General features: G+C 75.6%; 61 protein-coding genes. 20 read left to right on the forward strand and 41 right to left on the reverse strand.

The window, feature by feature from the left end; all coding sequences use genetic code 11:
* The 9 genes from ABZ495_RS22005 to ABZ495_RS22045 form a co-directional block, all read right to left on the reverse strand.
* Positions 1–15,008 (reverse strand): SDR family NAD(P)-dependent oxidoreductase (locus ABZ495_RS22005; RefSeq protein ID WP_359837595.1); only part of this gene is annotated, 15,008 nt, incomplete at its 3' end.
* Positions 15,009–15,129: 121 nt separating this feature from the next.
* The gene (locus ABZ495_RS22010; RefSeq protein WP_359837598.1) at positions 15,130–32,181 is read right to left on the reverse strand and encodes a type I polyketide synthase; all 17,052 of its coding nucleotides are present in this window, start codon (positions 32,179–32,181) and stop codon (positions 15,130–15,132) included.
* Between the two features lie 32 nt (positions 32,182–32,213).
* Entirely contained in the window at positions 32,214–33,407 is a 1,194-nt protein-coding gene (locus ABZ495_RS22015; RefSeq protein ID WP_359837600.1) for a cytochrome P450, read from the reverse strand.
* Between the two features lie 200 nt (positions 33,408–33,607).
* Positions 33,608–34,240, reverse strand: coding sequence for an NAD(P)H-dependent oxidoreductase (locus tag ABZ495_RS22020; RefSeq protein WP_329491259.1), 633 nt, complete (start codon positions 34,238–34,240; stop codon positions 33,608–33,610).
* 244 nt (positions 34,241–34,484) lie between these two features.
* Positions 34,485–35,705, reverse strand: a complete 1,221-nt coding sequence (locus ABZ495_RS22025; RefSeq protein WP_359837602.1) for a LuxR C-terminal-related transcriptional regulator — start codon at positions 35,703–35,705, stop codon at positions 34,485–34,487.
* 1,234 nt (positions 35,706–36,939) lie between these two features.
* A complete protein-coding gene (locus ABZ495_RS22030; protein WP_359810782.1) occupies positions 36,940–37,251 on the reverse strand; it encodes a hypothetical protein in 312 nt (103 codons plus the stop codon).
* Positions 37,252–37,616: 365 nt separating this feature from the next.
* Positions 37,617–38,633 carry a UDP-glucose 4-epimerase GalE gene (gene galE / locus ABZ495_RS22035; RefSeq protein ID WP_359810779.1) on the reverse strand — a complete coding sequence of 339 codons (1,017 nt, stop codon included), beginning with the start codon at positions 38,631–38,633 and terminating at the stop codon, positions 37,617–37,619.
* A 112-nt stretch (positions 38,634–38,745) separates the two neighbouring features.
* Positions 38,746–39,456, reverse strand: coding sequence for a hypothetical protein (locus tag ABZ495_RS22040; RefSeq protein ID WP_359837604.1), 711 nt, complete (start codon positions 39,454–39,456; stop codon positions 38,746–38,748).
* A 141-nt stretch (positions 39,457–39,597) separates the two neighbouring features.
* Positions 39,598–41,865 (reverse strand): RICIN domain-containing protein, encoded by a 2,268-nt coding sequence (locus tag ABZ495_RS22045; RefSeq protein ID WP_359837606.1) that lies wholly within the window; start codon positions 41,863–41,865, stop codon positions 39,598–39,600.
* 870 nt (positions 41,866–42,735) lie between these two features.
* Between ABZ495_RS22045 and ABZ495_RS22050 the strand changes: the two genes are divergently transcribed.
* A complete protein-coding gene (locus ABZ495_RS22050) occupies positions 42,736–44,121 on the forward strand; it encodes an FAD-dependent monooxygenase (RefSeq protein ID WP_359837608.1) in 1,386 nt (461 codons plus the stop codon).
* Positions 44,122–44,416: 295 nt separating this feature from the next.
* Here ABZ495_RS22050 and ABZ495_RS22055 read toward each other — a convergent pair whose 3' ends face one another.
* The 3 genes from ABZ495_RS22055 to ABZ495_RS22065 form a co-directional block, all read right to left on the reverse strand.
* The gene (locus ABZ495_RS22055; RefSeq protein WP_359837610.1) at positions 44,417–44,983 is read right to left on the reverse strand and encodes an SMI1/KNR4 family protein; all 567 of its coding nucleotides are present in this window, start codon (positions 44,981–44,983) and stop codon (positions 44,417–44,419) included.
* A gap of 128 nt (positions 44,984–45,111) precedes the next feature.
* Positions 45,112–45,534: a hypothetical protein gene (locus ABZ495_RS22060; RefSeq protein WP_329491251.1), complete on the reverse strand. Its 423-nt coding sequence runs from the start codon at positions 45,532–45,534 to the stop codon at positions 45,112–45,114.
* 248 nt (positions 45,535–45,782) lie between these two features.
* Positions 45,783–46,562: a sigma 54 modulation/S30EA ribosomal C-terminal domain-containing protein gene (locus ABZ495_RS22065; RefSeq protein ID WP_359837612.1), complete on the reverse strand. Its 780-nt coding sequence runs from the start codon at positions 46,560–46,562 to the stop codon at positions 45,783–45,785.
* Between the two features lie 431 nt (positions 46,563–46,993).
* On the opposite strand from ABZ495_RS22065, the gene ABZ495_RS22070 reads away from it, so the two are divergent.
* Positions 46,994–49,528 carry a cytochrome P450 gene (locus ABZ495_RS22070; protein WP_359837613.1) on the forward strand — a complete coding sequence of 845 codons (2,535 nt, stop codon included), beginning with the start codon at positions 46,994–46,996 and terminating at the stop codon, positions 49,526–49,528.
* Here ABZ495_RS22070 and ABZ495_RS22075 read toward each other — a convergent pair.
* From ABZ495_RS22075 to ABZ495_RS22085, 3 genes are all read right to left on the reverse strand, one after another.
* Positions 49,506–49,637 (reverse strand): DUF6126 family protein, encoded by a 132-nt coding sequence (locus tag ABZ495_RS22075; protein WP_329491248.1) that lies wholly within the window; start codon positions 49,635–49,637, stop codon positions 49,506–49,508. The genes ABZ495_RS22070 and ABZ495_RS22075 overlap by 23 nt on opposite strands.
* 74 nt (positions 49,638–49,711) lie before the next feature.
* Positions 49,712–50,086, reverse strand: coding sequence for a metalloregulator ArsR/SmtB family transcription factor (locus ABZ495_RS22080; RefSeq protein ID WP_359837615.1), 375 nt, complete (start codon positions 50,084–50,086; stop codon positions 49,712–49,714).
* Between the two features lie 244 nt (positions 50,087–50,330).
* On the reverse strand, positions 50,331–50,786 hold the full coding sequence (locus ABZ495_RS22085) for a hypothetical protein (RefSeq protein ID WP_329491246.1): 456 nt from the start codon (positions 50,784–50,786) through the stop codon (positions 50,331–50,333).
* 288 nt (positions 50,787–51,074) lie between these two features.
* Here ABZ495_RS22085 and ABZ495_RS22090 point away from each other — a divergent pair, with 288 nt between their 5' ends.
* The gene (locus tag ABZ495_RS22090; protein WP_359810035.1) at positions 51,075–51,791 is read left to right on the forward strand and encodes a polysaccharide deacetylase family protein; all 717 of its coding nucleotides are present in this window, start codon (positions 51,075–51,077) and stop codon (positions 51,789–51,791) included.
* A 22-nt stretch (positions 51,792–51,813) separates the two neighbouring features.
* On the opposite strand, the gene ABZ495_RS22095 is transcribed toward ABZ495_RS22090, so the two are convergent.
* Both ABZ495_RS22095 and ABZ495_RS22100 read right to left on the reverse strand, forming a co-directional pair.
* Entirely contained in the window at positions 51,814–53,025 is a 1,212-nt protein-coding gene (locus ABZ495_RS22095) for a glycoside hydrolase family 3 N-terminal domain-containing protein (protein ID WP_359837616.1), read from the reverse strand.
* 163 nt (positions 53,026–53,188) lie between these two features.
* Positions 53,189–54,682, reverse strand: coding sequence for a PLP-dependent aminotransferase family protein (locus ABZ495_RS22100; protein ID WP_359837618.1), 1,494 nt, complete (start codon positions 54,680–54,682; stop codon positions 53,189–53,191).
* 29 nt (positions 54,683–54,711) lie between these two features.
* Between ABZ495_RS22100 and ABZ495_RS22105 the strand changes: the two genes are divergently transcribed.
* The gene (locus ABZ495_RS22105; RefSeq protein ID WP_359837620.1) at positions 54,712–55,641 is read left to right on the forward strand and encodes a methyltransferase domain-containing protein; all 930 of its coding nucleotides are present in this window, start codon (positions 54,712–54,714) and stop codon (positions 55,639–55,641) included.
* 81 nt (positions 55,642–55,722) lie between these two features.
* Here ABZ495_RS22105 and ABZ495_RS22110 read toward each other — a convergent pair whose 3' ends face one another.
* On the reverse strand, positions 55,723–56,220 hold the full coding sequence (locus tag ABZ495_RS22110) for a MarR family transcriptional regulator (RefSeq protein ID WP_329491241.1): 498 nt from the start codon (positions 56,218–56,220) through the stop codon (positions 55,723–55,725).
* A gap of 98 nt (positions 56,221–56,318) precedes the next feature.
* On the opposite strand from ABZ495_RS22110, the gene ABZ495_RS22115 reads away from it, so the two are divergent.
* Both ABZ495_RS22115 and ABZ495_RS22120 read left to right on the forward strand, forming a co-directional pair.
* The gene (locus ABZ495_RS22115) at positions 56,319–57,311 is read left to right on the forward strand and encodes an EamA family transporter (protein ID WP_359837622.1); all 993 of its coding nucleotides are present in this window, start codon (positions 56,319–56,321) and stop codon (positions 57,309–57,311) included.
* 78 nt (positions 57,312–57,389) lie between these two features.
* Positions 57,390–58,028: an NAD(P)H-binding protein gene (locus ABZ495_RS22120; RefSeq protein ID WP_359837624.1), complete on the forward strand. Its 639-nt coding sequence runs from the start codon at positions 57,390–57,392 to the stop codon at positions 58,026–58,028.
* Positions 58,029–58,132: 104 nt separating this feature from the next.
* Here the strand turns inward: ABZ495_RS22120 and ABZ495_RS22125 are convergent, their stop codons facing one another.
* Together ABZ495_RS22125 and ABZ495_RS22130 are read right to left on the reverse strand one after the other, a co-directional pair.
* Positions 58,133–59,233, reverse strand: a complete 1,101-nt coding sequence (locus ABZ495_RS22125) for a M20 family metallopeptidase (RefSeq protein ID WP_359837626.1) — start codon at positions 59,231–59,233, stop codon at positions 58,133–58,135.
* Positions 59,234–59,347: 114 nt separating this feature from the next.
* Positions 59,348–59,956: a helix-turn-helix domain-containing protein gene (locus ABZ495_RS22130; RefSeq protein WP_359837628.1), complete on the reverse strand. Its 609-nt coding sequence runs from the start codon at positions 59,954–59,956 to the stop codon at positions 59,348–59,350.
* Between the two features lie 105 nt (positions 59,957–60,061).
* On the opposite strand from ABZ495_RS22130, the gene ABZ495_RS22135 reads away from it, so the two are divergent.
* Entirely contained in the window at positions 60,062–60,754 is a 693-nt protein-coding gene (locus tag ABZ495_RS22135) for a nitroreductase (RefSeq protein ID WP_359837631.1), read from the forward strand.
* Here the strand turns inward: ABZ495_RS22135 and ABZ495_RS22140 are convergent.
* Positions 60,751–62,286: a hypothetical protein gene (locus tag ABZ495_RS22140; RefSeq protein WP_359837632.1), complete on the reverse strand. Its 1,536-nt coding sequence runs from the start codon at positions 62,284–62,286 to the stop codon at positions 60,751–60,753. The genes ABZ495_RS22135 and ABZ495_RS22140 overlap by 4 nt on opposite strands.
* A gap of 300 nt (positions 62,287–62,586) precedes the next feature.
* Here ABZ495_RS22140 and ABZ495_RS22145 point away from each other — a divergent pair, with 300 nt between their 5' ends.
* Positions 62,587–64,131, forward strand: a complete 1,545-nt coding sequence (locus tag ABZ495_RS22145) for an alpha/beta hydrolase (protein WP_359837634.1) — start codon at positions 62,587–62,589, stop codon at positions 64,129–64,131.
* Positions 64,132–64,263: 132 nt separating this feature from the next.
* Here ABZ495_RS22145 and ABZ495_RS22150 read toward each other — a convergent pair whose 3' ends face one another.
* From ABZ495_RS22150 to ABZ495_RS22160, 3 genes are all read right to left on the reverse strand, one after another.
* Positions 64,264–64,626 carry a hypothetical protein gene (locus ABZ495_RS22150; RefSeq protein WP_359810005.1) on the reverse strand — a complete coding sequence of 121 codons (363 nt, stop codon included), beginning with the start codon at positions 64,624–64,626 and terminating at the stop codon, positions 64,264–64,266.
* 204 nt (positions 64,627–64,830) lie between these two features.
* Complete coding sequence (locus ABZ495_RS22155) at positions 64,831–65,727, reverse strand: neutral zinc metallopeptidase (protein ID WP_359837636.1); 897 nt, start codon at positions 65,725–65,727, stop codon at positions 64,831–64,833.
* A gap of 144 nt (positions 65,728–65,871) precedes the next feature.
* Positions 65,872–66,852, reverse strand: a complete 981-nt coding sequence (locus ABZ495_RS22160) for an EamA family transporter (protein WP_359809999.1) — start codon at positions 66,850–66,852, stop codon at positions 65,872–65,874.
* 46 nt (positions 66,853–66,898) lie between these two features.
* On the opposite strand from ABZ495_RS22160, the gene ABZ495_RS22165 reads away from it, so the two are divergent.
* The gene (locus ABZ495_RS22165) at positions 66,899–67,447 is read left to right on the forward strand and encodes a MarR family transcriptional regulator (protein WP_359809996.1); all 549 of its coding nucleotides are present in this window, start codon (positions 66,899–66,901) and stop codon (positions 67,445–67,447) included.
* Between the two features lie 100 nt (positions 67,448–67,547).
* Here the strand turns inward: ABZ495_RS22165 and ABZ495_RS22170 are convergent, their stop codons facing one another.
* On the reverse strand, positions 67,548–68,090 hold the full coding sequence (locus ABZ495_RS22170; protein WP_359809993.1) for an AAA family ATPase: 543 nt from the start codon (positions 68,088–68,090) through the stop codon (positions 67,548–67,550).
* Positions 68,091–68,221: 131 nt separating this feature from the next.
* Here ABZ495_RS22170 and ABZ495_RS22175 point away from each other — a divergent pair, with 131 nt between their 5' ends.
* Positions 68,222–68,878 (forward strand): AAA family ATPase, encoded by a 657-nt coding sequence (locus ABZ495_RS22175; RefSeq protein WP_359809990.1) that lies wholly within the window; start codon positions 68,222–68,224, stop codon positions 68,876–68,878.
* On the opposite strand, the gene ABZ495_RS22180 is transcribed toward ABZ495_RS22175, so the two are convergent.
* Complete coding sequence (locus tag ABZ495_RS22180; protein ID WP_359809987.1) at positions 68,839–69,258, reverse strand: helix-turn-helix domain-containing protein; 420 nt, start codon at positions 69,256–69,258, stop codon at positions 68,839–68,841. The two genes, ABZ495_RS22175 and ABZ495_RS22180, sit on opposite strands and share 40 nt — an antisense overlap.
* 141 nt (positions 69,259–69,399) lie before the next feature.
* Between ABZ495_RS22180 and ABZ495_RS22185 the strand changes: the two genes are divergently transcribed.
* Positions 69,400–70,335, forward strand: coding sequence for an NADP-dependent oxidoreductase (locus ABZ495_RS22185; protein ID WP_359809984.1), 936 nt, complete (start codon positions 69,400–69,402; stop codon positions 70,333–70,335).
* Between the two features lie 274 nt (positions 70,336–70,609).
* On the opposite strand, the gene ABZ495_RS22190 is transcribed toward ABZ495_RS22185, so the two are convergent.
* Both ABZ495_RS22190 and ABZ495_RS22195 read right to left on the reverse strand, forming a co-directional pair.
* On the reverse strand, positions 70,610–70,873 hold the full coding sequence (locus ABZ495_RS22190; RefSeq protein ID WP_359837639.1) for a hypothetical protein: 264 nt from the start codon (positions 70,871–70,873) through the stop codon (positions 70,610–70,612).
* A 20-nt stretch (positions 70,874–70,893) separates the two neighbouring features.
* Positions 70,894–71,274 carry a hypothetical protein gene (locus tag ABZ495_RS22195; RefSeq protein ID WP_329491226.1) on the reverse strand — a complete coding sequence of 127 codons (381 nt, stop codon included), beginning with the start codon at positions 71,272–71,274 and terminating at the stop codon, positions 70,894–70,896.
* Positions 71,275–71,694: 420 nt separating this feature from the next.
* On the opposite strand from ABZ495_RS22195, the gene ABZ495_RS22200 reads away from it, so the two are divergent.
* The 7 genes from ABZ495_RS22200 (at position 71,695) to ABZ495_RS22230 (ending at position 79,327) form a co-directional block, all read left to right on the forward strand.
* Positions 71,695–72,342 (forward strand): hypothetical protein, encoded by a 648-nt coding sequence (locus ABZ495_RS22200; protein WP_359837641.1) that lies wholly within the window; start codon positions 71,695–71,697, stop codon positions 72,340–72,342.
* A gap of 285 nt (positions 72,343–72,627) precedes the next feature.
* Entirely contained in the window at positions 72,628–74,196 is a 1,569-nt protein-coding gene (locus tag ABZ495_RS22205) for a PQQ-binding-like beta-propeller repeat protein (RefSeq protein ID WP_359837643.1), read from the forward strand.
* A gap of 278 nt (positions 74,197–74,474) precedes the next feature.
* The gene (gene pqqA / locus ABZ495_RS22210) at positions 74,475–74,642 is read left to right on the forward strand and encodes a pyrroloquinoline quinone precursor peptide PqqA (protein ID WP_359809974.1); all 168 of its coding nucleotides are present in this window, start codon (positions 74,475–74,477) and stop codon (positions 74,640–74,642) included.
* The gene (locus ABZ495_RS22215; protein WP_359837644.1) at positions 74,627–75,376 is read left to right on the forward strand and encodes a pyrroloquinoline quinone biosynthesis protein C; all 750 of its coding nucleotides are present in this window, start codon (positions 74,627–74,629) and stop codon (positions 75,374–75,376) included. Before pqqA ends, ABZ495_RS22215 begins: the two co-directional genes overlap by 16 nt.
* On the forward strand, positions 75,373–76,782 hold the full coding sequence (pqqE, locus tag ABZ495_RS22220) for a pyrroloquinoline quinone biosynthesis protein PqqE (protein WP_359837646.1): 1,410 nt from the start codon (positions 75,373–75,375) through the stop codon (positions 76,780–76,782). Before ABZ495_RS22215 ends, pqqE begins: the two co-directional genes overlap by 4 nt.
* A 35-nt stretch (positions 76,783–76,817) precedes the next feature.
* Positions 76,818–77,687 carry an MBL fold metallo-hydrolase gene (locus ABZ495_RS22225; protein WP_359837671.1) on the forward strand — a complete coding sequence of 290 codons (870 nt, stop codon included), beginning with the start codon at positions 76,818–76,820 and terminating at the stop codon, positions 77,685–77,687.
* Positions 77,688–77,911: 224 nt separating this feature from the next.
* Positions 77,912–79,327, forward strand: a complete 1,416-nt coding sequence (locus tag ABZ495_RS22230) for a lytic murein transglycosylase (RefSeq protein WP_359837649.1) — start codon at positions 77,912–77,914, stop codon at positions 79,325–79,327.
* 102 nt (positions 79,328–79,429) lie between these two features.
* Here ABZ495_RS22230 and ABZ495_RS22235 read toward each other — a convergent pair whose 3' ends face one another.
* The 3 genes from ABZ495_RS22235 to ABZ495_RS22245 all read right to left on the reverse strand — a co-directional run bounded on the left by ABZ495_RS22235 (position 79,430) and on the right by ABZ495_RS22245 (position 82,169).
* Positions 79,430–80,473, reverse strand: coding sequence for a DUF5954 family protein (locus ABZ495_RS22235; RefSeq protein WP_359837652.1), 1,044 nt, complete (start codon positions 80,471–80,473; stop codon positions 79,430–79,432).
* Between the two features lie 230 nt (positions 80,474–80,703).
* Complete coding sequence (locus tag ABZ495_RS22240) at positions 80,704–81,288, reverse strand: TerD family protein (protein ID WP_329491221.1); 585 nt, start codon at positions 81,286–81,288, stop codon at positions 80,704–80,706.
* Between the two features lie 230 nt (positions 81,289–81,518).
* The gene (locus ABZ495_RS22245) at positions 81,519–82,169 is read right to left on the reverse strand and encodes a class I SAM-dependent methyltransferase (RefSeq protein WP_359837654.1); all 651 of its coding nucleotides are present in this window, start codon (positions 82,167–82,169) and stop codon (positions 81,519–81,521) included.
* Between the two features lie 275 nt (positions 82,170–82,444).
* Here ABZ495_RS22245 and ABZ495_RS22250 point away from each other — a divergent pair, with 275 nt between their 5' ends.
* Positions 82,445–84,808, forward strand: a complete 2,364-nt coding sequence (locus ABZ495_RS22250) for a glycosyl hydrolase family 18 protein (protein WP_359837657.1) — start codon at positions 82,445–82,447, stop codon at positions 84,806–84,808.
* Positions 84,809–84,883: 75 nt separating this feature from the next.
* On the opposite strand, the gene yidD is transcribed toward ABZ495_RS22250, so the two are convergent.
* The 9 genes from yidD to ABZ495_RS22295 form a co-directional block, all read right to left on the reverse strand.
* Positions 84,884–85,420 (reverse strand): membrane protein insertion efficiency factor YidD, encoded by a 537-nt coding sequence (gene yidD, locus ABZ495_RS22255; RefSeq protein ID WP_329491218.1) that lies wholly within the window; start codon positions 85,418–85,420, stop codon positions 84,884–84,886.
* An 86-nt stretch (positions 85,421–85,506) separates the two neighbouring features.
* A complete protein-coding gene (locus ABZ495_RS22260; protein ID WP_359812038.1) occupies positions 85,507–86,277 on the reverse strand; it encodes a hypothetical protein in 771 nt (256 codons plus the stop codon).
* Positions 86,278–86,395: 118 nt separating this feature from the next.
* The gene (locus ABZ495_RS22265) at positions 86,396–87,226 is read right to left on the reverse strand and encodes a hypothetical protein (protein WP_359837660.1); all 831 of its coding nucleotides are present in this window, start codon (positions 87,224–87,226) and stop codon (positions 86,396–86,398) included.
* A gap of 254 nt (positions 87,227–87,480) precedes the next feature.
* Positions 87,481–88,890 (reverse strand): family 2B encapsulin nanocompartment shell protein, encoded by a 1,410-nt coding sequence (locus tag ABZ495_RS22270; protein ID WP_352290942.1) that lies wholly within the window; start codon positions 88,888–88,890, stop codon positions 87,481–87,483.
* 429 nt (positions 88,891–89,319) lie between these two features.
* Positions 89,320–90,285, reverse strand: coding sequence for a hypothetical protein (locus tag ABZ495_RS22275; RefSeq protein ID WP_359812032.1), 966 nt, complete (start codon positions 90,283–90,285; stop codon positions 89,320–89,322).
* Positions 90,286–90,422: 137 nt separating this feature from the next.
* Positions 90,423–91,319 (reverse strand): YwqG family protein, encoded by an 897-nt coding sequence (locus ABZ495_RS22280; RefSeq protein ID WP_359837663.1) that lies wholly within the window; start codon positions 91,317–91,319, stop codon positions 90,423–90,425.
* Between the two features lie 130 nt (positions 91,320–91,449).
* Positions 91,450–91,959 (reverse strand): hypothetical protein, encoded by a 510-nt coding sequence (locus ABZ495_RS22285; RefSeq protein ID WP_359837665.1) that lies wholly within the window; start codon positions 91,957–91,959, stop codon positions 91,450–91,452.
* Positions 91,960–92,163: 204 nt separating this feature from the next.
* Complete coding sequence (locus tag ABZ495_RS22290) at positions 92,164–93,597, reverse strand: PLP-dependent aminotransferase family protein (RefSeq protein ID WP_359837668.1); 1,434 nt, start codon at positions 93,595–93,597, stop codon at positions 92,164–92,166.
* Positions 93,598–93,810: 213 nt separating this feature from the next.
* On the reverse strand, positions 93,811–94,098 hold the full coding sequence (locus tag ABZ495_RS22295; protein ID WP_352290892.1) for a hypothetical protein: 288 nt from the start codon (positions 94,096–94,098) through the stop codon (positions 93,811–93,813).
* Between the two features lie 334 nt (positions 94,099–94,432).
* On the opposite strand from ABZ495_RS22295, the gene ABZ495_RS22300 reads away from it, so the two are divergent.
* Positions 94,433–94,708, forward strand: coding sequence for a chaplin family protein (locus ABZ495_RS22300; protein ID WP_329491210.1), 276 nt, complete (start codon positions 94,433–94,435; stop codon positions 94,706–94,708).
* Positions 94,709–94,808: 100 nt separating this feature from the next.
* Here the strand turns inward: ABZ495_RS22300 and ABZ495_RS22305 are convergent, their stop codons facing one another.
* Positions 94,809–95,321, reverse strand: coding sequence for a universal stress protein (locus ABZ495_RS22305; RefSeq protein WP_329491209.1), 513 nt, complete (start codon positions 95,319–95,321; stop codon positions 94,809–94,811).
* Between the last annotated feature and the right edge of the window lie 257 nt (positions 95,322–95,578).

Consider the following 95,578-nt stretch of genomic DNA (forward strand, 5'->3'; position numbering starts at 1 on the left):
TCGGGCGTCAGCGCGCCGATCACGCCGTCGTCCAGCACACCGGCGGTGTGCACGACGCCGGTCAGCGGGTGCTCGGCCGGGACGGCGGCCAGCAGCGCGGCCACCGCCTCCCGGTCGGTCACGTCGCAGGCGGCGACCGTCACCGCCGCGCCCAGCCCGTCCAGTTCGGCCACCAGCTCCGGCGCGCCCTCGGCCCCGAGACCGCTCCGGCTGGCCAGCACCAGGTGCCGGACGCCGTGCTCGGTGACCAGGTGCCGGGCCACCAGCGCGCCCAGCGAGCCGGTACCACCGGTGACCAGGACGGTCCCGTCCGGGCGGAACGCCTCGGGTGCCTCCGTCGCGGGCCGGGCCTGCGCCCGGACCAGGCGCGGCACGGAGAGTGCCGCCGCCCGGACGGCGACCTGCGGCTCGTCGGCGGCCAGGACGGCGCCGAGCACGGTGGTGAAGGAGCCGTCGGTGTCCGGGTCGAGGTCGAGCAGGACGATCCGGTCCGGGTTCTCGGCCTGCGCGGTGCGCAGCAGGCCCCAGACCGCCGCGCCCGCCGGGTCGGTGACGTCGGCGTCGGTGCCGGCCGGCACCGCGCCCCGGGTGACCACCACGAGCCGCGCGTCCTCGAAGGCCGCGTCGGCCAGCCAGGCCTGGACGACCTCCAGGGCCTGCGCGGTCAGGGCGAGCACCTGGTCGGCGTCCTCGCCGCCGTGGGCCTCCAGGACGGCGACGGCAGGGGCCTCGGCGGCCAGCGCGGCCACCTCCTCGCCGGTGGCGACCGGCACCCAGGACGGCGCCGCCGCGGCCGCGGCCGCCGGCAGTGTGCTCCACTCCAGGCGGAACAGTGCGTCGCGGCCCTCGTCCGTGGCGGCCGCGGTGTCCAACTGCTCGACGTCCACCGGCCGGAAGGTCACCGAGTCGACCGTCAGGACGGCGCCGCCGGCCTCGTCGACGGCGGTCAGCGCGAGCTTGTCCGGCCCCTGCGGGGCGATCCGGACCCGGACGGCGCCCGCGCCGGCGGCGTGCAGCACCAGCCCGTTCCAGGCGAACGGCAGGACGTTGTGGCCTTCCTCGGGCTGGGCGAACGCCTGGGTGTGCAGGGCCGCGTCGAGCAGCGCCGGGTGGATGCCGAAGCGGGCGGCCTCGTCGCGCCGCTCGTCCGGCAGGGCGACCTCGGCGAAGAGCTCCTCACCGCGCCGCCAGACGCCCTGGAGGCCCTGGAACGCCGGGCCGTAGGCGTAGCCGTGCCGGGCGAGGTCCTCGTAGAAGCCGGCGACGTCGAGCTCCACGGGCTCCGCGCCGGCCGGCGGCCAGGCGGTGGTGTCGAAGCCGGGCGCCGCCGGGCGGTCGGCCGGGGCCGCCGTCAGGGTGCCGGCCGCGTGCCGGGTCCAGGCGTCCGGGCCGATCTCGCCGGCCGCGTCCTCGCGGGCCGAGTAGACGGCGACGGTCCGCGCGCCGTCCTCGTCGGGGCCGCCGACGGCGACCTGGATCCGGACTCCGCCGTGCTCGGGCACCACCAGCGGTGCCTCGATGACCAGTTCGTCGAGCCCGCCGGCGGCGACCACGTCGCCGGCCCGGACGGCCAGCTCCACCAGGCCGGTGCCGGGGACCAGCACGACCCCGCCGACGGCGTGGTCGGCGAGCCAGGCGTGCGTGCGCAGCGACAGCCGGGACGTGCAGAGCACCCCGCCCGTCTCGGGCACCTCCACCACCGCGCCGAGCAGCGGGTGGTCGGCCGTGACCTGGCCGAGCGAGACCGCGTCGGTGGCGGCGGTGGTCTGCAGCCAGTAGTGCCGGTGGTCGAAGGCGTAGGTCGGCAGCTCCAGGTGGCCCGGGTCGGCGGGCAGGAGGCCGGTCCAGTCCACCGCGACGCCACGGACGAAGAGTTCGGCCACCGCGGCCAGCACGGTGTGCGCCTCGGGGCGGCCGTCGCGCAGGGCGGCGACGCAGACCGCGTCCTCCCCGGCGGACTCCGCCACCGCGCTGCTGAGCGCGGCGCCGGGGCCGAGCTCGACGAAGAGCGCCCCACCCGCTCCGGCCGCCGTGGCGATGCCGTCGGCGAACCGGACCGGGCGGCGGACATGGTCCACCCAGTAGGCGGGGTCGGCCAGCTGACCGGGCTCGGCCACCTGACCGGTGACGTTGGAGATCACCGCGAGCTCGGGCTCGCCCCACGACACGTTGGCCAGGGCGGTGGCGAACTCCGCCAGCATCGGCTCCATCAGCGCCGAGTGGAAGGCGTGCGAGACGGTCAGCTGCTTGACCTTGCGGCCCTGCTCCCGCAGTTGCTCCGCGGCCTTCAGCACGGCCGCCTCCTCACCGGAGAGCACCACCGACGAAGGCCCGTTCACCGCCGCCAGATCCACGCCGTCCGTGAAGATTTCGGCAACCTCGGCCTCGGTGGCTGCCACCGCCACCATCGCGCCGCCGGACGGCAGCGCCTGCATCAGCCGACCGCGTGCGGCGACCACCGCCGCCGCGTCCCCGAGCGAGAGCACCCCGGCCACGTGCGCGGCCGTGATCTCCCCGATCGAGTGGCCCATGACGGCGTCCGGCCGGACGCCCCAGGACTCGATCAGCCGGAACAACGCCGTCTCCACGGCGAACAGACCCGCCTGGGTGTACACGGTCTGGTCGAGGGATCCGGCCGTGCCGAGCACCACGTCCTTGACCGGGTGGTCGGTCCACCCCGCCAACTGCGCGTCCAGCGCCTCGCAGGCCGCGTCGAAGGCCTCGGCGAACACCGGGTACCGCTCGGCCAGCTCCCGGCCCATCCCGACCCGCTGCGAGCCCTGCCCCGGGAACACCAGCACCGTCCGGTCGGTGTCGGACACCGTGCCGGTCACCAGGACGGGGCTGCTCTCACCCCGCGCCAGGGCGCTCAGCCCGGCCAGTGCCTCCTCCGGCGAACCCGCCAGCACCACCGCGCGCTCCGACAGCAGCGCCCGCTGGGCCAGCAGGGCGGCGGCGATCTCCGCCGTCCCCGCCCCGGAGGTCTCGACGAAGGGCGCCAGCCGGTCGGCCTGCCCGGCCAGCGAGCCCGCGCTCTTCGCCGACAGCACCAGCGGCGCCGTACCGGCCGGCGCGTTCTCGACCGTGACGGCCTGCGCCTCGGCCTCGACCGGGGCCTGCTCCAGGATCAGGTGCGCGTTCGTCCCGCTGACGCCGAAGGCGGAGACCCCGCCACGCCGCGGTCGGCCGGTCTCCGGCCAGTCCCGCGCCTCGGTCAGCAGCTCGACCGCGCCGGCCTGCCAGTCCACCTCGGTCGAGGGCTCCTCGACGTGCAGGGTGGGCGGCAGGACGCCGTGGCGCAGCGCCTCCACCATCTTGATCACACCGGCCACCCCGGCGGCCGCCTGCGCGTGCCCCAGGTTGGACTTCACGGACCCGAGCCAGAGCGGCCGCCCCGGCTCCCGGTCCTGGCCGTAGGTGGCCAGTAGCGCCTGCGCCTCGATCGGGTCACCGAGCACCGTGCCGGTGCCGTGCGCCTCGACCGCGTCCACCTCGACGGTGGACAGGCCCGCGTTGGCCAGCGCCTTGCGGATCACCCGCTGCTGGGAGGGCCCGTTCGGCGCGGTCAGACCGTTCGACGCGCCGTCCTGGTTCACCGCGCTGCCGCGGACCACCGCGAGCACCCGGTGCCCCTTGCGCCGCGCCTCGGAGAGGCGCTCCAGCACCACCACACCCGCGCCCTCGGCCCAGCCGGTGCCGTCCGCCGTCGAGGAGAAGGCCTTGCAGCGGCCGTCGGGCGAGAGCGCCTGCTGGCGGGAGAACTCCACGAAGGTGTGCGGGTTGGCCAGCACCGTCGCGCCGCCGGCCAGCGCCATCGAGCACTCGCCCTGGCGCAGCGCCTGGGCGGCCAGGTGGATCGCCACCAGCGACGACGAGCAGGCGGTGTCCACGGTGACCGCCGGGCCCTCGAAGCCGAACACGTAGGACACCCGGCCCGAGGCCACGCTGCCGGCGGAACCCGTCGCGGTGAAGCCGCTCAGCTCCGGCGGCACCTCGCCGCCGAACCCGTAGCCCTGGCTCATGACGCCGGAGAAGACGCCGACGTCGGTGCCCTTCAGCGCCGCCGGGTCGATGCCCGCCCGCTCCAGCGCCTCCCAGGACGCCTCCAGCAGCAGCCGCTGCTGCGGGTCCATCGCGAGTGCCTCGCGCGGCGAGATCCCGAAGAACCCGGCGTCGAACAGGCCGGCCTCGTGCAGGAAGCCGCCCCGGTCGACGTAGGAGGTGCCGATCCGGCCGGGGTCGGCGTCGAACAGGCCGTCCAGGTCCCAGCCGCGGTCCTCCGGGAACGGGGAGAGGGCCTCCCGGCCGTCGGCGACCAGCCGCCAGAGGTCCTCCGGGCTCGCCACGCCGCCGGGCAGCCGGCAGGCCATGCCGACGATCGCGATCGGCTCGTCGGGGTCGGCGGCCAGGACGGCCGGCGCCGCCGGCCCGGCCGCGGCGGCCACGTGGCCGAACGCGCCGTGCAGGTGGCGGGCCAGGGCGAGCGGGGTCGGATAGTCGAAGACCACGGTGGTGGGCAGGTTGAGGCCGGTCGCCTCACGGACCCGGTTGCGCAGTTCGACGGAGGTCAGCGAGTCGAAGCCGGCGTCCTTGAAGGCCTTCTCCGCCTTGACGCTGTCCGCCCCGGCGTGGCCGAGGACGGTCGCCACCTGGCCGCGGACCAGGTCGAGCAGCAGGGCCTCCTGCTCGGTGGCCGACAGCCCGGCCAGCCGGTCCGCCAGCCCGCCGCCGCTGCGCTGGGCGGCCGCCGCCCGGACGGCCTGCCGGCCGGCCCGGACCAGGCCCCGCATCAGCGGCTGGACGGCGCCGCCGGAGGCCGCGTCGGCGCGGGCCGCCCGCAGGTCGAGCTTGATCGGCACGACCAGGGCCCGGTCGGCGTGCAGGGCCGCGTCGAACAGGGCCAGGCCCTCGGCCGGGGTCAGCGCCAGGACGCCGCCGCGGCTCATCCGGGCCTGGTCCAGCTCGCTCAGGTGCGCGGTCAGGCCGGTGCTCTGCTCCCACAGACCCCAGGCCAGCGAGACACCGGGCAGCCCGTCGGCCCGCCGGCGGGCCATCAGGGCGTCCAGGTAGGCGTTGGCGGCCGCGTAGTTGCCCTGGCCGGCCGAGCCGAACAGGCCGGCGGCGGAGGAGAACACCGCGAAGGCCGTCAGGCCCAGGTCACGGGTCAGCTCGTGCAGGTGCTGTACGGCGGTCACCTTGGGCGCGAAGACCCCGGCGATCCGCTCGGGCGTCAGCGCGCCGATCACGCCGTCGTCCAGCACACCGGCGGTGTGCACGACGCCGGTCAGCGGGTGCTCGGCCGGGACGGCGGCCAGCAGGGCGGCCACCGCCTCCCGGTCGGCGACGTCGCAGGCGGCGACCGTCACCGCCGCGCCCAGCCCGTCCAGTTCGGCCACCAGCTCCGGCGCGCCCTCGGCCCCGAGACCGCTCCGGCTGGCCAGCACCAGGTGCCGGACGCCGTGCTCGGTGACCAGGTGCCGGGCCAGCAGCGCGCCCAGCGAGCCGGTGCCACCGGTGACCAGGACGGTCCCGTCCGGGCGGAAGGCCGGTTCGGCGCCGGTCGCGTCGCCACCGGCCGCGCGGACCAGCCGCGGTGCGGAGAGCACCCCGGCCCGGACCGCGACCTGCGGCTCGCCGGAGCCCAGCACGGCGGTGAGCAGCGGCTCGACGTCGGTGCCGGAGGTGAGGTCGGTGGCGGTTTCGGTGTCGATCAGGACGAGCCGGTCCGGGTTCTCCGCCTGGGCGGCGCGGATCAGGCCCCAGACGGCGGCGCCCGCCGGATCGGTCACCGCGGCGTCGCCGCCGGCCGGCACCGCGCCCCGGGTCACCAGCACCAGCCGGGAGTCCTCCAGGCTCGGTGCGGACAGCCAGGTCTGGACGAGGTCCAGGATCCGGCCGGTCAGGGCCAGGGCGTCGCCGCGCCGGTCGGTCGCCTCCACCAGCGCGACCACCGGGGAGGTGACGTTGTCGGCGAGGATCTGCACCTCGTCCGCGTGGAACAGCGGCACCCACGGCGGCAGCGTCTCGCCGCCGGCGGGGGTCTCGGGCAGGTCGGTCCAGTCCACCCGGAAGAGGGCGTCCGGGCCGGCGTCCGCCGCGGCGGACGAGAGCTGCTCGGCGGAGACCGGCAGGAAGGCGAGCGCCTCCAGGGTCAGGACCGGGCCGCCGGTCTCGTCGGCGGCCTCCAGCGAGAGCCCGTTCCGGTCGGACGGCGCGAGCCGCACCCGCAGCGCCGAGGCGCCGGCGGCGTGCAGCGTCAGGCCGGTCCACTCGGCCGGCTGCCAGAGCCGCGGTCCGCCCGCGGTCCCGTCGGCCACGGCGGCGTGCCGCAGGCCGGACTGGAGGGCGGCGTCCAGCAGCGCCGGGTGGATGCCGAAGCGGCCGGCGTCGGCGCGCTGGTCCTCGGGCAGCACGACCTCGGCGAAGACCTCCTCGCCGCGCCGCCAGAGCCCGCGGACGCCCTGGAAGGCCGGGCCGAGGGCGTAGCCGAGGCGGAGCAGGTCGTCGTAGAGCTCGTCGGCACTCGCCTGCCGGGCGCCGGTGGGCGGCCAGACGACGAGGTCGGCGTGCGCCTCGGTGCGGGCCGCCGCCGGGGCGAGCCGGCCGGTGGCGTGCCTGGTCCAGGCGCCGGTGTCGTCGTCGGCGTCCTCGCGGGCGGCGTAGACGTCGACGCTGCGGGCACCGCTCTCGTCGGGGCCGCCGACGGTGACCTGGACCCGGACGCCGCCGTGCTCGGGCAGCACCAGCGGGGCCTCGATCACCAGCTCGTCGAGGGTGCCGCAACCGACCTCGTCACCGGCGCGGACGGCCAGCTCCACCAGCGCGGCGGCGGGGACGGGGACGACCCCGCCGACGCCGTGGTCGGCCAGCCAGGGGTGGGTGCGCAGCGACAGCCGGGAGGTGAACGCCAGCCCGTCCGACTGCGGCAGCCGGACGACGGCGCCGATCAGCGGGTGGTCGACGGTGGCCTGGCCGAGCGAGGCCGCGTCGGTGGCCGGGGCGGTCTGCAGCCAGTAGTGCCGGTGGTCGAAGGCGTAGGTCGGCAGCTCGACGCGGGCGGTGCCGATCGGCAGCACGCCCGTCCAGTCCACGGCCACGCCGCGGACGAAGAGTTCGGCCATCGAGGCGAACAGGCGGCGCGGACCGCCCTCGTCCCGTCGAAGCGAGCCGGTGACCAGGGCGTCGACCGCGGTCTCGTCGACGATCTCGTTGATCGGCTGGACCAGCACCGGGTGGGCGCTGGACTCGACGAACACCGTGTGGCCCGCTTCGAGCAGCGCGGCGACGGCGGGGCCGAAGCGGACCTGGCCGCGCAGGTTGCGGTACCAGTACCCGCCGTCCAGCACGCCCGCCTCGTCGATCCACTCGCCCGTGACGGTGGAGAGGAACGGCACCACCGGGGCCTGGCTACGAATGTCCGCGAAGGCCTCGCCGAGGGTCTCCTCGATCGCCTCGACATGACGGGTGTGCGAGGCGTAGTCCACCGCCACCCGGCGCACCCGCACCCCGTCGGCCGCCAGCACCTCCAACGCCTCGTCCAGCGCCTCGGCGTCACCGGCGACCACGACCGAGGCCGGGCCGTTGACGGCCGCGACCTCGACGCGGTCCGCCCAGCGCTCCAGGCGAGTCAGCGCCTCGCTCTCGGGGAGCGCGACCGACGCCATGCCACCGCGACCGGCCAGCTGACCGGCGATCACCTGGCTGCGCACCGCGACGATCCGGGCGGCGTCCTCCAGGGACAGCGCACCGGCCACGCAGGCCGCCGCGATCTCGCCCTGGGAGTGGCCCAGCACGGCGTCCGGCAGCACGCCCACGGACGCCCAGACGGCGGCCAGGCCGACCATCACCGCGAAGCTGGCCGGCTGGAGCACGTCCACCCGGTCGAGCAGCTCGGCCGGGGCCTCGCCGCGCAGCACCTCCACCAGCGACCAGTCCACCCAGCGCTCCAGCGCCGCCGCGCACTCCGCGATCCGCTCGGCGAACACCGGGGAGGTGTCCAGCAGTTCACGGCCCATGCCGGCCCACTGCGAGCCCTGCCCCGGGAACACCAGGACCGTCCGGCCCGCACCGGCCGAGCCGAGCGAACCGCCGGTCACCAGGGCCGGGGCCGACTCGCCCCGGGCCAGCGCGCCCAGCCCGGCCAGCGCCTCCTCCGTCGAACCGGCCACCAGCACCGCACGCTCGGAGAGCAGCGCGCGCCGGGACAGCAGCGCGTTCGCCGTGGCGGCGAGCGAGGGCCGGTCCGCCGTGTCGAGGAAGGCCGCCAGGCGCGCGGCCTGACCGGCCAGCGAGCCGGTCGAGGCGGCCGACACCACCAGCGGCACCGTGTCGGCGCCCGGCAGCACGTCGCCCGCCGCCGGCTCGACGGCCGGCACCTCGGCGGACTCCTCCAGGATCAGGTGCGCGTTGGTGCCGCTGATCCCGAAGGAGGAGATCCCGGCCCGGCGCGGCCGGCCGCCGGCGGCCCAGTCGCGCGCCTCGGTCAGCAGCTCGACCGCCCCGGCGGACCAGTCCACCTCCGGGGTCGGCGCGCTGACGTTCAGTGTGGAGGGCAGCACGCCGTGCCGCAGCGCCTGCACCATCTTGATGACGGCCGCGACACCGGCCGCGGCCTGGGTGTGGCCGATGTTGGACTTCAGCGAGCCGAGCCAGAGCGGACGCTCCGGGTCGCGGTCCCGGCCGTAGGTGGCCAGCAGGGCCTGCGCCTCGATCGGGTCGCCCAGCGCCGTTCCGGTGCCGTGCGCCTCCACCGCGTCGATGTCCGAGGCGGCCAGGCCCGCGTTGGCCAGCGCCTTGCGGATCACCCGCTGCTGCGAGGGGCCGTTGGGCGCGGTCAGGCCGTTGGAGGCGCCGTCCTGGTTCACCGCGCTGCCGCGCAGCACCGCGAGCACCTGGTGCCCGTTGCGCCGCGCCTCGGAGAGCCGCTCCAGGACCACGATGCCGACGCCCTCGGAGAGGATGGTGCCGTCGGCGCCCGCCGAGAACGCCTTGACCCGGCCGTCGGCGGCGAGGCCGCGCTGGCGCGACATGCCGAGGACGCCGACCGGCGAGCCCATCACGGCGACGCCGCCGGCCAGCGCCAGCGAGCACTCGCCGGACCGCAGCGCCTGCGCGGCCAGGTGGATCGCCACCAGCGAGGAGGAGCAGGCCGTGTCCACGGTGACCGCCGGGCCCTCGAAGCCGAACACGTAGGAGACCCGGCCGGAGGCCACACTGCCCGCGGTCGCGGTGGTGACGAAGCCTTCGAGCTCGGCGGGCATGCTGGTCAGCGACTCGACGTAGTCGTGGATGGAGACACCGGAGAAGACGCCGATGTTGCCGCCCCGCGCCGTGCCGGGGTTGATGCCGGCCCGCTCCAGCGCCTCCCACGAGGCCTCCAGCAGCAGCCGCTGCTGCGGGTCCATCGCCAGCGCCTCCCGCGGCGAGATCCCGAAGAACTCGGCGTCGAACTCCCCGGCGTCGCGCAGGAAGCCGCCCTTGTGGACGTAGGAGGTGCCGGGCTTCGCGGCGTCGTCGTCGAAGAGCTCGTCGAGGTTCCAGCCGCGGTTGTCCGGGAAGCCCACCATGCCGTCGCGGCCCTCGTGCACCAGGCGCCACAGGCCCTCGGGGTCGACCACGCCGCCGGGCAGCCGGCAGGCCATGCCGACGATGGCGATCGGCTCGTCCGGGTCGGCCGCGACCACGGTGGGGGCGGCGGCGGCACCGGCCGCGGTGTCGCCGAGCTCCTCGCGCAGGAAGCGGGCGAGCGCCACCGGCGTGGGGTAGTCGAAGATCAGGGTGGCGGGCAGCTTGACCCCGGTCGCGGCGCTCAGCCGGTTGCGGAGCTCGACCGCGGTGAGCGAGTCGAAGCCGATGTCGCTGAAGCCCCGGGTGCCCTGGGCCAGTTCGTGGCCGTTGAAGCCGAGCACCGCGGTGGCCTCGGCCTGGACGATACCCAGCAGGATGCTCTCCTGCTCGGCCTCGGACTTCCCCGCCAGGCGGCGGACCAGCCCGCTGCCGTCCCCGGCGGCGGTCCGTGCCACCCGGCGCCCGCTCCGCACCAGGCTGCGCAGCATGTGCGGGACGGCGCCGCCGGACGCGGTGTCCGAGCGCAGCGCCCGCAGGTCGAGCTTGATCGGGACGAGCAGCGCCTGCTCGGCCCGCAGGCCGGTGTCGAAGTGGGCCAGGCCCTCGGCCGGGGTCAGCGCCAGGACGCCGCCGCGGCTCATCCGGGCCTGGTCGACCTCGCTCAGGTGGGCGGTCAGGCCGGTGCTCTGCTCCCAGAGGCCCCAGGCCAGCGAGAGACCGGGCAGTCCGCCGGCCCGACGGCGGGTCATCAGGGCGTCGAGGTAGGCGTTGGCGGCGGCGTAGCTGCCCTGGCCGGCCGAGCCGAGCAGCGCGGCGGCGGACGAGAAGACCACGAACGTCCGCAGCTGCGGGGCGAGTTCGCGGGTCAGCTCGTCCAGGTGGCGCACCGCGGTCGTCTTGGGCGCGAAGACCCCGGCGATCCGCTCCGGCGTCAGCGCGCCGATCACCCCGTCGTCCAGGATGCCGGCCAGGTGGACGAGGCCGGTCAGCGGGTGTTCGGCCGGGACGGCGGTCAGCAGCGCGGCGACCGCCTCCCGGTCGGCGACGTCGCTCGCGACCACCGACACCGTGGCGCCGAGTCCGGCGAGTTCGTCGGCCAGTTCGTCGGCGCCCTCGGCGGCGGGGCCCCGGCGGCCGGCCAGCACCAGGTGCCGGACACCGTGCTCGGTGACCAGGTGGCGGGCGACCACGGCGCCGAGCGAGCCGGTTCCGCCGGTGACCAGGACGGTGCCGTCCGGGTCGAAGGCGGTGGCAGGGGCCTCCTCCGGGGCGGCGTCGGCACGCACCAGGCGGGAGGCGGAGAGCGCCGTGCCGCGCACCGCGACCTGCGGCTCGCCGGAGGCCAGCACCGCCCCGAGGACGGCTCCCGCCCCGGCCGCGGCGGCGGGGTCGAGGTCGACCAGGACGATCCGGTCCGGGTTCTCCGCCTGGGCGGCGCGGACCAGGCCCCAGACGGCGGCGCCGGCCGGGTCGGTCACCGCGGCCTCGCCGCCGGCCGGGACGGCGCCCCGGGTGGCGACCACCAGGCGGGCCTCGGCCAGGCCCGGCGCGGCCGTCCACGCCTGGATCGCGGCCAGCACCCGGCAGGTGAGCTCCAGCGGGTCGGCCTCGGCGTCGGCCGCGGTCGCGTCCAGCACGGCGACCGCCGGCACGTTCTCGCGGGCGGCCAGCGCGGCCACGTCCTCCGGTCCGGACAGCGGGGCCCAGACCGGCGCGGCCGTGGCGCCCTCGGGCGCGGGCAGCCCGGTCCACTCGACCCGGAACAGCGAGTCCCGGCCGTCCTGGCCGGCCGCGCTGCCCAACTGCTCGGCGGAGACCGGCAGCGAGACCAGCGAGTCCATCGTCAGGACCAGCTCGCCGGCCTCGTCGGCGGCCTGGAAGGACAGCGCGTCGGTGCCCCGGGGGGCGACTCGCACCCGCAGCGCGGAGGCGCCCAGCGCGTGCAGCACCAGCCCGTTCCAGGCGAACGGCAGCACGTTGCGGCCGTCCTCCGGGTTGGTGAACGCGTTGGTGTGCAGGGCGGCGTCCAGCAGGGCGGGGTGGATCCCGAACCGGTCGGCGTGCTCCCGCTGCTCCGGCGGCAGCACGGCCTCGGCGAAGAGCTCCTCGCCGCGCCGCCAGACCGCCCGCAGGCCCTGGAACGCCGGGCCGTAGGAGTAGCCGCGGACGACCAGGTCGGTGTAGAAGTCCTCGATCTCCACGGGCTCGGCGCCGGCCGGCGGCCAGGCGGCGAAGTCCACGGCGGGCGTGGTGCTGCCGCTCGGGGCGGCGGACGAGAGCAGACCGGTCGCGTGCCTGGTCCACTCGCCGTCGCCGTCCTCGCCGGCGGCGTCCTCGCGCAGGGAGTAGACGTCCACCGTGCGGGAGCCGGTCGGGCCGGGGCCGCCGACGGCGACCTGGACCCGCACGCCGCCCTGCTCGGGCAGCACCAGCGGGGCCTCGATGACCAGCTCTTCGAGGATGCCGCAGCCGAACTCGTCGCCCGCGCGCACCGCCAGGTCGACGTAGACGGTGCCGGGGACGATCACCACGCCCTGCATGGCGTGGTCGGCGAGCCAGGGGTGGGTGCGCAGCGACAGCCGGGAGGTGAAGACCAGCCCGTCCGACTGCGGCAGCCGCACCACCGCCCCGAGCAGCGGGTGGTCGGTGCCGGTGAGGCCCAGCGAGGCGGCGTCGGTGGCGGATCCGGTCAGCTGGAGCCAGTAGTGCTGGTGGTCGAAGGCGTAGGTCGGCAGGTCGACCAGGGCGGTGTCGGCCCCGGCCGGCAGCTGGCCGGTCCAGTCCACGGCGACGCCCCGGACGAAGAGTTCGGCCATCGAGGTCAGCAGGCGGCGCGGGCCGCCCTCGTCCCGCCGCAGCGAGCCGGTGACCACGGCCGAGGCGTCGGCGGCGTCCACCAGCTCGCTGATCGGCTGGACCAGTACCGGGTGGGCGCTGGACTCGACGAAGACGGTGTGGCCCGCGCCGAGCAGCGCGGTGATAGCCGGGCCGAAGCGGACCTGGCCGCGCAGGTTGCGGTACCAGTAGCCGCCGTCCAGCACGCCCGCCCCGTCGATCCACTCGCCGGTGACGGTGGAGAGGAACGGGACCAGCGGGGCCTGGCTGCGGATGTCCGCGAAGGCCTCGCCGAGGGTCTCCTGGATCGCCTCGACGTGCCGGGAGTGGGAGGCGTAGTCCACCGCGATCCGCCGCACCCGCACGCCCTGGTCCTCCAGCGCGTCGAGGGCCTCGTCGAGGGCCTCGGCGTCACCGGCGACCACCACGGACGCCGGGCCGTTGACGGCGGCGACCTCGACGCGGTCCGCCCAGCGCTCCAGCCGCTCGACGGCGTCGGTCTCGGAGAGCGCCACCGAGGCCATCCCGCCGCGCCCGGCGAGGCTGCCCGCGATCACCTGGCTGCGCACCGCCACGATCCGCGCCGCATCCTCCAGCGACAGCGCACCGGCCACGCAGGCCGCCGCGATCTCGCCCTGGGAGTGCCCGACCACCGCATCCGGCAGCACGCCCACGGACGCCCAGACGGCGGCCAGACCGACCATCACCGCGAAGCTGGCCGGCTGGAGCACGTCGACGCGGTCCAGCAGCTCGGCCGGGGCCTCGCCGCGCAGCACGTCCTCCAGCGACCAGTCCACCCAGCGCTCCAGCGCCGCCGCGCACTCCGCGACGCGCGCGGCGAACACCGGGGAGGAGTCCAGCAGTTCACGGCCCATGCCGACCCACTGCGAACCCTGCCCCGGGAAGACCAGGACGAGCTTGCCCGCCCCGGTCGCGCTCCCCGTCACCAGCCCGGCGGCGGATTCGCCGCGGGCCAGCGCGGCCAGCCCGGCCAGCGCCTCGTCCCGCGAACCGGCCACCAGCACCGCCCGCTCGCCGAGCACCGCGCGCCGGGTGGCCAGCGTCCCCGCCACACCGGCGAGGGAGACCCCCTCCGCGGCGTCGAGGAAGGAGACCAGCCGCTCGGCCTGGCCCGTCAGGGACCCCTCGGAGGCCGCCGAGACCACCAGCGGCACCACGGCGTCGGGCGCGGCCCCGGCCTGGGCGGGCTCCTCCTCGGGCACCTGCTCCAGGATCAGGTGCGCGTTGGTGCCGCTGGCGCCGAAGGAGGAGACCCCGGCCCGGCGCGGCCGCCCGGTCTCCGGCCAGGGCCGGGTCTCGGTCAGCAGCTCGACGGCGCCCGCCGTCCAGTCCACCTGCGGGGTGGGCGCGTCGACGTGCCGGGTGGCCGGCATCACGCCGTGCCGCAGCGCCTGCACCATGTTGATCACACCGGCGACCCCGGACGCCGCCTGGGTGTGGCCGATCACCGACTTGACCGAGCCGAGCCGCAGCGGTTCCCGGCCGTCCACGCGGTCCTGCCCGTACGTGGCCAGCAGCGCCTGCGCCTCGATCGGGTCGCCGAGGACGGTGCCGGTGCCGTGGCCCTCGACCATGTCGATGTCGCCCGTGGACAGGTTGGCGCTGTCCAGCGCCTTGCGGATGACCCGCTGCTGGGCGGGGCCGTTGGGCGCGGTCAGACCGTTGGAGGCGCCGTCCTGGTTGAGCGCGGAGCCCCGGACCACCGCCAGCACGCGGTGGCCGAGCTCCCTGGCCCGGGAGAGCTTCTCCAGCAGGATGACACCGGCGCCCTCGGCCCAGCTGGAGCCGTCGGCGCAGGCCGCGTAGGACTTGCAGCGGCCGTCGAAGGCCAGGCCGCGCTGGCGGGCGAAGCCCACGAAGCCGCCCGGGGTGGACATCACGGTCGCACCGCCGGCCAGCGCCATCGAGCACTCGCCGCGGCGCAGCGCCTGGGCGGCCAGGTGGATGGCGACCAGCGACGAGGAGCACATGGTGTCGACGGTGACCGCCGGGCCCTCCAGCCCGAGCGAGTAGGCGACCCGGCCGGAGGCGACACCGCCGGCGGTGCCCAGGGCCCGCTCCAGGCTGAGGAAGCCCTCGTAGCCGCTGAGGTCCGGGGCGTAGTCCTGGTGCACGATGCCGGCGAACACGCCGATGTCGGTGCCCCGGACGGAGTGCGGGGCGATGCCGGCCCGCTCCAGGGCCTCCCAGGACACCTCCAGCAGCTGCCGCTGCTGCGGGTCCATGGCGAGCGCCTCGCGCGGCGAGATGCCGAAGAACCCGGCGTCGAACTGGCCGGCGTCGTGCAGGAACGCGCCCTCGCGGACGTAGGTGGTGCCGGGGTTGTCCGGGTCCGGGTGGTAGAGGCCTTCGAGGTCCCAGCCCCGGTCCTCGGGGAACGCGGTGTACACGTCGGTGCCGTCGGTGACGACCCGCCAGAGGTCCTCGGGGGTGCGGATCCCGCCCGCGTACCGGCAGGCCATCGACACGATGGCGATGGGCTCGGCGGGGGCCTCCAGGAGCTTCTGGTTCTCCTGCTGGAGCCGCGCGTTCTCCTTCAGCGAGGCACGAAGTGCGTTGACGATCTGCTCGTCCGGCGTCGTCATGTTCCTACGTCCTCCGTGTCAGTCCGCTGTCAGTGGTCAGCTGGTCGTACCGGGTCATCGGGGCGGTTCAGGGCAGTTCAGGGCGGTTCGGGGTGGAACCGGTGGTCGCCGGGCGTCCGGGTCAGTTCCGGCCGAGGGCGCGCTGCACCAGGTCGGCGACGTCCATGGCATCGATCAGGTCGGCGTCGTCCTCGGCCGGTTCGGCCGCCGCGTCGGGCGCGGGGGCGTCCTCGGTCTCGACGAGGGCGAGCAGGGTGTCCAGGAGGCCGGCCTCCTTGAAGCGGGCGAACGGGACGTCCGCGAGCGCGCGCCGCAGGTCGTCCTCCCGCCCGTCGAGGTCGTCGCCGGTGTCCCGCAGGAGTTCGGCGCGCAGGTAGCCGACGAGGGCGTCCGGGGTGGGGTAGTCGAAGATCAGGGTCGCGGGCAGCCGCAGGCCGGTGGCGACGTGCAGGCTGTTGCGCAGGTTGACGGCGGCCAGCGAGTCGAAGCCGACCTCCTGGAAGGCCTGCAGCGGGCCGATGCTCTCGGCGCCGCTGTGGCCGAGGACGGTCGCGGCGTGGCCGCAGACCAGCTTCAGCAGGATCCGGCCCTGCTCCGCCTCCGGGACGGCCCGCAGCGAGTCCACCAGCGAGGAGGTGGTGTCGCTGTTCCCGCTGTCCGGCTGGGAGGCCCGCAGCGCGGCGTCGGCCTCGGGGAGGTCGGCGAAGAGCGGGCTGGCCCGGACGGAGGTGAACGCCGGGATGAAGGCGTCCCAGTCCATGTCGGCCACCGTGACGAACTTCTCGTGCGCCCGCACCGCCTGTTCGAAGGCGGTCATCGCGACCTGCGGAGCCATCGGCAGGACACCCCGGCGGCGCAGCTGGGCGAGGGTCGCCTCGTCCATCCCGGCGCCGACCTGGTCGAGGGCGCCCCAGGCGATCGAGGTCGCCCGCAGGCCGCGTCCGCGACGCCACTCGACCAGCGCGTCCAGCACGGTGTTGGCCGCGCCGGAGACGCCCTGCCCGCCGCCGCCCCAGACGCTGGCGATCGAGGAGAAGACGACGAACGCGTCGAGCGGGGTGTCGGCGAACAGCTCGTCGAGCCAGAAGGCGGTGTCCACCTTGGCGGCGAAGACCTCGGCGAGGTCCGCCGCGCCGGTGTCGGTGACGGAGCCGGTCCAGGCCATGTCGGCCGCGTGCAGCACGGCGGTGAGCGGCTGGTCCGCGGGCGCCTCGGCGACCAGCCGGGCGAGTGCGTCCCGGTCGGCGTCGGCGCAGGCCACCACGGTGGTGCCGGTGCCCAGTGCGGCGAGTTCCGCCCGCAGCCCGGCCAGGTCCTCCTCGGCCGTCCGGGGGCCGGTGGTGACGATCAGCCGGCTCGCGCCGGACTCCGCCAGCCAGAGCGAGGCGTTGCGGCCGAGCCCCTCGGCGCCGCCGGTCACCAGCACGGTGCCGCTCGGCTGCCAGCCGCCCGTGGTGGGCTCCGGCGCGGCCTTGCGGACCAGCCGGCGGCTGTAGACACCGGAGCGGCGGACGGCGAGCTGGTCGTCGCCGGCGGCGCCGTTCAGCGCGCCGAGCAGGTACTGCGCCGTCCGGGCGTCGTGCGCGGCGGGCAGGTCGATCAGACCGCCCCAGCGGTCGGGGAACTCCAGCGCGGCGGCCCGGCCCAGGCCCCACAGCGCGGCCTGCGCCGGTGCGGTGAGGGTGTCCTGGATCCCGATGTTCACGGCGCCCCGGGTGAGGCACCAGAGCGGGCGGCCGGGCGCGGCGTCGCCGAGCGCCTGGATCAGCGCGAGGGTGGCCACCGTGGCGCTCACGTCCGGCCCGGTGGTCCCCGGGTCGAGCGCGAGCAGCGAGAGCACGCCGGTCACGTCCTGCTCGGCCAGCACGGCGGTCAGCCGTTCGGTGAGGCGGGCACGGGTGGTCTCCTCGGCCGCGACCTCCAGGGTGACGAGGTCGAGCCCCTGCGCGGCCAGCGCGGCCGGCAGGCCGTCGACGGGTGCGTCCGCCGGTCGCCCGGACGGGACGACCACCAGCCACCGCCCGCCCGGCACACCGACGGCCTCGCGTTCGAGCGGCCGCCAGGTGACGTTGTAGCGCAGCTTCTCGGCGCTGGACCGGCGCCGCCGCCGGCCCCGCCAGTCGGCCAGGACGGGGGTCAGCGTGCGCAGCGCCTCGCGCTGGTCGGCCGCGGCCAGGTCGAGCAGCCGGGCGAGCGAGTCGGGGTCGGTCTGCTCCACGGCCGCCCAGAAGTCGGCGTCCGCGCCCTCGGCCGCCGAGGCGGCGTCGTCGTCGGGCGTCCCGCCCTCCTGGAGCCAGAAGTGCCGGCGGTCGAAGGCGTAGGTCGGCAGCTCCGCCAGCGGGGCGTCGGCCCCGGCGGGCAGGATGCCGGTCCAGTCCACGGCGACGCCCCGGACGAAGAGTTCGGCCATCGAGGCCAGCAGCCGGCGCGGCCCGCCCTCCTCGCGGCGGAGCGTGCCGCCGACGACGGCGCGCAGCCGGACGCTGTCGTCCTCGGCGGTGTCGAAGATCTCGTTGACCGGCTGGACCAGTACGGGGTGCGCGCTGGCCTCGACGAAGACGGTGTGGCCCTGGCCGAGCAGGGCGGCGACGGCGGGGCCGAAGCGGACCTGGCCGCGCAGGTTGCGGTACCAGTAGCCGCCGTCCAGTACGCCGGCCTCGTCGATCCACTCGCCCGTGACGGTGGAGAAGAACGGGACCAGCGGGGCCTGGCTGCGGATGTCCGCGAAGGCCTTCGCCAGGGTGTCCTCGATCGCCTCGACGTGGCGGGTGTGGGAGGCGTAGTCCACCGCGACCCGGCGCACCCGGACCCCGTCGGCCGCCAGGACCTCCAGCGCCTCGTCCAGCGCCTCGGCGTCACCGGCCACCACCACGGACGTCGGACTGTTGACCGCGGCGACCTCCACCCGGTCCGCCCACGGCGCCAGCCGGACCAGCGCGTCGGCCTCGGAGAGGGCCGCCGAGGCCATCCCGCCGCGCCCGGCGAGGCTGCCGGCGATCACCTGGCTGCGCACCGCGACGATCCGCGCGGCGTCCTCCAGGGAGAGCGCACCGGCCACGCAGGCCGCCGCGATCTCGCCCTGCGAGTGGCCCAGCACGGCGTCCGGCAGCACGCCGACCGAGGCCCAGACGGCGGCCAGGCCGACCATCACGGCGAAGCTCGCCGGCTGGAGCACGTCCACCCGGTCCAGCAGCTCGGCCGGCGCGTCCCCGCGCAGCACGTCCACCAGCGACCAGTCGACGAACGGGTCCAGCGCCCGGGCGCACGCCGCCACCCGCTCGGCGAACACCGGGGAGGCGTCCAGCAGTTCACGCCCCATCCCGACCCACTGCGAACCCTGTCCCGGGAAGACCAGCACGGTGCGGCCCGGTCCGCCGGAGGACGCGGCGGTCCCGGTCACCACGGCGGGGCTGCGCTCGCCCCGGGCCAGCGCGGCCAGCCCGGCCAGCGCCTCGGACCGCGAACCGGCCACCACCACCGCGCGCTCGGCGAGCACCGCCCGCCGCGCGATCAGTGCCCCGGCGACTCCGGTGAGCGGCGCGGCCTGCGCCGACTCCACGAAGGCCACCAGCCGGCCGGCCTGGCCCGCCAGCGAGGCGGCGCTCCGCGCCGACACCACCAGCGGCACCACCGCGTCCGGCGCGGGCCCGTCGGCCGGCCCCGCCGGGACCGGCTCGGGGCCCTCCTCCAGGATCACGTGCGCGTTGGTCCCGCTCGCACCGAACGACGAGACCGCCGCGCGGCGCGGCCGGCCGTCGCGCGGCCACTCCCGCGCCTCGGTGAGCAGCTCGACGGCGCCCGCCGCCCAGTCCACCTGCGGGGTCGGCTCGGTGACGTGCAGGGTCGCGGGCATCACGCCGTGCCGCATCGCCTCCACCATCTTGATCACGCCGGAGACACCCGCCGCCGCCTGGGTGTGGCCGATGTTGGACTTCAGCGAGCCGAGCCGCAGCGGCCGGTCGGCGGGCCGGTCCTGGCCGTAGGTGGCCAGCAGGGCCTGGACCTCGATCGGGTCGCCCAGCGAGGTGCCGGTGCCGTGGCCCTCGACCACGTCCACCTCGGCGGCGCTCAGGCCCGCGTTCGCCAGCGCCCGGCGGATCACCCGCTGCTGCGAGGGGCCGTTGGGCGCGGTCAGGCCGTTCGACGCGCCGTCCTGGTTCACCGCGCTGCCGCGCAGTACGGCCAGGATCCGGTGCCCGTTGCGCCGCGCCTCGGAGAGCCGCTCCAGCACCACGACGCCCACACCCTCGGCCCAGCCGGTGCCGTCGGCCGTCGCCGAGTAGGCCTTGCAGCGCCCGTCGGCGGAGAGGCCGCGCTGGCGCGAGAACTCCAGGAAGGCGTCCGGGCTGGACATCACGGTCGCCCCGCCGGCCAGTGCCATCGAGCACTCGCCGCGCCGCAGCGCCTGCGCGGCCAGGTGCATCGCCACCAGCGACGACGAGCAGGCCGTGTCCACGGTGACCGCCGGGCCCTCGAAGCCGAACACGTAGGACACCCGGCCCGAGGCGACGCTGGAGGACGTCCCGGTCATCACGTAGCCCTGCACGTCGTCGGGCACCTGCCGCAGCCGGGTCACGTAGTCGTGGTGGACGATGCCGGTGAAGACGCCGATGTCGCGGCCCCGGGTGGAGAGCGGGTCGATCCCGGCCCGCTCCAGCGCCTCCCAGGAGGTCTCCAGCAGCAGCCGCTGCTGCGGGTCCATGGCGAGTGCCTCACGCGGCGAGATGCCGAACAGCCCGGCGTCGAACTGGGCCGCGTCGTGCAGGAATCCGCCGACCCGGGTGTAGCTGGTGCCCGGGTGGGCCGGGTCCGGGTGGTACAGCTTGTCGACGTCCCAGTCCCGGTCGGTGGGGAAGGCGGAGAGCCCGTCCCGCCCCTCCGCGACCATGGTCCAGAGCTCCTCGGGGGTGTTCACGCCGCCCGGCAGCCGGGTGCTCATGGCGATGATGGCGATCGGCTCGTCCGGGTCGGTGGCGGCCGCCGTGGCCGCCTGCCCGTCCGCCGGCCGCTCGCCGAGCAGTTCGCCGCGCAGGTGGTCCGCCAGTGCGGCCGGGGTCGGGTAGTCGAAGACCAGGCTGGTCGGCAGGGACAGGCCGGTGAAGTCCTGCAGCCGGTTGCGGAGTTTGACGGCGCTGAGCGAGTCGAAGCCGAGCTCGCGGAACGGCTGGCCGGCGTCGAAGGAGTCGGCGCCCTGGTGGCCCAGGACGGCGGCGGCGCTCTCCTGCACCAGCGCCATCAGCCGGCGGTGCTGTTCCGCCGGGGCGAGGTCGGCGAGGCGGGCGGCCGTCGAACCACCGGCCGCCGCACCGCGCCGCACCACGCGCCGGGCCAGCGGGGCGTCCGCCGGGGCCGCCGGAACGGCGTCGGCACGGGTGGCCCCGTCGGTGCCCGCCGACGTCAACGGCCCGATGGTGGCGACCGGTTCGCCCTCCGCGTCGGCCAGCTCCAGCAGGTGGCGGCCGCCCTCGGCCGGGGTGATCCGCAGCCGCAGGGTGGCGGCGCCCTCCGCGTACACGGCGAGTTCGGCGCAGGCGGCCGGCTCGCGGTCGCGCCCGTCGGCGTCGCCTCCGGTGTGCGCGGCGAGGACCTTCAGCGCGGTGTCGAAGAGTGCCGGGTGGAGCGTGAACGCCTGCGCCTCGGCCAGGAGTTCGGCGGGCAGCTCGATGTCGGCGAGGAGCCCGCCGTCGCGCTGCCAGAGCCTGCGGACGCCGGCCACCTTCGCGGCGGGGGACGCGGTGTCCGCGGCCTCGGCGGTGTCCGCCGCCTCGCCGGTGTCCGCCGCGTCCTCGGCGGACGGCCAGTCCCGCAGGTCGAAGCCGGGCTGCGGCAGCCCGGGGGCCAGCAGGGCGCGGGCATGGCAGACCCACGGGCCCTGCTCCGGGCCGGCCGGCCGGGAGTGCACCCCGGCGCGGCGCAGGCCGTCCGTGCCCGGGGCCTCCACCGAGACCCGCAGCTGGAGGTCCCCGTGGCCGGGCAGGACCAGCGGCGTCGCCACGGTGAGCTGCCGGACGGCGCCGCTGGCGGCCTCGCTGCCGGCCAGGACGAGCAGGTCCAGCAGCACGGCCGCCGGGACGGCGGTGTCACCGGCGCCGGCCGGGTCGACCAGCAGGCCCCGGCTGCGCCGGGTCAGCCGCCCGGTGAGCACGACGCCGGTGCCGCCGTCCTCGCCGGGGACGTCGACGACGGTGCCGAGCAGCGGGTGCCCGGTGCTGCGGGCACCGAGTGCCTCGGCGTCCGCGGCGGCGCCGCTCTCGACCCAGTACCGCTCGTGCTGGAAGGCGTAGGTGGGCAGTTCGGCGCCGACCGCCGTGACCGGCCGGCCGAGGACGGCGGGCCAGTCCACGTCCACGCCGCGCACGTGCAGTTCGGCGAGCGCGGTGAGGACGGCGGTGTCGTCGGGGGTGTCGCCGCGCAGGGTGGCGACGCAGCCGCCGGCCGGCCGCTCGCCGAGCGTGCCGAGCGCCATCGCGGTGAGCACCCCGCCCGGGCCGAGTTCGAGGTAGGTCGCGGCGCCCTGGTCGCGCAGCGCGGTGACCGCGTCGCCGAACCGGACGGCGTCGCGCACCTGGTCGACCCAGTACGCCGCCGTCCCGAAGTGCCCCTCCTCGGCGAGCCGGCCGGTGACGGTGGAGACCACGGGGATGCTGCCCGGCCGGTACCTCAGCTTGGCCGCGACCGCCTCGAACTCCGCCAGCATCGGCTCCATCAGGGCCGAGTGGAAGGCGTGGCTGACGGTGAGCCGCCGGGTCTTGTGACCGGTCCGGGCCAGCTCGGCCGCGACGGCGAGCACCGCGTCCTCGGCGCCGGAGAGCACCAGCGAGTCGGGGCCGTTGACCGCCGCGACACCGACCACGCCCGCCGCGCCGGCCAGCAGCGGCGCGACGTCGGCCTCGGTCGCCCGCACCGCGACCATCGCGCCGCCGGCCGGCAGTGCCTGCATCAACCGCCCTCGGGCGGCGACCAGTTCGCCCGCCGAGGCGAGGTCGAGGATGCCGGCGGCGTGGGCGGCGGCGAGCTCGCCGATCGAGTGCCCTGCCAGCAGGTCGGGCCGTACGCCCCAGGAGGTGAAGAGCCGGAACAGCGCCGTCTCCAGGGCGAAGAGACCGGCCTGGGTGTACAGGGTCTCGTCGAGCAGCGCGGCCTCCGCCGTACCGGGGTCGGCGAAGACGATCTCGTGCAGCGGGCGCGTCGACGCGCCGTCCAGGTGCCGCTCGACGGCGGCGCAGGCGGCGGCGAAGGCGTCCCGGAAGACCGGGAAGGCCTCGGCGAGGCGGCGGCCCATCCCGGCCCACTGGCTGCCCTGCCCGGTGAAGAGGAAGGCCAGCCTGCCGTCGGCGGCGGCGGCGTTGCCGACCACGGTCGTGGCGTCGGGCGTGCCCGCTTCGAGGGCGCGCAGGGCGTCGGCCAGCTGCCGGCGGTCACCCGCCAGCAGCACCGCGCGGTGGTCGAGCCCGGCCCGGGCGGTGGCGAGCGCGTGGGCCGTCCCGGCCGGCGGGACGTCGGACCGGTCGTCGACGAAGCGGGCGAGCCGGCCCGCCTGGCCGCGCAGCGCGGCCGCCGACCTGGCCGAGACCGGCACCGGGACGAGCACGGGCGGCGCCTGGGCGGCGTCGGTCGGGTCCTGCGGCGGCGCGGGCTCCGGCACGGCGGCGGCGTCGGCCGGCGCCTGCTGCACCAGGACGTGCGCGTTGGTCCCGCCGATGCCGAAGGAGGACACCCCCGCGCGGCGCGGGCGGCCGGTCTCCGGCCAGTCCCGGGCCTCGGTCAGCAGCTCGACCGCGCCCACCGACCAGTCCACATGGGTCGAGGGCCGGTCCACGTGCAGCGTCCGGGGCAGGACGCCGTGCCGGATGGCCATCACCATCTTGATCACCCCGGCCACCCCGGCCGCGGCCTGGGTGTGGCCGATGTTCGACTTGACCGAGCCGAGCCAGAGCGGCTCCTGCCCGTCCACACGGTCCTGCCCGTACGTGGCCAGCAGCGCCTGCGCCTCGATCGGGTCGCCGAGGACCGTGCCGGTGCCGTGCGCCTCGACCGCGTCCACCTCGGCCGGCGAGAGGCCCGCGTTCGCCAGCGCCGTGCGGATCACCCGCTGCTGGGAGAGCCCGTTCGGCGCGGTCAGACCGTTGGACGCGCCGTCCTGGTTGACCGCGCTGCCGCTGATCACCGCCAGGACCTGGTGGCCGCGCCGGCGCGCCTCGGAGAGCCGCTCGACGAGCAGCACGCCGACGCCCTCGGCCCAGCCGGTGCCGTCCGCGCCGTCCGCGAAGGCCTTGCAGCGGCCGTCCGGGGCCAGCCCGCGCTGCCGGGAGAACTCCACGAAGGTCTCCAGGTTGCCCATCACCATCACGCCGCCGGCCAGCGCCATCGAGCACTCGCCCCGGCGCAGCGCCTGGGCCGCGAGGTGCAGGGCGACCAGTGAGGAGGAGCAGGCGGTGTCGACCGTGACGGCCGGGCCCTCGAAGCCGAACTGGTAGGCGACGCGGCCCGACAGGACGCTGCCGGAGCCGCCGGTGAGCCGGAAGCCCTCGACGCCGGCCGCCTGGTGCATCCGCACGGTGTAGTCGTGGCTGTTGACGCCGACGAAGACGCCGATGTCCTGGCCGCCCAGGCCGGTGGGGTCGATCGCGGCGCGTTCGAAGGCCTCCCAGGAGGTCTCCAGCAGCAGCCGCTGCTGCGGGTCCATCGCCAGCGCCTCGTTCGGCGAGATGCCGAAGAAGCCGGCGTCGAACCCGGTGGCGTCGTCGAGGAAGGCGGCGTGGCGGACGTAGGTCTTGCCCGCGCTGTCCGGGTCGGCGTCGTAGTGCCGCTCGATGTCCCAGCCGCGGTCCTCGGGGAACTCGGTGACGGCGTCGACCCCGTCGGCCACCAGCCGCCAGAGGTCCTCGGGGCTGTGCACCCCGCCCGGGAAGCGGCAGGACATCGCCACGATCGCGATCGGCTCGTCGGGGTCGACGGCCGCGGCGCTCGCTCGGCCCGTCCCGGCGCCGTCCGGGGCGGTGCTGCCGAACAGCCTGACGCGCAGGTGCTCGGCGAGGGCGACCGGCTTCGGGTAGTCGAAGACGATGGTCGAGGAGAGCGTGAGTTCGCTCGCGGAGGCCAGCCGGTTCCGCAGCTCCACGGCGGTCAGCGAGTCGAAACCGGCCTCCTTGAAGGCCCGGTCGGCCCGGACGGCGTCGGGGGCGGCGTGGCCGAGCACCTCGGCGGCGTGCCGGCGCACCAGGGCCACCAGTTGCTCGGTCCGCTCGGCCTCGCCCAGCCGGGCGAGCCGGTCCCGCAGGGAGCCGGTGTCGGGGCCGGCGGCGGCGCGGACGGTCCGCCGTCCGGCCGGTGCCAGGCCGCGCAGCAGCGGTGCCACGGGGCCGCTGCGGGCGGCCGCGCGCAGGGCGGGCAGGTCGAACCTGGCGGCCACCAGGGCGGCGGGCGTCCCGGCGCCGGCGCGCAGGGCGGCGTCCAGCAGGGCCATCCCCTCGGCGTCGGACAGCCCGGCCATGCCCAGCCGCCTGGTGCGCCGGAGGTCGGCGGTGCCGAGGTGGCGGGTCATGCCGCTGGCCTGGCTCCAGTAGCCCCAGGCGAGCGAGACGCCGGGCAGGCCGAGCCCGCGGCGCAGCTCGGCCAGGGCGTCCAGGCAGGCGTTGGCCGCCGCGTAGTTGCCCTGGCCGGGGTTGCCCAGGACGCCGGCGGCCGAGGAGAACAGCACGAAGGCGGCGAGGTCCAGGCCCCGGGTGAGCTCGTGCAGGTGGAGCGCGGCGTCCAGCTTGGGCCGCAGCACGGTGTCGACCCGGTCCGGGGTCAGCGCGGTGACCACGCCGTCGTCCAGGACGCCGGCGGTGTGCACGACGGCGGTCAGCGGGTGCTCGGCCGGTACCGCCGCGAGGAGCGCGGCGAGCTGGGCGCGGTCGGCGGTGTCGCAGGCGGCGACGGTGACGGTGGCGCCCAGCGCGGCGAGTTCCTCGCGCAGCGCCTGCGCGCCCTCGGCGGCGGGGCCGCGGCGGCTGACCAGCAGCAGGTGGCGGGCGGCGTGCGCGGTGACCAGGTGCCGGGCGACCAGGGCGCCGAGCGTCCCGGTCCCGCCGGTGACCAGGACGGTCCCGGCGGGGTCGAGGCCCGCGGCGGTCCCGGCTCCGGGCGCCTCGGCTCCGGGCGTCCCGGCTTCGGCGGTCCCGGCTCCGGGCGTCCCCGTGGTGCGCTCCGGGACGGTGGCCCGGACCAGCCGGGGCACCTCGGCCAGACCCGCCCGGACCCGCACCCGCGGTTCGCCACTGGCCAGCACGGCCGGCAGCAACACGGCGGCGGAGTCGTCGAGTTCGGCGATCACGATGCGGTCCGGGTGCTCGGACTGCGCCGAGCGCAGCAGACCGGACACGGCGGCGGTCGCGAGGTCGGTCACGTCCCCGCCGACCGAGACGACCAGCCGGGACTGCGCCAGCGCGGGGGCGGACAGCCAGGCCTGGAGGACGGCCAGCGCGGCGGCCACGGCGGCCCGGGGGTCACCCCCCGGGTGCTCCACGGCGTACCGCAGCACCTCCGGGGCCGGACCGTCGGACGCGGCGAGGGTCTCGACGTCCCCGGCGGTCGCGATCGTCGCGGTACCGGGGGCGGCCTCTGCCACGGCGGGCAGCGGCAGTTCGGACCACTCCAGCCGGAACAGCGCGTCCTGCGTCAACTCCCCTGCGAAACCGTTCTGTTCCGGCGCGTAGGGCCGGGCGAGGACGGCATCGGCGATCAGCACCGGCGCACCGGTCGGGTCGCTCAGCTCCAGCCGGGCCCCCTCGTCCGTCGTCCCGGAGGTGCGGACCAGCAGCTCGGTGGCGCCCGAGGCCAGCAGGGTCACCCCGCGCCACTCGGCGGCGAACGCGCCCTCCGGGAGGGCGGTGCGCACGGCGGCGTCCAGCAGCGCCGGGTGCAGGCCGAAACGGTCGGCGGGGCCGGCCGCGTCGTCCAGCGAGACCTCGGCCACCGGGCCGTCGGCGGGCCGGGCGGTCCGGGTGTCCGCCGGGGCGGGTGCCAGGGTGCCGTGGGCGTGGCGCGTCCACTCCGCGTCCAGCGGCGCGTCGTCCGCGCGGGAGTACACCCCGACAGCGCGCCGCCCGGTGTCGTCGGCCGCTCCGACGGTCATCTGGACGGCGCGCCCCCCGCGCAGCGGGAGCACCACCGGCCGGTCGACGGTCAGTTCCGCGACGGTCGGGGTGCCGACCTCGTCGCCGAACCGGACGGCCAGCTCGACCAGCGCCGCGCTGGGTACCGGGACGGTGTCGCCGACCACGTGCTCGGAGAGCCACGGGTGCGCACCGAGCGACCACCGCGAGGTGGTCATGAAGCCGCCCGAGCCGGGCACACCGACGATCGCGCCGATCAGCGGGTGGTCGGCGGCGGCCTGGCCGAGCGAGGCCGCGTCGGTGGCCCGGGTGGTCCGCAGCCAGTAGTGCCGGTGGTCGAAGGCGTAGGTCGGCAGCTCGACGCGGGCGGTGCCGGTGGGCAGCACGCCCGTCCAGTCCACGGCCACGCCGCGGACGAAGAGTTCGGCCATCGAGGCGAACAGGCGGCGCAGGCCGCCCTCGTCCCGCCGCAGCGTCCCGGTGACCAGGGCCTCGCCCCCGGCCTCGTCCACGATCTCACTGACCGGCTGGACCAGCACCGGGTGCGCGCTCGACTCCACGAACACCGTGTGACCCTGGTCCAACAGCGCGGCGATCGCCGGGCCGAACCGGACCTGACCGCGCAGGTTGCGGTACCAGTACCCACCGTCCAGCACGCCCGCCTCGTCGATCCACTCGCCCGTGACGGTGGAGAGGAACGGCACCAGCGGGGCCTGGCTGCGAATGTCCGCGAAGGCCTCCGCCAGGGTCTCCTCGATCGCCTCCACATGACGGGTGTGCGAGGCGTAGTCCACTGCCACCCGACGCACCCGCACCCCGTCGGCCGCCAGGACCTCCAGCGCCTCGTCCAGCGCCTCGGCGTCACCCGCGATGACCACCGAGGCCGGGCCGTTGACGGCCGCGACCTCGACGCGGTCCGCCCAGCGCACCAGCCGCTCGACAGCCTCGCTCTCGGAGAGCGCCACCGACGCCATCCCACCGCGCCCGGCCAGGCTCCCGGCGATCACCTGGCTGCGGACCGCCACGATCCGCGCGGCGTCCTCCAACGACAGCGCACCGGCCACGCAGGCCGCCGCGATCTCACCCTGCGAGTGCCCGACCACCGCGTCCGGCACCACACCCACCGACGCCCAGACGGCGGCCAGACCGACCATCACCGCGAAACTCGCCGGCTGGAGCACGTCCACCCGGTCCAGCAGCTCGGCCGGAGCCTCGCCGCGCAGCACCTCCGCCAGCGACCAGTCGACGAACGACTCCAGCGCCCGGGCGCACTCCGCGACGCGCTCCGCGAACACCGTTGAGGCGTCCAGCAGTTCACGCCCCATCCCGACCCACTGCGAACCCTGCCCCGGGAACACCAGCACTGTCCGGCCCACGCCGGACACACTGCCCGTCACCAACCCCGGCGCCGACTCCCCGCGCGCCAACGCGGCCAGCCCCGCCAGCGCCTCCTCCGAGGTGCCGGCCACCACCACGGCACGCTCGTCCAGCAGCGCCCGCCGGGTGACCAGCGCACTGGCCAGGGCCGCCCGATCGCCGGCCGTCACCAACGGCGCCAGCCGCCCGGCCTGGCCCGCCAGCGAGGCCGCGCTCTTCGCCGAGACCACCAGCGGCAGCACACCCGCGGGGCCGGCCTCGACCTCGGCCGGCTCCTCCTCGGGGGCCTGCTCCAGGATCAGGTGCGCGTTGGTGCCGCTGACACCGAAGGAGGAGACGGCGGCCCGCCGGGGGCGCCCGGTCTCCGGCCAGTCCCGGGCCTCGGTCAGCAGCTCCACCGCGCCGAGCGACCAGTCCACCTGGGTGGACGGCGCGTCCACGTGCAGGGTGGGCGGCATGACGCCGTGCCGCAGCGCCTGCACCATCTTGATCACACCGGCGACCCCGGCGGCGGCCTGGGTGTGGCCGATGTTGGACTTCAGCGAGCCGAGCCGCAGCGGCCGCTCGGCGGGCCGGTCCTGACCGTAGGTGGCCAGCAGGGCCTGCGCCTCGATCGGGTCACCCAGCACCGTGCCGGTGCCGTGCCCCTCGACGACGTCCACCTCGGCGGTGGACAGGCCCGCGTTGGCCAGCGCCTTGCGGATCACCCGCTGCTGGGAGAGGCCGTTGGGCGCGGTCAGACCGTTCGACGCGCCGTCCTGGTTCACCGCGCTGCCGCGCAGCACGGCCAGCACGTGGTGCCCGTTGGCCCGCGCCTCGGAGAGCCGCTCCAGCACCACGACGCCCGCGCCCTCGGCCCAGCCGGTGCCGTCCGCCGCGTCCGCGTAGGACTTGCAGCGGCCGTCCGTCGCCAGCGCCCGCTGCCGCGAGAACTCCACGAAAGTGTCCGGGGTCGCCATCACGGTCGCGCCGCCGGCCAGCGCCAGCGAGCACTCCCCGCGCCGCAGCGCCTGCGCGGCCAGGTGCATCGCCACCAGCGACGACGAGCACGCCGTGTCCACCGTCACCGCCGGGCCCTCGAACCCGAACACGTAGGAGACCCGGCCCGAGGCCACGCTCGACGCCGTACCGGTGGCGGTGAAGCCCTCCAGCTCCGCCGGCGCCGCGCCGCCCGCGCCGTAGCTCTGGCCCATGACGCCGGAGAACACCCCGACGTCCGCGCCCTTCAGACCGGCCGGGTCGATACCGGCCCGCTCCATCGCCTCCCAGGACGCCTCCAGCAGCAGCCGCTGCTGCGGGTCCATCGCCAGCGCCTCCCGCGGGCTGATGCCGAAGAACCCGGCGTCGAACAGACCGGCGTCGCGCAGGAACCCGCCGCGGTCGGCGGTGGAGGTGCCGGCCTGCTCCGGATCGCCGGAGAACAGGGCGTCCAAGTCCCAGCCACGGTCCTCCGGGAAGCCGGACAGGGCCTCCCGGCCCTCGCGGACCAGCCGCCACAGTTCCTCCGGGCCGGTCACACCGCCCGGCAGGCGGCACGCCATGCCGACGATCGCGATCGGCTCGTCCGGATCGGCGGGCACCGCCCGGCCGGCCGGCTCCAGGGCCTCCCGCAGGCCGAGGACGCGGGCCCGCAGGTGGGCCGCCAGCGCCTCCGGCGTCGGGTGGTCGAAGCTCACGGTGGCGGGCAGGCGAAGCCCGGTGCTCCCGGTCAGCCGGTCGCGCAGTTCGACGACGGCGAGCGAGGTGAGGCCCAGGTCGCGGAAGGCCTGCCCGGCCGGGACGGCGCCGGTGCCGGGCCGGTTCAGCACGGCGGCGGCCTGGGTGCGGACCAGCTCTTCGAGCAGGGCGAGCTGGGCCCGCTCGTCCAGGCCCGACAGGCGGGCGCGCAGGTCGGCGGTGACGGTCTCGTCGGGCCGGGCGGCGGGCGGCGGCGTGGCCGCGAGGGCGCGCAGGACCGCCGGCACCCGGCCGTCCGGGTCGAGCGGGCCGGTCCGCAGCGCCACCAGCGCCGGGGCGCCGGTCTCGATCAGCAGGTCGAAGGCGGCGAGCCCGTCCCGCAGGTGCCGGGCCCCGGCCTCCTCGGCGGCGTCGGCCACCGGGTAGCCGGTGCTCCAGGCGAGGGCCGAGCCGGCCTGCCCGCGCAGCCGGCGGCTGTGCGCCAGTGCCTCCGTCAGCGCCTCGGCGACGGCGGTGTCCGGGGCCCCGGGGGAGCCGAGCACGGCGGCGGTGCCGGTGACGGCGACGAAGGCGGTGAGCCCGGTGTCGGCCGTGAGCTCGTCGAGGGCCCGGGCGAGGGCCTGGTCCCCGGCGGCGTGCACGACGGCGGTGACCGGGTGGCCGAGGCCGGCCAGCGCCGTCCGCAGTGCGGCCCGGTCCGTGCCGTCGGCGGTCACCCGGGAGAGGTCCAGCCCGGTGGGGAGGTCGGCGTCCAGCGGCTCGCCCGCATCCGGCGCGTCGACCAGCAGCAACCGCTCCACCCCGTACGCGGTGGTCAGGTGGCGCACCAGAGCGGCGCCGGCCGGGGTGTCGGCCCCGGTGACCACCACGGTCGCGCCGAGTCCGGCCGGGCCGGCGCCGAGCGGACGGTCGGCGACCGGCACCGGGAGCAGTCGTGGGACCAGCGGTTGCCCGGCCCGCAGGGCGAGTTGGGGTTCACCGGAGGCGACCGCGGCCAGCAGCTCCGGGGCGGACACCTCGGCGCCGGGCCGGGCGTCGAGATCGAGGGCGGTCACGGCCTCGGGACGGTCACTGCCGGCCTGGACGGAGCGCGCGACGGCCCAGAGCGGGACGCCCGCGGGGTCGGGCGCGGCGTCCCCCTCGGTGGCGGTCACCGCGCCGCGGGTGAGCAGGACCAGCCGGGCCCCGGCCGGGACCGGCCGGGTGGCCGACGAACGGCCCTCGGCGGCGGTGGCCACCGGGTCGAGCAGGGTCACGCCGGGAGCCGGCTCGCCGGCGGCCACGGCGGCGTCCAGGGCCGCGAGGTCGGGGTGGTGCCGGACGTCGAGACCGGCGGCCCGCAGGCCGGTGACGAGCGCGTCGGCCGGGCCGACCACCGCCCAGCCCGGTGCGGCTGTTCCGGCGGCCGCCGGGGGTGCGGGCGGCGCCGGCACCCAGGCCGGTGCCAGCAGGGCGTCATGGTGTCCGTCGGCGGCGTAGCGCAGCCGGGCGGGCTGCTCGGCCAGCAGGCGCCGGACGATCTTCCCGGAGGCCGTCCGGGGGATCCCGGCGACCTCGTAGACCCGCTCGGGCAGCTTGTACGCGGAGAGCCGCTCGCGGCAGCGGTCGATCAGCGCGGCGGTGTCGAGGCCGGCCGGCCCGGGGACCACCCAGGCGACGGGCACCTCGCCGAGCGTGTCGTGCGCCACCCCGGCGACCCCGGCGTCGGCCACGCCCTCGACGGTGCGCAGGACGGCTTCGACCTCGTCGGGGTGGATGTTCTCGCCGCCGCGGATGACCAGGTCCTTGAGGCGGCCGCAGATGGTGAAGTACCCGTCCTCGTCCCGCCGGGCCAGGTCGCCGGTGTGGAACCAGCCGTCCCGCACCGCCGCGGCGGTGGCCTCCGGGCTGTTGTGGTAGCCGACCATGACGTTCGGTCCGCTGACCCAGACCTCGCCCTCCTCGCCGGCCGCGACGTCGAGGCCGGTGCGCGGGTCGACGATCCGCACGCCGACGCCCGGCACGGGCAGGCCGCAGGAGCCCTCGACGCGGGCGGCGTCCGGCGGGTTGATGGTGATCGCGCCGCAGGTCTCGGTGCTCCCGTAGGCGTCGACCAGCGGCACCCCGAAGCCCTCCTCGAAGGAGCGGCGCAGTTCGGAGCCGGTGACGGCGCCGCCGACCAGCCCGATCCGCAGGTCGGGCAGCGACAGACCGGTCCGCCGGGCGGTGGTGACCAGGTGGTGGTAGGTGGTGGGGACGCCGGCGAGGAAGGTGGAGCGGTCCTCGCGGAGCGCGGTCAGGATGTCGTCCGCGGAACTGCCGTCCATGATCCGGGCGGTGGCGCCGGCCACCGGGACGGAGAGCACGCAGGCGATGTGCGAGAGGCTGTGGAAGAGCGGCAGCGGCCACAGCACCCGGTCGTGCTCGGACAGGCCCGGCACGGGCACGTAGCAGGAGGCCACGGACCAGAGGCAGTTGCGCTGGGTGGACAGCACGCCCTTGGGCCGGCCGGTGGTGCCCGAGGTGTAGAACATCCAGGCCACCTCGTCCAGTCCGAGGTCGTCGGGGGCCTCGGTGACGGGTTCGGTGACGGCGAGTTCGTCGAAGGAGAGGGTGCCCGCCGGGGCCGGGGCCGGGCCGGCCACCAGCACGCCGGACGCACCGGCCGGGGCCGGCAGCAATCGCAGGAACGTTTCTGCGTGACCGGTGTCGGTCAGCGCGAAGACCGCGCCGCTGTCGGTCAGCAGGTACTCGGTCTCGGCCGCCGTCGCCCGCGGGTTCACCGGCACACCGATGCCGCCGGCCCGCACGACGGCGAGATAGCCCTCCACCATGGCGACGGAGTTGCCGAGGCAGAGTGCCACCCGGTCCCCGCGCCGGACGCCGAGGCCGGCCAGGTGACCGGCCAGCCTCCGCGTCCGTGCTTCGAGCTCTCCGTAGGTGACCGCGTGCCGGTCGTCCTCGAAAGCGATCTTGTCCGTGAAACGGACCGCGTTCTCCCGGAGGATGACCGGGAGCGGGGTGATCAGATCGGGGCGCACCTTACCGCGAACTCCTTCCGGAGAGCAGGGAGTTACCAGGAAACGGGCAGGGACTTCACAGCGAAGACGGACCCGTGGGTCCGCAGCGGGACGTCGTCCGCCGGCACCGCCAGGCGCAGGTCGGGGAAGGCCTCCAACAGGGCCCGCAGGCCGACCCGCAGCTGCAGTCGGGCCAGGTTCTGGCCGATGCACTGGTGGACGCCGTAGCCGAAGGCCACGTGGCCCGCGGTGTCCCGGGAGAGGTCGAGGTCGGCGGGGCAGCCGAACTTCGCCGGGTCACGGTTGGCGGCCGGCAGCGAGACGGTGACCGTCTCGCCCTTCTTCACGGCGTGGCCGCCGAGTTCGAGGTCCTCCAGGGCGGTCCGGAAGATCTCGTACTGGTTGACGGTGATGTAGCGGAGGATCTCCTCCACCGCGTCGTCGATCTTCGAGGGGTCGGCCCGCAGGGCGGCCAGCTGCTCCGGGTGGTGCAGCAGCGCGAACACGCCGACCGTCAGCGCGCCCTCCGTGGTCTCGTAACCGGCGAACAGCAGCAGGGCGGTGATGTTGCCCAGCTCCTCGTCGCTGAGCTCGCCGGTGGCGATCAGCCGGCTCAGGATGTCGTCCCCGGGCTCCGCCTTCTTGCGCGCGATGGTCTCGTGGATGAACGCGCCCACCTGGGCGAACGCGGCCATCGACTCCTGCGCGTCACCGAACGGGTTGTTCATGACCGCAGGCGCCTCGGCGTAGCGGTCCCGCTCGCTGTAGGGCAGGCCGATCAGGTCCGACAGCACCCGCAGGACCAGCGGGTTGGCGAAGGTCTCCAGCAGGTCGGCGGAGTTGCCGTGCTCGCGCATGACCTTGATCTGCTCGGCGGCCACCGCCTCGACCTGCGGCGTCAGCTGGCTGATCGTGCGCCCGGTGAACTCGCGCGTCAGCAGCTTGCGGAACCGGGTCTGCTCCGGCGGGTCCATGTGGATGAACATCCCGGGCATGGCCGGGAACTGCGGTACCGGACCACCGTACTTGGTGACCGGGAAGTGCCCGATCTCCAGGTTGTGGCTGAACTTCGGGTCGCTCAGGACCTGCCGGGCGAGCTCGTGGCTGGTGGCGATCCACCCGACGTGCCCGTCGGGGTAGACCATCCGCGCCAGCGGGCGCTCCTTCCGCAGCTCGTCGAATATCGCCGGCGGGTCGAACTTGTCAGTCCGCGCCCAGGCATCCTCGTAAGAGATCGCCTCGCTCATGACGCACCTTCTCCGTTTCGGGTCGAAATATCCCTGCGCACGAAAACGGCAGCCCCGCCGATTCGGTACGGAGCCGTTTCCCGGAGGATTCACCGGGCCCGCACCGGTGTGCGGGCACGGCGAATCACGCGGCGAATCCGGCACAAGCCCGCCGCGATGTTCCCGCCGGCCGCGAATGACGGCCGGGCCGTTCCGTGGAATCAGAGAGCCAGCTTCTTGAGCGTCTCGTTGGCGTTCGCCAGGGACTGCTCGCCCAACGGCTTGAGCGCCGCCATCGCCGGCACGATCGCCGCGAGGGTCAGCTCGGCGTGCACGAACTTCAGGTCGTCGGCGAGGCCGATCGAGCTCAGCACCGCGCGCAGGTAGGGCTCCTGGTGGTCCCAGCCCTCCCGCGGCGTGCCCGGCGCGTACGAGCCGCCGCGGGCGGTGACCACGATGACCGTCTTGCCGCTCAGCGGGCCCGACTCGGCGCCCGGGGGCACCATGTGGGCCGGGCTGACCAGCAGGTCGATCCACGACTTGATCGTCGACGGCACGGCGTAGTTGTACATCGGGACGCCGAGCACGATCGTGCTCGCCTCGCGGACCTCGGCCACCACGGCCTCGGTGAGCGCCTTCTCCGCCGGCGCCAGCCCGTGGTCACGGCTGGGGTCCAGGAGCGACTCGCGCACCGCGTGGGTGATGTGCGGGACCGGCTGGGCCGCCAGGTCCCGGTAGGTGTAACCGTCACCGGGGTGGTTCTGGCGCCACTGGGTGGCGAAATACGACGACAACTGCCTCGTCACGGAGCCGGTGGCGCGGATGCTCGAATCAATGTGGAGAAGAGAAGACACAAAGGGCCCCTGGATTGTCCTGAGCGATTCACCGAGAACTGCTTTTCCAACGCTCTTCGAGTCTAAGGAGAAGCGCCCCGGACGGGCATCCCTCAGTCTGGTAGCGCGGGTGGCCACCGGCCCGTGAGGAGCCGCGCGGCGGGCCCACGCGCCGGCCCGGACGGCCGGGCGGCACGCCGCGGCGGCCCCGTCGGAAGGGCCCGTTCCGCGAACGTCCGCACACCGTCGCACCGGCGCGCGGGCCTCACACGGCCAACCGCCCGGCCGGTACCTCGGGCACGAACGCGGACTCCGCGCCCAATTCGGTCGTCCGCTCCTCCACGAGCCGGTTCCAGGTGCCGGCCAGCTCCACCCGGGAGGCGACGTCGAGCTTGCGGAAGATCTTCTTGAGATGGAACGCCACCGTGTGCGGGGACATGAAGAGCTGTCGCCCCACCCGCCCGTTGGTGAGTCCCTGGCTCACCAGCTCCGCCACCGCGTACTCGGTGTCGGTCAACTGGCTGGCCATCGTTCTGGTCCGGCTCGGGCGGCGCGAGAACTGCCCGCTGTTGCCCTCCAGTTCCCTGAGCTTGCTGCGCACCCGCAGGACGTCCCGGGAGGCACCGACCGCCCCGTAGCCGTCCGCCGCCCGTTTCAGCAGCTCGACGGCCTGGTCCTGCTCGGAGCGGCGGGCGAACCGCACCGCACTCGCGTCCTCCAGCGCGGAGGCCTGCGCCCACCGGTCCAGGTGCAGGCCGGCGGCCCGCTCCAGGGCCGCGGCGTTCCGCTCGAACAGGCCGATGGCGTGCGCGGACGCCGCCTGGACGGTGCGGAAGCTGGGGTTGCGCGCCGCCAGTTCGTTGACCTGGGTGACCGTCCGGACAGCGATCTCGTCGTCCGACAGCCGCTGCGCGGCGCGGACCAGCCAGGCCGCCGCCGCCGGCTGCGAGACCAGCAACTCCCGGGCCAGCGCACCGTCGTGCACCAGCCCCTTCAGGAGGTGGGCGATGCTCTCCGTCCCGTCCCGGGCCTCCAGCACCTGGGCGACGGCCCAGGCGCACTGCCCGGCCATCAGGTTCGCGCGTCCGAGCAGGGCGTGGTCCCGCAGCCGGTTCGCGTACTGGAGGGCGGTGGTGAGGTCCAGCTGCCGGGTCGTACTGACCGCCATGACGAGGAACCCGCTCGGGTTCAGCGACCGGTTGCCGGCCTGCTGGGCCAGCCGGAGACCGGCCTGGGCCGAGGCGACCGCCCGGTCGAGCTCGCCCTTGGCCAGGCTCAGCTCCGCCTCGCACAGCAAATGAGCGGCACGCTTCTCAACTTGGTTCGATCCGTGGACACGTGACGTGTCGTCGGCGAGCATGTTGGTAGCCGCCCCCAGACCGCGGACGCGGGTCAACAGCGTCGCGTGCCAGATCCTCGCCTTCAGCGAGCAGGAGCCCGGCGCTCCGGCCTGCGCCCGGCCCGTGGCGGCGGCAGCCAGATCCATACTCCTACCGAGCTGGCCGTCGAGCCACGACTGGGCGGAACGCGCCGCCAACTGGACGACTTCGTCGGATAACTGCAGGGAAGGACCGGGCGCCGTGTAAGTCCGAAATGACACTGTATCCTCCGACTCGGAATCGGTACCGCCCTGTCCTGCCCGGCTGCTCGGCGGGCATCGTCGGACGCCACTCGATTCGACATGGGAATGTGGGGCCTGCAACACGATCGTGCCGGTGGTGCCTGGTCGGTCGCGGACGAGCGGCGGCCCGGCGGTCCGCGACGCATGGTCGGGCCCCCGTGTCCCGAGCCCGTCGTCCTGCGGGCCGGGCCCGGTCCGCAGGACGGAAGGGCCGGTTCCGGAGCGCCGGAACGTCTGGACAACATTCGGCAACCCCCTTCCACAGAGCCGTCGTTCGACTCCAGGAAGACCTGCCGGGGCCGCCTGGGGCGCTGACGTGAGATTGACCACTGCGCGACGGTGCGTCGGCCGCCGAACGCGCGGCGGCGCGCAGCCGATGAGCCGGAAGAGCCCGCTCCGGTCACGAGGTGCCGGGTGCGACCACAATGTCGACGGGGCTCTGAACAGCCGCCCGACCACCGGACGGGGCCGGCGGGAGGAAACGGGGAGAGGAATGCGCGATGACCGGGTCGTCGGTCATCCGCGAACGGTAGGGCAGCGAACACCGTCCGATCTGTAAGAGGCTTTCGCCGCAGGCACCCTGAGGTTCCGTCGGCCGGTGACCCGGGCTGCGACAGCGACCCCGGTCACCGTGACCGGCGAAGGCGGCGCCCCCCCGGAGGCCCCCCACGAGCATGCCCAGAACACCGGGGCCTTGGAAAGAGCTGGCCACATCGTGGAACAGATCGTCTCGCCGCCGCAGCTGTTCAGACACGTCGCGACCCACCACGACCACCGACTCGATCCGCACGCAGCATCCACCCCCTCGGCCCGCAGCCTCGCCCGCTGTGCGACATGCCGGAAAGACCCGTCCCCGCCCGCGCCGCGGGCCGTCGCCCCCCGGCCCCCGCCGGACGACGCACTCGGACGCGCCCCCTGGCCTGTCCATGCCGATTCAGACTCTACGTCATGTCGAACACGATCGGGTGATGATCGTGATCATTTCTGTGACCGAAGTGACGCCTGTGGCATGTCGCTCTCCGTGTGCACAAAGGGCGGCCGGCCGGTCCGAGCCATGCCGACGACCGGCGCGGCGCAGGCCGCACCGACCGCTCGACGTTCAGCCCGTCACGGCGAGTTCGGCCACCACCGCACGGTGATCCGTACCCGGCACGCGGTGCCCGGACACCGCCACGGCGGTCAAACCTTCACCACGGAGGACATGGCCGATCTGGATCACCGGCGGTAGGCGCGGGAAGTCCGCATCGTCCTCCGGCCGGGCGGGCGAACCGCCCCGGCCGAGTTCGGCGTGGGTGTCCGTCAGACCGGTGGCGGGCAGCCCGGCCAGGGCCGCCGCCCACCACGGGCGCAGGGCGAGCAGCACACCCGGCACCACCAGGCCGGCGACCGCCGCGTAGGGCAGCAGCACCATCGGGAGCGCCGGCGGGGTGCCGTCGTGCCGTCGTCCCAGCCGCCGAGCCGGATCGCGACCAGCGCCACCGGAAGCAGCGGGACCGCCCCGCAGAGTCCGATCAGCGCCCTGCGCGTTTCCACGTCCACGTCCACCAGCTGATTCCGGCCACCCGCTCTCCCACCGGGTACTCCACTCCGCTCCCCACGGTCCGGCGCGGCCGGCGGGTTGCCCGGTGGCTCGCCCACGCGGCCGTCGGCCCGGTTCTCGCCTTCGCCGGAGGACGCGGTGGGCGGGTGCGGCGGTTCCGGCCCGCGCAAGCCCCGTCCGGCGCCGGGCGGGGCTTGCGCGGGCCGGAACGGAGCCCGTCAGGCGCCGGCCGCCCGTCAGGCGGAGGCGAGGTGCGCCGTCCACTTGGCGCGCCAGGCGAGGGCGTCGGCGACGGCCTCGGCGATGGTGCGCCGCGCGGTCCAGCCGAGGAGTTCGCGGGCGGTGTCGACGGCGGCGTAGCAGCCGATCACGTCGCCGGGCCGGGGGTCCGCCTCCCGGACCTCGACCTCGGCGCCGACGGCGGCCTCGAAGGCCGCGATCAGCTCGCGGACGGTGGTGCCCTCGCCGGTGCCGATGTTGATCACCCGGTAGCGGTCCTCGGCCGCGGGCTTGATCACCTCGTCGAACCGGGTGAGCGCCGCGACGTGGGCCTCGGCGACGTCCTGCACGTGGATGTAGTCCCGGATGCCGGAGCCGTCCCGGGTCGCCCAGTCCGCGCCGGTGACGGTGAACGGCACGCCGTCGGCATGGGCCTCGATCAGCTTGCCGAGGGCGTGGGTCGGCCGGAGGTCCTGCAGCCCGGTGCGCAGCCGCGGGTCGGCGCCGACCGGGTTGAAGTAGCGCAGCGCGACGACCCGGAGGTCCTCGGCACCCTCACCCCGGGTCCAGTCCTGGAGGACCAGCTCCATCATCTGCTTGGTCCGCGCGTACGGGCTGCCGGCGGCGACGGGGCAGCTCTCGTCGACCCGGGCGTCCGGGGTGGGCGCGTAGATGGAGCCGGAGCTGCTGAAGACGACCCGGGTACAGCCGTTGCGCTGGAGGCCCTCCAGCAGCTCGACGGTCTTGGCGACGTTCTCCCGGTAGTAGAACAGCGGCTTGGCGACCGACTCCGGCACCACGATCCGGGCCGCGCAGTGCAGGGTGGCGCCGATGTCGGGGTGCTCGGCGAAGACGCGGTCCAGGAGGTCCGCGTCGGCGATGTCGCCCCGGTAGAAATCCCGGCCCTCGACGAACTCCGGTCGGCCGGTGGAGAGGTCGTCGAGCACGACCGGCGTGATGCCCTGGTCGAGCAGTGCGGACGCGACGGTGCTGCCGATGTATCCCGCGCCACCGGTGATCAGGACCTTCTTCATACGCGGACGCTCCCTTGCTCCCGTCGGACGCCGTGGCGGCGTCCGGTTGAGAGGGGGGACGGTGGGTTCGGGCCCGCCGGTTCCGCTGACCTGCGGATCCTTCGACCGGGAGTCAGCGCCGGCGGGCCCGGCGGCGGAGCGCGAAGCCGGTGGCGGCCAGGACGACGACGGCCACGGCAGTGCCGACGGCCAGCCGGACCGCCGTGGACGAACCGTCGCTCCCGGCGGCGGTGTCCTGCGCAGGGGGCACGGTCTGCCCGGCGGTCGGGCCGGCCGTCGGTCCGGCCGTGGGTCCGGTCGTCGGTCCGGCGGAGGGGGACCCCGCCGGAGGGGTCGGTGCGGGCGTGGCTCCGGACGTGAGCGTGGGCGTGGGCACGACGGTGGGCCCGGCGGTGGTGGGCTGCGCGCCGGACGTCCCGGTGGGGGTCGGCAGGGGCGGGTCGGAGATGACCGCCGGTTCGATGTCGAGCTCCCGCTCGCCGTGCCCGAGCGAGGGGAACGCGCAGTCCACCGTGATCCGCCAGTGGCCGGCCGGCAGCATCTCCCGGGTGGTGTAGGAGCCGGGGTGCCCGGGCACGGCGACCAGACGCCAGGGCCCGGCCGAGCGGCCGTCGGCGGAGGTCGCGGCGAGCGACCCGGCGAACTCCTCGGTGACCGGGTCGTGGTCGTTCTCCCAGGTGGCCACGGTGGTGACGTGTCCGCTGTCCTGCCCGGTGACCTCCAGGTGGACGGTGTCGCCGTGGGCGGCGGCGGGCAGTGCGGCGGGTGCGAGAACGACCGCCCCCGCGAGGGCGAGGGCGGTGGCGAACGTTCGGGTGCGCATGGTGGGGCATCCTCGGGGGTGGCCGGGTGCGGCCGCCACCGCTGGCGAGCGGTGGCGGCCGCACCCGGGGTCATCGGGACGGGCGGGGGAACGGGTACGGCGGGGCGACCCGCCGTCGGACGGTCCTCGGCGGGGCCGCCGTCAGCTGGTCTTCTGGAGCGTCCAGGACTGGTAGGCCTGGCCGTTGGGCTTCTGCAGCTCCAGCAGCCAACCGCCGTAGTACCAGCGGCTGCTGACCCCGAGGACGAGGCTCGAACCCTCGGCCGTCAGGGTGGCCCCACCGCCCGACTGGGTGAGCCGCCACTTCTGCGCGCCGGAGTCGGAGCAGGGCTGCTGCGCGAGGTACTGGCCGGCCACCGGGGTGCCGCCCAGCTGGAGGCACTTGTCGGAACGCGCCGACTTGATCCGCACGGTGCCCGAACCGGCGTCCTCGAAGCTCCACTTCTGGTTGGCGTAGCCGGTGCGCTGGTAGGCGATGGCCACGGTGCCGTCGTTGAGCGAGCTGCCCCAGAGGTCGGCGGCCTGACCGGTCAGCCCGTTGACCATCGTGTAGCGGGTGCCCGGCTGCGGCTGGCCGGCGTCGGCGAGGGTGCGGAAGGTGGCGGCGCGACCGGGCTTGGAGACGCTGCCCGCGCTGTCGCGGACGGCGACGGCGACGGTGTACGCGGTGTTGGGCGCCAGCCCGACCACACCGACGACGGTGGAGCGGACGGTGCCGATGGTCTGGCCGTTCAGCAGGACGTCGTACCCGGCGGCGGCCGGCGCGGCCGTCCAGCTCAGCATGACCGAGTTCTGGGTGAGCTGACTGGCCGTCACGTCAGGCGCGGTGCCACCGGTGGGCGAGGCGGTCGGGGTCGGCGTGGGCGAGGCGGTCCGGGTCGGCGTACCGGTGGGCGACGGGGTGGTGGTCGCCGTCGGGCTCCCGGTCGGGGTCGGCGCCGGCGTCTTGGTCGGCGTGCCGGTCGGGCTCGGCGTGGTGGTCCGGGTCGGCGTGGCCGTCGGGGTGGCGGTGGGGCTCGGGTTGGGGTTCGGGCCGGTGCCGCCCCCGGGGATCAGGAACCGGTTGTTGGCGACGTTCCAGTGCGTGGCCAGGTAACTGCCCGGCGCGGGAGCGGTGTTGTAGTAGTCGTCGTGGTGGCAGTCGAGCCGGTTGTCACTGGCGTTGTCCGGGCAGACCGTCTTCATCGCCGGGTAGTACGGGGTGTCCGAGTAGCACATCAGGTCCCACTCGTCGACGCAGTGGCCGCCCTTGCTGGAGTTGGGTGCGCTGTTGCTCACCGCACCCAGGTTGTGGCCGAGTTCGTGCGCCGCCGTGGAGCCGCCCCAGCAGCCGGAGTCGGTCCGGCCGTACGACGGGCCGAAGTTGCTCAGGTTGTCCTGCCCGGGGCGCTCGTCGCCCGCGAAGGTGCCGATGCCGCAGTAGACCTTGGCATCGGTGAACATCATGTACTTGCGGTCCTTGCGGTTGAAGCCCTGCGCCGCGAGCGCGCGGTTGCTCGCGTTGAAGTCCTTGATCTCGGAGTCCGAGATCTGCACGTTCAGCACCGAGGCGGTGCAGTCGGGTTCGGTGACGAAGCGGACGTGCCGCACGCCGCCGGTCTCCTGGGCGCTGGCGTTGTAGATGACGTCGACGTCCGCGGCCCACTTCTTGAACGAGGCCAGGTACTGGGCGAACCGGTCGTTGCCGGGGGCGTGGACGTACACCGCCTGGACCCGGTTGCCGGTGCTGCCGTCGCCCTCGCAGACGAGCGCGGAGCCGGCGGCGGCCGCGGCCTGCTGGGGCGCGGGCGCTCCGGCGGCGGCGTCACCCAGCAGGGCCTTCTGCCCGGCGTCCAGGACGGGCGCCGCACCCTTCAACAGGTCAGCGGCGGCCGGCGGTTGGGCGTCCGGGGCCGGGGTGAGCACCGGCGCCCGGTCGGCCGCGGCGGCCACCGGCGGGATGTCCTTGCGGATGTCCACGTCCTTGGGCGGCGCGTCCGGCCCGTGGCTGCAGAGCTGCCCGCCCGAGACCTCCAGCGAGCCGGCGCACCGGTCGCCGCTCGGCAGGGCCAGACCGGCGTAGACGAGACCGCGCTCCGGCTGGTCCTTGGGTATCTCCTGCAGTGGGGCGGCCTTCTTCTCCCGCTGCGGTGCGGGCGCCTGGGTGGCCCCCTCCGCGGTGCCGGTCTCCCCCGGGTCGCCGTCGGCGACCACTCCGGCCATGCCACCCGCCGCCCGGTCGGCCGCGGCGTCGGCCGCCACCGACACGCTGCGGTCCGCGGCCGGCTCGAACGCGGTCTGGATCCCCAGTGCGCCCGCGACCAGCCCGGCCACCACGGCTGCGGCCAGGAGCGCCGTCCGGCGCCCCGGCCTGCCGCTCCGGCGGCGACGCCGCTCGGTACTCCGGCGCTCGCTGCTCCGGTCTCCCATGTGTTCGTCTCCTCTCCTCGGTGTGACGGTCCGCCTGCCGCTGCTCGCGGCGGCCGGACCGTCCGACACCAGGGAGATCACGGCCGACCGGGCCGGATAACAGAAACCTCCTTTCGAAACTCGCGCAGATCTGCGGATGGCTTCGAACCGGCGCGCGAACGGGCCCACCGAGCACGCGGCGAACCCCTCGGCGCGGGCCGGTGGTCGGGCCGCTCGGCCCGCACCGCACCGGCTCCCGTACGGCCCCGCCCGACCGGTCCGGTCGCCCGCGTGACCGCCGTTCACCCGGGGGCCGTGGTCACCCGTGCGAGGGAAGAACGAAGGTTGTCCTTTGAACAGTTGCGGCCGCTGGCCAGAATGGGCTTCCTCGGCAGACCGACCGGTGGCCGATGACCGGTGACCGCCGGAGTCCGGTGACCGGCTATCGAAGAGCGGGGGTGGGGGCATGGAGCCGGGTTCGCCGGGCTCCGGCCGGGGGGGTCGGGGCGGACGCCCGTCCGGCCGTCACCGGTGCCACCGCCACGGGCTGCCCGGCGCCCCACCCCGCCGGCACACCCCTCGCTGCTTCGCGAAGTCGGCTCCCCCGAAACGGAGTTCGTGCACGAGCGGAACCCGTTCGTCCGCGCCCTCGTCCACTGGGCGGCCCCGCCGTCCGCTACCGCACGGAGGCTCCTCGATGATCCCCCGGCCGCCCGTCGGGCACCTGGTGCCACTCCCGCACGACCCGCCGGACGCCCCACCCCCGACGGCCCACCGCGGCTCGGCGCACCCCGGCTCCGAGCGTCTCACCGCCCGCCGCACGTCCGCCTACCGCACGCCCACCCACCGCTTGTTCGACCACCGCGCGTCCGACCGCTCCGCCGGAGCGCGGTGAGCACCGCCGTCGTGCTCGGCGGCGGACTCGCCGGGCTCCTGGCCGCCGCGGCCCTCGAACCGCACGCCCGCCGCGTCACCGTCGTCGAGCAGGACACCCTCCCCGACGGGCCGTACCCGCGCCGGGGGTTACCGCAGGGCGACTTCAGCCACATCCTGCTCGGTGGCGGAGCCGACGCCCTGGACGCGCTGCTGCCGGGAACCGTCGACGCGCTGCTGGCCGCCGGAGCACACCGCCGGCCGATGCCCTCCGGCATGCTGATGCGCCTCGGCCCGGGCTGGCTCCAGGCCTTCGAGTCGACCGCCTATCTGATCGCCTGCAGCCGGCACCTGCTCGACCACATCGTCCGGCAGCGGCTGCGCGGCCGGACCGCCGTCACGATCCGCGAGGGCACCTCCGTCCTCGGCCTGACCGGCGACGCGGCCCAGGTCCGCGGGGCGCTGGTGCGGAACCCGGACGGATCGCGCGAGACCCTCCCGGCCGACCTGGTCGTGGACGCGACCGGCCGCCGCTCCCAGGCCCCGCGCTGGCTGCGCGCACTCGGCTCGACAGGTCCGCGGGAGGTCACCGTGGACGCCGGACTCGCCTATGCCGCCCGCCTGTTCGACGCGCCGCGCGGCAACCAGGGCTTCCCCGTCGTCAGCATCGTCCCCGTCCCCGGCCGGCGGACACCCGGGCGCGGCGCCACCGTCGTCCCCATCGAGAACGACCGCTGGATCATCACCCTCTCCGGCACCCGGGCCGGCGAACCCTCCCGCACCGAGGCCGAGTTCCACACCTTCCTCAAGGGTCTCACCCACCCGGTCGTGCACGACCTGGCCCGCGCCGCCCGCCCCGTCGGCCCGATCCGCACGTGTCGCGGCACGCTGAACCGCCGCCGCTGCTACGAGAGCGGGACACCCGCGGGGTTCGCCGCGACGGGCGACGCGCTGGCCGCCCTCAACCCGGTCTACGGCCACGGCATGGCCGTCGCCGCGCAGTGCGCCGTCGCCATCCGGACCACCCTCGACGCCGAAGGGCTCCACCCGCACGTCAGCGCCACCGTGCAGCGGCGGATCGCCCGCGCCGTCGACACCCCGTGGAAGATGGCCGAGGAGCAGGACCGGGACTTCCCCGGCGCACGGTCGAACGAACCTCCCGCCCAGCGGCCGACCGCGCGACTCGGCCGCTGGTACACCGAGCGGCTGCTGCGCGCCGCCCTCACCGACCCGGCCGTCTCGGCGGCCTACTTCGACGTCTTCTCGCTCGCCGCCCCCGCCGGCCGGCTGACCTCGCCCGCGGTGGCCCTCGCCACGCTGCGGCCCCGCCGGACCGTCCCACCGACCCTCGGCGAGGCGATCGCCCGGTTCCCGCGGGTGGCCGAACTGACCGGACCGTACTGACCCGACCGTACCGACCGACCTGTTCTGACCGGCCCGTACCGACCGCCCGGCCCCGGTCGCCGACGGCCCCGCCGACGGTCGGCCGGCGGCGCCGGGAAGCGCGCTCGGGGGGTACGCGCTCCCCGGCATGAGGTGGCGGAGCCACCCGGCCGGCTGGTCCGAATGCCCGGACCACGGCTGCCGTGACCGGAATGCTAGACCTGAGCCGGCGCCGTGACCAGAACTCCGACCAGCCAACTTCCCGCCCAGGACATGCCATTCGGACCGCCTCGGCAGGCACACCCGGCCCCTGCTGTCACTCCGACCACCACGGCAGGCCCGCCGCCCAGCGCGCGACCCAGCCCGCGAAGCCCGGCTCCCCCGCCGACCCGCCGTCCGGGGCGCGGTAGGGGACGGCGCCCTCACCCGTGATCAGCCAGATCTCGCCGCGCCGGGGGCCGGAGACCACCAGGTACCAGTACATCCCGCAGCCGTCGGTGCCCAGCACGATCGAGCCGTGGTGGAAGACCCGCTCCAAGAGCGCCTCGACCTCCTCCTCGGGCCGTGGATCGTCGTCCCACAGCCAGGCGGCCGACAGCGGGAACGGCTCGGCGAGGACCTGCCCGGGACGGCCGGCGCCCCAGTCGGCCGGGAGCGCGGCGGCCGGTATCAGCCCGTGGTGCGGCGGGCCGTCCGAAAAGCCGTCACAGATCTCGGCCACGAACGTCCGGTACGGCTCGGGCAGCACGATGCCGTGCTCGGCCTCGAAGGCGCGCACCCCGCCGCCGCCGAGTGGTGGTGTCCGCACGGGCGACCTGGCCCGGTCGGCACCGAACGCGGCGCGCAGCAGGGCGAGGTCGGCGGCCGAGGCGTGCTCCGTCATGCCGTCAGGAGTACCAGAGGGGTACGACAACCGCGGCCCCCGCACGAAGGGCACGGGCTCAGGGCAGTTCACGGCGGCTCGGGGCGGCTCGGGGCGGCTCGGGGCTGCTCAGGGCTGCTCAGGGCTGCTCAGGCCGCGACGCCCAGGTGTCCCACGCCGTAGGAGTGGACACCCTGCGCGTGCATGGCGGCGAGGGAGGCCGCCAGGCGGTCCGGGTCACCCGCCAACCAGAGCCGCAGCCCGGCCGCCAGCGCCGCACTGGCGGGGCCGACCGGCAGCCCGGCGGCCCGGGTGACCCGCTCACCGACCAGCGGGAGCAGGTCCGCGACCGGTAGGGGCAGCCAGAGGGTGACGGCGCAGGGCGCGGGCCGGGCGAGAACGCGCAACAGCCCCGGCACGCCCGCGTCGTCGTGCAGGGCGGGGATGACGTCCAGCAGGCCGTCCACCGCGACCTCCGACACGTCACCGCGGTGGCCGCGGGCCAGTGCGCGCAGCAGGGCCCGCTCGGCCGCGGAGATCCGGACGGTCAGCATGACTTCTTCGCAGTCCATGGTCCCAGTTCCCGTCTTGCGCTAGGGGTGTGCCGGTCGGTCGGGTGCTCGTCTGCTCGCCACTCGTTCGGGGCGGTGCCGTGCCGCGTCCCGCGTGCTGCGCTTTGCCTCGTTCGTCCGGCGTCCTGCGTCTCGCCTCGTTCGTCCTGCGTCCTGCGCCTTGTCTTCTGCGTCCTGCGTCCTGCGTCCTGCGGTACCGGACCGGCCGGGGTCGTCCCGGGCGACCGGTGCCGTCCGATACCTGCCCCTCAGCAGGGCCGCGCTACCGCCGTGATCAAGCCGTAGTGGCCGTCGTAGCGGCGGTAGAGCACCCGGCCCCGCGCATCGCCGGGATCGGTGTGGAAGACGAACGGCCGACCGGTGAGCCAGAGCCGGCGGGCCGCCTCGGCCAGGTCCGACGTGGGCGCGGGACGCGGGCTTTCGGTCGTGAGGAGCCCGGAGCCGCCGGCGCGCGCGCCGGCGTGGGCGCGCACCACCCGGAGGCCGCCGCTCACCGCACCGCGGTGGACGACGGCGTCCTGGCCGGTGAGCGCGTCGACGAAGAGGTGGAAGCGGTGGTCCAGGGCCAGCATCGCGCGGGCGGCCTCGTCGGGGGTGCAGCGGGCCGGCGTGACCGATTTCCGCCGGACGAGCTGCCGTTCGGCCAGCGGGCGCGGCGCGTACTGCGGCCGGTAGGCGCTCTCGTACACCGCGGCCAGTCCGATCTCCCCCTGCTCGCGCAGCCGCGTGGCGCGCCCGGCCACCGTGCCGAGCGCGACGTCCACCGCCTCGGTCCCGGTCGCGGCGGCCAGTTGCACCCGGACCGGGCCGACACCGTCCAACTCGACCGCGGCCTGCGCCACGACCGGCCGGGTGAGCGAGCGGTGGCGCAGCCGGGTGAGCCGGATCCGGACGGCGTGCGCGCCCGGCCCGAGGGCCGCGCCCAGCCCCCGTGCCCGCGCCCGCGCGTACTCGGCATCCGCGCGCGGCAGTTCGCCGCGGATCTCCACCCGCAGGTCGGGGGCCGGCGGGTGGTGCAGACGGGTCATCAGGTCCTCCTCGGTCCGGGACCATGCTGGACCGCCCGGGGCCCTCCCGCCGAGGGCCGAAAGACCTGGTCTGTGCGGCAGCCCGGGACCACCCGGCCCGGGCCGGACGACCGGGCCGGGCCCGGCCGCACCGGACCGCACCGGACCGCACCGGCCGGGCCGCACGGGCCTCCGGGCGTCCCCGTCACGCGCCTCCGCCGTGCCCCCGGCAGCCGGGGCGCCGCTCGCGGGCCGCACGCCGCGCGCTCCACCGATGGGGTGATCCGCCGGAGTACGGCGCAACGCCCGCCGGACCGGCGCGTTTCCCATGTCGTGCGCCCTCTGGCAGTGGTGCGCGCGGGGTCCGCTCCGCGGAGCCCCCGATTCCCCCCGGTCGCGGCGACGACACCGGCGGTGCCGCCGCGACGGTTCATCTGGTGAGAGGTAATGTCATGGTCCTGACGACTGAGACCCGGAGATCGACCGTTCCCCCCAGAAGCACCCCACGGAGAACCCCCGCGGCCCCTCCCCCGCTCGCGCCGGGCGCGCTGCCCGGCCTCGGCCACGCCCCCGCCCTGCTGCGCGACCCGCTCGGCTTCCTCGGCTCGCTCGCCCGCCACGGCGGCGTGGTGCGGATCCGGCTCGGCCCGCGCACCGTCTGCGTCGTCACCGACGCCGGCCTGGTCCACACCCTTCTGGTCGCGCTCGCGTACGACTGCCCGCGCGGCGCCGTCCAGGACACCCTCAGGACGGCGTTCGGCGACGGCCTGCTGATGTCCGAGGGCCAGGCGCACCGCGACCGCCGCCGGACCGTCCAGCCCGCCTTCGGCCCGGAGCGGACGGCCGAGTACCTCGCGGTGATGCACCGGGTCGCCGAGGAGCGGGCCGGGAGCTGGCGGGAGGGCCAGGTCCTCGACGTCGCGAAGGAGATGAACCACCTCGCGCTGGAGATCGTCACCAGCACGCTGTTCGACGCCCGGCTGAGCGAGGACGCCACGCTCGCCTTCCACCGGGCGCTGCCCGACCTGGTGAAGGGCCAGATCGTCCAGTCGCTGTACCCGCACCCGGCGTTCGCCCGGCTGCCGCTGCCGGTCAACCGGCGGTTCGACGCCGCCGTCCGGGTGCTGAACCAGGTCGTCGACCAGGCTGTCGACGGCAGTGCCCGGCCCGGCGGCACGCCAGCGGGCGGCTGCCCGTTCGGCGGTGCCGCGGGCGGCGGGCGGCCCTCCGGCCCGGCGGACCGCACCCTCCCCGCGCTGCTGCGCGCGGCCACCGACCCCGCCACCGGCCGGCCGCTCACCGAGGCCGACGTCCGGTCGGAGGCGATCACCATGTTCGGCGCGGGCACCGAGACCGTCTCCACCACGCTCACCTGGCTGCTCGACGAACTGCTGCGCCACCCCGCGGTGGAGGCCCGCGTGCTGGCCGAGCTGGACGAACACCTCCCGGCGGGCACCGTCCCGACCCCCGAGGCGCTCGCCCGGCTCGGCTACACCCGCAGCGTCACCCAGGAGGTGGTCCGGCTGCACGCGCCGAACGCCTTCCTGATGCGGACGGCGACCGTGCCGGTCGAGCTCGGCCCGTACCGGATCCCGGCCGGCACCGAGCTGCTGTACAGCCTCACCGCGCTGCACCGCGACCCGCACCTCTACCCGGAGCCGCTGCGCTTCCACCCCGGCCGCTGGCGCGAGGGCGGCGCGGCCGCGACCGCCGGGCGGCAGGCGTTCCTGCCGTTCGGCGCGGGCAAGCACAAGTGCATCGGCGAGGCGTTCGCCTGGGCGGAGCTGACCGTGGCCGCCGCCGCGATCCTGCGCCGCTGGCGGCCGACGGCGGTGGCGGGATCCCGGGCCCGCGAGGTGGTCTGGACGACCGTCCAGGCCCAGGACCTGCGCGTCCGCCTCGCCCCGCGCACCGCCCCCGCCCCGGACCGACCGGCCGGCCGGACCGACGGCCGGGCGCCGCACGAGGTGCCGGCCCGCCCCGCCGCGGTCGCCACCCGGGCCGCGCTCGGCCCCCGGCCGGCTCCGCCCGCCTACCCCGCCGCCCGGCCGCCCGCCCCCGGAGGCCCGCGCCGGCCCGCCGAACTGCGCGCCTCCACCGCCCGGCACGCCGACTGGGTGGTCGGCCACGGCCTGCTCACCCCGGCCGACCTGCCGCGCTACCAGGCCTACGCGCTCCCCGAGCTGATCGGCCACGCCTACCCCCGGGCCCGCGGCGCCGAACTCGACCTGCTCGTCGACGTCCTGGGCTGGTTCACCATCCTCGACGACCGCTTCGACGGTGCCCCCGGCCGCCACCCCGACCGGGCCCGCGCCCTCGTCGATCCGCTGCTCGCCGTCCTCACCGGCCCCGACCGCGCGACCGCGACCGCCGGACCGGCCCCCGGCGACGACCGGCTCCTGGGCGCCTGGCGGGAGCTGTGGCTGCGGCAGAACGAGGGCATGTCACCGGCCTGGCGCGCGCGCGGCGCCACCGAGTGGCGGTCCTGCCTGGACACCTTCATCGCCGAGGCGGTGCACCGGTCGCGGGGCACCTCCCCCGGCCTCCCCGAGACGATGCGGCTGCGCCGCCACGCCAGCTGCCTCTACCCGTTCATGAACATACTGGAGCGCGTCCACGGCGCCGACGCGCCCGCCGGGCTGCACGCCGATCCCGAACTGCACCGGCTGCGCGCCCACACGGCCGACGCCGCGACGCTGATCAACGACCTCTACTCGCTGGAGCGGGAGGAGCGCCAGCCGGCCGCCGCCTTCAACACCGTGCTGACCCTGCAGCGGGTCCGCGGCTGCACCCGCCGCCGGGCGGAGCTGTCGGTGCGCGCCCGGATCGCGCGGCTGCGCGAGGAGAGCCGGACGCTGCGCCGACGGCTGCGGCGCCGCCACCCCGCCGGGCACTGGTACCTCGACGGCAGCCGGGAGTTGGTCGACGGCGTCTACGCGTGGACCAGCACCAGTCGCCGCTACCTCAGTGACGGTCGCCGAGGGTGAACAGCAGGAGCACGAACCCGGCGAACAGGTGGGTGGCGAAGATGTAGATGCCCGCGCGGATCAGCATCGCCCTGCGCCTGCTCTTCTCGTCGCTGGTGCCGCTGGCCATGGCCGGGTTCTCCTTCGGTCGGGGGCCGGGTGCGCGATCGGACGGCCGGGCGGCGGCGTCGGGCCGGACGGCCGTCATCCGCTCGTCACCCGCTCGGCGCGGGGGCCCGGCGCCCCGGCGGCGTCCGGCTCCCGGAGCTCCGTGAGCAGCGCGCCCTGGTCGGTGATCAGGTCGGTGAGGATCCGCCGGGCGGCCCGCAGGAGTTCGGCGACGTCCGGCGTGCTCAGCGCGTACACCACGGTGTTGCCCTCACGGGTGGCCGTGACCAGCCGGGTGCGGCGCAGCACGGCGAGCTGCTGGGAGAGGTTGGACGGCTCGATCCCGATCTCGGCCAGCAGTTCGCGCACCGGCCGCGGCCCCTCCTGGAGCAGCTCCAGGACCCGGATCCGGACGGGGTGCCCGAGGGTGCGGAAGAACTCCGCCTTGGCCTGGTACAGCGGGACCGCCATCGTCCGCTCGCTCCCTGCTGCTCGGTGGTGCCGGTGTGCACGCCCGCGCCGGCGGGGCCGTGCCCCGGCCGCCACGGCCGGGAAGCATCATCCTGGCAGATGAAGATTTCTTCAAGTCGTCATCCTCCGGAGCCCGAGCACCCCGGGGGCGCGCCGGGCCGAGCCCGGGGCGCCCCCGGGAAACGCGGTGGCCGGGCCCGGGGGTTCGCACCACCCCCGGGCCCGGCCGCCGCGCACGCGTCGCCTAGCAGGCCACCACCACGTCCACGGTCACCGGAGCCGGGTTCCACGGGAAGGACGCCACGCCGAAGCTGCCGTGGACGGTGGACCCGCAGGGCACCGTGCCGCCGACGCCACGGACCTGCACCGTGCTGGCGGTGAACAGCGTGCGCCCGTTCGACGAGCCGAGCGAGGCACCGCCCACGACCTCACCGGACAGCGTGGTCAGCAGCTCCTTGGTCTGCGGGGCGGGACCGCCCGGGGTCGGCGGACCGGCCAGCGAGACCTGTCCGTACAGCTGGACCTGGTCACCGGTCACCTCGACGCACACCTTGGTCGCCAGGCCGGCCTGCAGCCCGGAGGCACCGCAGGTGGTGACGGTGCCGGTGGCGGTCGTGGTGGCGGCACCGGCCTGCGCCGGAACGGCCAGCAGGGTCGCCGCCCCGGCGACCCCGGCGGCGAGCAGAGCGATTCGGTTCATCGGATTCTCCGTCTTCTGAAACATCGACTCATTCACATGTGACATTTCACATGTGCCATGCCTCAACCCTGGCATGGGATTCGAACACCTGAGTGGTGATCCACCCCGGAAAACCTGAACAGACCAGAAATCGACCTTCGATGGCGCGATCACTGCCGCCCCGCCCGTCCCAACCGAGACCGACCGAGACCGACCGAGACCGACCGAGCCGCCCGGGGTCCGGGCGCACGGGACACCCGGTCGGCGGTGCGCCGCGTGCCCCGCCCGGTCCGGACGCGTTGGGCAGGCGTGAAGCCCTTCCGCACGACCTTCGCCGCCGTGCTCGCCGCCCTCGCCCTCGTCGCCGCCCGGCCGGTGCCCGCACCGCTGATGGGTGCGGAGGTGCGCCTGCTCCCCACCGGGGATCGCGTCCTGGCCCTGACCTTCAACGCCGCCTGGGACGAGACCGGTCTGGACACCGTGCTGAGCACCCTGCGGGAGCGCGGGGCGCCGGCCACCTTCTTCCCCACCGGCCAGTACGCCGAGCGGCACCCGGACGCGGTCCGCGCGATGGCGGCCGCCGGGCACGGGCTCGGCAACCACTCGTACAGCCACCCGCTGTTCACCGAGCTCGACGCCCGGCAGGCCGGGGCCGAGGTGCTGCGCGCCGACACGGCGATCCGCAAGGCCGCCGGGACGGACCCCCTGCCGTTCTTCCGCTTCCCCTACAGCGAGACGACGCCGCAGCGGATCGCCGACGTCAACGCGCTCGGCTTCGCCGACCTCGAGTTCACCACCGACACCAACGGCTACCTCGGCACCGCCGGCGGCATGACCACCGCCAGGGCCGTCGACCGCGCCCTCGCCGCCCTCGCCCCCGGCGCCATCCTCCAACTCCACGTCGGCGCGTCCGACGCGAGCGCCGAGCGGCGCTGCCTGGACGCCGAGGCGCTCCCCCTGATCATCGACGCCGTCCGCGACCGCGGCTACCGCATCCTGGACCTGCGCACCCTCCTGGACGGCTGAGCCGCCCTCCCCCGGCTCCCGCTCAGCTCCCGCCGACCGAGTCCCGGAGGGCGTCGATCCGCCGGACGGACTCCAGGAAGGCCGTCCGGTCCAGGCCGCCCGCGTCGAGGGCGGTCGCGAGGGCGGTCGCGGCGGCCTCGCCCTGGCCGGCGTCGCGGGCGGAGCAGAGCAACAGGTCCATGCCCGCCCCGGCGGAGGCCAGGGCGCGGGCGCCGGTGTCGCCGTAGGGGGCGAGGGCCCCGGCCTCCAGGGCGTCGGTGACGGTGACGCCCCGGAAGCCCAGCCGGTCGCGGAGTTCGCCCTGGACCACGGCCGGGGAGAAACCCGCCGGACGGTCGGGGTCGAGGGCGGGGTAGACCGCCCAGGAGGTCATCACCAGCCGGACCCCGGCGGCGATGGCGGCCCGGTACGGCTCCTCGCCCCGGGCCCGGAGGTCGGCGAGGGGGACGGGCAGGGTGACGGGGCCCTCGTCGGTGTCCAGGCCCCCGGGGGCGGAGCCGAGGCCGGGGAAGTGCTTGGCGGTGGCGGCGACGCCGAGGTCCTGCTGGGCGGTGAGGAAGGCGCTCCCCAGCCGGGCCACGAAGGCCGGGTCCTGGCCGTAGGAGCGCTCGCGGTGGTCGATGAAGTTGTCCGGGGCGTCGTAGACGTCGAGGACGGGGGCGAGGTTGACGTTCAGGCCGGCGTCCGCGACCGTGCGGGCCGCCCCGGCTCCCGATCGGGCGGCCTCGCCGACGGGATCGGCCGACGCCCCGGTGCGGCGCGCGGAGAGTACGGGCGCGCCGGGCAGGCGGCGCACCTGACCGCCCTCCTGGTCGGTCAGCAGCAGGAGCGGGCGGGGGTCCGGCGCCTCGGCCGCAGCCTGCCGCAACTCGCCGACAGCTGCCTTGAGTTGATCCGGCGAGGTGACGTTCTCGCCGAACAGGATGACACCGGCCGCCCGGCCCTCGCGGATCGCCCGGAGCACGGTGGGCGACGGCGTCGGGCCGGGGTAGGAGTAGACGATCCGCCGGCCGGCGAGCTGCCGGGAGTCCAGACCGGCGGTCCGGTCGGTGGGCGAGGGGGAGCCCGCGGTGGTGGGCGACGCGGCATCCGGACCGGTGGCCATCGACGAGGTCCTCTCCGCCGCGGACGGCGGTCGCTGCCCTCCCTGCGCCGAACAGGCCGGCACCAGGGCCGCCGCGGTCAGCAGCAGCGCCGGGAGCAGGACACCGGCGGTCCGCGGCAGCGACGGCATCGGGCCTCCCCGGGACTGGGACGAGTGCGGACGGGTACGGGCGGACGGGTTCGAGCGGACCGGGCGAGGTGCCCGCCCGGTCCGCCACGCTACCGGGGTGGCGGCCGACCGGCACGGCGGACGGCACCCGCCCTCCCCCGGCCCCGGCCGCCTCCACGGCCCGTCACCCCGGCCCGCGCAGCAGCCGGCCCAGGACGGCGATGCCCTCCTCGATCCCGCCCGGCGTGCCCGCCGCGTAACCGAGGACGAGCCCGGGCGGGTGCGGCAGCCGGGCGTGCCAGGAGAGCGGCTGCACCTTGACGCCGTGCGCGAGCGCCGCGGTGGCGAGTTCCGCGTCACCGCAGCCGAGCCCGGCCGGGAAGGTGACCATCAGGTGCAGCCCGGCCGCGGCACCGTGTACGACGGCCCCCGGCAGGTGCGCGCCGATCGCGGCGATCATCGCGTCCCGGCGGCGCCGGTGCCGGGGCCGCAGCAGGCGCAGGTGCCGCTCCAGCTCGCCGGAGTCCATCAGCCGGGCCAGCACCAGCTGGGGCAGCACGGGATTGCCGAGGTCGGCGAAGCGCTTGGCCGCGAGGGCGGCCTCGCGGTAGCGGGGCGGGACGAGCAGCCACCCCGTCCGCAGCGCGGGGGCGAGCAGCTTGGAGACGCTCCCCATGTAGCAGACCTGCTCGGGGAGGACCGCGCGCAGGGCGGGCACCGGCGGCCGGTCGTACCGGTGCTCGGCGTCGTAGTCGTCCTCGATCACCAGACCGCCCTCGCCGGCCCAGTGCAGCAGTTCGCGGCGGCGCCGGCCACCGAGCACCACGCCGGTCGGGAACTGGTGGGCGGGGGTGAGCAGCACGGCCGGGGCACCGGTGGCGCGCAGTGCGTCGACCCGGATGCCCTCCGCGTCGACCGGGACGGGCGGGGTGGCGCGGAGCCAGTGGCCGAGGTGCTGTCGGGTGCCGAGCGAGCCCGGGTCCTCGACGGCGACCTCGCTGATGCCCGCCCGGCCGAAGACCTGGCCGAGCAGGGCGAGGGCCTGGGCGGCGCCCGCGACGATCAGCACCTCGTCGGGGTCGGCGCCGATGCCGCGGTTGCGGGCCAGCCAGCGGGCGACGGCCCGGCGCAGCGCGGCGCTGCCCCGCGGGTCGCCGTAGCCGAACTCGTCGGCGGGGAGCGCGTCGAGGACGGCGCGTTCGGCCCGGAGCCAGGCGGCCCGGGGGAAGGCGGCGAGGTCGGGCACGCCGGGCGAGAGGTCGATCCGGGCGGGCGCGGCCCGCAGCGCGTCGAAGCTGGCGGGGACGGGGTCGGCCGCGAACAGGGCGGGCTCCGGCGCGGCCGGCACCGGGGGCACGAACGGCGGCGGCGGTACGGAGACGGCCGCGGCGAGGACGACCGTGCCGCCGCGCCCCCGACCGGCGAGCCGGCCCTCCTCGGTGAGGCGCCGGTACGCGTCGGTGACGACCCCCCGGGAGATCCGCAGCTCCGCGGCCAGCACCCGGGTCGCGGGCACGCGGCTGCCCGCCGGGAGCCGGCCGTCCGAGATCGCCTCGCGCAGGCGGTGGGCCAGCCAGTCGCCGAGGCCGCCGGGCGGCGCGTCGGCGGCGTCGAGCTGGAGGAAGTCCGCACCGGCGGTTATGGACCCCTGAATGGGCGTCACTTTGGATCTGTTCACCGGGCCATTGTGCGGGCCAGGGTGGGGTCATGACCACGGAGACGACGGACACCGCAGCAGCCCCCACCGCCGGACCGGCGAGCACCCCGCTCCCGCACGACGACCGCCAGCCCCACGCACACGCCCACGAGCGGGGCGGTGAACAGGCCGGCGAGCACTCCTACGTCCACGGCTACTCGCCCACCGAGGCGCTGCGGCTGGGCGACCAGGCCGACACCCTCGCCGAACTGCTGCACGCCGGTACGGCCTACCCGGCGGGCAGCCGGGTCCTGGAGGCGGGCTGCGGCGTCGGGGCGCAGACCGTGCACCTGCTGGCGTCCAGCCCGGGTGCGGAGCTGACGGCCGCCGACATCTCGGCCGACTCGCTCGCCCAGGCCCGCGCCCGGGTGGCGGCGCAGGCGCCCGGCGCGCAGGTGACCTGGCACCACGGGGACCTGCACGAACTGCCCTTTCCGGACGACTCGTTCGACCACCTCTTCGTCTGCTTCGTGCTGGAGCACCTGGCGGATCCGTCGGCCGCACTGACCGCGCTGCGGCGGGTGCTGCGTCCCGGCGGCACCGTCACGGTGATCGAGGGGGACCACGGGTCGACGTTCTTCCACCCGGACAGCGCCGCCGCCCGGGCGACCGTGGACCACCTGGTCCGGCTCCAGGCCGACGCGGGCGGCGACGCGCTCCTCGGCCGCCGGCTGCACCCCGTCCTGGCGGCCGCGGGCTTCCGGGACATCGCCGTCCGCCCGCTCACCGTCTCGGTGGACGACAGCCGGCCGGCGCTGGTGGAGGGGTTCACCCGGCGGACCTTCGTCGCGATGGTCGAGTCCGTGCGCGCCGACGCCCTCGCCGCGGGGCTCAGCACCGCGGCCGCGTTCGACCGCGGCATCGCCGACCTGCGGCGCACGGCGGAGGAGGGCGGGACGTTCCACTACACCTTCTTCAAGGCGGTGGCGGTCAACCCCTGACCGTCCGGCTGCCGTTGCCGCCCGGGGCCGGTGGCGCCCCGGTCCCACCCCGGTCCCGGTCCCGCCCCGGCCTCGGTTGTGCTACTCCGGGCTGTCCCCGAGGGAGGCGAGGAGGGTGCGCAGGGCGTCGATCAGCGCCTCGGTCTGCCGCTCGTCCAGGCCGGCCAGCAGCCGCCGTTCGGTGACCAGGTGGTCCGGGAGCGCCCGGTCGACCAGGGCGCGGCCCTCGGGGGTCAGTTCGACGTCCCGGCTCCGCCCGTCGGAGCCGCTGGGGGTGCGGGTGACCAGACCGCGGGCCTCCAGCCGGTCGAGCCGCTGGCTGATGGCACCGGAGGTGACCATCGCGGTCCGCATCAGGCCGGTCGGGGTGAGGCGGTAGGGCGGGCCGCTGCGGCGCAGGGTGGCGAGGACGTCGAAGGAGGGGGCGTCCAGACCGTGGGTGGCGAAGTTCCGCTTGAGCTCGGCCTCCACCAGGTAGGTGAGCCGTTTCAGCCGACCGATCACCTCCATCGGGGAGACGTCGAGGTCGGGACGCTCGGCGCCCCACTGCTTGACCAGCCGGTCCACATGATCTGCCACGCCCCCAGCCTAAACGATGCCTTAGCGGTGAGATACCTCACACGACCGAACGGCCGACGCCGACGCGAGATGCCTTAGCGCTGAGATACATTGGCTTAGTGCTAAGGAATCGACGACTCGGAATCGTCCTGCTGACCGCGCTGGCCCCCGCCATCTGGGGTTCGACCTACCTCGTCACCACCGAACTGCTCCCGCCCGGCCGCCCGCTGCTCGCCGGGGTGATCCGCGCCCTGCCCGCCGGGCTGCTGCTCATCGCCCTCACCCGCCGGCTCCCGAAGGGCAGTTGGTGGTGGCGCTCACTGGTCCTGGGCGCGCTCAACATCGGCGCGTTCTTCGCCCTGCTCTTCATCGCCGCCTACCGACTGCCGGGCGGGGTCGCGGCCACCGTCGGCGCCGTCCAGCCGCTGATCGCCGCCGGGCTCTCGGCCGGTCTGCTCGGTGACCGGCTCTCACTGCGCACCCTCCTCTCCGGCATCGCCGGGATCACCGGCGTCAGCCTGCTGGTCCTGCGCGCCGGCGCCCAGCTCGACGCCCTCGGGGTCGCGGCCGCGCTCGGCGGCGCGGTCGTGATGGCCACCGGCGTCGTCCTCTCCAAGCGCTGGACCTCACCGGCACCACTGCTCGCCACCACCGGCTGGCAGCTCACCGCGGGCGGACTGCTGCTGCTGCCCGTCGCCCTCGTCGTCGAGGGCGCCCCGCCCTCCCACCTCACCGGCGACAACCTGCTCGGCTACGGCTACCTCGGCCTGATCGGCGCGGCCCTGTCGTACGCGCTCTGGCTCCGCGGCATCCGGGCGCTGCCCGCCACCTCGGTCACCTTCCTGGGACTGCTCAGCCCGGTGGTCGCCACCGCCCTCGGCTGGCTCGTCCTCGGACAGAACCTCACCCCCGTCCAGGGGCTCGGCGCGGTGATCGTGCTCGGTTCGCTGGTCGCCGCCCAGACCCAGCGGCCCCGCACCGCCGCGGCCCCGGCCGACCCGGCCCACCCGACCGGCCCGGCCGACCCCGCTGACCCGGCCGACCCGGCCGGCCCGGAACCCGCACGGGACGGCGAGCGGCCCGCGAACGAGTCCGCCGCCGTACGCGCCTGAACCGTCGTCAGGCACTCCCGCAGAACCCCTCACCCACACCACCCCTCACCAACACCACCAGAGAACCGGAGCCATCCCATGCGCATCACCGTCTTCGGCGCGACCGGCAACGTCGGCAGCCGGGTGGTGACCGAGGCCCTCGCCCGGGGCCACGAGGTCACCGCCGTCCTCCGCGACCCGTCCCGGCCGCACGCGCTGCCGGCCGCCGCCGAGATCGCCACCGGCGACGCCCGCAACCCGGAGGACGTCGCCCGTCTCGCCGCCGGCCGGTCCGTGGTGATCAGCGCCACCCGCCCCGCCCCCGGCAGCGAGCCCGACCTGGCGCTCGCCACCAAGGGCCTGCTGGCCGGCCTGGCCGGGACGGACGTCCGCCTGCTCGTGGTCGGCGGCGCGGGCAGCCTGACCCTGCCCGGCGGCGACGGCGCCACCGTCATCGACGACCCCGACTTCCCGGCCGCCTGGCTCCCCATCGCCCTCGCCTGCGGCGAGCAGCTCGCCCTCTACCGGGCCGAGACCGAGGTCGACTGGGCCTACCTCAGCCCCGCCGCGCTGCTCGAACCGGGCCGGCGCACCGGCCACTACCGCCTCGGGCGCGACGAGCTGCTGGTCGACGAGGCCGGTGTCTCGGCGATCTCCATGGAGGACCTCGCCGTCGCCCTCCTCGACGAGGCCGCTCGGCCGGTCCACCACCGCACCCGCTTCACCGTCGCCTACTGAGCCCCGCCGTCACCGCCCCCGGGAGTGCCCGGTGCCCTCGGCACCGGGCACCCGCACGTCGCGGGCGGGCCGGCCGCGGGGGCCGGGTCGGTGGCGGGGCTGGCCTACGCGTTCCGGATCGCCGTCACCAGACCGGCGACGAGATCCGCCCGCTCGGCCATCGACGCGACCTCCAGGTACTCGTGGTCCGCGTGGGCACCCCCGCCGACCGCTCCGAGCCCGTCGAGTGTCGGGATCCCCAGGGCGGCCGTGAAGTTGCCGTCGCTCCCACCGCCGACCCTCATGCTCCCGACACCGGGCAGCAACCGCTCCGCCAGCGCGAAGAGTTCGGCCGACGCCGACGCGGGCATCGGCGGCCTGCCGACGCTCCCCCGCACCGTGATCCGCGCCCCGTCGAGATGCGGGGTGAGCGCCGCGAAGGCGGCTTCGATCCGCTCCTTCTCCCCGGCCGACTCGACCCGGACGTCGACGGTGACGGTCGCCCCGGCCGGCACGACGTTGTCCAGGGTGCCCGCCGAGGCCACGGTCGGGACCACGGTCGTGCCGACCTCCGGCCGACCGAGCGCCGCGATGTCGAGCACCTGGTGCGCCGCCTCGACCAGGGCGTTGACGCCCGCCTCGGGTTCGAGGCCCGCGTGCGAGGCCCGGCCCACGACGGAGACCTCGAACGTGCCGCAGCCCTTGCGGCCGGTCTTCAGCGCCCCGCCGTCGGCCGCCCCCTCGAAGACCAGCACGGCGCCGCAGGCCCGCGCACGTTCCTCGATGAGGGCCCGGGACGAGCCCGAGCCGACCTCCTCGTCGGCGGTCACCAGGATCTCCACGCCCGACAGGTCGTCGAGGGCCGCCAGCCCGTGCACGGCCTGGACCAGGCCGCCGAGCATGTCGAAGACCCCGGGACCGGTCGCGTGCCCGCCCTCGACCGTGAACGGGCGGCGCCGGAGGGTGCCCAACGGGAACACCGTGTCGTGGTGGCCGAGGATCAGGACCTTGGGCTCGCCGCCGCCCGACCAGTGGACGTGCGGCCCGGCGTCGGTCCCGACCAGCACCGCGCGCCCTCCGAGACGGCTCTCGACCACACCCGCCACGGCCTCGGCCGAGGCCTTCAGCGCGTCGAGGTCACGTGACGGGGACTCGACCTCGACGAGTGTCCTGAGGTCCTTGAGCATCTCGTCGACGTTCACCGGTGCGGCCTTGTGCGTAGTCATGCCCGCCACGCTACTGAACCCGCCCGCCCCCTCGAACCGCCGTCCCGCCCCGAAGGCCCCCGAGCCCGACCCGTCGACCCGCCCGCCGCGCCCGGGGAACGTGTCCGGGCGCGATCAGCGGAGGGGAGGCGTGAGGGCGTGGGCGAGGAGGGTCTCCGCAGCCGCGCGCGCGTGCCGGCCGTAGTCCGCCTCGTTCAACACCATGGCGCGACTGGCCGCGCCGTCCGCGAGGGTCACCAACTGCTCGGCGAGCGCGGCGGGCTCGGCGCACCCCAGCTCCGCCACGAGCGTGGTGACCAGATGGGCCATCAGCAGTTTCCGTTCCCGGGCGTGGGCGTGGATCGGGCTCAGGGGGTCGGGGAACTCCGCCGCGGCACCGATGAACGGGCACCCCCGAACCGGGGCCGCCGCCGCGGCAGGTGGGTCGAACAGCCGAAGGATCCGCTCCCGGGGGTCGAGATCCGCACGGGTGAGCACGCTCTCCAGCGTGTTCCCCGACCCGGCGAGCGCCCGCAGGTAGGCGATCACGAGGTCGCTCTTGGTCCGGAAGTGGGCGTAGAGGGTGCGCTTGGACACCGGCGCCGCTTCCGCGATCTGCTCCATGCCGGTCGCGGTGATCCCCTGGTCCGCGAACAGCCGGGTGGCGGCGGCCAGGATGCGCTCCCGCGCACCCCGCCCCGGCCGCGCAGGTACGTGCACTTCCGTCTCCGGTGCCGCAGTCATGGGGGCGAGTATACGGCGCCGTTTACTTCCGCTGCGGCGGGTGGGTAGAGTCGCACCCGTCCAAGTAAACGGTTGCGTCTACTTCGTGCGAGTGAGGGGTGCTCCATGGGCCGGTCCGGTCACACCGAGCTGAGTGGTTACGCGGAGCGGCTGATCCGCGGCCGACGCGCCGTACGTGCGTTCCGGCCCGACGCCGTGCCCCCCGAGACGATGCGTGCGGTCTTCTCACTGGCCGGCGCCGCGCCGTCCAACTCCAACACGCAGCCGTGGCGGGTGGAGGTGGTCAGCGGAGCACCGCGCGACCGCCTGGCAGACGCCCTGCAGGCGGCCCACGCCACCCGCCGCACCTCCGCCGACTTCCCGTACCGCGAGGACATGTACGCCCCGATCCAGCGGGAACGGCGCGCCGCCTTCGGCGCCGAGCTCTACGGCGCGCTGGGTATCGCCCGCGACGACGCCGCGGCACGCGCGGCGTACGACGCCGAGAGCCTGCGGTTCTACGGCGCACCGCACGTCGCGTTCCTCTTCGTCTCCTCAGACCGTGCCGACGCGCGGCCGGCCGCGGATGTCGGCGCCTATCTGCAGACGCTGCTGCTGGCGATGGCCGCGTACGGCGTGGACAGCTGTCCCCAGGGGCTGCTGAGCTTCTACGCCGACACCGTGCGCGGCGAACTCGGCGTCAGCGGGGGGAAGCTGCTCGTCGGGGTCTCGTTCGGCTACGCCGAAGCCGCCGCACCGGTCAACCGCGTCAGCACCGGACGCGTGGCACTGACGGCGACCACGACGTTCCACGACTAGGAGACCGGGACGACGGCGACGATCCGGCCGCCCGCCAGGAAGCACAGCCGCTCGGCCCGGGTCCGGTAGCCCCAGGCCCGCACCCGGTGGAAGCAGAGGTCGGCCGGTATCGGCGCCTCCCGCAGGTCCGCCACCAGGGCGTCCCCGGGGAGCGCGGCCGCCGCCGCGGCCCGCAGTGCGTCGCCGGCCGCGGCCCACTCCCGCGCCGGGGCCGAGAAGACCCAGGGCTCGCCCGTGTTGGGCAGGAAGTGGTGGAGGGCGGACCGCACCCGGCTCGCGAACCGGGCGCCGTCCACACCGCCGTCCGCCGTCGCCGCCCGGCGCACCGCACCGCGGGCGGCCCGGGCGAGGACGAGCAGCAGGTGCGGCAGCGATTCGGCGAGCAGGGACACCTCCGGCCATTCGGCGAGCCGCTCCGCGTCCCCCGGGACGGAGACGACATGGCCCCACTCCCCCGTCTCCCGGTCGATCCGCACCTGCACGGAGACCGGGTCGCGGCCCCGGTCCAGCCAGGCCACCGGCCAGAACGAGCCCGAGCCGCCGACCATGTCCACCAGCGTCGGCGAGTGCCGGTCGGCCACCGCACCGGGGCGCAGTTCGACCGGCTCCAGACCGGCGATCCGGACGCCGCTGAGCTCCCGCAGCACGGCGCGCACCTCGCCGGGCAGCGGCACCGGCCAGTCGTCCAGCTCCGCCTCGGTGCAGCCCCCCTCCAGGATGACCAGCCCGGGCAGCTCCGCCGCCAGGGCGCGCAGTTCGGCCACCGCCCGCTCGGGAGCGTCGGCGGGGACGGCGGGCCGCTCGACCGGGCGGCCCAGGAAGTCCCCACTGACCAGGCTCCGGACCAGCAGCGCCCGCCCGTCGCCGACCAGGGTGAACGAGACCTCGCTGCCGCTGGTGTCCGCGGTGGCGTGCGCGGTCGAGTAGTACGGCTCCCAGCCGAGCGTGCACGGGTAGCCGGGCAGTTCCCGCAGGTCGACGACGTCGGTCAGACTGTCGCCGGGGCCGGCCAGCCGGGCGAGCCCGGGATCGGCGGCCGCCGCCCGCAGCGAGGGCACGGCGAGCACCGTCGAGGCACCGGCCGGCTGCTGCCAGGCGTCCTCGCCCTCGGCCAGCCGGCCGGCCAACTCCGGCAGCCAGCCGACGAATCCGGGCGCCTCGACGACGCTCTCCTCGTCCCCCCAGGGTTCGAGGCGCAGCACCGGGCCCCAGTCGGCACGCGCCGCCGCCCCGACGCCGACCACCAGCTGCCCGCCCTCGTAGCCGGTCTCACCGACGACCAGGTAGCCCTCGCCCGGTGCCTCCCCGCCGACCGGACCGAAGGCGTAGGTGCCCCACTCCTCGCTCTCGACCCCGCCGACCTCGCGCAGCACCGCGCGGCAGGCCGCCGGCACGAAGACCGGCCAGGCGTCCATCTGTTCGTCCGTGAAGCCGCCCAGCAGCTCGATCCCACCGGACGGTTCCTGCGTCAGCGCGCGCAGCGCGGCCAGCGCCTCGCGGGCCCCGCCCACCCCGTCGTCCGTCGTCGTCATACCGCTACCGCCTGCCCCGTGCCCGTACTGGTTCCGTTCCGATCACTGCGGACGGCAGCCTAACGACCTGCACCGACAATCGCTCCTCCGGGCGGCGCGACCCCGACACACGACCGGGCCGTCCCCCTCGCGCGCCCGCCGTTCGCCCGGCCGACGGCCCGTCAACAGTGCTGCCCGGGCCACCCGGAGGAGCCCTGCACCCTCGGCGCCCCCGCCGTTCGGCGGGTGTCGTCCGCACCACCCCGAAAAGTGGTGCGTGCCGGATCGACCACACCCGCTCCAGGCCCCGAGGATCAAGACGTGAACGAATCCGTACCCAGCACCCGTCGGCGCCGGGGGGCGCTCGCCACCGCGGTGGCCGCGCTCCTCGCCGCCCTGTCCCTGCCCGTCACCGGCGCCGCCGCGGCCACCGGCGCCCCGGTACCGCCCGTCCCCTCCCGCTACACCCAGCAGCGACTCGCCTGGCAGCCCTGTGCGGAGGCGCCCGAGCTGGAGTGCGCCACGATGGCCGTCCCGCGCGACTGGCACCACCCGAAGCGCGGTCCGGACCTCTCCGTCTCGGTGTCCCGGCACCGGGCGGACGACCCGGCGAAGCGGCGCGGCACCCTGCTGATGGCCGCCGGGGGCCCCGGCGGGGCGGGGCTGCTGCGGCCGGGCAGCTTCGTGCGCGCGGCGCCGGCCGTCGGAGCCGCGTACGACGTGGTGGGCTTCGACCAGCGCGGGGTGGGCCGGAGCACCCGGCCCGTCTGCCAGACACCGGAGGAGTTCCAGGACTTCTTCGCCGGGGACTTCCGCGACGACGACCCGGCCGCCCGCGCCCGCGTGATCGACAACTCCCGTCGCCTCGGCGCCGACTGCGCGCGGCGCAGCGGCGGTCTGCTGCCGTTCCTGACCACCGAGCAGACCGTCCGCGACCTCGACCTCTTCCGCGCCCTGCTCGGCGAGCGGCGGATCACCTACTACGGCCCGTCCTACGCGACCATGATCGGCGCGTACTACGCGACGCTCTTCCCGCGGCGGGTGGAGCGGATGGTGCTGGACAGCAACGTCGGCTTCGACGGCAGCTGGGAGCGGTTCCAGCTGGGGCAGCCGATGAGCTTCCAGCGCCGCTTCGAGGAGGACTTCCTGCCCTGGTTGGCGGCCCGGGACGACACGTACCACTACGGCGCCACCGTCGCCGAGGCCGGGGCCCACTGGGAGCGGCGGCGCGCGGCCCTGCACGACGGCCCGCTCGTCGACGGCGCCCTGACGGTCGGCCCCAACCAGCTGGACAACGGCACCGTCCAGGCCGTCTACCGGGCGAGCGACGGATTCCCCGCGCTGGCCACCGCCCTGACCGCACTGGACGACTTGCCGGGCGCGAGCCCGGCCGCCCGGGAGACGGCGCGGCAGGTCTTCGGCCAGTACCTGAGCCCCGGGTTCCTCGCCGAGTACTTCGCCGTGACCTGCAACGACACGCCCTGGACGGGTGATCTGGACACCTGGGTCGCGCGGGGCCGCGAACTCACCGCCCGTTGGCCACTGGCGGGCGCCCGGACGCTGGCCTTCGCCGCCGTCTGCGCCACCTGGCCGGCGCCGACCGCACCCCGGGTGCGGGTGACGGGGGCGGGCCTGCCGCCCACGCTGATGCTCAACTCGGTGCACGACCCGGCCACCTACGACGAGGCGGCCCGCTCGGCCCACCGGGCCTTGCGCGGCTCCCGGCTGGTGACGGTGACCGGCAGCGGCGACCACGGCCAGTACCCGGGGTCCAACGCCTGTGTCCGCGAGGTCGTCGAGTCCTACCTGCTCGACGGCCGCGTCCCCGCCCGTGATCTCAGCTGCCCCTCCCCGCAGTCGGGTTGACCGGCACCCAGGCGCCCCCCGGCGCCGGGTGCGGTCGGGGCGGACGGGTGGTGGCCGGCCTGCCCGGAGTGCGGTGGTGGCCGGGGCCCGGCGGCCACCCCCGCATCCTCGGCGGATCGGAGCCGGCGGAGCTCAGGGGCGGTCGAGGGTGATGGAGTTGACCGGGCCCAGGTCGGCCCAGACGCCGTTCTGGGCGGCCATGTCGTAGTTGCAGTTGGTGCCGTTGTAACCGAGGCACAGGCGGGCGTGGGCGCCACCGGTCTGGTTGTTGAGGACCCAGTGCCAGCCCGTCTTGTTGCTCAGGTTGTGGGCTCCGTAGCTGTAGAGGACATCGGTCGGCGGGGTGGAGGTGGGGGCGCCCTCGCCGTAGATGCAGACCGCTCCGGACGGGCAGCCGTCCCAGCTGCCGGCGGCCTGGGCGCCGGTGGCACCCAGGGTGGTGACGGCGGCGGTCGCCAGGGCGAGCGCGGCGGCGGCGTGCAGGATCCTGCGCATGTGGTTCTCCCTCTGGGGTCGCGGGGGCCGGCGGTGAGTGATCCGGCCACTGATCAGCAGCGTAGGAGCGGTGCGGCGGCAACGGTCCCTGACGGATGACAGGGTGTGGCGGGCGGCGGGGCGCGCGGAACGACACCCACGAGCAGCCCCGGGAGCAGCCGGGTGGCCGATACCGGTACCGGCCGGCGTGAAGTCCGAACAGGGTCAGCGCGGGGTCGCGAAGGTGTCGCAGTCGCTCATCGAGCCCGTGCGGTAGCCGGCGGTGAACCAGGCCTGGCGCTGCGCCGAGGAGCCGTGCGTCCAGACCTCCGGGTCGATCCGGCCGGTCGCCCGCTTCTGGATCCGGTCGTCGCCGACGGCGGCCGCGGCGTCCAGACCCTGGGCGATGTCCTGGTCGGTGAGGGTGCTGATCAGCGGCCGGCCGGTGGAGGCCTGCGGGGTGGTGGTGGCGTGGTGCGCCCAGACCCCCGCGTAGCAGTCCGCCTGGAGTTCGAGCTTCACCGAGGCGCTGTTCTGGCCCTGCCGGTCCCCGCCGACCCGCTGGGTCGTGCCGGTGAGGTTCTGGATGTGGTGCCCGTACTCGTGGGCCACCACGTACGCCTCGGCGAAGGGGCCGCCGCGGGCGCCGAAGCGGGTGGAGAGCTCGTCGAAGAAGCCGAGGTCGAAGTAGGCCTGACGATCGCCCGGACAGTAGAACGGGCCGACGGCGGACGTCGCCGCGCCACAGGCGGTGGAGACGCGGTCGGTGAACAGGACCGTCTCGGCGGGGCGGTAGGGCGTGCCGTGCCGGGGCAGTTCGCCCCGCCAGTACTCCTGGAGGCTGTTGGTGACGGCGACGATCCGGCAGTCCTGACGGCGGTTCGCGTCCGCGCCGCTCCGGCAGACCTGCTGCACCTCGCCGGCGGTACTGGGGCGCGCGTCCGCACCGGGACCGCCTCCCTCGGAGAGACCGAGCAGACTCGGGTCGACCCCGAAGAGCACCGCGACCAGCGCGATCAGCAGGCCCGCCGCGCCACCGCCGATGGCGACCCGGCCTCCCGGGCGGCCGCGCCGGTCGTCCACCTGCGAGGTGTCGAGGTCCCCCTGCTCGTCGAACTGCATGTCCCTCCGTCCGTCGCACCCGCCGCGACCCGGGTGCGGCCGCCCGGCCACGGTAGCCCGCCGGACCACCCCGGCCGGGGCAGGACGCGCAGGTCAGAACGGGTCTGCCGGACCCGGCCGCCGGGGTGAACCAGCTGAACCGGCTCACCCACGTCGCCGGGCCCGGAACGCCCCGCCCGCCCCGCGCCCCGCACCCCGGCAGGCCCCACCCTCGACCGTCTCGACCGTCTCGACCCCCTCCACCGGCGCCCCCGGCCGCGGGCGTTCCGCACGCCGCCCCGCCGCACGCGGCCGCCCGAGCAGCACTCCCACCAGCACCAGCAGCAACCCGCCCGCCTGGACCGGCCCCAGCTCCTCTCCTGCCACCGCTGTACCGAGCAGGACACCGGTGATCGGGTTGAGCAGGCCGACCAGGCCGACCGTCCCGGCCGGCAGGTGCCGCAGACCGGCGAACCACGCGACGAACGCCAGCGCCGTGGCCACCACGGCGACGTACCCGAACGCCAGCAGCTCCGCCAGGGCGGGCACCGGCGGCACCCCCTCGGCAACCGCGGCCGCCGGGAGCAGGACGAGCCCGCCCGCGATCAACTGCCAGGAGGTCGAGGCCAGGACGTCCGCACCGTCGCGCCAGCGGCCGGCGAGGACGTAACCGAAGGAGGAGACCAGCATGGCGGCCATCGAGGCGGCCAACCCGGCCGGGCTCACCGCACCCGCCCGGCCGAGCACCATCAGCCCGACCCCACCCAGCCCCACCAGCGCGCCGACCAGGTGCGCGCGGGCCGGCCGCTCGGCCACCAGGGCCCAGGCGATCAGCATCATCGCCAGCGGGGAGGCCGCCATGACGGTCGAGGCGACGCTGGTGGCGAGCAGTTGCGAGGCGACGTAGAGCAGGACGAAGAAGACCCCTGTGTTGAGCAGTCCGAGCACCGCCGAGCGCCACCACCAGGCCCCGCGCGGCAGCCGCCGGGCGAGGGCGAGCAGGATCAGGCCGGCCGGCAGGGCCCGCAGGGCGGCACCCCAGAGCGGGCGGTCCGCCGGGAGGAATTCGCGGGTGACGTAGTAGTTGGCACCCCAGGCGACCGGCGCGACGGCGGTCACCAGGATCCACCGAATATTCGCTTCCATGGAAGCAATATAACTTCCCAGGAAGCTATCCGGCTAGGATGGCGCCATGGAACAGCAGCGCGACCCGCTCGGACCGCCACCCGGAGCCCCGGACCACGTGGCCGCCATCCAGGCCGAATGGCGGCGGGAGCGGCCCGACCTCGATGTCTCGCCGCAGGCGGTGATCGGCCGGCTGCACCGCCTCGCCGCCCGCCTCACCGACGAGCTCGGCCTGGTGTACGCCCGCTACGGCCTCGGCGAGGGCGAGTTCGACGTGCTCGCCGCGCTGCGCCGAGCCGGCCCCCCCTTCGAACGGGCCCCCGGCGAACTCGCCGCCCACACGATGGTCACCACCGGCGCCATGACGAAGCGGATCGACCGCCTGGAGCGGGCCGGGCTGGTCACCCGCCGTCGCAGCGACGAGGACGGGCGCGGGCGCGTCGTCGCACTCACCCCGGCCGGCCGGCGACTGATCGACGAGGCGTTCACCGCCCACATGCGCAACGAGCACCGCCTGCTGGAGCTGCTCACTCCCCAGGAGGCCACCGCCCTGGAGGGCCTGCTGACCAGCTGGCAGTACCGCCTGGACCACCCCCCGAAGTCCACCGAGGCGTGACGAGGATCCGCCCGCCCTCCCCGGGAAGCCCCGACGGGCCAGAACTCCGACGGTCCAGAACTCCGACGGCCCAGGGCTCGGCAGCTGAGGAGTCGGCAGCTCAGGGCTCGCCGGCTCCGGACGCCGGCGGCGTCAGACCGGCGTCCGCCAGGATCCGCGCCACGGTCTGCTCCAGGGTGTTGTCCTCGCCGACGACCTGCTCCGCACCACCGGGCAGCAGATCGCCCCCGACGTACCAGCCGGTCATCTCCTCGGAGCCGAACTCGGCGGCCTGCGGCCGCAGCGAGTGCCGGCGCAGAGTCTCCGCCAGGTCGACGTCGAGGTAGTACAGCAGGGTGCGGCCGCGGTGGTCCGCGGCCAGCCGCCCGAGCATCGGGCCGTACCGCGCAGCGGTCAGGATGCCTTCGACGACGACGTGGAAGCCGTGGTCGAGGGCGTAGCGGGCGACGGTGTCGATCAGGCCGATCGAGGCGCAACCGTCCGTGTCCCGCTCCTGCAGCACGGTCCGGCGCAGGTTGTCCTGGCCGACCAGCGCGAGCTTCCCCCGCCCGCACCGGGCCCGCAGCTCGGCCGCGATGCTCGACTTGCCGGATCCGCTGTTGCCCCGCAGGACGATCAGCACGGTGTGCTCACTGCCTGTCATCCACCCCACGCTAGTGGACGCCGCCCGAGCCCGCCGGGCACCGCCGCGATGCGGACGGGCCGGCCCGTCGCCGCACCGGCCCGGTGGAATGCGGGTGATCCCGTCCCACGGCCCGCGATACGGTCCGCCGCATGACGACCTTGTGGTGGGACATCGTGCTGATCGGCGGAGCCTCGGGCATCGGGAAGAGCCGGGCAGCCGCGCGACTGGCCCGGGAGACGGGCGCGTTCGTGGTGGAGTTCGACGACGTGGTCAGCGCCGTCCAGGAGATCACCACAGCCGACCAGCACCCGGGGCTGCACCACTTCGACAGCCCTGACCCTGCCGAACCCCGCACAGCGGAGCAGGAGTTGCAGCTGCAGATCGCGACCGCCGGGGCGCTGGAGCCCGCCGTCCTCGGTGTCGTCCGCAACCGCCTGACGGTGGACGTGCCCGCCGTCGTCGAGGGCGACTACCTCACCCCGGCCGCCGCCGCCCGGGCCGTCGAGGCGGGCCGGGCGGCCGGGCGCCGTGTCCGGGCGGTGTTCCTGCACGAGCCGGACGCGGCCCGGATCACCGCCAACTACGCCGCCCGCGAGCCCGGGTGCGGCCCGCAGGTGCGGCGGGCCGAGGTCGGCGCCCGGTACTCGCACTGGCTCGCCGAGCAGGCGGACCGGTACGGCCTCCCGGTGGTCGACTGCCGCCCCTGGGACACTCTCGCGGTCCGCCTCGACGAGGCGCTCCGCACGCCCTCGGGCCGGCCGGGCCCTCAGCCCCCCGCGCCGCGTACGTCCGGCCGGGTGTCGTAGGCGTCCCGGGCGGCGAGCACCTCGGGCATGTTCTCCTCCGCCCAGGCCTTGATCGCCCGTACCACCGGCAGCAGTCCGGCCCCCAGCGGCGTCAGCGCGTAGTCGACCCGGGCGGGCACCGAGGGCGTGACGGTGCGGGTGAGCAGGCCGTCCCGCTCCAGGGCGCGCAGGGTCTGGGTGAGCATCTTCTCGCTGACCCCGGCCAGTCGGCGGCGCAGCTCGCTGTACCGCTGCGGGCCGTCGGCCAGCGCGTTGACGAGGAGGCTGACCCACTTGTCGCCGATCCGGTCGAGCAGTTGCCGCGCCGGGCACTGCGCGAGGTAGGCGTCGAAGCTCGCGCGCTCGGCCGAGCGGCGCTGGGCGGCGGTCATGGTGGCCATGGGCTTCCCTCCCCGTACGGTACGCACTTCGCGGTGCGTGCTTCCGACCGGAGGGCAACTCTCCCTAGCGTGGGTGCCGTTGGCAAGTCCGATCGCCCCGGGACCGCCGGGTCCCGCCGTCCCCTCCCCGAGGAGTGCCCCGTGCGCGCCGTCGTCGTCCGCAGCCATGCCGGTCCGGAAGCCCTGGAGCTGGTCGAGGTGCCCGTCCCCGAGGCCGGCCCTGGCCAGGTGCGGGTCCGGGTGTCCGCCGCCGGGGTCAATCCGGTGGACGCCGTGACCCGCTCCGGGGCCCTGGTGGCGGCGGGGCTGATGGCACCGCGCGAGGTGACCGGGCTGGGCTGGGACGTGGCGGGCACGGTCGACCGGGTGGGCCCGGGAGTGTCCGGCTTCGGCCCGGGCGACCCGGTGATCGGTCTGCGCGACCGCCTGGACGTCCCGCTCGGCACCTACGCCGAGTACGTGGTGCTGGACGCCTCGGCGCTCGCCCCGGCCCCGGCGGGGGTGCCGGCCGTCGAGGCGGCGACGCTGCCGTTGAACGGACTGACCGCCGCCCAGGCACTGGACCTGCTCGGCCTCCCGGCCGGCGCCTCGCTGCTGGTGACCGGCGCGGCCGGCGCGGTGGGCGGCTTCGCCGTCGAACTCGCCGCCCTGCGCGGCCTGCGGGTCGTGGCCCTGGCCGGTGCGGCGGACGAGGCGCTGGTCCGGGGTCTGGGGGCCGAGTGGTTCGTGCCGCGCGGTACCGCCGATCCGGCCGCCGCCGTCCGGGCGCTCGTCCCGGGCGGGGTGGACGGCGCCCTGGACGCCGCCCTGCTCGGGGTGGTCGCACTCGGCGCCGTCCGCAACCGGGGCAGCTTCGTCACCGTGTCCGGGGGCGCGCCCCAGGGCCTGCGCGGCATCCGGGTCGCCACCGTCTGGATCGCCGCCGACGGCCCGGCGCTCGCCGAGCTGTCCGCCCTCGCCGCCGCGGGCCGGCTCACCCTCCGGGTCGCCGCCACCCACCCGCTGGCCCGGGCCGCCGACGCCCACCGCCGACTGGCCGGCGGCGGCCTGCGCGGCCGGCTCGTCCTGGTCCCCTGACCACCGCCGGCGCGAGAACGGTGCAACCTCGGCCCGCTCTACCACCGCACCGACGGCGCCATCGTCCTCTACACCGGCCTCGCCGACACCACCGGCCACATCACCGCCTTCCAGGCAGGCCCCTACACCGTCCCCGCCAACGCCGGCTGGGACTGAACGCCATCCAGCTGCCGTGGCCCCGGTCCCCGTCCCGCCCCCGGCGTGACGGCACGAGGGCCGGCGACCAGCGGGTGCCGGCCCTCGTCCCGGGCGTCGCGTGCGGACGACGGCGGAACTACCCGCGTGAGGCGTGCCGTTGGCGGAGCCAGGCGAGGGCACCGATCAGGCCGACCGCGCCGCCGGCGCAGAGTTTGACGGCGCCCTTGGCAAGCAGCCAGCCGATCCCGGGGGCGGTCCAACCCAGCCAGTGGAGGACGGCCAGCAGGACCGCCACCGCCCCCAGCGCCGCCAGGACGGTCACCACCACCGCCGCCCCGGTGGAGAGTTCGGTCTCCCCGGCCGTGGTCGCCCGTATCTCGTTCGTGCCCCCATCATCCATGGGAGCGATCATAATCCGGCTCAGCGCGGGGCGTGGTGGGTGTCGCCGCTGTGCTCGCCGGTCTCGTGGTCGGGGAAGCTCACGGCCAGCGTGACGCGGTACTCGTAGACGTCGTCGCGGTGCCCGGGCACCCGGGCCCAGGCCAGCGAGTGCACCTCCGCCTCGGGTGCCTGGCGGCACCACGCGGCCGCCTCCTCCAGTGCCCGGGCCGCCGAACGGCCGGTGCACACCACGGCGGTGTACGCCGCGACGGCGACGTCGCCGCCGCTGCGCCCCGCCCGCGAGACCGCCCGGACGGCGGCGGCGGCATGGGTCAGGTCACGGGCCAGGTCGTCCACGACCCGGGGCGGCGCCGGGAGGACCGGCCCCTCCGCCACGGTCTCCGGCAGGTTCGTGCTCACCGTCTGGGCCTCCATCCGCCTGGTCTCGGGATCCGCCGATTGCGGGATCCGCCTGGTCACCGGCCCAAGGATGCCGGGCCGCCATTCCTGGCATGACCACTTTCACCAGAACATCACCCGTCCGGGGAGCTGAGGAAGGAGAGCTCGACACCGACCGCCCGGTACTGGTAAAGGACTTGCGTCGCATCGGTCCTGGTCAGACCCTCCCGTCCCGGGCGCCGCCGGGAGCCCGGCCGCACGTGCGCGTACCACCCCCGCACCCCGGACCGCCGGTCCGACCGCCGGACGCGCCGGGTCGGGCTCGTGACGCAGCTGCGCAACTCCCGTTTCCGGAACGGGAAATACCGGACCGGCCCGGCCACTAGGATCCCTGGAGCACCACAGTCCGCCGCACCGGCGGACGCCGGACGAGGGGGTCCCATGCAGCTCAAATCAGCGGTCCGGTACGGGCGTCGGCAGCTCTGGCTGCCTGCGTTGGCCCTCGCGGGCGTCGCCGTGGCCGGCTGCTCGTCCTCCGGCGGGGCGACGGCCGCGCCCCCGCCCACCACACCCGGCGCGGCCGCGCCCACGGCGGCGACGACACCCGGATCCAGCGCCTCCGCGCCCGCCCCCGCGAGCACCGGAGCACCCACCGCCGCGCCCGCCGGGCGGCCGGCGGACGCCTGCACGCTGCTGCAGTCCCCCCAGGTCGTCGCGGCGGTGGGCACCTCGGGCCCGTTCCGCGGCACCCACCCCGACCCGGCGAGCGACGGCAGCCCGGTCTGGGGCTGCACCTGGGGCTCGCCCGACTCCTACGCCTCGATCCGCGAGACCACCCCGACCGCCCTGGCCTCGGCCAAGGCGGACGGCCAGCTCCAGGTCACCACCCTGCCGGGGGTCGGCCAGGAGGCGGTACTGACCCAGCGTAAGGACGGCACCCACCCGAGGGCCCTCTTCGTGGCCGGCGGACGCGTCTACGCCGTCGAGGTGGTGAAGGACCGCGGCCCGGGCGACGGCGTCAACGCCCCGGCGGAGGCCCTCGCCGAGAGCGGGCTGGCGATGGTGCTGGCCAAGTCGCTCGGCGGCTGAGCCCACGGCGAACCGGCGGCCCACGAACCGGCAGATGCCGCCCGGCGGCCCCCGAACCGGCCGCCGGGGGGACGCCGGGCGGCGCAGCCGGTTCCCTCCGGGGCGTGAACGGCGCCGGGCGGGGGCCTGCGGGCGGATGCGGGTACGGCACGGGCGTTCACAGAATGACGCCACCGTGCCGTACTCGGTACTCCCCCGAAAGCCAAGGCGGACCGCATGAGCCGACTCCACCCCTCCACGCCCCCGGGCCGCCCGCGCGACACCCCTCCGGGGGGCCGAACGCCGGTGTCACACGCCGTCACCGCCCTGCTGGGCGGACTGGCGCTGCTCGCCCCGGCCCTGGCCGGTTCGCTGGTTACCCCGATACCCGCGCACGCCGACAACCCCACCGTCTCGGTGAACAGCCTGCGCACCGGCTGGGACGCGGCCGAGCCGGGCCTGGGCCCGGCGCAGGTCTCCGGCTCGGACTTCGGCCGGCGCTGGTCCACCGCCGTCGACGGCGCCGTCCTCGCCCAGCCCCTGGTCGCCGGTTCGACCGTGGTGGTCGCCACCGAGACGAACCACGTCTACGGCATCGGCGCGACCGACGGCCGGATCCTGTGGCAGCGCGCGCTCGGCACACCGGTCCCGTCGTCCACCGCCTGCCTCTCCCCCGGCACCGGCATCACCTCGACGCCCGTGTACGACAAGTCGACCGGCACGGTCTACCTGGTGGCGAAGTCCACCGAGGGGGGCGCCCACTTCTCGGTGCACGCGCTGGACGTCGCCTCGGGCGCCGAGCGCGGCGACTGGCCGGTCACCGTCCAGGGCTCGCCGGTGAACAGCCCCGGGGTCCCGTTCAACCCGGGCACCTCGGCGCAGCGCGCCGGGCTTCTGCTGCTGGACGGGGCGGTCTACTTCGGCTTCGCCTCGGACTGCGGCGTCGGGACGTACGTCGGCCACGTCGCGGGCGTCCACACCGGGACCCGCAAGCTGACGCTCTGGTCCACCCAGTCCGGCTCGGCCTCGCAGAACGCGGGCGTCTGGATGAGCGGCGGCGGCCTGGTCTCGGACGGCGCCGGGAGGATCCTCCTCGCCACCGGCAACGGCGCGGGCACGGGCTCCTCCCCGCCGAAGGGCCCCGGCGACAAGCCGCAGGGCCACTTCGCCGAATCCGTCGTGCGGCTGGGTGTGAACGCCGACGGCAGCCTCACCCCGAAGGACTTCTTCAGCCCGACCGACAACCGGGACATGGACCACGGCGACGTTGACCTCGGCTCCGGCGGGCCGGCCGCCCTGCCGTCCGGCTTCGGCACGACCGCCCACCCGCACCTGCTGGTGCAGGTCGGCAAGGACGGCCGGATCTTCCTGCTGGACCGTGACCGGCTGGGCGGCATGGGCCAGGGCCCGAACGGCACCGACGGCGCGGTCGGCACGACCGGCCCGTTCAAGGGCGTCTGGGGTCACCCGGGGGTCTGGGGCGGGGACGGCGGCTATGTCTACCTGGTCGAGAACTACGGCTCGCTGCGCGCGCTCAAGTACTCGGTGAACAGCGCCGGGAACCCCCAGCTGACCAGCGCGGGCACCAGCGCCGAGGGCTTCGGCTACGCGTCCGGCTCCCCCGTGGTCACCTCCAACGGGACGGCCTCCGGTTCGGCGCTCGTCTGGACCGTCTACTCCGGCAGCGGTCCGGGCGGCCAGAACGGCGAGCTGCGGGTGTACGACCCGCTGCCGGTCAACGGCGCGCTCAAGCTGCGCCGCAGCTTCGCGCTCGGCACGGTGAGCAGGTTCGCCGTGCCCGCCACGGACGGCGGGCGGGTGTTCGTGGGCACCAAGGACGGCCACCTGGTCGCCTTCGGCCGCGCCGCCGCCTGACACGGTTCCAATCCGGCGCGCCGCCCCCGGATGCCGCTCCGGCCCGACCGCGCCCTCCCGACCGCGCCGCCTCCCGACAGCGCTCCGGCCCGACCGCCCGGTGGCCGGTCGAACCCCCGACCCCGGCCCGTCACCCGTTCGAGCGCGATTGTCCGCACATCGCGCGGGTTGGACCGGCGGCCGGGCCCGGCGGCTCGTAGCGTCCTGACCCACGGGGCCGCGCGGCCCACCGCGCGCGTGCGCTCCTCCCACCCGCCCTCTCCCGAGGAGGAATCCCGATGAACCGCACCGCCGCTCCGCTGCCCACCCCCGCCGCCGCACCGCCCGAGCGCCCGGCCGACGCCGCCCCGAAGCCCGCCTGGTCCGCACCGGCGGTCGAGTGCCACCGCACCGGCGCCGAGGTCACCGCCTACGCCGGACGGGCCGCCCAGTGGCTCAGCCGCTGACCCGCGAGCGGTTCGCGGCCAGGCTGTACGACCTACGGGAGCGCTACTGGGACAGCCACCCGTTCCATCTGCGCCTGCACTCCGGTGGCTGCACGCCACCGGAGTTGCGGCGCTGGGTCGCCAACCGCTGGTACTACCAGCTCTGCCTGACCCGCAAGAACGCCGCGATCATCGCCAACTGCCCGCTCCCGGAGGTCCGCCGGACCTGGGCCGAGCGGCTCGCCTACCAGGACGGACCGGCCGCGCCCCTACCCGGGCCCGAGCGCGGCGCACCGGCCGGGGGCGCACCGGACGCCACCGCACCCGCCGAGGGCGGCCTCGCCGACTGGCTGGTCCTCGCCGAGGCGGTCGGCCTGGACCGCGCGGAGGTCACCGACGAACGGCACGTCACCCGCGGGGTCCGCTTCGCCGTCGACGGCTATCTGCACTTCTGCCAGACCAGAGCGTGGACGGAGGGCGTCGCGGCGGCCCTCACCGAGATGTTCTCGCCCGACCACATGGCCCAGCGGGTGACCGCCTGGCGCACCCACTACGACTGGATCGACCCGGCGGGGTACGCCTACTTCGAGCACCGCATCCCCACCGCCCGCAAGGACAGCGCCCGCACCCTGGAGCTCGTGCTGGACCACTGCGTCACCGCCCACCAGCAGCAGGCCGCCCTCGACGCCCTGGCCTTCAAGTGCGAGGTGCTGCGGGCCATGCTGGACGCCGTCGACTACGGGGCCGACCGATGACGACCGCCCAGGCCGCCCAGGCCACCCCCGCCGCCCAGGTGCCCGGCCTGCGGCGCGGGGTGCGGCTGGTGCACGACCCGGTCCGCGACCGGGCCGCCCTGCTCTACCCCGAGGGCGTCCTGCTGCTCAACGACACCGCGGCCGCCGTACTGCGCCACTGCGACGGCCGGCGCGACACCGCCCTGATCACCGCCGGGCTCGCCGCCGAGTACGACGGGGTGGACGACGGGCAGGTCCGCGAGCTGCTCGCCGACCTCGCCGAGCGCCGGCTGCTCACCCTGGACGGCTCCGGCGCACCCGCACTGCCGTACCCGGCCACCGGCCTGCCGGGCGCCGCCGTCCGGGCGCCGGCGCCGTTCGGCCTGATCGCCGAACTCACCTACCGCTGCCCGCTCCAGTGCACCTACTGCGCCAACCCGGTCGAACTCGCCCGCTACCGGGACGAACTGGACACCGACCAGTGGCTGCGCGTGCTCGACCAGGCCCGCGGGCTCGGCGTCCTCCAGGTCCACCTCACCGGCGGCGAGCCGCTGCTCCGCCGCGACCTCGCCCGGATCGTCGCCCACGCGCACGACCTGGGCCTCTACACCAACCTGGTCACCAGCGGGCTCCCGCTGGACGAGCCGCGTGCCACCGCGCTCGCCGGGGCGGGCCTGGACCACGTCCAGCTCTCCCTCCAGGACGCCGACCTGCGCCGAGCGGACGCCGTGGCCGGCCTCGCCGCGCACGAGCGCAAGCTCGCCGCGGCGGCGCTGCTGACCGGCGCCGGGCTGGCGCTGACCGTCAACGCCGTGCTGCACCGGGGCAATCTGGCCCGGCTCGGCGCCCTCGCCGACCTGGCCGTGGCGCTCGGCGCCGACCGGGTCGAGCTGGCGCACACCCAGTTCTACGGCTGGGCCTGGCAGAACCGGGCGCACCTGGCGCCGAGCGAGGCCCAGGTCCGCCAGGCCGAGCTGGACGTGGCCGCCGCCCGGGAGCGCCACGGCGGGCGGATCGAGATCGTGCACGTCGCGGCCGACCACCACGGCGGCGCCGTGAAGCCCTGCATGGACGGCTGGGGCCGCCGGCAGCTGGTGGTCGCGCCCACCGGTGACGTGCTGCCCTGCCTGGCCGCCGCGCAGCTGCCCGGTCCGGCGCTGCCGAACGCGGCGACCGACGGGCTCGCCGCGATCTGGCACGACTCGCCCCTGTTCAACCGGTACCGGGGCACCGACTGGATGCCGGAGCCCTGTCGCGGCTGCGCGCTGCGCGAGGTCGACCACGGCGGCTGCCGCTGCCAGGCCTTCCAGTTCACCGGGGACGCCGGCGCCACCGACCCGGCCTGCCGCCTCTCCCCCGACCACCACCTGGTCACCGGGCCGGTCCCGGCGGCCACCCCGGCCCCCGTGCCCCGGAGGACGCGCTGAAGATCCGGATCCTGGGCACGGCCGCCGGCGGCGGACTGCCCCAGTGGAACTGCGGCTGCGAGGGCTGCTCCACCGCCCGCCGCACCGGCGCCGCCCGCAGCCAGGACTGCCTGGCGGTCAGCGCGGACGGCGTCGCCTGGTACCTGGTCAACGCCTCGCCCGACCTGCGGAGCCAGCTGCTGGCCGCCCCGGAGCTGGCGCCGGCCGCCGGCACCCGGGACACCCCGCTGCGCGGCGTCCTGCTCACCAGCGGCGAGCTCGACCACACGCTCGGCCTGTTGACCCTGCGGGAGGCCGCCGGGCTGAGCGTGCACGCCACCGAACCGGTCCGTGCCGCGCTGCACGGCGCCTTCCCGGTCGGCCCGCTGCTCGCGCCCTACACCAAGGCCCGCTGGCAGTCCGTCGCGCCGGGCACCGCCTTCGACCTGGCCGGCGGGCTGCGCGCCGAGCCGCTGGCGCTGGGCGGAAAGCGGCCGCGGTACGCCGCCGACCTGCCCGGCGAGGCCTGGGACGGCCGGGCGGACTGGGTGACCGGCTACCGCTTCACCGCCGCCGGGAGCCGGTCGAGCGCGGTGTACGCGCCCGGACTGGCCGCCTGGACGCCGGAGCTCGACCGGGCGGTGGCCGGTGCGGCCGTGGTGATCCTCGACGGCACCTTCGCCACCGACGACGAACTCGCCGAGCGCACCGGCGGCTCGCGTTCCTCCCGCGGCATGGGCCACCTGGCGGTCCGGGACTCGCTGGCCCACCTGGGCCGCCACCGCGGCCCGCGCTACCTCTACACCCACCTCAACAACACCAACCCGCTGGCCCACCCGGGCTCCCCCGGCGCCGCCGCCCTCGCACCGGCCCTGGCGGCGGCGGGCGCGGCCGTCGCCGAGGACGGTCAGCTCGTCGAGTTCTGAGCCCCGGCGCCGCTCCCCGGCCCGCCGGGTACCGCCGGGCGCACCCTCGCCACCTGCCCGTTCACCGGACGGTGGGGCCCGGGACAGCCGCTGCTCACCCGGGTCCGGTCAGATCATCGTGATACTAATCATTCCGGTAACACGAACTGTCATGCACTGGCAGGCACGATGGTGACAGCCCGTCCGTTCCCCCGGGGTCCGGACGGTGACGGGGAGGGCACGGCATGAAGGCACGGGTCGACAGCGGACGACAGACGGGGCGCCGGATACGGCTGGGCAAGCGGGTGACCGGGACGGCCGCCGCGTTCACCGCGCTCGCGGCCCTGACCGGCTCTCAGGTGACGGGACTCGGCCTCTCCGGTGTCGCGGCCGCAGAGCCGGTGCCGCCCGTGATCGACCCGACCACCTCCGTGGTCGCCACCGCTCCCGGCACCACGCTGCCCGGCTCCGAACTGCCGTCGCCCGCCGGCGGGCCGACCGTGCCGGTCGACGGCGGGGGCGCCGTCCCGCTGCCGCAGCCGCCCACGACCCTGCCGGGCGACCCGTCCGCCGGACCGTTCCGGACCGGGCCCGCCCTGCCGGCGACGGTCTTCGCCGCCTACCGCAAGGCCGAGGCCGCGCTGGCCGTCCGCTCGCCCGGCTGTCACCTGCCGTGGCAGCTGCTGGCCGCGATCGGCGAGGTCGAGTCCGGCCAGGCCAACCGGGGCGGGGTGGACGCCGCTGGGACGACGTACCGGCCGATCCTCGGCCCGGCGCTCAACGGCAACGGCTTCGCCGCGATCTCCGACACCGACGGTGGCCGCTACGACGGCGACCGGCTCTGGGACCGGGCCGTCGGACCGATGCAGTTCATCCCCTCCACCTGGGCCTACTGGGGGGTCGACGCCAACGGTGACGGCCAGGCGGACCCCAACAACGTCTTCGACGCCGCCGAGTCGGCCGGCCGCTACCTCTGCGCGGGCGGCCGCGACCTCGGCAATCCGGCCCAGCTGGACCGGGCGGTCCTCGGCTACAACAACTCGGGCGAGTACCTGCGGACCGTCAAGAACTGGATGGCGCACTTCGGCAGCGGGACGGCGACCACGACACCGGACCGGCCCGCCCCGGCCGGCGCGCTGACCGCGCCGTCACCGTCGCCGACCGTGCCCGCACCGGCGACCGGCCCCACGACGCCCACGCCCCCGGCATCCCCGGCGCCGTCGACCGGCACGCCGACCGGTGGCCCGAGCGGGACGCCGACGGGGGCGCCCACGCCCACCGCGTCGGCCTCGCCCTCGGCCGGCCCGAGCCCGAGCGCCACGCCGAGTGCCACGCCCAGTGCCACCCCGACCGGTACGCCGAGCACCTCGCCGACCGGTACGCCCAGCACCACCCCGACGGCCACCCCCACCGGGACACCGACCGCCACCCCCACCGCCACGCCCACCACCTGTGCCACCCCCACGGCGACGGCGACGCCCACCGACGGCGCGAGCCCGACGGCCACCCCGTCGGCCACCGCCACCGCGACGCCCCCGGCGCCCGGCTGCCCGACGCCGACCGGCACCCCGACCGGCACCCCGTCGGCCACCGCCACCCCGAGTGGCTCGGCCTCGGCCGCCGCCTCCCCGTCGGCCTCCCCCTCGCCCTCGGCGCACTGACCACGCGCCGAGTACGAACCGAGCACGCACGGAACACGCATGGAGCACGCGTGACCCCGGCCCGGGCGCCCCGATCAGCGGGCGCACCGGGCCGGCGGCCGTTCAGTCCTCGTCGTCCTCGTCGTCCGGGTAGCGGCCGGCCGCCCGGTCCTGCTCCTCCTGGGCCTTGACCGGGAGGTCCGGGTCCCAGTCGGAGGGCCGCGGCCGTTCGGGCCCGTCGGGGCCGAGACGGAGCACCGGCTCGACCCGCACCAGCCGGAACCGCCGGTCGGCCGCCCGGAGTTCGTGTCCGCGCTCGGCGTCCAGCCGGTCGGCGGCGGCGGCGTACCGGGCGCGCTCGTCCTCGCCGAGGTCCGGCAGCAGCCGCGGGGCGAAGTCGCGCAGGTAGGCGGCGAGGCTGTCGCGGGCGGCCTGCGGCGTCTCGTAGGCCCCGGTCATCGGGCCCCAGTGGCCGTCCTCGTACTCGGCGACGGCGCAGTGCACCGGGAGCACGAACACCTTGGGGTAGCGGCTGGAGGCGTGCCGGGCGTCGGCGCGGACGTTCTCGGGGATGCCCCGGCCGGCCGGCACCAGCGTCATCATGTCCAGCCGCAGGATCCCGTCGACCAGGGTGACGTCGGCACCGGGGTCGACGACGAAGCCGTCGACCCGGGACGGCAGCCGGTAGGCCTGGCCGACGGCGGCCGGGTCCGGGTCGGTGGGGCGCGGCGGTTCGATGCCCTCGGGGCCCGAGCGCAGCACCTGTTCGGCCCGGAAGATCCGGTACTCCCGCCCGGCGACGGTGATCTCGTCGAGCGCCTCCCACTCCATCCGCCGGTACGCCGCCGTGTAGGCGGCCCGCTCCTCGTCGGTGATGTCCCAGGTGGCGGCGAACCGGGCGCCGCGCTCGGCCTGCGCCCAGCATCGGAACTGGTGGCCGAGGTCGTCGCGGGCCATCTGCGGGGTGGTCGCGCGGTAGCCGAGGATCCGCCAGGTCCCCTCGGGGGTGCGCTCCAGACTGCCGAAGGCGGGCGCCATCATCATCAGGCTCGGATACCGCTCCCGGGAGGCCCACGCCTCCAGACCGGCCACGGCCGCGACCGGGTCGTCGGTGTGCGCGACCCGGATGGTGAGGTGCCCCGGCAGCTGCGCAGCGTCATCGTCCATGCGGCCAGTGTTAGCGGACGCGGTGAGTGGGCCGCAGGGATATCGGGGAAGTGCACCCGACCGGGCAACGGCGGCGGACCGGAGGGCCGTCCGCGCGACCGCGCGGGACGGGGACAGCGGGCGCGGGGCCCGTCCGGGGGGAGATCGGACGGCCCCCGCGCCGCCGGTCGACGGACCGGCCGGAGGGCCGGTCGCGGGCGGCGCGGCGCGGGCGGGCCCGCGGCGCACCGTCAGAGGTGCTTGGCCAGCTCCGGCATCAGGTCCTGGAAGGTCCGCCCGCTGGCCGGCTGGCCGATCGCGGCCATCTGCCAACCACCGGCCGTGCGCTGCACCTTGGCCATGATCTGGGCGGTGTACGGGCCGCCGCCGGTGAGCGTGTACCGGGCCAGCTCGGCGCCGGTCTGCTCGTCGACCAGCCGGCAGAAGGCGTTCTCGACCTCCTGGAAGGTCTGCCCGGTGAAGGAGTTGACGGTGAACAGGATCTGGTCGACCTCGCTCGGCACCCTGGTGAGGTCCACCGTGATCGACTCGTCGTCGGTGGCGTCGCCGGCGCCGCCGGTCAGGTTGTCCCCGCTGTGCCGCACCGAACCGTCGTTGCTGGTGAGGTGCTGGAAGAAGACCACGTCCACCGGCTTGCCGGCGGCGAACAGCACCGCCGAGGCGTCCAGGTCGATCTCCTGCGAGGCCAACAGCTTGGCGAAGAACCCCTTCCGCTGGGCGGCCCGCCAGCCGAGGCCCATCCGCACCACGCCCAGCTGCCCCCCGCCCGGCTTCTCCAGGCTCAGCTTCTGCCCCTTGGCCAGCGAAACGCTCATCGCGTCCTCCTCGTTGCTCCGCCCTGCGTCCTGAATCTACAGCACTGTAGAGATTCCCGGGTGCGCAGGGTCGGTCCTGGGAATCCCCGTACCCCGCTCCTACGATCAACACCACATCATCCGGACACGGAGGGATTCGCGACGACCCACCGGCCCCCGGCCGCAATTCCGCACGCGGGCTCCGGCGCCGGTCCCGCCCGCGGCGCCCGGCGACGCCGACGGACCCCCCGCTACGGCCGCTGCAGCGGCCGCTCCAGCCGCACCAGGGCGTCGACCGCGGCAGCGCGCCCGCCGGTAGCCCCGTCGCGGTGTCCGGCCTCCGCGGCCACCGGGCGGAGCACCCGCTCGGCGCGGACGGTCCGCAGCCCGGCGTCGGAGAGGTCGGCGAGCACGTCGTCCGGGGTGAAGAGGACGCGCGGGTCCTGCGGGCCGCCGACCCCTTCGGTGAGATTGCTGCTGTCGTGGCCGACCACCAGCAGGGTGGCGCCGGGGGCGAGCGCGGCGGCGGCCCGGCGCAGCGCGGTACGACGGTCGGCGGCGGGGAGCTGGAGGTAGGCGACCAGCACCAGGTCGTAGCCCTCGGCCGGGAGCGGGAAGCCGCGGGCGTCGTCGTGGCGCCAGGTGAGCCGGTCGGCGACCTCGTCGGGCAGGTCCGCGGTGAGCCGCTCGGCGCGCTCCAGGGCGACGGCGGAGAAGTCGAGGCCGGTCACCCGCCAGCCCTGCCGGGCGAGCCAGATGCTGTTGCGCCCCTCGCCGGCCGCGACGTCCAGGGCGCGGCCGGGAGTGCGGCCGGTCAGCTCGCCGACCACCCAGCGGTTGGGCTCGGCGCCCCAGACCAGCTCGCTCGCGGCGTAGCGGTCGTTCCAGTCCTGGCTGTCCATGGCTCGTCCTCCGTTCGGCGGGGCTGCTCCGTACGCCACCGTACCGGCGCGGGGGCCGCCGACCGTCCAGCGGGCGGACACCCTTGACGGCGAATATTGGTCCAGTCCAATCTGTGATGTCGTTGATGCGTACGGGCCCGGCCCGACGGTGTCGACGCGTCGTACCGAAGCATGTGTCACCCCGCCCGCGCGCCCCCACAGCGCTCGGCTCGGCTCCCTTCGGCCCACCCGGGCCACCGCACCGCCGGAACCCCCACTCATCCGGAGGACACCGCATGCACGACCGAGTCACGCCCGCGCGCCCCGCCGAGCGCCGGGCCGCCGCACCACGCCGGCGAGCCACCGCGCTGGCCCTGGCGGCCACGCTCACCACCGGCACCGCCGCCCTCGCGCTCTCCCTGAACACGGCCTCCGCGGCGCCCGTCAACCTGCTCGCCAACGCCGGTCTGGAGACCGGCTCGCTGGCCGGCTGGACCTGCGTCAACGGATCCGTCGTCACCACGCCGGTGCACGGCGGGAGCTACGCGCTCAGCGGGGCCGCATCGGCCTCCGACACCGCGCAGTGCCAGCAGACCGTGACCGTGCTGCCCAACACCCAGTACACCCTGTCGGGCTGGGTCCAGGGCAGCTACGTCTACCTGGGCGCGACCGGGACCGGGGTCAACTCCTCCTCCTGGACGCCCAGCGCGACCGGCTGGACGCAGCTGAGCAGCACCTTCACCACCGGCGCCGCCACCACCTCGGTGACGGTGTTCACGCACGGCTGGTACGGCACCGGCACCTACCGGGCGGACGACCTCAGCCTGACCGGCCCGGCCGGGCCGACCAGCAGCGGCAGCCCGACCGCGACGAGCAGCCCCACGGCGACCAGCAGCCCGACCGCGACCAGCAGTCCGACGGCGAGCACCAGCCCGACTGCCTCGAACAGCCCCACCGCGAGCACCAGCCCGACGGCCTCGAACAGCCCGACGGCGACCACCAGCCCCACCGCGACGGCCACCGCCACGGCGACGGGCACCGGCCCGGCTGGGGACGGCAAGGTCACCGTGCCCGGCGGGCTCACCGTCGGCAAGGTCACCGGCAACGCCGTGGTGCTCAGCTGGCAGCCGTCCACGCTGACCGGCGGCGACGGCCCGGTGGCCTACAAGGTCTACTCCGGCAGCCAGCTGGTCGCGACCTCGATGGGCACCTCGGTGGCCGTCAGCTCGCTCCTGCCGAGCACCAACTACCGGTTCACCGTCCAGGGCTACTCGGGCAGCCACGCCTCCGCGCAGTCCGCGCCGGTGGGCACCACCACCGCGCCCGCCCCGGCCGCGAGCCCGTTCCGCTCGGCCTACTTCGACCAGTGGGGCGTCTACGAGAACGCGTACCACGCGAAGAACGTGGACACCAGCGGCGCGGCGGGCAAGCTGGACGTGATCACCTACGCCTTCGCCAACATCCACCCGACCACGCACACCTGCTTCCAGGCCGTGAAGGCCTCCGACTCGGCCAACGAGTCCAACCCCAACGCCGGGGACGGCGCCGGGGACGCTTACGCCGACTACCAGGCCGACTACAACGGCGCGGCCAGCGTCGACGGCAGCAGCGACACCTGGGAGCAGCCGCTCAAGGGCAACTTCAACCAGCTGCGCCAGCTGAAGGCCAAGTACCCGAACCTGCGGTTCACCATCTCGATCGGCGGCTGGACGTACTCCAAGTACTTCTCGGACGCGGCCGCGACGGACGCCTCCCGCAAGGCCTTCGTCTCCTCCTGCGTGGACATGTTCCTCAAGGGCAACCTGCCGACCGGCGTGGCCGGTGACGCCTCGGGCGGCCAGGCCTCGGCGGCCGGACTCTTCGACGGCGTGGACCTCGACTGGGAGTACCCGGGCTCGGCCGGCGGCCACACCGGCAACCACTACTCCGCCGCCGACAAGCAGAACTTCACCCTGCTGCTGAAGGAGTTCCGCACCCAGCTGGACGCCCTCGGCAACGCCCAGGGCAAGCGGTTCCTGCTGACCGCCGCGCTGCCCAGCGGCCAGGACAAGATCGCGCAGCTGGAGACCGACAAGATCGGCGCCTACCTGGACTACGCCGACGTCATGACCTACGACATGCACGGCGCCTGGGACGCCAAGGGCCCGACCAACCACCAGGACCCGCTGCACGACAGCCCGGCCGACCCGACCACGCCGATCACTCCCGGCACCCGCAAGTACAACGTGGACACCACCCTCGCCGCGTACACCACCGGCCTGCCGGAGTACGGCATCGCGGGCGGCTTCCCGACCAACAAGCTGGTGCTGGGCATCCCGTTCTACTGGCGCGGCTGGACGGGCGTGCCGGCCGGCTCGAACTACGGCCTGTACCAGAGCGCGACCGGTCCGACCCCGGCCAAGCCGCTGAGCGCCGAGGCCGGCCTGGCCGCCTGGAAGGAGCTCAACGCCAGCGCGGCGAACACCCACTGGGACCCGGTGACGGAGACCTCCTGGGTCTACGACGGGACCAACTTCTGGACGGGTGACACCCCGCAGGCCATCCAGGCCCGCGGGGCGTACGCCAAGAGCAAGGGCCTGGCCGGGATGTTCGCCTTCTCCCTGGAGAACGACGACGCCTCCGGCACCCTGCTGAACGCGATCGACAGCAGCCTGCGCTGACGCACCACCGGGCAGGGGCCGCGCGGATCACCGTGATCCGCGCGGCCCCTGCGTCACCGCTCCTCGCGACGGGCCCTACCGCCCCGGCACCGGGTCCGCCCCGCCGCGGCGCGCCGTGCCCGGGCGGCAGCGGAGCAGCCGGCCGGCGGTCAGCCGCGCCCCGCGCACGGCGCCGTGCCGGTGCAGCGCCTGGACGGCATAGGTCGAACAGGAGGGCGTGTACGGGCAGCAGGCCGGTCGCCGGGGGCTGATCTCGCTCCGGTAGTACCGCACCGCCCCGTACAGCACGCCCGCCGCGAAGCCGGCCGGGGCGGGCGCCGACGGATCGGCGGCCGCGCCGCGCCGTCCGCGGCCGCCACCGAGGGCGAACCGCAGGCCCGCGGCCATCATCACCGGGACGAGCGCGATCAGGCACGGGTCCCCGAGGTCGCAGCAGTCGCAGGCGTCCGAGCAGTCGTTGTCGTTCTTCTTGCCCTTCCGCCGCTGGTACGCCCGCCACTCCTCGCGCTGCTTGCGGCGCCGGCGGCGCTCCTTCTCGGGCAGCCACCACCAGGCGACCTGGGGGCGTCGGGGCGGGTAGGGCGCGCCCTGCTGGGGCGGCGGGTAGGTCACGACTGACGATCCTCTCGATGCGCCCGACGGGACCGACCCCCGACGGCCGGATCAGATTATCGAAGGAACGCCGGTCCGCGTGACGCTCAGTCGCCACCGCCCAGGGTCGGGAACAGGTCGGTGAACGTCTGCGTGGTCACCGAGACGCTCCGGCCGAACGGATCGTCGAAGTCCCAGATCAGGAAGAGCAGGAAGGCGATCAGCGCGCTGAACGCCCCTGCCAGCAGCAACTCCCGCGGCGAGCGCCGGATCTGCAGCGCGAACACCATGCCGACGGTCACCACGGCTCCGACGATCAGGCCGAACCAGACCACGCCCGGCATGGTCGGCCCGGCGTTCTGGCCGCGGGCGCTGCGGGCGTCGTCGACGGTGCTGATCCGGTCCATGATCGGCTGGTAGGCCTGGGCCTCCAGATCGCTGGCCGGCGTGCGGGTGGCGACGTCCGTGCGGAGCTTGTCGAGTAACTCGGTGCCGCGCTCGGAGATCTCGCCGTGCTCGCGCATGTACGTCCACTCGGTGTCGACCACGTAGGAGACGTAGGCGTCCACATCGGCGCGGACCTTGTCGCGGAACTCGACCGGGTAGATCTGGGCGCGCTCGCTCACCTCGTGCAGCGACTGCGCCTCGCGCGCCACGTCGTCCTGGGCGGCGCCGCGCGCCTCCCAGACGCCGGCGATGGCCAGGCCGAGCACGATCGCGTAGACCACGCCGATCATCATCGTCATGTACTCGATGACGTCGGGCGTCTCGTCGGTGTCCTCCTCCTGACTGACCCTGCGGTGCCTCAGCAGCACCACCGCCACCACGACGGCGCAGGCCGCCGACATGGCGATGGCCAGCGCCAACCACTCGGACATGGGAACTCCCTTCTTCAGCTCGGGTTCTCTGTATCGGGCCCGGCCGTCACCCGTTCACCCGACGACCGGGCGGTCGAAGGCGGCCGGCCGGGTCGGGCCGCCTCGGGGGCCGGGCGCCTCAGGAGCGGCCGGAGCCGCCCCGGCCGGACCGGCCGCGCGGGCGCAGGGCCGCCGCGGCGAGCACGGCGGGCACGGTGACGAGCAGCATCGTCCGGGTCGGCGAGCTGCCGTGGTGGCGCTCCGGAGCGGGCACCGGCGGGGCCGCCAGCGGCACCCGGACGGGCTTGACCACGGGCCGCGGCTTCGCCTCGACGACCGCCGGGCTCGGCGTGGCGGTCGGCGAGGGCGGCTCGGGCGCGGGGGCCGGTGGCACGACCGGTGCCGCGGTCGGCTTCGGCGTGGGCTTCGGCACGGGCCTGGTCGACGCGGGCGGCGGGGTGGGCCTCGGCGTCGGGGCGGGCGGCGGCACCGGCGCGGGGGTCGGCGTCGGGGTGGGCTTCGGCTCCGGCGTCGGCGGGTGGATCGGCGTCGGGGTGGGGGTGGGAGTCGGCGTCGGAGTGGGTGTCGGCGTCGGACTCGGCTTGGGCGTCGGGGTGGGGCTCGGGCACGGGTGGTGGTGGTGCCAGGGCGGGTGACTGGGCTTCGGGTGCGGACCGGGGTGGTGCAGCACTCCGGAGAGGTCGACCGAGAGGCCCACCTCCACGTCGACATCGACATCGACGCCCACGCCACCTCGGCCGACCGACACCGAGACGTCCGTGCCGGTGGAGACACAGGTCTCGACGACCGGCCCGTGCGGGTCGCCCCCGCCGTGGTGCTCGGGGGTCCGGGCGGCACCGGCCGCGCCGCTCAGCAGCGCGCAGAGGGCGGCCACCCCGGCCGCCGCGCCGGCCAGCCGGGCCCGGCGCCCGGAAGCGCCCTTGCTCACGACGATCAGGTCTGCGGTCACGACGGCCCGTCCACCGGTATCCGCCGTGCCCGCCGGGGCTGCGCCAGGCGCTCCATGTATCTCTCGCATCGTCAGGAGGTCCGCGTTCGTCGGGAGTTGTCCTCGTCGGGAGTCGGCCCCGTCCTGGAACCCGGTCGGCGCCGGGAGGGGCGACATCGGACGGCCCGCCTTTGAGGGGCGGGCCGTCCGACGTCAGGTGAAACGATCTTGCGGCGGGCCGGTTACGGCCCGCCCGCGCCCGATCGGGCCGTTGTTCAGTGGCGACCGTGCGCGATCTCGACGTTCTCCAGGACGCCGACCGCGTCCGGCACCAGGATCGCGGCCGAGTAGTAGGCGCTGACCAGGTACGAGATGATCGCCTTCTCGCTGATGCCCATGAAGCGCACCGAGAGGCTCGGCTGGTACTCGTCCGGGATGCCGGTCTGGTGCAGGCCGATGACGCCCTGGTTGTCCTCGCCCGTCCGGATCACCAGGATCGAGCTGGTGTTCTCCTTGGTGATCGGGATCTTGCTGCACGGCAGGATCGGTACCCCGCGCCAGGCCGGCACCTGCTGCCCGCCGAGGTCGACATGGTGGGGGTAGAGCCCGCGGGAGTTCAGCTCGCGGCCGATCGCCGCGATCGCGCGCGGGTGGGCGAGCAGGTAGTCGGGGTCGCGGCGGCGGCTCAGCAGCTCGTCGAGGTCGTCCGGGGTGGGCGGGCCCGAGTGGGTCTGGATCCGCTGCGAGAAGTCGGCGTTGTTGAGCAGGCCGAACTCCGGGTTGTTGACCAGCTCGTACTCCTGGCGCTCGCGCAGCGCCTCGATGGTCAGCCGGAGCTGGTGCTCGGTCTGGTTCATCGGCTGGTTGTAGAGGTCGGCGACCCGGCTGTGCACCTTCAGCACCGTCTGGGCGACGCTCAGCTCGTACTCGCGCGGCTTCAGCTCGTAGTCCACGAAGGCGCCGGGCAGCTCGTACTCGCCGTGGTGGCCCGCCGACATGGCGATCTCGGCCTCACCGCGCTCGTTCTGGCGCTGGAGCGGCAGGGCCAGGAACTCCTCCAGGTGCCGCTGGAGCGCGGGCGAGCCGTCCCGGATGGCCTGGAACTCGCGCCTCGGCAGCGAGAGCACGGTGCCGGCGGTCACCGTGGTGGCGGTGAACTCCCAGACGGCGTCCGGGTCGAGCACGGCGTGCTCGCCGAAGCGGTCGCCGTCGCCGAGCACGCCGACCACCGTCTCGTCGCCGTACTTGCCGGTGCCGATCTGGTTGATCTTGCCGTGGGCGATCAGGTAGATGCGGTCCGCCTCGGTGCCCCGCTCGGCCAGCACCTCGCCGGGGCCGAAGTCGCGCTGCTCGCAGCGGTCGGCGAGGGCCGTCAGCACCCCGTCGTCGTCGAAGCCGCGCAGCAGGGCGAGCTCCCCGAGCTCACGGGGGATGACCCGGACCTCCGAGCCGGTCTTGATGAACTCCACCCGGCCGTCGCCGACGGTGTAGGTGAGCCGGCGGTTCACCCGGTAGGCGCCACCGGCGGCCTGGACCCAGGGGAGCACCTTGAGCAGCCAGCGGGAGGTGATCTCCTGCATCTGCGGTGCGGACTTGGTGGTGGTGGCGAGGTTGCGGGCAGCGGCCGTCGTCAGGCTCGACTGCTGCGGTACCTGCTGCGTCTCCGGGTTCGTGTCCACCGGCATCGGCAGGGTCTCCTTCATCTGGTCAAGGTCACGCCGACCCGCCCCGGAGTCCGGGGACGGATCATCAGATACGCGTACGGGAAGGGGTGTTGGCGAGAGAGCGCGATGGTGTCCGCCCACTCGGGGCGACCCACCGGGAACCCTAGATCACCCGCGCCCGGCCAAAGCCGTACGGCCCCAAAGCACCCCCCGATAGGGTGAATCTGATGCGCCTGGCGGTTGGAATCCCGTGCGTTCCTCCCACCGACCCCGGACTTGCTGTGCATGCGAATCGCCCGCCCACCGGAACGATCCCCTCCACCCGAACGGAGCGACGTGCGGGCCCGCGGGCCGCCGGGCGGCGCACGAGCGGATGGCACAGGTGTTCGCTCGTCGAACACCTGGCCAAGCGCCGGGTGGCGGCCCGTCGGACGCCCCGGCGGCGAACCGTCACCCGTCCTGCGCCGCGGCCCGCCGGTGGCGCCGGTGGCGGCGGTACCAGACCTCGCCGACCAGGACGGACAGCACGAGCAGGATGATCGACATCAGCGGCCACCGGCTGCCCGCGACCCGGATGTCGGCGAGCAGCAGCATGATCACCGCTCCCACCGGTAGGACCAGCGAGATCCCCGCCCTGATGGTGGCCGCGACGGTCGCCGGGTCGCTGCGACGACGGCGCCGCCGCAGCGCGGCCCCGGCGACGTCACCGCCGAAGTAGAAGTCGACGGCCCGGCCGCCGACCCGGTCGGTCGCCCGGGCGTAGGAGAAGCCCATGTAGGGCAGCCAGACCAGCGGCGCGACCAGCCCGATCAGGAAGACCAGCAGGACCAGCAGCCAGCCGCCGGCCGTCCGCCAGCGGGAGGGCGGCGGATCGGCCCCCTCACTGGTCAGCCCGAGCAGCCGGGCCATCCGCCGGAGCAGCGACCAGAGCCCGCGCCGCCGCCCGCCCGAGGGCCGGGGCGCGGTGTCCAGGGCGCGCCCGGCGGCCGCGACATCGGGGTAGGCGCCCTGGAGCACCAGGATCTCGGCGGCCCGGGGCCGGGCGGCCGGGTCCCTCCCGGCCAGGGCGGCGAGTTCGAGGAACAGCTGGGCCTGGGCCAGCAGCGCGGTGCAGAACGCGAAGGGGATGAGCACCATGAACGGCCCGCCGACGAAGGCGCCCTCGCTCTGACTCACCCGCCGGGCGTGCGTCACCGCCAGTCCGGCCAGCTCCTGCGGCGTCGCCTCCGGGTGGGCCGCCCGCAGCGCGGCGACCCGGCGGGCGGCCCGGGGGCCGCGGTGGCGGACGGCGAAGACGGCGAGGGTCTCGGGCAGCAGTGAGGGGTGGGCCCGGACCGAGCGCAGCAGCTCGCCGACCGGGGGCTCCGGGCCGTCGGGCGCCGCCGCGTCGAATGTCGCCGATCCCTCTGCTGCCACGTCCCTCCCACCGGCTCGGCGATCGGGGTCCGACCGCTCGGCCGGGCGGACCGGCGGTCGCGGGCGGGTACCCCCACCTCTTCCAGCAGCCTAGTGGCGGCCGGGCGGCCCCGCCCGGGCAGCGGTGGCGGGCCCGCTCAGGCGACCTCGAAGCCGTGCCGGACGCGGTCGAAGCGGCCCGCCGCCAAGTCCTCGTCGGTGATCCAGAACGACACGTTGACGCACTCGCCCCAGTCCACCGCGAGGGCGCGGCTCCCGATCTGCAGCAGCGGCCGGTGCCCCGCCGGGCGGCCGGTGTCGGTGTCGCACCAGCCGAGCACCCGCACACCGGGGGCGGCGAGGTGGTCGCGGAAGTCGGCGGCGAGGTCGAGGGCGATCATGAAGTCGTCGGGGAAGACGTTCTCCAGCTCGCGGTCCTGGTAGGAGGGCGCGGAGAGCCGCCACTCGGCCCGGACCTCGACGGCCGGGACGGCGGGGGTGCCCGGGCCGTCGGCCGGGGCCGGTCCGGGCGGTGCGCCCGCGGGCACGTGCAGGACCCGGCAGCCACGGCCGGTGAAGTCGGAGAGCCACTCGTCGTGGAAGAAGAGGAGCAGCCCGGCGGTCGGCAGCGGCCAGTCACCGCCCCGGCCGGTGGTGCGGAAGGCCTCCGCCAGGCCGGCGCAGTCGAGCTGGGCCAGCAGCTGCATCGGACGCCCGGCGAACTCCGGCCACCCGGTGCCGGCCGGCAGGGCGGGCAGCCCGCCGAGCACCCCGGCCGACGGACCGTCGCCCCCGGCGGCGAGCGCCAGCGAGGGCCGCATCAGGCCGTGGACCAGCGGAGCCGTCCGCTCGTCGGCCCGGGCCCGGATCGCCTCGGCGACACCGGGCGGGACGGGCAGCCCGCGTGGACCCGGCTCCCCCTGGTGGGCGGCGGACCGGCCCGGGGGGCCGGCCGCCCCGGCGGTCGGGCTCGCGGCTGCGGTCATGCGCGCGGGGAGGCCCGCGGGCGCGCTCGCGGCGGCGCGGTCGGTCGCGTCGGTCAGCGGTTCGGCCATGCGCGCAAGCCTGTCACGAGGGTCCGACAGCGCACGCGAAAGGCCCGTCAGGTGCCGGTACGGGGGCGGCCGGCACCTGACGGGGGACTGTGGGACGGGTGCCCGCGCGAGCGGGCCGGACCGGCCGGGGTCAGGAGCAGACGACCTCGTTGCCGGGGATGTCGAAGATGCCGGAGTCGGAGGCCGCGCCGGACTGGTACTCGTAGTAGAGGTACGTGTAGAAGTCGATCCGCGTGCCGGCGCCGCAGGCCGAGCCGGCCGCGATGTCGTAGGTCAGCGTCACGGTGGTGGAGGCCCCCGCCGCGACGGGCACGGTGTGGTGGACCAGGCCGCTGGTGCCGCCGGTGTCGCACGCGCTGACCGCCCCGCCGCAGGACGAGAAGGCGTACGCCAGACCGGGGACCTGGCCGGTCTGGTAGGTCGGCTGGACGGACTGGTAGACGAACCGCACGGGGGTGTCGTGCGGGTTGGTCAGCGTCAACGTCAGGGTGACCGCGGAGCCCGGGGTCGCCGTCGCCCGGTCGGAGCCGACCGTGAGCAGCGGCGTGTCCGCCTGGGCGGGAGCGGCCGAGAGGAGCAGACCGACGACGAGGGCCAGGATCGCAGCGATTCCGAGACGGCTCACATGTGTTCTGCGCATGACCAGTGAGCCTAGGCGGCACCGCCGGTCGTGGCACCGGCCTCCGCCCGGGCCCGTACCGGCATATGACAGCGGAGCGGACGCGACGGGCCATTGACTACGCCACGACACCTCCCGCCACGGCCCTTCCCCTTACCCTCCGGCCTGCACCATCCACCCGGGGCCGGAGCGTGCGGGCCGGAGGGCGCGGGCCGGAGGGTGCGGTCAGAGCGGGGCGGGCAGGACGTCGCAGAGCGCGGCGACGGCCGCCTGGTAGGCGTGGTCGGCCGGCGTGGCGTAGCCGACCACCAGACCGTCCGCCACGGGCATCGCGTCCGGCCCGATCAGCGGGTGCCGGTAGTCCGCCAGCCCGTCCAGGGCCAGTCCCCGGTAGGCCGCCGCCTTGAGCACGGACCGCTCGGTGCCGGGCGCGAGCCGGAGCACCGCGTGCAGGCCGGCCGCGATCCCGGACACCTCGATGTGCGGCGCCCGCACGGCCAGTTCGGCCAGCAGGTGGTCCCGGCGGTCCCGGTAGCGCCGGCGCATCCGCCGCACGTGCCGGTCGTAGCCGCCCGACTCGATGAACTCCGCGAGCGTCAGCTGGTCGAGCGCGCTCGCCCAGGCCTCCCGCTCGCCCTTGACGGCCAGCACCCGGTCCACCAGCTGCTCGGGCAGCACCATCCAGCCGAGCCGCAGCGCGGGCGACAGGCTCTTGCTGACACTGCCGAGGTAGATCACCCGTTCCGGGTCGAGCCCCTGCACCGCGCCGACCGGGCGGCGGTCGTAGCGGAACTCGCCGTCGTAGTCGTCCTCCAGTACCAGTGCGCCGCTCCCGCGCGCCCAGTCGATCACCGCCGCGCGCCGGGCGGCGTGCAGCGGGCCGCCGGTCGGGAACTGGTGGGCCGGGGTGAGCAGCGCCGTGCGCACCGTCGGGTGCTCCGCGAGCGCGTCGATCCGCGCGCCGTCCTCGTCCAGCGGCAGCGGCAGCGTCGTCACCCCCGCCCTGGCCAGCAGCGCCCGGTGGAAGCCCAGCCCGTAGGCCTCGACGGCCAGCGGCCCGGCGGCGGGGCCGCCCAGCACCGCGCCCGCGCCGTCGAACAGCAGCCGCAGCGCGTGGGCGACGCCGGAGCAGACCACGATCCGCTCGGGGTCGGTGCGCACGCCCCGGGCCCGGGCCAGGTAGTCGGCGAGGGCGACCCGCAGCTCGCGGCGGCCCTGCGGGTCACCCGGGCCGAAGGCCTCGTTGGGCGCGGAGGTGAGCGCCCGGCGGCCGGCGGCGAGCCAGTCGGCGCGGGGGAAGGCGGAGGCGTCGGGGCGGCCCTGGATCAGGTCGTGGGCGGGCCGGCGCGACGGGGAGGTCCGGCGGGCCCGGGTCGCGGCGACCGGCTCGGCCCGGTCGGCGACGGTGGTGCCGGAGCCCTGACGGGCGGTCAGCCAGCCCTCGGCGGCCAGCTCGGCGTAGGCGTCGGCGGCGGTGTTGCGGGCGATGCCGAGGTCGGCGGCGAGCGAGCGGTACGGCGGCAGCCGGGTGCCGGGGGCGAGCCGGCCGCTGCGGATCGCCTCGCGCAGGGCGGCCATCAGCGCGGCGCGGCGGCCGCCGGTGGCGGGCAGTTCGAGGTGCAGGTCACTGCCGGCCGGGCCGTCGGGCGGGCCGGCCACGAGCGTCGCCGTCGCCGGTGCCGCAGCCGTCGCTGCCGCCGCCGGGCGGGGTCTCGGCCCGGCCGTCGGGCGGGCGGGCTTCCGGGGGTGTGCGACCGGGGTGTCCGTCATGGTCCCGAACCCTATCGCCGGGTACGAACCGGCCCGAGGGCGGGCGGGTGGCACCGCCCCGCGGACCGGCTCGAGCCGGGGCCCAGCCGGAACCGGCCGGTCTCAGTCGATCCGGACCGAGTTGACGATGTAGGTGCGGACGTCGTTCCGGGTCCGCTCGGCGAGCGCCGAGTCGGTGGAGTAGGCGCTGACCGTGATCCAGATGTTCCCGGACTGCGGGACGCAGACGATGTGGGCGATCACGGCGGAGTTGCCGCCGATCACCTGGTAGTCGCCGTCGCCGGCGAGGTCCCAGACCTGGAAGCCCTGGCGCTGCAGCGCGCTCTGGGCCACGCCGAGACAGTCTCCGAGGGTGTCGTTCTTGGTGAAGGTACCCCAGTGCGCGAACATGCGGTCTCCCTTGCGTGGCGTGAGCCGTAGCGGGTCGTCGGGCGGTACGCCCCGGGGCCGTCGTACCGGCCCCGCGCATCGAGCATCGGACGGCGGACGTCCCGGACGCACGGGACCGGCGTCCCATCACGGCCCCGACCGCGGGCCGGGACAGCGCCCGGCCCCGGCCCCGGACCGGACCGGCGGCCCGGCGGTGCTCGCGCCCGATGCCCGCCGTTCGGGTGACGGCCGGCCGGCCCGGTTCCTGCATCCGAGTCGGATCGCAGCGCCGATCGGGTGGCACTCCGGTCGGATCGTGTCCGGTTCAGCGTGTCGGCTGGCTATTCCTACCGGCATGACCAACACCAGGAAGTACCTGCTCGCCGCCGGTCTCACCGCCGCGCTGGCCGTCATATCCACCGGCCCCGCCTTCGCGGGGGACTGCGACGGGGTCGGGCACAGCGCCGCCGCCGCCGAGTTGTCCTCGGGCACCACCTGCGTCAACACCGGCGGTGCCTACGCCAGCGGCGTCGTCACCGGTTCACCGGGGGTCCTCTCCGGCAACCAGATCCAGATCCCGATCAGCATCCCGATCAACATCTGCGGCAACGGCGTCAGCATCCTCGGCTGAGCGACCTCCCGACAGCCGGAAGGGCTGCGGTCCGGTCCCACCCGGATCGCAGCCCTTCCGCACGTCCGACTCCGCCGTCCGCCGGCCCCGCCCCTCCCCCTTACGGCACCACGGTCACCGGCCAGCGGCCCGCCTTCACCAGCCGGACCGCGACCGAGCCGATCACCCGGTGCCCGGCCTGCTCGGAGCCGCCGACCACCACGGCGTCCGCCCGCAGCTCGTCCGCCATCCGCGCGAGGCCCGCGAACGGGTCGCCCCGGAGGGTCAGGAAGCGCCAGTCCAGCCGCCAGACGTCGCTCAGCCGCCGCTCCGCCTCGCGCAGCGCCGCCAGCAGCTCGTCGGCGATCTCCTGCGTGGTCTCCCCGACGGCCGCGCCCGCGAGCGCGGTGGCCGCCCCGAGGACGGGCTGGACGTACGCCACCGCGAGGGTCGCGTTCTGCCGCCGGGCGAGACCGGCCGCGTAGGCGGTCGCCCGCCACGAGGACTCCGAGCCGTCCAGCCCCGCCAGGATCACCTTGGGCCCGTCGGTCCCCAGCTCGAACCCGGCGGGCGCGACCGCCGCCCCCGGCTCCTCGGCGCCGCCGACGGCCTCTGCATCGCTCTCGTTGCTCATGCCCAGAGGCTATGGCGGACACGACGGGTGAGCGGACGGGGCACGTCGGGTGAGGGCTGTGGTGCGCGCCACCCGACCCCGGACCCCCACCCCCCACGATCCACACCCCCCGCCGACACCCCGTCACCCACCGTCGACGATGTGCCCGGCCTCACACCCCCAAACCTGTGGCCCGGACCACTCCCACCCCCCAAACGATCTTGAAAAACGGGGCAAACACCTTCAAAACAGCCCAATCCCTAGATCCATACCCCCGG

It is taken from the genome of Kitasatospora sp. NPDC005748, assembly GCF_040630735.1.
Lineage (GTDB): Bacteria > Actinomycetota > Actinomycetes > Streptomycetales > Streptomycetaceae > Kitasatospora.

Bases quoted from the DNA above. Each gene is read 5' to 3' on its own strand.
- ABZ495_RS22080 (WP_359837615.1), bottom strand. From the start codon at position 50,086: ATGGCGGTCCCGCTGTACCAGGCCAAGGCGGAGTTCTTCCGCACCCTC.
- ABZ495_RS22250 (WP_359837657.1), top strand. From the start codon at position 82,445: ATGCACGACCGAGTCACGCCCGCGCGCCCCGCCGAGCGCCGGGCCGCC.
- ABZ495_RS22040 (WP_359837604.1), bottom strand. From the start codon at position 39,456: ATGCGCACCCGAACGTTCGCCACCGCCCTCGCCCTCGCGGGGGCGGTC.
- ABZ495_RS22150 (WP_359810005.1), bottom strand. From the start codon at position 64,626: ATGCGCAGGATCCTGCACGCCGCCGCCGCGCTCGCCCTGGCGACCGCC.
- ABZ495_RS22165 (WP_359809996.1), top strand. From the start codon at position 66,899: ATGGAACAGCAGCGCGACCCGCTCGGACCGCCACCCGGAGCCCCGGAC.
- ABZ495_RS22095 (WP_359837616.1), bottom strand. From the start codon at position 53,025: ATGCCGTCGCTGCCGCGGACCGCCGGTGTCCTGCTCCCGGCGCTGCTG.
- ABZ495_RS22060 (WP_329491251.1), bottom strand. From the start codon at position 45,534: ATGGACTGCGAAGAAGTCATGCTGACCGTCCGGATCTCCGCGGCCGAG.
- ABZ495_RS22130 (WP_359837628.1), bottom strand. From the start codon at position 59,956: ATGACTGCGGCACCGGAGACGGAAGTGCACGTACCTGCGCGGCCGGGG.
- ABZ495_RS22300 (WP_329491210.1), top strand. From the start codon at position 94,433: ATGACCAACACCAGGAAGTACCTGCTCGCCGCCGGTCTCACCGCCGCG.
- ABZ495_RS22295 (WP_352290892.1), bottom strand. From the start codon at position 94,098: ATGTTCGCGCACTGGGGTACCTTCACCAAGAACGACACCCTCGGAGAC.
- ABZ495_RS22025 (WP_359837602.1), bottom strand. From the start codon at position 35,705: ATGGATCTGGCTGCCGCCGCCACGGGCCGGGCGCAGGCCGGAGCGCCG.
- ABZ495_RS22125 (WP_359837626.1), bottom strand. From the start codon at position 59,233: ATGACTACGCACAAGGCCGCACCGGTGAACGTCGACGAGATGCTCAAG.
- ABZ495_RS22055 (WP_359837610.1), bottom strand. From the start codon at position 44,983: ATGACGGAGCACGCCTCGGCCGCCGACCTCGCCCTGCTGCGCGCCGCG.
- ABZ495_RS22120 (WP_359837624.1), top strand. From the start codon at position 57,390: ATGCGCATCACCGTCTTCGGCGCGACCGGCAACGTCGGCAGCCGGGTG.
- ABZ495_RS22105 (WP_359837620.1), top strand. From the start codon at position 54,712: ATGACCACGGAGACGACGGACACCGCAGCAGCCCCCACCGCCGGACCG.
- ABZ495_RS22180 (WP_359809987.1), bottom strand. From the start codon at position 69,258: ATGGCCACCATGACCGCCGCCCAGCGCCGCTCGGCCGAGCGCGCGAGC.
- ABZ495_RS22015 (WP_359837600.1), bottom strand. From the start codon at position 33,407: ATGAGCGAGGCGATCTCTTACGAGGATGCCTGGGCGCGGACTGACAAG.
- ABZ495_RS22240 (WP_329491221.1), bottom strand. From the start codon at position 81,288: ATGAGCGTTTCGCTGGCCAAGGGGCAGAAGCTGAGCCTGGAGAAGCCG.
- ABZ495_RS22155 (WP_359837636.1), bottom strand. From the start codon at position 65,727: ATGCAGTTCGACGAGCAGGGGGACCTCGACACCTCGCAGGTGGACGAC.
- ABZ495_RS22160 (WP_359809999.1), bottom strand. From the start codon at position 66,852: ATGGAAGCGAATATTCGGTGGATCCTGGTGACCGCCGTCGCGCCGGTC.
- ABZ495_RS22305 (WP_329491209.1), bottom strand. From the start codon at position 95,321: ATGAGCAACGAGAGCGATGCAGAGGCCGTCGGCGGCGCCGAGGAGCCG.
- ABZ495_RS22200 (WP_359837641.1), top strand. From the start codon at position 71,695: ATGCAGCTCAAATCAGCGGTCCGGTACGGGCGTCGGCAGCTCTGGCTG.
- ABZ495_RS22230 (WP_359837649.1), top strand. From the start codon at position 77,912: ATGAAGGCACGGGTCGACAGCGGACGACAGACGGGGCGCCGGATACGG.
- ABZ495_RS22170 (WP_359809993.1), bottom strand. From the start codon at position 68,090: ATGACAGGCAGTGAGCACACCGTGCTGATCGTCCTGCGGGGCAACAGC.
- ABZ495_RS22045 (WP_359837606.1), bottom strand. From the start codon at position 41,865: ATGGGAGACCGGAGCAGCGAGCGCCGGAGTACCGAGCGGCGTCGCCGC.
- ABZ495_RS22140 (WP_359837632.1), bottom strand. From the start codon at position 62,286: ATGACGACGACGGACGACGGGGTGGGCGGGGCCCGCGAGGCGCTGGCC.
- ABZ495_RS22085 (WP_329491246.1), bottom strand. From the start codon at position 50,786: ATGAACCGAATCGCTCTGCTCGCCGCCGGGGTCGCCGGGGCGGCGACC.
- ABZ495_RS22135 (WP_359837631.1), top strand. From the start codon at position 60,062: ATGGGCCGGTCCGGTCACACCGAGCTGAGTGGTTACGCGGAGCGGCTG.
- ABZ495_RS22260 (WP_359812038.1), bottom strand. From the start codon at position 86,277: ATGTCCGAGTGGTTGGCGCTGGCCATCGCCATGTCGGCGGCCTGCGCC.
- pqqA (WP_359809974.1), top strand. From the start codon at position 74,475: ATGAACCGCACCGCCGCTCCGCTGCCCACCCCCGCCGCCGCACCGCCC.
- pqqE (WP_359837646.1), top strand. From the start codon at position 75,373: ATGACGACCGCCCAGGCCGCCCAGGCCACCCCCGCCGCCCAGGTGCCC.
- ABZ495_RS22175 (WP_359809990.1), top strand. From the start codon at position 68,222: ATGACGACCTTGTGGTGGGACATCGTGCTGATCGGCGGAGCCTCGGGC.
- ABZ495_RS22270 (WP_352290942.1), bottom strand. From the start codon at position 88,890: ATGCCGGTGGACACGAACCCGGAGACGCAGCAGGTACCGCAGCAGTCG.
- ABZ495_RS22065 (WP_359837612.1), bottom strand. From the start codon at position 46,562: ATGACCCGTCTGCACCACCCGCCGGCCCCCGACCTGCGGGTGGAGATC.
- ABZ495_RS22070 (WP_359837613.1), top strand. From the start codon at position 46,994: ATGGTCCTGACGACTGAGACCCGGAGATCGACCGTTCCCCCCAGAAGC.
- ABZ495_RS22235 (WP_359837652.1), bottom strand. From the start codon at position 80,473: ATGGACGATGACGCTGCGCAGCTGCCGGGGCACCTCACCATCCGGGTC.
- ABZ495_RS22030 (WP_359810782.1), bottom strand. From the start codon at position 37,251: ATGGTGCTGCTGCCCTACGCGGCGGTCGCCGGCCTGGTGGTGCCGGGT.
- ABZ495_RS22075 (WP_329491248.1), bottom strand. From the start codon at position 49,637: ATGGCCAGCGGCACCAGCGACGAGAAGAGCAGGCGCAGGGCGATGCTG.
- ABZ495_RS22245 (WP_359837654.1), bottom strand. From the start codon at position 82,169: ATGGACAGCCAGGACTGGAACGACCGCTACGCCGCGAGCGAGCTGGTC.
- ABZ495_RS22285 (WP_359837665.1), bottom strand. From the start codon at position 91,959: ATGCGCAGAACACATGTGAGCCGTCTCGGAATCGCTGCGATCCTGGCC.
- galE (WP_359810779.1), bottom strand. From the start codon at position 38,633: ATGAAGAAGGTCCTGATCACCGGTGGCGCGGGATACATCGGCAGCACC.
- ABZ495_RS22190 (WP_359837639.1), bottom strand. From the start codon at position 70,873: ATGGATGATGGGGGCACGAACGAGATACGGGCGACCACGGCCGGGGAG.
- ABZ495_RS22280 (WP_359837663.1), bottom strand. From the start codon at position 91,319: ATGGCCGAACCGCTGACCGACGCGACCGACCGCGCCGCCGCGAGCGCG.